This window comes from Blautia sp. HA9023 (assembly GCF_056504095.1).
In genome coordinates this window covers 315,001-430,343 of record NZ_JBWLUR010000008.1, presented here as the reverse complement: position 1 = coordinate 430,343, position 115,343 = coordinate 315,001, and the positions used below count along the sequence as shown (strand labels likewise).

Genomic DNA, 115,343 nt, shown 5'->3' with positions numbered 1-115,343 from the left:
TAAACTCTTCCTGTCTCCAGGTCTTTGACCGGATGGTTTCCACCTCTGTGACCGTATTTCATCTTATGGGTATCTCCGCCTGTTGCAAGAGCCATAAGCTGATGTCCAAGACAGATGGCAAAGATCGGCACATCGGAGTCATAGAGTTTCTTGATTTCTTTAATAATAGAAGTGCATTCCTTCGGATCTCCAGGGCCGTTGCTGAGCATGATGCCGTCCGGATTGTCTCCAAGGATCTCTTCTGCCGGTGTCAGAGCCGGGTAAATGGTAACCTGGCATCCTCTCTCATTCAGTGAGCGTGCGATGTTTCTCTTGGCGCCCAGATCAAGAAGCGCAACCTTCGGTCCGTTCCCCTTAAGCACTTCCTTTTCGCGGCAGGAAACCTTCTCTACCACTTTTCCTGTTGTATATGCTTTTAATCTGGGGATGATTGTATCCAGGTCATAGTTCTCGTCAACTGTGATCATTCCGTTCATGGTTCCCTTCTCACGAAGGATCTTAGTCAGTGCTCTGGTATCAATTCCTGCGATTCCCGGAATGTCGTTTTTGCTCAGAAAATGCTGAATGGTGTCTACGCTTCTGAAGTTGCTGGGAACTCGTGATAATTCGCGTACAATAAATCCGTCAATCCACGGCTTCCTTGATTCCTGGTCATCATAACAGATTCCGTAGTTTCCGATCAGCGGATATGTCATACACACCGCCTGTCCTGCGTAAGAAGGATCTGTCATTACTTCCAGATAACCGGTCATGGAAGTGTTAAAGACAATTTCACTGATGACTTCCCTTGCAGAACCAATGCTAGTTCCTGTAAATACATGGCCATCTTCCAATATCAGAAATGCTTTCATACAATCTCCCTTTCTTTGTTCTCTTATTTTATCCTAAATCTTCAAGATTGTATCACAGGAATCGTCATTTTTCAACACCATATGCAAAAAAAATGTATAAAACTAACTTAAAATATTTTTTTTGAATTTTTTTAATTTTTTTGAATTTTTCTATTGACATTCTTTAGTTCCTGGGTTATTATAAGTGAGCAGTCGACGAACGGAGCTAAACAAAGCGAAGTAAGCCGGTTGACAAAATGCAGGAATGGCGGAATTGGCAGACGCGCAGGCTTCAGGTGCCTGTGGTCGCAAGATCGTGTGGGTTCAAGTCCCATTTCCTGCATTCTTTTTTATTTTATCCAAAATCAAAAGGAGCTGTTGCTTCCCGGAGGAACTTTCATCCGGAAGGCAGCAGCTCTTTTATTTTTTCCATTTTTCCTCCACAAAATACCAGGAAAAAAGTAAAACCCGGGTCCTCTCCCATTTTCGCTATGATGTAGTCAGTTCAAAGAACAACACATTTCCAAAACAAAAGGAGGACCTGATCATGAAGCCATAAATCTCAGACACCGATACACGTTAACTTCATTCATATTTACAACAGGAGGAAAAAATAATGACAATTAGATTTAATACTTATGATTACGATGCACTTTTTGGCGCTTTCACAACATTTTTTATTATAATGGCTGGTTTTGCTATTTTAGTCTGGACTATTTTCTATTTTATAAAAAAATCCGATAAAAACAAACCTGTCTTCGCAACACGTGCAAAAATCCTTGAAAAAATCACAGATACTCTCTTCGTTGGATGGTATCTTGTAGAATTCGAAAACGGAGAACGTTTAAAACTCAGAACTTTCGAACCACGTAAAGTATTTTTTTCTGCAGGCGATATCGGAATCCTTCGCTACCAGGGAATCACCATTCTCTCCTTCCAGAAAGAAAACCGTCCACCAATGCGTTGAAAGGACATTTCCTATGATACATGTTCGATCTTTCCGCACTGCCGGAAAATGCCACGGATTTGACATCAGCCGGTGTCAGGATCAGATCAGAATACTTTCCGATGCCACACAGACAACCATAGTTTTATGCGACGGGGCTGGAAGCAGCCCCTATGGTGGCATTGCGGCCAGTGTAGCTGCCAGTACTCTGGCCGGAAATCTTCATCTTAATTTCGAACAGTATCTTCATGGTGCCCTTCCCGATATCCGGATGCAACTGACCAGGACTGTGGACACTGAATTAAAAAAAATGGCAAAAGAAATGCAGATCGATCCCCGGCTGCTGGCAACAACCATGCTTGCCATTTCCATAGACAATGACGGCAGATTTGTCGGTGTTCATCTGGGAGACGGCAGCATCTTGTGGAACGTTGGCAGCAGTGATCTCCTTAAGACTGTCTCTTCTCCTCAGAGAGGAGATCAGCCAAATTCAACCTATCTGACCATGAACTGCCCGCTTTTTTATTACCTGCGCTTTTATCGCTGGACAAAACCTGGTGCCAGAAGGATCATCCTCTTATCCGATGGAATGAACGGCCTGAACGCGCCACTCACTTCCGGTATCTTTTCTGTGCAGAATCAGGATCTCCTGAATCAGAAAATGATAAACACCAGAAATTTTGATGATATGAGCTATGTGCTCTGTGAGTTAGATGCTCCCTGTTCCAGGCAATGACGTCAGTGCCCCGGACATTTTTGCAAAATCATCCGAAAATATATGTGATATCCACCGTTTTCTCTTTTCTGTCCCCCAGGATCTGCTCCGCTTTCTCCCTCAGCTCTCTGTACCCGTAGAAAGAAATACCATAATATCTGTCGTCATCCCGTCCCAGCGCATATATCATCTCTTTCTCAAGATCCACATAAGCATAAGGAATATCCGCATACGGGTGCAGCTGAGAATTTTCATCCACAGAATAGATATTCAGTACTCTTTCCAGCCATCCGTCAAGGGAATGGACGCTTACCTGGCCCTCTCTTGTATACAGCGCCAGATATCTGCCTTTCGGATCTGCCAAAATATCTGTTTTCTGTGCAGAATCCATATCCACCACCTGTGTGGCGATATTTTTTCCGGAAGCAAGATCCCAGATCGTAACTTTTCTGTCGCAGTATACCACCAGCTGTTCATCTTCTTTAAAAAATGCCACCAGTGGTTCCTCTGCCCCATTGCGGGAAATCGTGAAAAACGGCTCTTTCTTCTCTCCGTCATACACATCGATCGATGTATCATTTATGACTGCAAAACGCTTTGTTGACGCTCCCTGAACCCGTGTTCCTTCTGTCGTCTTCTCCACAGTTTTTTCTGTCTGAATTTTCTTTTTTATATCCTGTGCCTCTGCCGGTTTCATGGATGTATCCTGCGCGATCTGAGAAATGACCAGAAACGGCGTCCCGTCCTTCATCTGAATGATCACTTTTTTATTCGCATCATATAAAAAACCGCCAACAGAACTGTCTTCCGCGGAAAAAATCTTCTGACGATCATCCATCCAGAACCGTTCCACACTTCCGTCCGCAAGGCCAAGCAGCACTGTACTTTCATTATACACTGCCAGTTTCACGATTGGATATGAAAAATCTTCTTCACATAATATGTTATATGTATTCCTGTCAATGATCATCAGATGTGTACCCAGGTTGACCAAGATCACGTCTGCCTTTTTTTCACTGTCAAACTGAAAATTTTCATATACTGCTGCATCTGCATACAGAGAATCTTCATACTGTGTCCGCAGATAATGGGTCGTATTTTCCCACACTCTTCCCTTTTCCATCTGATATATTGCTTCACGGTATCTTTTTTTATCATCGATTCCACCACTTCCAAAAGGCACGTTCTCACATTCTATGGTAAGGAATTCCGAATTACTGATAAAACGGATCACGGAAACATGATTAGCTTCCAGTGTTGTCTGTTTTCCGGTATTCAGATCAACCGTCTGAATGCCTCCGTCCCAGATATCCCCGGAAGCATAATCAAGCCAGCTGACTGCCAGAGTATTTCCGTCCGGAGAAATTGCGATGGAAGTTATATGATCCATTGCATCCACAGTCAGTCTGATCTTTTCCATGCTGTCCTGGTTCAGGTCATACCGATACACATAAACTCCATCCAGAGACTCGCAGCCAAATACAAGCATTCCATCATGAAGTGCCCAGACCGGAGTTTCCAGCATATTGTCCTCTTCTTTTAACGGAATCCTTTTTATACATTTCTGCTGTTCGATGTCTGTGTAGTACGCTGTGTTCTGTGAAAACAACAATATTTTTCCCTCAGAAACAAACTTTCCATCTATAAATGCAGAAGTTTCCTCCTCCAGTTTACACTTCCACTTCAAAGACCAGTCTTCCATATTGTAAAAATATGCGATTCCCGATTCATCCAGACAGAAAAACACCTTTCCATCCGGACTGCTTTCACCGATATCCGTTGTATTATTTTCCAGTTCCACCTGTCTGTCCGGCCGGAAACCTTCTACGTTTCCTTCATGATGATAACTGTACAGGGCAGAATTCAATGCATAGATCTCTTCCGGGATCACTGGTGTATCCCCTTCTTCCTGTGCTTCCAGAGCAGCCTGTAACGCTTCTTCCCGGTTTCCTTCCTTCAGAAGTTCCGCAGACAGAGCCACCTGATCCTCCGCCCGGTTTTCCATGATCCGCCGGTTCTGTTCTTCGATCCTGTGGTTTCTGTCCATGGCAAACAGGAAAAAAGCATTTGCCATCAGCACAGCCAGAGATCCAATGACTGCATATTTCTTTATGATATAATTTCTCTGCCTCTGTTTCAGGGAATCATATGTGGTTCCTAAGATTGGAGCCGCAATCTTTAACAGTACGTTTTTCTTTACATTTCGGAGCACCTGTTCCGGTGTTTCCCCTCTTGCATCGGCCGCAAGGACCTCTGCGGTCCTGTCACTGCCCAGCAGTTCCTTTTGGAAAACATCTTCCGGTTCTCCCTCTGTTACTACGGCAAGTATCCTGGATCTGTCATGAAATTCAAGAAATGTTTTTATTTCCAGATTAACCCAGGGGGAATCTTTGGTTTCAGAAGAGCAGATCACGATCAGCCATCCCGAATTTTTCAGTGCTTCCCGGATCTGGAGCCCAAAATCAGAACAGGATGACAGTTCCCCTTCGTCCATAAAAACCCGTCTGATCTTTTTTATTTTATTTTTACGCATCCACGGAATGTGGAAATGTTCCAGTTTCTGCTGAAGTATTTTTGCAGCCTGGCTGTCCGTTTTCCCATGACGATAGCAGATAAACGCATCATATACAACCTGGGAAAGATCGCTTTTATACGGCTGCAGCGCATGAATAAGATCCGATACATCTGCCAGCATTTCTTCACAGGAATGATATCGCTCCTCCGGCGTTTTCTTTAACGCTTTCGAAATGATCTGATGGACTTTATCCGCCATATGAGCCGGACAGTTCAGCTTTTTCAGTTTTCTTTTTGAGAGATACAGGCCGATATTCGCGGAGTCAAGCTCCCTCTGAGTGTATCTCTTTCCGGTCAGCATCAGAAGAAGCAGATATCCCACGCTGTACAAATCCGATTCTGCTCCCAGCCTCAGAGTTCCATCATTTCTCCCGACAATCTCCGGAGACTCAAATCCGATGGTGGAAAACAATGCCCTGTCACGGATCGCAGGACATAATCCATCCTCACAGACAGGTCTCGCCGCTCCAAAATCCACCAGAGAAACAAGCTTATCTTCCTCTGAGAGGCTTCCTTTTATAAATACATTTCCGTCCTGGATATCCAGATGGAGAAAACCTGCTTCATGAACTTCTTTCACCGCGAATAATACCTGTTTTATGATCTGAAATGCCTGGACAACCGAAAATTTTTCTCCCTGGGAAAGATAAGATTTCAGTGCTTTTCCTTTGGATTCCAGTGATGTCATGATTGTAACAGTGTTATTTACCAGATGAAAAGTATGTCCCTCATCAAAAGAGAGCTCAACTTCCCCGGAAGCGCTGATGACGGGAATCGTTCTGGCAGCGGTATTGTAAATTTTCCCTGTTATCTCCTGCTCCTGCATCTGCATTTTTTTGACAGAATCCAGATAACGGACGGATGCCGGATCTTCTGACGCAGATACGATCTCACCATCTTCTCTTCTCTCAAAAACAAACGCAGCTGACAGCGGAAAACACTCTTTTAACGCATAGTCAATTTCACTGACTGTAATTTTCCCATCAAGATAAGATATTTTTTTACATGGGTATACAATACTTCCGCCGCCTTCTCCGATAGGTTTTCCGGTAATTTTATACAGTTCACCCTGGGATAAACGGATCCATGTTCCTTCCTGCAGTACTTTTCGCATTGTTTTTTCCTTTTTCTCATTCACACTTCTTCTACGTTTCCATATCCGGATTCCAGCCACATATCACTTAAATTCTCGGTTTTTCCATCCCATGACAGCCCCGGTGTTCCTATCCCCTCCGCCACAAGCGCATAAAGAACAAACCGGTCCAGAGGAAATGGCGGATACAGTGGTTCAAAAGAAAACATCATCAGAAATCCATTGATGCAGCTGATATAACCTTCTATTTTTTCGTATTCATCCCAGCTGTCAACAACATCTTCCAGCTGCCCGAGAATGTTTTCCATATTTTCAGAAAAATGTTTTTCTTCGTTTGCTTCTGCCATTTCATAAAGTTCATTCCGTAAATCTTCATTTTCATTTCTTGAATATCCGGAAATAAAAAGATACGCAAGCAACAGTATATCTTTACGTTCAACAATGACCGCATTGTCCGGTTTTTCCACAAAGCGTCTGATTGCTCCCAGACGGTTGCTTCTCTCATAAGCCTTACACACAAGATAAATTTCTTTATTAAATGGTATATTGTCATGTTTCGTCTTCAGACTTCCATGTGATGGCAGGCCAAGCTCCCCGGGTTCTGCAAACTGCCAGCCATGAGCACACATAAATGCTCTGGCCAGACTTCCCATATCCGGATAACCATCTTCCGCGATCTCAACTTTAACCTGGTTATCTCCGGAATTTGAAACCTTTCCGACTGCATCGTTTCTGCGGTCACCTTTGTGATATGCCCAGTAATCGTAAGTTGGATACAGTTTTACAAGATAGCGTGTCAGTTCCATCAGGTCTTTTCTTCGCTGCAGGGAGTATCCGGAATAGTAAACAGAAAGATTATCCGATACCACTTTTTTCGTTTTTTTATCTTTCTTCACGAGGATTTTTCGTCTGGTAAACTCTGGATCTACAGAATACATATATTCGATCAGTTTGTCTTCCATATCTTCCCGCTCAGATTCCGGAACACTGATACCGGCCAGTTCCGGTATATGGTTACTGATCATTCTGGTCATGCCGATATTTCCCACAGTCTGCGTTATCCCGCCATCTTCTGCATCCTGTGGTCTGTTCTGTTCATATTTTTTGAGTATGCTTTTAACTTTAGTCCAGTCACCCTGGGGACGCAGCATTTTACAGAACAGGCAGATACAGTCCAGCGGATTTCTTACGCTGAACGGTTCGTGTCCACAGGCAAGGAGAAATTTTGTCGTAGTATAATCATCCATATTTAAAAGGAAAGACAGTTTTACCGCAAGTTCTCTTTTTCTGGGATATTTTTTGTCACTGAGCCATTGAAACCATTCGATTGCCTTCACTACCTCGTTCTGTTCCTTTAACATATATTTTTCCAGCCTGGAACTCAGATTCTTAAGAAATTTCTCCGGCCATGGGACATTGTTATTTACGGTCAGATCTTCATAGGATTCCCCTGTTTCTTCGGAAGCATCACGCAAAAGTTCAGAAAAAGATGCCTGTATCTGCCTTCTCATCAAAAATCCGGCTGTACAGAGATTTCTGGCATCGTTCAGGCTCCTGACAACAGCCATCGGATCGTTCATCAGTTCTTCACTCATATCTGCCAGTTCTTTCGTCCATATATCCATTGATTCTTCTGCCTGTCTTGTGAGACTGTTCTCATATTGAAGGCAAGTATTTTCCATGTGTTTTCGTTTCCTTTCCCTGTAAAAAATACAGCAACAGGCTCCCTTTCTCTCAGGAGCCTGCCACATCTCAAATATTTATTCCGTTTTTTCTTCAGATTCTGTTGCAGTTTCTTCTGCTTCTTCCACCACTTCCTGCGTATCTGTTTCTTCCGAAGTCTCTGCTTCCGGAGCGGCTTCTTCAGTCTTCATCGTTTCCGTTTCTCTTCCGGATACTTCCTTCTCCGGTGTTTCTGTTTCTTCTGCTGCCTCTGTTACTTCCTCTGCTTCCGTAACTTCTGCATCTGCTGCGTCTTTCAGTTCTTCCTCTGCCTGCTCGATCACGTCAGTGGCTTTTTCTTCCAGTTCTGCTGTCGGACACGCGGCGCCGCAGTAAGGGCAGAAACTTGCTTCTCTCATTACTGCCTTATGGCAGGCCGGACAGAACTTCTCGCCCTTGCTGGCTGCAATGGCATCCCGGAAGTGATCCGCCTCCAGCATGTGCTGGCTGATCTCCTCGCAGATTGCTCCCACTTCTCCGTCAACAGCTTCTCCGTGTTCATAACGGGTGTAGATCATTTTTCCGATGTCCATCATCAGTTTTTCTATCATACGCTCCTGTGCAGAAAGTTTATTGCGGATCTTCTGGATCTCATAGAGATTCTCCGCCTTGGAACTGAGGCCCTTCGCTTTCCGTGTCAGTGCATTTCCAAGATCATCCCAAAAACTGCTCTTCGCCATATCTGTCACGCTCCTTTTTATTTGCTTCCTGTGTTATCTTTATCCCTCCAGCAGCGGAGTTTCCTGACCACGCATCAGGATCTTCGGTCCGCCATTTCCCTGGATGTATCCTTCTGTGATCACTACCTCACCGATATTATCATCCTTCGGGATCTCGTACATAATGTCCAGCATATACTCTTCCAGAATCGCACGAAGTGCTCTGGCGCCTGTGTGACGCTCCAGTGCCTTACGTGCAATAGCATGAAGTGCTCCGTCCTCAAACTCAAGCTTTACTTCATCCAGCGCCAGAAGTTTCTGGTACTGTTTCAGGATGGCATTCTTCGGCTCCTTGATGATCTTCACAAGCATGTCTTCTGTCAGTCCATTCAGTGTAAAGATGATCGGAAGACGTCCGATAAACTCCGGGATCATTCCAAATGCACGGAGATCATCTACAGTTACCTTCTCCAGTACATGAGGATCATTGTCATATTTATCCTTCAGATCTGCGTAAAATCCGATAGAAGCCTGCTTGTTCAGTCTCTCCTTGATGATATTCTCAAGATCCGGGAAAGCACCGCCGCAGATAAACAGGATATTTCTTGTATTTACAGTCACCATCGGGACCATTGCGTTCTTGCTGGTAGCACCTACCGGCACCTCGACCTCACTTCCCTCCAGAAGTTTCAGAAGTCCCTGCTGCACAGCCTCACCACTGACATCTCTCTGATTGGTGTTCTTCTTCTTGGCAATCTTGTCGATCTCATCGATAAAGATGATTCCGTGCTCTGCTTTCTCCACATCATTATCTGCTGCTGCAAGAAGCTTGGATACCACGCTCTCGATATCATCACCAATATATCCTGCCTCTGTAAGAGAGGTGGCATCTGCAATAGCCAACGGCACCTGAAGGAGTTTGGCAAGCATTTTTACCAGATAAGTCTTACCACATCCTGTCGGTCCGATCATCAGCATATTGGATTTCTCGATCTCAATATCATCCATGGTGTCCGTAGCAACTCTCTTATAATGATTATATACACCTACGGACATTACTTTCTTGGCATATTCCTGTCCGATCACATATTCATCCAGCGTTGCCTTGATCTTATGCGGTGCCGGGATATCTTTAAGATCGATCACCGGCCTCGGGGTTTCAGATTTCTTCTTGATCTTCTTCGCCTGATTTCCCGGATTCTGAAGACTGCTAAGATCGATCATGCTCACATTTGGCATGTTAAAAAGATCGGAATAATTTCCATTGCTCATCTGTGTATTCATAGTATCAAAGCTCTTCTGCATACAGTCTGCACAGATATGTATATTATTGGGAAGGTCGATCATCTTCCCTGCCTGACTCTCCGGTCTGCGGCATAAAAAGCAGAATTTCTCGTATTTCTGCTCCTGGTCATTGTCTTTATTATTATCAAACTGATCTGCCATAACATTTCCTTTCTGGTTTTTATAAGACGGAAGCCGGTTTCGTTTTCCGTCTTGTGTCATAATGCATATTATACCACATAATCCCGACGTATCAAATTAAGTTTTTATAAAACAGGGAGCCGCAAAAAACGCAGCTCCCTGTCCAGATTTCTGTTTTCAGTTGTCACTTTTTTCAGTTGTCAGAAGCCGGCTTGCTTCCAAGAGTGACTTCTACGGTTTCTTCTTTATATTCTCCGTTATTTGCTCTTGCAATTACCACTTCCACGGTTTCGCCTGATTCGTAATACTGAAGTTTATCCACCAGATCATTCTTGCCGCTTACCTTCTGCCCATCCAGTTTTACAACGATATCACCTTTTTTGATCCCGGCTTTATCTGCCGCACCACCTGGTGTAACTTCTGTAAGAAATGCTCCTGCCGGCATATTGTACATCTGGATTGCCTCTGTTGTAAGGTCCGCAGCTTTGATTCCCATATAACCAACTTTTGAAGTGTCTTCTATTTTATCACGTGTTTCGCGGTTCATCAGCTCTTCCAGGATCGGTTCTGCTTTGGATATCGGAATTGCATATCCCATTCCCTCCACCTGACTGTCTGCGTATTTGGCCGCATTGATCCCGATCACTTCGCCTTTCATGTTCAGAAGCGCACCACCACTGTTTCCGGGATTGATAGCCGCATCTGTCTGGATCAGTCCACTGGTATCACCATCCTCTGTGCTGATGGTACGGTTCAGGGCACTTACCCATCCGGAAGTGACTGACTGGCCATAACCCAGAGCATTACCAATCGCAACTACCTGCTCACCTACTACAAGATCGTCGGAACTTCCCATCTGTGCGATCTTGATCTCATTCATCGTCTCTTCCGGAATATCGGACTTCTCTACAGCAATTACTGCCAGATCGTTCTCTTCGTCTGTTCCCTTGATCTTGGCTGATACCGCATTATTCACATCCACACTGCTATCTGAACTGTCTGTAATACTGTCGCCACTGGCCATCGCCTGTGTCTCTTCTTCCGCACCGACTACATCTCCGCCTGCAAAACATACGGTAAGTGTTGTTGCGCCGGATACCACATGATTATTCGTTGCGATCAGAAGTTCACTGTCATTCTCACCTACAATGATTCCGGAACCGCTTCCCGCACTCTGATACTGTCTTGTTCCATATCCGAAAAAGCTCGGGATCTCCTGTACACTGACAGAAGTGATCGCAACGATCGAGGACATCGTCGCCTGTGCAACTCCGGCTACTGTTCCGCTCTCTGCTACGATGCTTTTCACACTGGATTCTGTGGAACTGCCATCTGTGCTTTTTTCTGTACCGGTAACAGTTTCTGTTTTTCCGATCTGTGTACTGCTGCTGTTATTATCTCTGTATTTATCTGCCGCAATATTTACTCCCTGAAAAACAGCACCTGCCACCAGTCCAAAGATCACTGCCAGGGCAACGGCTGTTGCAGCCTTCTTTCCAAAGCCGCCGTTCCCGCCTCCATGAGCTGTCTTCGGTTTATGAGGTTTCTTCGGTGGAATACTTCCTCCCGCATAATTTCCTGCCTGCGGCTGATGCACTTCATAATGTGCATATTTCGGTTTTTCCTGAAAACTGGTATTATTCTGAAAATTGCTGCTGTTTGTTCCATTTCCGTAACCGTTCTCCTGCATTCTCCGGCCTGCGGAATATGGATGAGCCATTGGTTTCTGTGCAATATCTATATTTTCAGTACTGTTATCTGCAGCACTGCCGGTATCTGTATTTCCAAAAGTATCCAGAGGTTTCTCTTCTGTTGGAACATTTTCGTTTACCTCTGGCAGATCTTCATCCCATCTGTTTTCTTCACTCATGACCCTGGTGCTCCCTTCTCAAATTTTTCTTATGCCATCTGCTTTATAAAAAACAGTTTAACAGGCAATTGTGTTCAAACTGTGATATATCCTTTAAAAAATCGTGACCCGCTGATTCTTCCTGATCATTTCTGTTTTTTCCAGTATTCCGGACTCATAGTACAAAACAGGATCAGTCTTTCAGGAAGTTTCTGATATCTTTTTCCGAGGAAATATCCGGCATACTTGGAAGCACTCTGAAAAAACAGTCCGGGGATCATCCAGATATGTCCGGTTTTCAGAAGATAAGACAGGCTCTTTTTTACCAGGCGCACTCCCTCCCCCTCAGACGGAACTCCTTCAAAAACTTCCGGATGCTCTGCCTGGGAAACGCCAAGATCAAAATTTCTGTGAAACTGCTGGCTGCAGCTGTAATTATGAGAGTGATAAACCTTAGCCTCTGCTGCATAAGCAACCGCATAACCTTTTTTTACCATCCAGCCTGCATAGATCATATCTTCATTAAAAATAGCATGTTCCGGAAATCCGCCGATCTCATTGTAGATCCTGTGATCGTATGCTGCACAGACATTTGAGCAAAAATATGTCTTGATTCCTCTGGTCTCTACATCTTTTTCTGTTTTAAGGCAGGACTGCTCCGGATAATTAAACGAACGGGTATATTTTTCAAGGAAACCGCAGTCATTTTTGGGAAGCTGTCGTGCATAGGCCGCTCCTGTCTTTTCATTCCCGGCAACAGCCTGAACAAGATTTCCAACCAGATTTCTGTCTGCCGGTAATGCGTCCTGAGTCATAAATATGAGGATCTCCGCATCCGAAAGCTCTGCTCCCCTTCTTCTTGTTGCACCATGATCAAATTCCTGTTTTGTAAGATGGTGGACTTCCACCAGCGGATACTTCTGTTCCCAGTTTTCTCTCCAGAATTTTTTCTCTGTATTCATAACTATGATCTTATTGACAGGATATTTCTGTGCGCTGAGGCGCTCCAGAAGTTTGTCAAATTCTTCTCCCGGGTGATATGCCGGTATGATTACATCTGTTTTTACTGCATTCATAATTCTCTCCTGTCCAGAAAGGACCACCCTCACCGGATGGTCCCTTCTGCTGGTTGATTATTTTAATTTTTTATTCTCCGTCTGAGAGATCGTCAGCTCCTGCGCCGCCATCTCCGCCGCCAGCATCTCCCCCAGCGTCATCTCCGCCGGATTCATCTCCGCCTCCAGACGTATCATCGCCAGTATCTCCTGCACCGGAATCGTCGTTTCCTGAATCGTCTCCGCCGCCGGAATAATCTGTATTCGAATCGTCTCCACCACCGGAATAATCCGTATCATCGCTGGTGTCATTGCCGTAATCCGTGTAGTCTGTATTATCACTGTAATCCGTGTCATCGTAGCTGTAATCGGCAGAAGTGTCTGTACTTCCCTCCCAGGTATACGAATTATCCGTTGTTGTATTCGGAGCGTCCGTTACCGCAGGCGCTGTATCCTGTACCTGTCCACCGCCTACAATCGCAGCGATCTGCGCACTTTTGTTCAGTACATCCTGTGTCGGTGTATAATTTGTATTTCCGTACAGGAACTGATGCAGCTTCAGTACATTGGAATCCAGAGTTGTCGGTACAATGACACTGCCCTTAACTGTAGCAAATTTATAGTCCTGCGGGAATCCCGTTGTTTCATCAATGCAGTATCCGATCATTGCCGGGATCAGCTTCAGGATCTCTGTCTTGGAAACAGATGTCTTGACCATCGGGAAAACCTGATCCATGATATCAAAGATTGTGGAAAGGCCGGCTTTTTTTGCCTTGTCAACGATCATCTGGATAACTCTTCTCTGTCTCTCTGTACGTCCCATATCCAGGCTTGCCGTATAACGGATACGGCAGTAGGAAGTAGCCTGTACACCATTCAGATGATAGGTTCCGACAATCGCTTCCTGATCTTCCGGCTTCGGCTCCGGCAGCTCTACCGGTGTATAACTCTTGCCAGTCTCTTCCGCAGTTTCCACGCAGTAGTTGTTCATATGAACGATCTCCGCATAGGAAAGCGGGATATCCAGTCCTCCCAGACAGTCTACTACTGTTACCAGTGCGTCAAAATCAATGGATACGTAATCTGTAATATTAAGATCCAGGTTTGTGTTCAGCATATTAACTGCCTGTGCCGGTCCTCCAAGGGCATATGCTGCATTGGCTTTGGAATAGGTATCATCTTTCACATTGAGAAGTGTGTCTCGGTAAACAGATACCAGCTTGACTGCCTTCGTGTCGTTGTTGATACTTGCAATGATGATGGTATCACTGTTCTCTGTGTTCAGCTTCTCATTCCTGCTTCTGTGGTCCAGTCCGAACAGTGCATATGTGGTATAACCCGTCATCTGCGGTGCCTGGTCATTGGTTACGATATCCTGTTCCTGAAGATCTGTTTCCTGAATATCGATCTTGTCCAGCTTGGCTGAGATCTGACCGTAAACATATAAGCCTCCTATAAACAGGAGCAGTACGATAATTTCCAGGATAAACAGAACTTTTCTTCTTTTTTTCCGAGGTTTTGACATCTTTTCCTTTTCCCCTTTTTAGTATGCATTCTTGTTGATAAAGCCTTTAAATATGGTGAGGAACATGATCTTGATATCGAATCCTACTGACCAGTTTTCGATATAGTACAGATCACATTCGATCCTCTTCCTGATAGAAGTGTCTCCACGGTAACCATTTACCTGTGCCCATCCGGTAAGGCCCGGACGCACCTGATGTTTCACCATATACCGTGGTATTTCCTCACGAAACTTCTCTACAAAAAACGGTCTCTCCGGTCTCGGTCCCACAAGGCTCATCTCCCCTTTCAGGATATTGAAAAGCTGTGGAAGTTCATCCAGACTGGTATGACGCATGAATTTTCCGATTCCGGTGACACGTGGATCGTTTTTTACAGTCCATGCTTTCTTTTCTTCGGACTCCTTCTGGATCTCCATGGAACGGAATTTATACATCCGGAAAGTCTGATTATGAAGGCCAACACGTTCCTGTTTATAGATCAGCGGACCAGGAGAGGTCAGCTTGATCAGGATACACAGGATCAGCATCACCGGCGATGAAACAATGATCGCGATCGAAGAACCGATCACATCCATCGTCCTCTTGATCATTGCATTAAACGTATTGCTCAGCGGCACATACCGGATATTGATCACCGGAAGTCCGAGAATGTCTTCTGTATACGGTTTGGTCGGAATAATATTATTATAATCCGGAATAAATTTCGTGTGTACTCCTGATTTCTCGCAGAGTGCAACAATCTCTTCCAGACGATAATACTCACTTAAGCCCAGGGTAATAGCTATCTCATCCAGTCGGCTGGATGGAAGGATGATCATCAGATTGGCAATACGCCCGATCACCTTGACTCCTTTATAGGTAGTGCCTGCCGGCACATTGTCATCCAGTATGCCCCTGATCACATATCCCCATTGCGGATTCTGCAGGATCCTGTCCACATATTCCTCAGCGGCACGGCTGTATCCAACCAGCAGCACCTGTTTCTGGTTCATTCCTTTCTTCCGCATGTCCCGGAGAATGTAAAACACAAACATGCGTACAAGCCATTCCAGGACAATATTGATAAAACAGAAGGAAACCAGTGTAAGACGGGAATAATCCAGTTCTTTAAAATTATAAAGTGCAAACATGATGATAAGGAGCCCTAACGCGTTTGCCTTCACGATTCCGGCAAGCACGAGACGACGCCCCTGCATTCGCATCGGTGTATAAAGATCAAATGCCTGATATAAAAGCACATATCCAGGAATGATAAAGATCAGCATAAACATATATTCCTGAACGGTCTTGGACTGAACTGCGGAATGTTCAAATATTCCCTGGAAACGGATCAGCCACGCCAGCGCATAAGAGGCTGCGATCACAAATACATCGATCAGCATATGGAGACGACTGAAATTTTTCTGGTTATCTTTAATCAATTTCCGTCACCTCATTTAAGTTCATTGCTTTTATCTTATAATAGATGCATCCCAAAAGCAACAAAATCTTCCCTCCGAAATATAAAATTTCTGTGAAAATATGGAGTTTTAACCGGCAAATCGCCTAAAAATGTTGATCCAGAGCTCAACCTGCAGCTGGATATAACGTGGAAAATTCCTCATGGAAAACTTTACTTTCCTGTTCTTCCGGCTGATCTGGAAGCCATTTTTAATTCCTGCCAGATACTCCTTGCCAAAGCCTTTTGACGCAAAAAACAGGATTTTTGCCCCGAATCCGACAAGCAGAAATGGAAGGTTCAGAACGATCTGAAGGAACGGCATGTTCTTGTAAATAAGGTAAATATTATTTCTGGATGAATACCGGATCTTAAACTGATTATATCTGGAACCGCTTGTTCCGCTTCCCACATGATAAACTTTCGCCTTTGGAGCATACCAGTTCTGATACCCAAAGATCCGGGCGCGATAACCGATATCCAGATCCTCCAGATAGGCAAAATGCTCTTCATCAAAATCTCCGATCCGGTCGATGATTTTTTTTCTGTAAATGGCAGCTCCCGCGCAGGCGGAAAAAATCTTCTGCTCTTTATCGTAATGGTTAATATCCTTATCTTTCCCTCTGGCAAACGCCCATCCCAGTGCACAGTAATAATTTCCCGCATCGTCCATCTTGTCATGGTCATGAAGCTGGATCATTTTTGCCTGGCAGGAAAAAGCTTTTTTATGTCTTCTGAGGGCCGCTACCATCTCTTCCAGAAAATCCGGTTCTGCTTCCGTGTCATTATTCAGAAGCAGTACATACGGAGAGCGTGCCGCATGAATTCCCTCATTCACAGCCCTGCTGAATCCATAGTTTTCCGGAAGCTGGATCATGTGGACCCACGGATATTCCGCAGAAACAAAAGCACAGCTGCCGTCTGTGGACCCATTGTCCACCAGTATAACCTCAAAATTGCGGATGGTCTGTCTCTCAAGACTTGAAAGCACACCATCCAGATATGCCATCCCGTTAAAATTCGGTATGACTACTGATACTTCCTGCATTGGTTCATCCCTTCTTCTTTCCCATTCCCGGAAGAGGCTTCAGGGAATAATTCCATTTTGACAGAGAAAGATTTTTGTTATAGTACGGATCTCCGTTTTTGAGGATGTCTATCCAGTGAGAACGGATATATTCGATTTCCGACTGGAATCGACGGACTTTTTCCTCACTGTCCTCCGCACCTCTTGATTTGGACTCATAATGATAAAGTTTCACGTACGGATCATAGACGATCAGATGGCCGTGGCTTCTCACTTTCAGGCAGAGATCTACATCATTAAATGCTACCGCGAGTTCTTCTGTAAAGCCACCGGCTTCCAGAAAAACATTTTTTTTCATCATCATGCAGGCAGCTGTCACACAGCTCATATCCTGCAGAAGGGATGCTTTATGCAGATATCCTGTACGTTCTGCCGGCATATTTACAAACATATGTCCCGCAATGCCGCCCATTCCCACCACACAGCCTGCATGCTGGATGGTATTGTCCGGATAGATCAGTTTAGCCCCGACAGCTCCTACTTCCTGTCGCTGGCAGACACCAAGCATCTCCGAAAGCCAGTCCGGATCGATCACTTTCACATCATTATTCAGGAAAAGCAGATAATCCCCCTTTGCATGGCGCACGCCAAAATTATTGATGGCAGAATAATTGAATTCTTTTTTCCAGCGGAGCAGATGGATCCTCGGGTCTTCAGAAAGCTTCCGGTAGTAACGGAAGATCTCGTCGGAACTGCTGTTATTCTCCACGATAATGATCTCATAATTCTTATAGACAGTTTTTTCAAAAATGGATTCCACGCAGGCCTGAAGGGTTTCTTTTTCTTCCCGGTTGGGGATGATAATGGACACCAGCGGTTCCCCCTGCACCGGATATTTCACACGGTAAAATCCGAAATCCGGGGTATGCTCCACAGTTCCCGGAGTTCCGGTTCGTTCAAGATTTCCCTCAATGGCACGCTTTCCTGCCTCAAAAGCATACATCTTGCTTGCCGGGTTATCCGCTGTGGAGGATTTGTGGGTTCTCCAGTGGTAAAGGATCTCCGGTACATGGATGACCTCACGTGCCTGTTCCACACAGCGGAAAATAAAATCATAGTCCTGCGCTCCGTCAAATTCTCTGCGGAAACCTCCGGCTTTCTGCACAACTGAACGTCTCACAACCAGAAAATGACAGATATAATTGTTGGATCTTAAAAGGTCCAGGTTAAAATCCGGTTTCAGATGTGGCTGAAAATGCTCGGACAGATCTGTTGTGACCTTATCTTCATCGGTATAGATCACATCTGCCTCCGGATGTTCCTCCAGTGCAGCTGCGATCTCATACAGAGCATTGGGTGCAAGCAGATCATCATGATCCAGAAGTGCGATAAAATCTCCTCTTGCCATGGCAAAGGCTGCATTGGTATTCTCAGCGATACCGAGATTTTCCTTCAGATCTTCATAGCGGATCCTTTTATCCATCTCTGCATAGGATCTCAGTACAAGCTGCATATCCGGATCTTCCGGACTGCCATTTGCGAGACAGAGTTCCCAGTTCTGATATGTCTGGGCAAGCAGAGAATCAAGCATCTGTCTTAAGAACCTCTCCGGTGTCAGATATGCAGGCACTACAATACTGATCAGCGGGCCATCCGGAAATTTCCTCTTTCGCTGCTTCTCAAGAGTCTCTTCGGTTGGCCTGTATGCCTCATACCACGGTCCGTAGGGAACTTCTTCCGGCTCAAAGCGTTCATGAAGCCTGATCCAGAATTCTTTCAGTCCGTAATGCTTCAGGTATCTCAAGCCCTTTTGTACTGTATAGGGAGAAAGCTTCTTCACAAGCCTGTCCCATTGAATCTTTCCTGTGGAATCATCTTTACTCATATATTTTCTCCGTATTACTCAATTTGATAAACGTATTTTAACATTACCGCATTTTTTTTGCAAGGAAGAGAGAAAGTGTGTTATACTGTGCTTACGTGTTGCTGGTCACGGAGTGAACAGTAACATTTACGTATGTATTGCTTACATAAGAATTATTTTTTATACAGGAGTACCATATATTATGAAAAAATCAAGAATAACCGCGGCGCTTCTGGCCTTTGGGATCTCAGCTTCCATGGTGTTCCAGACTCCAGTTTTCGCCACAGAAGAAACCGCTGCTGCCGCCACATCCGGTATTACAACCAACTCCATCAGCGGATGGCCACAGGGGCCTGAGATCACTTCCGTATCTGCCGTAGTCATGGAAGATTCTTCCGATACCATTCTCTACGCCAAAGATATGGATACCGCGCTCTCCCCTGCCGGCGCAGTTAAGATCATGACCTGCCTTCTGGCGCTGGAGAACAGCCAGTTAACCGATCAGGTGACAATGACAGAAACCGGTGTATCCGGTGTCACCGACGGAGGCGCCCATATTTCCTCACAGCTCGGAGAAGTTTTTACCATGGAGCAGTGCCTCTATGCGATCATGCTGGCTTCTGCCAATGATATTGCCCTTCAGGTTGCAGAACAGATCGGCGGTTCTGTGGATGCTTTTGTCCAGAAAATGAATGACCGCGCCCAGGAACTTGGTTGTACCAATACCGTATTTACCAATCCTACCGGTCTTCCGGACGATAATCAGCACACCACCGCCCACGACCTGGCTCTGATCATGCAGGCAGCAATCAGCAATGACAGTTTCCGGACAATTTCCGGAGCCACTTCCTATACCATACCGGCCACCAATGTTTCCGGCGGTGCCAGAAACCTCACCAGTTCCTTTTCCATGACAAATCCGACTTCCGCCACTTATTACCAGGGCTGTATCGGCGGACGTGAGAGTACTACCACTACTTCCGGAAGCGTCCTGGTAACTGCGGCTGAACGCAACAGCACCACACTGATCTGTGTTGTTATGAACGGAGCGACCGGACAGACAGCCAATGAAGCGGTTACTCTTATGGACTACGGTTTTGCCAATTTCCAGCTTCTGGATCTTTCGGAAGAAGATTTCCACATTCTGTCCGGAGGTACCGTAATGGTTCCGTCCGGTGCAACTTCGGATGATCTTACTACGGAAGATACGGAATCCGATGGCCAGATTCTCCGCACCTATTCCTTTGGCGGAGCTCAGGTGGGAACTGCAGTGGTGGAAGACACCTCCACAGAAAGCACTACCGCAGAGGTTCAGGAAAATGATGACAATATGGATGCCGCAAAAGCTTACTCAGAATCCCGCTCTCCAATTCCTTATTTTGTGATCGGCGGCGCCGGCCTCCTGATCCTGATCCTGCTTCTGTGGCGTATGATCAGGATTATCCGCTCCTGATCTGCATCACATCTTATATGCAAGTCCCCCACCCACTGCTTATTGCTTTTCGCGATTGAAGCAGGGGACTTACTTGATTTGGTTAAAAAATCCCCCCTGTGTACCGGTCATATCCGGATACACAGGAGGGATTTTTTATTGTCAATTTCGATTTTCCCCTCGGAAAATCAGCGATAAAACGGAACCACCAAGAAGATATAGCACAAAAACGGCGAAGCCACCAGAAGTGCACTTAAGCCCCGGTAGATCCACATTCTGATATTTTCTTTTTTTACAAAACGTTCCAGCAGACGGTTCCAGCCCGCTGTCACAAAATACATGGCCGGATACAGTGCCGGCATGATGTAACGTCCCTGTGCCTGGTTGTCACTGTAATATACATAATACATGAACAATCCCACAGGGATCAGGATCAGAAGGATCATCAGCAGATGGAAGATTCCTTTTCTGTCCCATTTATTGGACACAGTCACTGTTTTTATCTTCAGTTTTTCAGTGCCTGATGTTTTCCGTTCTTTTACGACAGTACGTTTCTTCGGATAAAACATTCCCAGCATGGACAATACTCCAAGGCCACCGATCCCGAACAACAGGAAATATGCCTTGCTCACACCATAAGGCATATAGATCTGCATCAGTCCGAAAGTTCCGATAAAACTTACCAGAACTGTCAGTAACCAGTTATGGTTCCAGCCCGGGTCCTGATACAGAAGAATATCCTTCCATGTCCATTTCAGTTTCTCCGGTGTTGGATATCTGGACGGCCGGTAATCAATGGCCGCATATTTCTCCGCACACTCTGCACAGGCTTTTCTTCCGATAAAATCTCCGTCATAAAGAATGGCGTTCCGGACAAACCACCAGCCACATAAAACAAGGGTTACTGCCGCGATCACGATTCCTCTTCGAAACAGAAAAGCGATTCTCTGTTTTACCGGTTCTTCCCTGCACAGAAGGACTGTCAGGCAGAAAAACAGAAAGCTGCATAAGATCCAGCCGTAGGCATTATAGTAGGACAACGCGCAGACTGCCATGCCAACAGCCAGCAGGATCGAGTTTTTGAAACTCCAGTCTCCTTCTTCCAGATAGCAGGACCAGGAATACAGAATAATTCCCATAGACAAAAGTGCCAGGGAATCCGTATTTACATAAGTTCCCAAAAACAGTGCCTGTGGCATAAAACCTGCCAGCGCCGCAAACAGCCATCTTCCCTCTTTTGGGAAAAGCTTTCCGGATGCTTTCACAACGAAATACACAGATCCGGTCACAAAAAGCACATCTGCCATTCTTGCCGCATGGAGAAGTCCGTCGGCAGAAGCATGGAACAGACCTGCAATTCCCATAAATACAGCAGATACCATATAGGAAAGAATGGGATAATAGGCATAGGAAATTCCCCAGGTGGCATCCCGGATGGCAGGATCATCTCCGAGAGGAAGTTTTCCCGGATGTTTATGAAGATACTGTGCCACCATGTAGCGCATTTTTTCATCGGGGCCCGCTCCCAGCGGCTGCATGAATGCCCATGCAGTCAAAAGCAGAAATGCTGCCAGGACAAGAACCAGCACCTGAAACCGTTCTTCTTTCCAGATTTTTTTCTTTTCCAAGATCAGTTCCTCCTATATCCGCTTCAGAGAGAAATCCTGACTCTCCAGTGTAAGGTTCGGGTTATAGTAAGGATCTCCGTCACGGAGGATTTCCGGCCAGTGCTTCTCAAAGGAAGCGATCTCACGGTTAAATCTTGCCACTTTCTCCGGCGTATCCTCAAGACCTCTGGATTTGGACTCATAGTGATAAAGCTCCGCATAAGGATTGTACACAACCAGATATCCGGCTTTTCCAAGACGGAGGCAGAAATCAATATCATTAAAAGCAACCTGGAATTCTTCGCTTAATCCGTGAACCTTGTCAAAAGCCTCACGTTTTACCATCATGCAGGCAGCTGTCACCGCACTGTAATCCTGGGCACAGATGATCCTGTGGCAGTATCCCGTAGCGTCCCTCTTCTGCTGCACAAAGCAGTGTCCCGCAATGCCGCCGAAACCAATGACCACACCTGCGTGCTGCACAGTATCATCCTCATAATAGAGACGCGCTCCCACAGCTCCAACATCCGGTCTCATACAGTATCCCAGAAGCTGTTCCAGACAGTCCGGACTGATGATCTCCGTATCGTTGTTGAGAAGAAGCAGATACTCACCTTTGGCATGAGAAGCACCGAAATTGTTGATGGCGGAATAGTTGAAAATGCCATCCCAGTACACCACATGAGCCTTCGGATTGGAGGCTTCCAGCTCTTTATAATAAGCGAATGTCTCATCTTCCGTACTGTTGTTCTCCACGATCACATACTCATAATTGCGGTAAGTCGCTTTTTCTTCGATGGAATCAATACATCTCTTCAGATCATCGATGTGATCTTTGTTCGGGATGATAATGGAGATCAGCGGTTTTTCCTCCCAGAGGAATTTCGTGCGGTAAAGACCAAGATACTCGCCCTTCTCGATCTCTACCGGAACACCGATCCTGTCATAATGAGCTTTAATGGCACGTGCGCCTGCGTCAAAGGCGTACATCTTGCTTTCCGGATTCTCTGCTGTGGAATCCTCATGGCATCTCCAGTGATAAAGGATCCTCGGGATATGATGGATCTTCTCTCTTCCCGCAGCTTCCACGCAGCGGAATACAAAATCGTAATCCTGTGCGCCGTCGAATTCTTTCTTCAGCATTCCGATCTGATCCACGATCTCTTTTTTTACAACAAAAAGATGGCAGATGTAGTTTACTGTACACAAAAGATCGATATTGAAGTCCGGTTTGAAATGAGGCTGGAAAAATTTATGGCCATCCATGGACATCTTATCCTCGTCTGAATACAGGACCTCGATCTCCGGATTTTCATTCAGTGCCTTCACGCACTGGAACAGGGCATCCGGTGTCATCTCATCATCATGATCTGCAAACACGATAAAATCTCCGGTTGCCGCTTCCATGGCCGCATTGGTATTCTCCGCGATCTGAAGTGCCTGGTCATTGCGGATCACCCGGATTCTTTCATCACTTTTTTCCAGTCCGGCAAGATAATCGGTAAGAGGAGAGTCCACTCCGCTTCCATCCGAAAGACAAAGCTCCCAGTTTCCGTAAGTCTGGGCCTCAATGGAATCCACCAGCTGCTGGAGATATTTCTCCGGGGTCTTGTAAAGCGGGATCACAATACTGAACTTGGGATTCCAGGAAAATTTTGTTTTTCTCTCTTCCGCAAGTTCCGCCTTATCCGGCAGATGTTTCACAATCCATTTGGAATAATCCACAGGACGGTTTTTCCGGTTCATTACCTTTCCGAAAACTTTTCCGGTAAGGGCTGCTGCCCCGTGAAGTTTCATGTAGCGGCTTCCCTTCCGGAAATATACCGCGGCTTTCTCCGCAAGGCGCTTCTGTGGCTGCAGATGCACTAGACGAAGTGTCCGCACATTGCCGGCCTCAAATACAATGTAAAATTCCTTCACATTGTCATAATGGAATTCAAAGAAAAATCCGCTCTTCTCATCAATTTCTGTTTCCTGGTACTGGTTCTGCACATCCACCCGTTTCAGTCTGGTGATCTCGCAGGGGATTTCCTTCCGGCTGCGGTCTTCCAGACGAATGGTTAAGGGACGGTTAAAAGCTGCCCATCCACGGACACGGCAGATTTTTTCTGCGGATTCCACCTCAATACTTTCGATAAAGTACTGTGGTTTTCCCTGCTTCCTGTAAAGCTGCTCTGCGGAAACAGCAAACCACTGGATACGTTTTCCGCCCTTTACCGCATAGACAACAAGCTTCTTTTTGCCTTCCAGATCCGGAAGCTTTATTTCCATCTGCACACGTTCCCCGTTTACCAGATCCAGATCTTTAAAGCGCTCCAGGGCGCTGACACGCTCCTGGGCACTGATGGCAGCCGGAAGTTTTTCCCCGTCAAGAACGGCTTCCGGCTTATGGTCTTTCGGCCAGGTTCCCTGAAGGTGATACAGGGAACTGTCCTTCAGGTCAAACCTGTCTTTTTCTACTTCGTATAGCTCTCGCTGCATAACAATTCCTCCATTGCGTCCTTTCCGGTATTCTCTGTCAGGTAATGTTCCATAACTTTCTGATGTGCGGCCTCTCCCATGGCTTTTCTGGCCTTCTCATCGGTTACCAGAGATTCCAGGGCACTGACCCATTCTTCTTTCGTGGTGCACATCCAGCCGTCTTTTCCATTTTCGATCACATATTCCATCTCACGGTTGCGGCTCATGACACTTGGAACTTTCACAAGGGCTGCCTCCGTCCACTTGTTTTCGGACTTACAGCAGTGGAACAGTGTGTTCTCCAGCGGCATCAGGTTGATATCCAGTCCTGCGATGACTCCTGGCAGCTGTCTCCAGTCCATAAACGGAAGCTTTTCAATACGGTTCTGTACCGGCTCCATTCCGGACTCATCCAGAACACCTACCAGCTTCAGATAAACCTCAGGATGACGCTCCATCACTTCCAGAAGTGCGGCTTCCACCTGGACAAAATCCTGATCATGGGTTTTGGAACCGCTCAGATATCCGATATAGATCCGGTCTTTATCTTTATCTGCCTGTTCCACCGCTTCGTGAGACAGAACTTCCATCTCCATACTCATGCAGTTACGGTTGATCACCACCGGTTTTCCCGGAAATTCCTCCCGGATTTCCTCTGCCAGCGTTTCCGTGGACGTAAAATATCCGTCGCAGAATTCCATACATCCGTGGATTCGGTCTGTGGTTGTACGGAAATCGCTGTATTCGCTGCCTTTAAGGAAATGCAGTCCGGAAATTTTTTCGTAATCAAATACCAGGTCATCCACATCATAGTAAACAGGAATTTTGGCAGCTTTTGCCCGGTCGGCCAGCATTTCCGCTTCCATCAGTTTACTGCAGCGGTACATCACAACTGCTGTATATTCTTCGATCTTCTCCTGCTCTGCCTGATCCATCTGGATAAATTTCGATGCATATCCGTTAAGGATCAGCTGCTCCCGGAAATGTTCCACACGATATCTGGATGCAAAGGAAATTTCCTCCCCGACAAAAAGAATCTTGCTTTTTTCCACAGGAAGTTCATTTCCGCCAAGAGTTTTCCACAGGGAAATCATCTCTTCCACAATATTCTCCGGCTGCTCATTCTTAAGAACAAGACCTTTCCCATAACGTTTTACACGTTCCACAGGTGCGCCTACCGGAAGCACAGCTACCGGGAAGCCCATGGAAATGATCTCGGAGGTTGTGTAGGAGAAGGTCTCCGGCCATACAGACGGGATCAGGAACATATCAATATCCTGCTCCAGGGTAAGCCTCGGGATCTCTTCTCTTGTATATCTTCCTGTCTGGGAAAATACCGGGCTTTCGATCTCTTCATCGGAAGTACCGATCAGTCTCAGACGGATACTCAGATCATTCTCTTCGATATATTTTGCAAGCGCCTTCACAACTTCCAGGCCTTTTTTGTAGCAGAGCACACCGATGAGACCGATGTTAAAGGTCTCTGTGGTCTTTCTGGTTTTCTTCACTGCCGGAAGATAATGTGGTGCATGCGGGATCACATGGAGATTGTATACATCCGGATAAGCACGCTTGAACAGCTTCGCCGTATCATCGGAAAACGCACGGATCTCATCACAGTTTGACAGGAATTCCCGGAATTTTGTACGCCAGAGAGTTCCACTTCCATACTCTGTGCATGCATTGCTGCGGTTGTCCGGAACACATTTGTCGCAGACATCGCAGGATGGAACGCCGCAGTATTTTCCCTTCGCATCGATCAGGTTCACTGCCGGACAGAGAGCAAAGAAGTCATGAAGAAGCATGAGGATCTTCGCACCCTGTTCTCTCTTAAGACGCAGGATACGCTCCAGGGTTCCATAGAGATTCTGGTAAGTTACAAGCTCGTTGATCCAGATCTCATCCACACGCATCAGCTCTCCAAGAGCAGTTTCCAGATCGTTGGCAAAAAATTCCATCTCATACTGCTTATACTGATACGTAAAGTAAAAACGGTTGCTTACGATATTATAGCGGATAGTTACAAAACGGTATCCTTCCCGCAGTGCCAGACGCCTTTTCTCAACAAGATAAGCCGTAGCTCCACCACCCAGATCATGGTCAAAAGCCACAATGGTAGGCACATCCAGTTTCTTATTGAGAAGTTTCATTTCCACATAAAGCCTTACCGGACGGAGCGGATCTCTTCTGCAGTAATCTGCGGTATCCTTGTTGTAGTCCGGATGCTTGCGGAGCAGTGCATCACTGTGCTCTTTCAGAAGGCGCTGTTTCTCCTCGGACGGGAAGCTTCCACCATGCTTGTGATATACAAACAGGTTATCTACATGTACGTTCTCATAACCTGCTGCTATGGCACGCTGACACCAGTCATTTTCCTCTCCGTAGCCTTTTCCGAAGTTCTCCTCATCCAGAAGTCCGACTTCTCTGATTGCTTTCAGGTTCATACCCATGCAGAATCCCACACCGGTAGGCATGGCCGGATACTGCGGGCGGATCATACGGAATTCGTCATCGATCTCCCACAGCGGCATTCCCTCGAACAGCTTGTTATCCCGGCAGAAATCCGGGAAACTGCAGATGGTTCCACAGGTGGTAAACGGTGTGGTGGTCGCAATTTTTTCCTTTGCGAAGATGGGAAGCATCAGGCGCTCCAGCCATTCTTCCGGAACCTCCACATCTGTATTTACAAGGGCAACGTGATTTTCCGCCATCTTTAACGCACGGTTTACGGACGGAAGGAAGCCCATATTGGTCTCATTATTAAGAAGTACCACATTGTCATGCTCAGCGGCATATTTTTCCAGATATTTTCCTACTTCCAAGTCCGGGCTCTTGTCATTTACAATGATCAGGCGATACGGAACCTTTGTCTTCTCAATTCCGGAAAACAGGGCGTCAAAATACTCCAGACCATTATAAACAGGCACGATCACATCCACCTTCTGCTGATAAACAGCCTGTGGATAATCTTTTCTCACACTGCGGACATAACGCTGTTTGAAGTGGCGGAGATTTCCGATACTCTTCGGATCTTCAATGGCATATACCAGAAGTTCCTTCTGATCTCTGGTTCCGGGAATCTTTCCAATGAGGAATCTTCCGGTATCTGCTGCTGTTCCGTATTCCAGAAAAACAGAAATCTCTGCCGGCGCAAGAACCGTTGCCAGGAAAGAAAATCCCGCACTTTCCGCCTCCGGCTTTCCAATGGCATTGGCTACATCCGTACGGTAGATCGTAGTACAGGAAGCTTCCTGAAGCTTCTGTGTTCCCTGATAAAATACGATCCTTGGCTGTCCCATGGAAGCAAATGTAGGATCAAATGCCCAGCCAATGGCATTTAAAGTACCATTTTCATAATGGAAAAAATCAACACTTCCCATACAGGTAGGAGTTGCCTCCACTCCCATCACAGTTGCTGGCTCTGTATGATAATGGAGAACTTTTTTGACCAGCCTTTTCACCTGAGCTTTTTTGCCAGGATGACGCAGTGCCTCTTCCTGCATACGGGCTGCCTCTTCCGCCGCCTGTTTTGCTGCACGTTCGGCCTCTTTTTTAACTCTTTCCTGTTCCCTGCGTACTTCCCGTTCTTTTTCAAATGCCAGAAGCTTTTCCACATCCGGAAGCTCCAGACAGTCAAGTTTTCCCTCAATTACGATCTTATCTACATTTTCCGGGTGTGTAACGTGAATAAGATAAAAACCATCGGTTGTAAAAAATGCGGTTATACTGTTGTCCACCTTCATATGAACACCCTGCGGCACAAGTTCTGCACTGCATCCGCAGTCCAGGCGCTCTACTTTTACTTTCAGGAAATGACCGTTTGCCGGATTCCATCGGAGATTCTTTATCCCCTCAATTTCGGAAAGATCAAACTCCACCCGAAAACGGTTTCCTGTAAGTTTTCCCTCTGCATAAAGCGTATGTTCTTCACAGAAGCCCTCACCAAGATCATAGTAAATCTTACTGTGCATCTGGTGTTTTTCTCTTTCTCTGTTCACCAGCTCTGTTACGGAAACCGGTACTTTTTTCTGTTCAAACGGAAGCAGGGATCCACATCCAACATACTCATAAACAAAATGCATGGTCCATTTCATGAAGATCTCATAATCTGTGTAACCGATTTCAAATTCTGCCATCATATCATCTTCATGTATCAGCTGTGGCAGCTCCGGAATATGAGTATACAGTTCATGGATCAGACGCCACATAATGAAATTCACCGGTACAGGAAAATCAAACATCCATTCATAATCAATGATCTGATTTTGGCTTTCACCCATGAAAATATTACTGCAGATCAGATCCACATTGGCAGGGCAGACACATTCATAATCTGTTCTTCCGGGATATTTTCCAAATACCTCACAGAACTCTTTCGTTCTATAATCCATGATCCTGCGGGACTGGAAAAAATCCCGATGGAAATTCTTAAGAAGTCCTTTGAGCTCCCCGGTTTTTCCTTCATGAGCAAGTTCAGCGATTTCCTGATGAAGAGTTTTTCCGGTAAGAAGCGGATAGCTGACTTTTCCGTTTTCTGCCTTGCATGGAAGATTTTTATATTTATCAGAGCCTGTTTTTTCCGCTCCAAGCTTTTCCAGGGTCTTCAGGAACCCCTCTGCCTCAGGTACCATGGCCTCTTTTTCTGCACGGACCTCTCCGTTCTCACGAACGATCTTTGTCAGAAGCCGAAACTTTTCCTTTCGTTCCTGATTCAGTTTTACATAGAGAATTTCTTCCTTCTCCTGTCTTTCTGTTCTTCCGGCCTCCACAAGGAAAGAATTCACAAAACTGCTCAGGATCTTCTCTTTTTCAAAAGCTTTTACCCCTGCATGTTCTGAGAAAAGATCCGCTGTCTTATCTGTGTACACCGGATAGTTTCTTCCATAGGAATTGGTATAAAGGCTCTCATCTGTAAAAATTTCTGTAGGAAATTTGTAATCCGGGTACGGGTAATAAAAGTGCAGAAAAGGAAAGCCGCTGTTTTCCAGCAGCTCTCCCAGTTCATTCTTGGAAAAGGTGCGCACAGACTGATTTCCCGGATATCCGTTGATTCCGAAAAAGTGAAGATCTGTGTGATCCTCCGGTGCTCCGGCAAAGTACTTCAGTCCCAGTCGGTTCTCGATGGCGATCAGAAGTCTTCCCTCCGGTTTCAGGTATGCACCCATACGCTGAAGAAATGTCTCGTAAGGAGTTTTTCCTTCCGTAAAACTCATGGCATACTCCAGAACACCGTTTACTACCACATAGTCGAATTTCTCCGGAAAAGTCATGTCGTTGAGATTTCCAACCATGATCGTGAGATTTTCTTTATCATTGTTTCTTGCATAATTTATGTCTGCACGACGCTTGGAAAGCTCCACTGAAGTCACATGCCCGGCCTTGCGGCAAAGCATTCCGGTAATAGCTCCGCATCCGGCTCCGATCTCAAGAACGGAATCCGTCTCTTTCAGAGGGTACCAGCTTAAAATATTCTCCCGCAGTCCGGAAAAATGATAGACCATGGGAAAACTCACTTCATCCTCCGGCAGGTCCTCAAACGATTTCCCTTCCTGTGCCATTTTCAGAAGTGTTTCCTCGATATCCCCATCGGAATAATGATCCTTCGCCGTATAATAATCTAAATTCAACTCCGCCATAGTAGTTCCTCCACTTATTTCACAGATACTTTGGAAAACATGTCAAAATATCCCACTGCTTTTTTATCTGTGATCACCGTCAGATTGCACACATCATAAAGCCGGTGAAATACGGTAAAATCGCCGTCTTTATATCCTGTGCAGCCCAGACAAAGCATATATTCTCCTGCCTCCAGCGGCATTATCTGTTTAAAAGTAATCTCCCGCACATCACCGGCTTTCTGCGGTTTCACAGGAGTGTGTTCATACATGGTGTTTGTTCCTGTGATTTCCGTACCTTTCAGATCTTTCAGTGTGAATGCAAAAATCGGGTCATTGACATCTGCCTGAAAGCGTACCTTCATCTGAACAGAAAATTCTTTACCTTTTTCGATCACATTTGTAATCATTCCGGTATCATCCCGGATCGCAAAATCCACGATCTCTCCAAGCTTACTGCCATACTCAAGAACCTTCGGATTCAGATTCAGGCTGTCTTTCATAGCCCTGCCGCCTCCGGCATGCTCTTTTTTCGACACATTTTCTCCAGCTGTGCCATCTGTCAGCTGACCATCCTGCCCTGCTTCTGCATTCTCTGCACCTTCCTCCAGATCTGCATCATCATACTGATTCACCAGCACACGACGGTAGAGATTGACCATCTCCTTGGCGCCACCTTCCGCAAGCTTTTCTCCTTTGTTGAGAAGAACAACCCGATCGCAGTATTTTCCGATACTGCTCAGGTCGTGGCTTACGAACAAAATGGTCTTACCCATTTCCTTGAACTCCTCGAATTTCCGGTAACATTTTGCCTGGAAAAATACATCACCTACGGAAAGCGCCTCATCAACGATCAGGATCTCCGGATCGATATTGATGGCCACCGCAAAAGCCAGACGCACGAACATACCACTGGAGTATGTTTTTACCGGCTGATGGATAAACTCTCCAATATCTGCAAAATCCAGGATAGACTGCAGCTTGGCATCAATCTCCTCTCTGGAAAAACCGATCATACTTCCGTTGAGATATACATTCTCAAGTCCGGAATATTCTCCGTTAAATCCTGCTCCAAGCTCCAGAAGAGCGGAAATCCTTCCATTTACGGAAACTTCTCCACCTGTAGGAGAAAGTACGCCTGTGATGATCTTCAGGATCGTAGATTTACCAGATCCATTGGTTCCGATGATTCCTACTGTTTCCCCTTTATGCACCTGAAAAGATACGTGGTTCAGAGCATAGTGCTCTTTATATTTCTTTTTTCTGGATAATCCCAGAGACTCTTTAAGACGGTCCATGGGATTATCGTAAAGTTTATACATTTTACTGACATCATTTACTGAAATCGCAATATCTTCTGCCATTTTTAACCTCACTTTTGTGTAAATCGTTCACTCTCACAATCTGTCGCCGTTTTGCTGTTTTTCTGCGTACTGAGCAAGTTTCCGCAGGAGACTTCCCTGATTCGATCAAAGAACGTCTGCAAAATGCGGTTTCAGACGTTTGAATATTACAGATCCCAGTCCGAAAAGCAGGATCGTAACCACCCAGAAATAGATCGTCCATGAAGCATGGTTCCAGATTCCGACATGACCAAGCATGGAATCACGATAACCCGTAACTACATAGTACATCGGATTCAGCTTGAACAGCTTGATCAGCCATGGATGTGAAGACAGCATATTGATATCCCACATGATCGGTGTAAGCCATACGCCAACCTGGAGAAAAATGCTGATGATCTGGGTCAGGTCACGGAAAAAAATGACGATTGCACTTGTGGCATACACAAGCCCCAGTACCAAAAGGAAGGTACAGATGGAATAATAAATGATCTGCAGTGTATATAAACTTGGTGTATATCCATAACATGCGCACAAAATAAGTGCGAACACTACAAAAAACACATGCACAAAAAGTGCGGAAATGATCTTCACGATGGGAAGAATACTGATCTTAAATACAACCTTTTTTACAAGGTAATTGTACTCAATCAGTGCATTGGTTCCACCGTTTAACGCATCCTGGAAGAAAAACCACGGCACGATACCGGATACCAGATAGAGTACAAAAGGATAATCCGATACAGTTCCGGCTTTCAGTCCCACGGAAAATACAAACCAGTAGACCAGGATCGTCACGATAGGCTGGATGAATGCCCAGACAATGCCAAGATAGGATCCTGCATATTTTGTTTTGAAATCATTTTTTGCAAGGCTTAAAACCAGCTTTCGATTCTGGTACAGCTCTGCCGGCAAAGCTAATATTTTCTTCATTCTGTAATTCCTTATCGATTCTTATATTCCTCGAAGCTTCCCCACTTCTGATCCTTGTCGGAGAAAATAAGCTCCATGCCTTCCGGGATCGGCCACTCTACATTGATATCCTTGTCATTCCAGATAAGACCGCCCTCGTCGTTTGGATGATAGAAGTCAGAGCATTTGTAGGTGAACTCCGCATTCTCGGAAAGTACCAGGAATCCGTGGGCAAATCCCTTCGGGATAAAGAACTGTTTCTTGTTTTCTGCTGAAAGAACTACTCCGTACCATTTTCCGAATGTTTTGGATCCCTCACGAAGGTCAACTGCAACATCAAAAACCTCTCCGTTTACCACACGTACCAGTTTATCCTGCGGATAGTTGATCTGGAAATGAAGTCCGCGGAGGACACCGTAACGGGAGCTGGACTGGTTGTCCTGAACAAATTCCACATCAATGCCGGCTTCCTTGAAGTCATTGTAATTGTAAGTTTCCATGAAATATCCTCTGGAATCCCCAAAAACTGTTGGCTCGATCACTTTCAGTCCTTCAATATCTCCGCACTGTGTTACTTTTATTTTTCCCATTTTTCTTTCTCCTTTTCTAACGATATTTATTTGCGTGTTTCTTTTCTTTTATTCTGAGTGCCACAAGAAGAGCGATCAGGATCAGGATCATAACTGCCATGATTCCCAGAAGGATCTTTCGAAGTACCGGCATTCCTTCTGTTTCGCTGCTTTCTTTGCTGGCTGTACTCTTCTCTGTTTTTGCAGCAGTCTGATCTGCTGCTGTTTCTGTTTCGGAACCTTCTGTATTTTCCTGATCAGATGCCGCAGTTGGCTCCGGCGTTGGAGTTGCTGTAGCCTGTGCCACACTTCCGCTGCCCACCAGATATTCTCCAAAATAATAAGAAGTTTCTGTTTTTCCGTTTACATCTTCGGATTTCTTTGTGAGAGAATTCAGATCTGTTCCCTTTGGAAGAAGCACACTTCCTCCGTCTACTTCTGTTTTTGTGAAATTATCAAAACCATAGTTAAACATGGCAGTACTGTCCATACAGGAATTCGCCAGATCAGCTGCCCTCATGGTCACTGCAATATACGTTGTATTATCTCTTGTAGCCGCAGTAACAAGGGTATGGCCTGCCGCAACTGTAGTTCCTGTTTTTCCACCGATGCATCCCTGATAATAAAATCCGCTTTCCGGCGCGAACATTGGATGGTGCGTATGCAGAACTCTCTGCTGAGCATTCATATTGGTAGGCTGGATCGTATAATCCGCAGTCCCGATCACAGTACGGAAATCGTCATTTTTCAGACCTTCCCTCATGATCAGAGCCATATCTCTTGCGGAGGAATAATGATTATCATCCGGAAGTCCGCTGGAATTGGCAAAATGTGTATTCGTACATCCGATTTCCTGAGCTCGCTGGTTCATCATATCGATAAACGCCTGCTCCGTGCCACCGATATGCTCAGCAATCTGTGCAGCAACATCGTTGGCCGATTTAATGATCAGTGCATAAAGACAGTCTTTCATGGACAGGACTTCGCCTACCTGCGTGCCAATGTTACTGGAATCCGCATTTACATTCTGTACACCCGTCTGTGTAAATGTTACCTGTTCATCCATGCTGGAATTCTCAACCGCCACCAGAAGTGTCATGATCTTGGTGATACTTGCAGGATAACGCTGTTCATCTGCGCCTTTATTATAAAGAACCACACCCGTATCCGCGTCCATCAGAACGCCCGTGTCAGAAATGATATCGGCTCCGGCCGGCCATCCCTGGATCTGGTTGGTACTGATGTCATATTTCGCATTGAGATCCACCGCTGCCATAGCCTGTACCGGAAGCATCAGCGCCACACTGACTGCTGCCAGGATCATAAATACTTTTTTAATTTTTTTCATAATTCTCCCCTTCTTCTATCAGAATCCATCAAAAGAAGCAATTGCATCCACGACTCGTTTCGCATCCTCCATGTCAAGATTATAGAACATTGGCAGACGCATCAGCCGTTCGCTTTCTTTTGTTGTATAAACATCCTCCCCGGAAAATCTTCCGAATCTCTTTCCTGCGGGTGCGGAATGAAGGGGTACATAATGGAACACGCTGCAGATTTCCCGCTCCCGAAGATATTTCAGAAGCCGTGTACGTACTTTGATATCGTGAACTTTTATGTAGTACATATGTGCATTATGCGTACATTCTTTTGGAACATAAGGCTGCTCGATCTTTCCTTCTTCGGCAAGGAACTTCAGATTTTCATTATAAAAATCATAAATCTGCATTCTCTTGTCACTGATCTTCTTATGCTGTTCCAGCTGAGCATAAAGATACGCCGCATTCAGCTCACTTGGAAGATAGGAGGAACCGTAATCCATCCACCGGTATTTATCTACCTGTCCGCGGAAAAACTTGCTGCGGTCCGTTCCCTTTTCTCTGAGGATCTCCGCCTTCTCCTGGTACTGGTCCTCATTAAACAGGATCGCGCCGCCTTCTCCCATAGTATAGTTCTTCGTCTCATGGAAGCTGTAGCAGCCAAAATCCCCGATAGTTCCAAGCGCTTTTCCTTTATAGTAGGCATCCACACCCTGAGCCGCATCTTCCACAACTTTCAGATTATGGCGTCTGGCGATGTCCATGATCGTATCCATCTCGCATGCTACACCTGCATAATGAACCGGAACGATTGCTTTTGTTTTTTCTGTGATCGCCTGTTCGATCAGTTTTTCATTGATATTCATGGTATCCGGCCGAATATCCACAAATACGATCTTCGCTCCCCGCAGCACAAATGCATCTGCCGTTGACACAAAGGTATACGATGGCATGATCACTTCATCACCTGGCTGGATATCCGCAAGAAATGCAGCCATCTCCAGCGCATGGGTACAGGAAGTCGTCAGCATTACATGCCCGGCATGAAAACGTTTTTCCATCCATGCAGAGCATTTCTTCGTGTAGATTCCATCCCCACAGAGCATTCCCCGTTCTACCGCATCCCGGATATACTCAAATTCCTTACCTGTAAACGCAGGTCTGTTAAAATCAATCATGTATTTCCTCTTTATTTTCTGTTTTTCATGGTTTTTCTTTATTAACTGTACATTTCATTTTCTCACACTCATGTTGTAAATTCAATGCCTATTTTTCTGCAGGTGTATAATCGGGGATCTGATTCTGATATGCCACTTCTTTTCCAGATGGATCCAGAATGTGCATTTCCCTGTAAAATTCCTGTGTCAGTTCATCCATTTCCTCACGGTTTTCCGTTTTTACGTAATACAGTGCCAGATATGGATTCGGACCATGTTCGATCACCGTTTCTCCTTCTCTATAAAAGATCCACGGTTTTTCCACTTCTTTTTTCTGTCCCAGCAGGACAGCTTTCGACTGATCTCCGATGGTGAGCAGTCTTCCCTGAAAATAGATCACAGCGCCACAGCAATGTGGTTTGTGTATGTCATGGTCTGTGAGCATTTTTTGAAGTTTTGTTCTGTCATACAGAGAAGCCAGAAGAAGTTCTTCCATATTAAATCCGTATACTATGTCAGTAAGTTCATGCTCATACCCGAAAAAACGTGCCGCAATCTCACAGACCTGGATTCCTTCCCCGGGTTTCCAGAAGAACTGCATGGAAAGCGCTCCGTCTTTCTGACCGGTCTTTTCTATATAGGCCTGCAGAAGTTCTGTGGCAGGTCTCTCTACCTTTGCCATAAGCCTGGACGGATAGACATTTCTTGTACTGATGGGAATTTCGCCTTTTGCAACCGATGTTTTTTCACGGTCTGCAATACTGATCACATGAACCTGTCCATCCAGGACCCAGGTCATCATATTAAATTCATATCCATCGTTATATTCTTCCACCAGGATCTCCGGCATATCAGAAAATTCTGCTGTTTTCTGTGACGCTTCTATAAGTTCATCCAGATTTTCAGATATATAGATTCCACGGGAACCGTATTTATCCAGCGGTTTGCTGACTACCGGGTAACGAAGCCCTTTAAGCCGCTCCTTAAGCCTGGATTTTCTGTCCGGATCTTCCAGCACCGCTGTAGGGATCTTTCGAAATCCCGGGGTTGGCAGTTCCAGTTTCCGGAGAAGTGCCCTTGTCTCGGATTTATCGCGGTACCATGGAAGCTGTTCCGGTTTCAGATAGCAGGGCAGTCCTGCCCTGTCGGCAATTTTCACCATACATTCCAGAAGCAGGTCAGAAAAGGAAGTAATGATACCGTCAATTTCTTTTTCCCGGCAAAGTTCTGCAATTCTTTCCGTGTCTGTTACCGGAATCTGATACGCCTCGTCCGCAAATTTCCTTGCCGGACCATCCGGATATCCGTCACAGACAATGGTGTAGTATCCTTTTTCCCGGGATTTCTGTACCAGCTGTACAAATTCCCCCAGAGTTCCCAGTATCAGAAGTCGGTGTTTCATGCTTTTGTTTCCTCCCATTCTCTTATGGAATCCGCAATGTAACGCATTTCTTCCTCCCCGTATCTCTGATCACAGGGCAGAGGAAGGACATTGGCGGCCCAGTCATATTCCATGGTATCCTCATCAAAATGATCGATGATATTCCGCCAGTAGGTCGGCACAAAAATTTTCCGGCCGGCCAGCCATTTTCGAAGTGCCAGCCCGTCCTCATGATAATAGGGATAGGCAAACGGTCCCTCAGGAATTACCTGATTAAAAATACTTTCTGACGGAAGAAGTTCTGTCAGCAGATGATAATTTTCTTCTCTTTTCGCTTTTATATAAGGATAATCCATAGAGCGGAGAAGATTTCCAGTCAGCCGTGACATGCGGCGGATTTCCATCTCATGATAATCTGCCGCATTGTCCAGCATCTTCTGGTAAAAAGTACCGGCATCATACTCATATCGGCCCAGAATGTGCTCAAGTCTTCCCATGGAATGATCCAGCGGTTTCTTTTCCGGATGCAGACTCGCATCCGTTGACAGATATGCCCCGTCGCTGACCCCCAGGAATTTCCGGCAGGAGTACAAAGTATCCACGCCAGGCAAAGGCTTCTGAAAAAATGCATGTGTATGATCCACGATAATGTTTCCGTAAATTTCCCTATATTGCCGAATTCTGTCATCGGTCAGCTGTCCGTAGTAATTTACAAGGTAAAGATATTCACCATCCGGAAGTTTCTTTTCCGGCAGAAGCGGACATAACTTTTCATCCATATGATAAAATTCTATTTCCACTTTTGTTTCTTCACAGGCTCCGGTCACAGAATCGCAGAGATATGTTGGAAGATAGATTTTTTTGCAGTTTCGAGCTTCCATCAACCAAAGAAGTGCGGTTCTCCCAAGGTTTACTCCACAAAGTTCAGGATAATATTCCTGACCTGTAGATTCTTCCAGTTCCAGATAACCACCGATTTCTTTTTTCATCAGTCTGTTTCCTCCTGACGGATCACATAATGTGGCATCTTCTTCGCCTCATTGAGGATATTCATAAGATAAATTCCGATAATTCCAATGGAAAGCAGTGTCAGCCCAAAGAATGCCAGCATTACCAGCATCAGGGATGTCCATCCTTCCACAGAAATCCCAAACATAAAATAACGCACCAGATAATAAATGGCCAGGCAAAGACTTACCAGAAAGCTTGCGATTCCGATGTTCCTCACCATAAGAAGCGGAAATGCCGTATGGGCCGTGATATCATAGATCAGGTCTTTCACAAGACGGCGGAAAGAATATCCGCTTTTTCCATAGGCACGGGCTGCATGCTGTACCGGCACATTGATGATCCGATTGGAGCTTAAAACCAGGAGATTGCCGATCTGCGGAAGATATGTATTGGTCTTCAGCATGGCTTCCACAAGAAAACGGCGGATCAGGCGGTAGCTGGTAATCTGAAGATTCGGGTCTTTCCCAAGCATTTTGGAAGTAGCCCAGACGGATAATTTTGTTCCCAGTTTACGGATCAGATTATGCTTCCGGCCTTCATAACTTGCAATGATCACATCCACATCATCCCGTTCATTCATGACATTGATCATCTTCGGAAGCTCTTCCGGCTGATGCTGAAGGTCATCATCCATCGTTACGATGAACTCCCCTTTTGCATGGGCAAATCCGCACAGAAGTGCCGGATGCTGGCCGAAATTTCTTGCCATCTGGATGATCTTCACACGGGAATCCTTCTCCCGGAGTTCTTTCATTACTTCAAAAGAACGGTCTTTCGATCCGTCATCTACCAGGATCAGTTCAAATTCTTCTTTTATTGTTTCCCGGAAAACTTTTTCCAGGCGAGTGTACAGTTCCTGCAGCGTATGTTCTGAATTGTATACAGGAACAACCACTGAATATAGACACATAGTTTTTTTCCTCTCTTTTGTATCAGTTGACACTTATCGTTTAATATTATCATTTTCGATTCCTGTTGTAAACCCGTTGTTGCTGTGCACTTTTCACAGAAACATTCTCTTGCATAAAACGAACAGATGCGATATATTGATTATCAGTTTACAATCACATTTATATGGAGGAAACATGACAAAACTCAAAGATTATATTCAGCTTCATCTGAATATCCTGCTGTTTTCTCTCACCAGCGTTTTTTCCAAGCTTGCGTCCGTTTATTATAATAAAGAGGGGCTTAATAGCCCGTTTCTCTATTTATTTCTTTTTCTTATGATCGCAAACTGTGGAATTTACGCCATCGCGTGGCAGCAGGTAATCAAAAAATTTTCCCTTTCCACGGCCTACGCCAACAAGAGTGTCTATCTTCTGTGGTCACAGGTATGGGCTGTAATTATTTTTCATGAAAATCTGTCGATTCAGAACATCATCGGTATCATGGTCGTTCTGGTCGGAGTCTGGATGGTGCAGAGATATGAATAGAACATTTATGCTGATCATGCTGGCAGGAACTTTTTTTTCAGCAATTTCGCAGGTTCTGCTGAAACAGAGCGCCAATATCACATACAAAAATCCTCTCAGGGAATATCTGAACTGGAGAGTAATTCTGGCTTATGGCATCTTTTTCGGAGTTTTGCTCCTCAATACCTGGTGTTATACAAGAGTCGATATGAAATTTGGTCCTGTAATCGATACCGCTGCCTATGTTTTTGTACTGATCTTTTCCTGGCGTATCCTGAAAGAAAAGATCACCCGTGGAAAAATCATTGGTAATCTGATCATTATTCTGGGTATTCTGATCTATACTTTATAATTACAACAAAAAAACGGCAATTGCCTGCTGTATCCGAAAACTCTTATGCTTTTCAGTACAGCCGGTAACTGCCGTTTTTTATTTATTTACGTTTATTTGCTGCAGCCGCTGTTATGTATACACCGTTTGCATCAAAAGTATAACTCTTTCCATTGATCTTGATCGTACAGTTTTTGTACATGATCGCAGTCTCCGGATCAAAATAATATTTCTTTCCGTCATGTCTCAGCCAGGATCTGCATGCTCTTCCACTTGCAGTAAAATAATAGGTATGGCTTTCGTTATTTCCGCTCCATGTATAGAATACGCTCTTTACCATGATTCCATCGCCGCCAAAGTAATAGAGATCGTCCTTACTGTCCATGTATCTCACATGTTTCATCATATAGCCATATTTCGTCTGGAAATAATAATAATTCTGCCCTACTTTCTTTCTTCCCTTTAAGGCATGTCCATATTGATCAAAATAATACTTCTTGCCGCTGACAGTTATCCACCGATTCTTTACGAGAACTCCATTTCTGTCCACATAACGGACCACATTCTTGGAGTCTCTGAGCAGCTTGCTCTTATACATTCCAAGTGTTTTGTCGATGTAGTACTTTTTGCCGCCGACTTCGATCCAGCCGGTTTTCTTAACACCATTTACATAATAAAATTTCTTTCCATTTTCAGTAACCCAGCCGGTTTTTCCATTGGAGGTGTCTGGTTTGGTGGATGCTTTATAGCTGGTTACGGCTCTCCACCTTGGTGTAATGATCTTTGTATAATCTACATAGCCGAAATCAATGTCTACTGTAGAATATGACGGAATTCCGGAAACCAGTCCTTTCGTACTCTTCAGATATCCGCCACCATCACCATCTGTAGCCTGCCAGATCGTATATTTATAGTTCTTTTTGTTCGGTGCAAGGATCGTGTCACCATATCGTGCCAGCCAGACATCGTAGCCGGTCATTTTACTCCAGTCCAGCTTATTGTCATACCAGTCTGTATTACAGTAGATCATCGGATAATATCCTGCTTTTTTAACCTCATTGCAGAAAGCCTTGGCAAGGTTTGCGATCTGTGTGGAAGAAAGGCTTCTCATCTTCTCATACTCAATGTCATATACCACGGGATAGGAAACCTTATAACCATTCATTTTTTTGATAGCAAGCTGTGCTTCTTTCATCGCCTGCTGTGTTGTTGTGGCAAGGCTGTATATATAAGTTCCAACAGGCATTCCTACCTTTTCGGCCTGTTTCATATTGTAATCATATTTCATATCTATATGATTCAGTCCGTAGGAAATTCTTACAAACGCAAAATCTACATTGGACTTCTTAACCTTGCTCCAGTCGATAGTATCCTGCCACTCTGAAACATCAATTCCTCTTGTAATAGCCCCTTCCAGCTTCTGTCCGCTTCCGTTATAGCAGACTCCGTTGAGCTTCTTCCATGCCTTTGAGCTTGCTGTTGAGCTGGTTGCCCTGGCCCCCGGCACTTTCTCTTCTTCTGCAACAGCCTTACTGCGGTCGACTCCACCGCCGCCCATGGCCATTACTGTAGTCCCCATTGTTCCTATTCCCAGCAACGCCGCCATACAGCCGGCTGCTAGCCATCTTTTCCAGTTTTTCATTTTTCTCCCTTTCCCCATATTGTTGTCCATGTTTATTTTTGCCTGGATTTTATTATACTAACTGTTAAATGGAAAGTAAACCCATATTTGGAAAAAGACCGGTGCCAGCCTTATTGGCTGACACCAGTCTTTCATTTGTACTTTCTGTTAATAATATTCTCTTCTGTTTCCAGATCACGGAACTTCCGGGTCTGTCGGATCAAAACTTCCATTGCCACGGAATGTAGCCAGTGGTCTGCGGCCTAACGGTCCCTTGAAGGACTCAGTATTGCTGTATTTACCACTGCTGTAAATATGGATCGTTGCTCCATTGCAGTTCTCATATACCCATTTTGCATCCGCTACACAGGTACGGATACATCCGTGAGATGCCGGATTACCAAGTTTCAGGTATTCCCATGACGGAAGGTTGTATACGCTTTTTGTGGAACCGGCTACAGAGTGAATGAAAATTCCTCCCTGTCCGCAGCCATCAACATGTGTTCCATACTGTCCCCAGGATGGTCCCATCAGAGGCTGCCATCTTAAGCTGCGGGACAGTCTGTATGTACCATCCCATGTAGGTGTTTCAGGAAGACCTACAGAAACACGGATCGTCTTAACCGGAATCGTTTTATTGGAACTTGTATAAACAGTCATAACACCATTGGTCTTATCCACTTCCAGATAATATGGTCCTCTGTAGATGGAAGTAAGGTCATTGCGGCGGAATCCGTTCTTATCAAAGTAATACAGTTTACCGTCAATCCAGCGTCTTGTATTGGTCAGATATTTGGAACCACTGTCCGGATCGATATATCTTACCTGATCATAATAGTCACTGTAGATCACCCAGCCTGTTGAAAAACGTCCCTGGCTGTCCAGATAACCGTTTACAGAACCTCGTTTTATGTTTTTATTGGTTACAACTGTGTAATTCTGCAGATAATACCAGTATTTACCTACTTTCTTCCAGCCGCTTTTTTTCAGGACACCATTGGAAGCTGCATAATACCACCGATTCTGATAACGAATCAGAGTGTTCTTATACATCCAGCCTCTGTGTGTACTGGAATTGGACGTAGCAAAGAAGTAATAGTTATTACCGATCTTTGTTTTACCACTTGCAAGCTTTCCCTTGCTGTTAAAATAATAACTTCTTCCGGAGCTCTTTACTGTCAGCATTTTATTCTGATAGTGATTTCCGTTGCTGTCAAAGTAAAACCATCCATAAAACTGCTTCTTTGCGTTGAGAACTTTCTGCCAGCCTTTTTTCTCAACAACTTTTCCCGGGGTGCTTCCAAAATAATAGATTCTGTTTGATGCTCCCGCACAGTTACGCCAGCAATTTGTCCATGTAGCTCTTCTTCCGTTGCCGCCAAAATAATATCTGGCGCCTTTATATCTGACAAGTTTATTTTTCAATACACGACCATGGCTGTCTGTGACATAATAGGCATTGTCCTGATTCTTAGCCTTCGCCATTGTACTCTTCATTACATAGCCACTGGAATTCAGCATGTACAGATATTTCTTGGACATTACCATAGATACATAAACACCATGTTTCATGATCTGTCCACGTGTAGCTGTCTTCGGGCTGCAGTAAATGAAACGTTTCTCACCTTTACTGTTCACCACATAAGTCCATCCACCATAGAAAAGTTTTCCAGGAATATCGCCTTCCTTGGAAGCCGGCTGAAAATAATATTCATAGGTAGTAGAACCTGCTTTCAGCTTTATTGTACCTTTACGTGGTGCGCCATTACTTGCCAGTGTATAGTAATCATTTCCGATCTTTTTGATCTTTCCATAGAGATTCAGATCAGTTACAGATTTATAGCTTCCCTCTGCATCATAAAAACGGAAAGTTTTTCCTGTCCACAGCCAGTAGTTCTTCTGCTGCTGACCAAGGTTGGAAGTCCATGGGGTGATCGTAGCATTCTCATATCCGGAATACAGAGTTGCTTTATCCTTTTCGAGGAAATACCATTCCACCTTCTGTGTTCCTGCATATCCCGGTGTTCCAGGTTCCCGTGACATTCTTCCTGTCACCAGATATCCATCCTCATTAAACAGATAATATCCTGTATGACCATTGGTCTTGATTTTCAGAAGACCATCCTGTGCTGTAAAATAGCTATATTTAGCAGTTGTTCCTGCGGCATCTTCTGTACTGGAGGCTTCTGCTGCGTCTTCATTCTCCAGGTCCAGATCACCGGAAGCGCTGTCTGTGTTCTCATCTGCTGATGCAGGTTCTGCCACTTCTGTTTCTGTATTCTGAGCCTCATCCTGCTGTTCTGTACTCTGCGTATCTGCTGTATCTTCAGATACCTCCGGTGTTTCGACAGTATCTGCTGTATCTTCAGTTATCTCTCCTGCATTATCCCCGGAATCACTGCTGTCTGTCTGGATTTCAGATGGATTCTCAGCTGCCTTTGCCTCGGATGCAGTGCTCTCCGGTGCTGTCTTCTTACGGAGTTTATAGAAATCCCCCTCTCTGACCCAGTCGTTTTCCTTGGCAACGACTACACCGTTTACGATCTCTGCTCCGGTTGCAGTTGCAGATGCCGCATCTGCACTACCTGCATCCACTGTATTTTTCTGCGCATCCGCACTGTTCACAGATGGATCTTCCAGCTCAGCCACATCTCCCGCATTAAAGTCATCTGCCGGATCTTCCGCCGGTGCTTCAGTAACATCCGGTGTCTCGGTAATATCCGGTGTCTCAGTAATGTCCGGTGTCTCGGTGATATCCGGTGTCTCAGTCGGATTCTCCGGCACTACCACTTCATCTGTACTGTCGTTGTCTTCATCCGTCTGCGATTGCTGCTCATCTCCGACTTCATCACTGAAGCTGTCTTCTGAGCCAGTGCCTGCCTCTGCTGTCTGCACATCCGGGCTGCTCAAAGCCGTCGCTCCGGCTTCCAGAGTACCACCCATGCACAGTGTAAGGCTGAGCATGATTGCCACAACTCTTCTCTTCATAATAATCCCTCCTGCTCATGCTGCTGTGTTAATGAATTAATATATTTGTACGGTATCACTCGCCCAATCCACTTTCGATAAGTGATGCAAGCGCATCTATTGCCGCCTGTTCATCCTCACCATCGCAGATCAGTGTGATCTCATCTCCGCTTTTTACACAGGCCCCCAGTACACTTAATACGCTTTTGGCATTTGCTGTGCCTCCATCGTACTGAAATGTAACAGAAGATTTATATTTGATCGCTTCGCCACATAAAAGTCCTGCGGGACGGAGATGAAGCCCTGACGGGTTCCTGACCGTTACCTTATAACTTAACATTCCTATGTCTCCCTTACATGCTTTTACTCATATGTTACTGGCTGTTTCCACTGTCAACATTAGAAACTTTGGAAATTTTGATCTCAGCAGTCACATCCTCCAGAAGCTTATAACCATCCGGAAGACTGATCTTGATCGGCACTTCATAGCTGCCTTCTTCCCAGTCATCCATGGAAAGAGTCGCACTTATCGATTTCAGATTAAAGCCCGAGAGATCGCCATCCTCTGCCTGTACTTTTAATTCTACATCCGCAACCTCAAACGCCAGCTGCAGATTATCAGGCAGGCCTTTTACCTTAATATCCTCCGTCGGGAAATTGTATATTTTACTGCCTTCAGGCAGGATATTAACCGTAATCCAAAGATCCGTACTGGATCCTGTTGTCAGCTTCAGACCATCCGGAAGAAGCTCTGCAAGATTTACTTTCTTCTCCACATCATTGCTCTTACCTGAAATATCTACATTCTCGTTATCAAGATATATGGTATTTCCCTGAAGTTTCAAACTGTTCAATGCTTCCTCACTGCCGGCAACACTGAACGTTTCCGGCACTGTTGTAACACTGTCTACAACGTAGCCTTCCGCCGGTTCTCCAGTGTATCCTGCACTGATACGTATATCGGAACGTACTTTCCAGAGTTTTGCCGTAACATTTACTTTTCCGTTATTATCAAACTTCAGATAACTCATGGAATTCGATGAAAGGGTATCCTGATTCTTGTCGGTGATCGTCAGTTCCGCTCCGGTGATCGTTGTGTCCTGATCGATCCCGTCAATCTTGGAACTTACGTCCACACTCACACTGTCTATTTTACCAACCAGTGATTCCGGCCCTGTAACTCTGACTTTCTCCGGATTGGCAGTAAGTGATGCAATCTCCAGGCCCTGTGCCGGCTTACTGTCACCGCAGCTTACATTAATGGCAAATTCTTTGGTAACCTTTTTCTCAAGGTGTACGCTGAGATTCTGCGGAGATACCCGGATATTCTCCGGAAGTACTCCTGCACAGGTGGCCGTAATTGGAATCATGACCGGATCCGTGTCTGTAGACTGCGCCTGCTGCAGATCTGCTACTGCCTTAATATCACTTGAGGTGAGACGGTTGACTGTCTTCCGCTCACCTGTAATATAAACACGCACTGTATTTTCACTGTCATCCTGCATGACCATCTGTCCAAGCTGATCCACATAAGCCTCATTAATGATCTGCACATCGGAGATCACAAACCCCTTTGTAATGATAGGATCGTCAACATTTACCACGATCAGCCATACCAGAATACCTACGATCACGGACATGATCTTTAAAGGGATGTTCTTAGTCAGATTTTTCTTCATGTTTCACTCTCCCTTTCAGCAGATTTCTCAGTTTGCTGTTGTCAACTACCTTTTTATTCTGTGCTGCTACAAGTATTTCCCGAAGCTGCTTGCTGTTAAGGCCTCTGGAAAGTTCTCCTCCCTGAGCAACCGATACCTGCCCCGTTTCCTCGGAAACAATGATGGTAACAGAATCCGTCGCTTCACTGATTCCCACGCCTGCACGATGTCTGGTTCCCAGCTGTTTGCTCAGTTCCATATTATCAGAAAGCGGAAGATAACAGGTTGCCGCAACGACTCGATTGCCACGCACGATCACTGCTCCGTCATGGAGCGGTGTATTATGCTCAAAAATATTGATCAGGAGCTGACTGGTGAGAATTCCGTCAATATTAATACCGGTACGTATATACTCATCCAGACGGATTTCTTCTTCGATAACGATCAGTGCACCGGTTTTAACCTCACCCATATCAAAACATGCCTTAACCAGTTCATTGATCGTCTTGTCGTTAAAGCGTTCCTTGACTTCCTTTCCACTGTCAAATGGAATGATGGTTGATACGATTTTTTTCTGTCCCAGCTGTTCCAGCGCTCTTCTCAATTCCGGCTGAAAAATTACGATCACACCGATCACCAGCACATTGGCCAGATTGCGGAAGATCCACAGGATCGTATTCATCTTGAATATATAAGCGATCAGAATGAAACCGAGAACTACCAGAATACCCTTCAGCAATGTATATGCTCTTGTAAATTTGATCCAGGCCATAAACTGATATACAAAGAAAGAAATCAGTCCAATCTCAATAATATCAATAACCCCAAGTCCCGGGAGGGAAATCTTCCCCAGATATCCGGTCAGAACTGTCAGTATATTCTGCATAAGTCTCCTCCTTTCTTTCCGCTCATCCTGAGTAAAATACCATCAGCAAAAATATGTCAAGCGGATATTCGCGATCCGCTTCGCTACGTAGCTCTACACCAAATAACTGCTCCGCAGTTTGGTTAAATCAAAGATCTTTCAATGATTCTTCCAGCTGTTTTTCAAAGTCAATCTCATCAATTTTCTGTGGTGTCTCATTCACCGGACTTCCAAAATCCGGTTTCTGTGTAACAGGTGTTTCTTTTCTTTCCGGAAAATTTTCTTCACGGAAAACTACTTTATCTTCTTTCTTTTTTTCTTCACGTACAGGTTCCGCATTGATCTTTTTGATACTTCTCTCTGAAGTTGCCACTGATGCTTTCGGAACCGCTTTTACATAGTAGTAATATTCATCATCTTCATACTCCAACCGTTCTGTCCTGCTGTAATCTCCGCCATAGACAAGGAATTCCAGTACAAACCCGATCAGAACTGAAACTACTGTAGATATGATCATCGGAACCATTGATACCGTCACATCCAGGCAAAAATCTCCCGCAAGAATAACCAGAATATAGGCCACACCACCTGCAATGATCGCAATTCTCCACGCGTAGTCAAAAGAGCGTGTTCTGAGAAGATTCACCAGTAATACAACAACCACAAAAGCAATCACTGTGATCCACATAGCCCAGTTCTGGACCAGTCCGTCCGAAAGCAGTTTCAGCTTCTCGGCAATTTCTGTTCCCTGATCGCTGAGTGCCGCGGACTGTGCATGTACAAAACGGATAAAATAATAGATCACCACACCACATCCTGCCGGAAGTGCTGAAACCGCACTGCCAAGTAAACCTGCTCCCAGTGGAAGGAGTGTAGGAACACTGAATCCAAAAGAAAGAGGTGTCAGGATCAATGTAAGATTCTGAGATCCGCTGAACCGAAGAAACAGGATCATCATAAACAGGATCAGTACCAGCATAAATCCGGCCACTTCCGGTCCCACCGCATAACAATGACCGATCATCATGGCAAATCCGATGAACATCATCACGGATACAGGTAAAATAGCACACACCAGTGCCAGTACAAGAATTACAAATATATTATCCAGCTGCTTCATATATCCCATATTACTGTTGATCCAGAGGAAATAGACAAATGCCAGAGCGAACTTCAGAACCGGCAGTATATATACTTCATATTCTCCATAAAACCTCTTGATATTCTGTTTAATCTCAAGTAAAGCTGTCATTTTCTATGTCCTCCCGATTTTCTCCGGACCGGTGTTCTCTTTTCTCCCCGTCCGTAGATTTTTTCCAGTCTGGTAAGATCCTGATAATATTCCTTCACACTCTTCTTGGCGCGGTGATATTTCACAGAATACTGAATATAAGTCAGCACAGAATACACGATCAGCATGCCCAGATATCCGACTATGATATAAATCCCCACTGCGACCAGGTTGATCTTATTCACATTATCCATAAGATATTCACTGAAATACGCAGCAATTCCGGCAAGCAGAAGCACATAGCCAATGGTTACCAGAAAGAAATTTTTGATCAGTGCAAGGCCGATATAATCGCTCCGGTAATATCTGCTCACCGGAAGATATTTCCTGCCTTCTCCATGTTCATACATGGCAAGGCGGTTCATGACCTTCACCTTTTCTTCATTTACCATAAATAACTCCTCATAAGCTTTCTTATCAGGAAACTCCTGATATATAGTTCGTATTTCGCACTTTATGCAGCTATACTGTTTAACTGCAATCAAATTTATTGTAGCATAGTTCCCTACCTATGAAAAGTGTTTTTTCAGGGCTTTCACGCCCTTCCGGCGCATACTGTAAGGAAATAAACTTCCTTTGCACCTGCCTCCAGAAGGCACTGTGCCATGGCATCCATGGTACTGCCCGTTGTATAGACATCGTCCACCACCAGCACCGATAATCCAGTTATATCTGCAGTTACCTGATATGCATTTTTAAGATTTTGCCGCCGTTTTGCGGCATTGAGTTTCTTTTGCGATCTTGTATTTCGTACTTTTCGTACCACATCCTCCCTCCAGGGTATCCCGCAGAAACCACTGAGCCGTTCTGCCAGATACGCTGCCTGGTTAAATCCTCTGTTTCTTTTCTTTCTGGGGTGGAGCGGAACAGGAACGATAAGCTGCGGTCTCCAGCGTTCCAGATATTTCTTTCCATAAATACTCATGGCTTTTGCGTAGAAATCTCCGTATTCCCGACACCCGTAATATTTGAACCGTACCAGAGACTGCCGCCACATCTCTCCGTATGAAAATATACTTCTGCCTTCCGAAAAATAATGCTGTTCCCTACGGCAGTCCTGACAATATTCCTCTTCTGTTTTTACGGGACGGCCACACTTTTTGCACAATGGTTCCACATTTGGCCGGATCTTTCCGGCGCACCCGGAACAGATCAGGCTGTTCTTCTGTTTCAGGATCTGATGACACATGGGACATTTTTTCGGATAGAGCATATTCAGAAAAATTTCAGCTGTTTTTTTCAAGAAAGTCCTTTCTCCCCGATAGCACTCTCCTTATAGTACAGCCAAGCGGATATTCGCTGTACTAGTAGCTATACTAGTTGATCTCAGCTTCATCCAGTTCCCGTATTCTCCTGTCCAGTGAACTGTATCTCTGCTGCTGTTTCTCATTACGGATCATTTCCGCAAAGGTATTTTCACTTCCTACTACTGTGACACATTTACGTGCCCTTGTCACAGCTGTATACAAAAGATTTCGGTTCATCAGCATTCTTGGACCTGAAAGAATCGGTAAAATAACCGCAGGATATTCCGAGCCCTGTGATTTATGTATGGTCACTGCATAGGCAAGTTCCAGTTCTTCCAGCTGTTTAAAGGAGTATTGCGCCTGACGTCCATCCTCAAATTCCACTGTAGCGGTCTCCGCAAATTCATTGATCTCCGTCATGATACCTGTATCGCCGTTAAATACCCCGACTCCTTTATCTACCGGAATCTTATATCTTCCGAGGATTTCCCACTCCAGCTGATAATTGTTTTTCACCTGCATCACCTTATCTCCCTCACGGAAAAGGCGCTGCCCGATTTCTTTTTCTTTTTTCTTCTCATCTGGCGGATTCAGATAGCGCTGAAGGATCTGATTCAGTCTTTCCACGCCAAGAAGCCCCTTACGCATGGGAGTCAAAACCTGGATTTCATAAGGCTTCGCATCAACATAACGTGGAAGTTTCTCCTGGATCAGCGCGATCACAACCCGAATGATGATATCTGCATCGTATCTCTTCAGGAAAAAGAAATCCCGGCTTTTATTGTTGATCGTAACCTGTTCTCCGCGGTTGATCTTATGTGCATTTACTACAATATCACTCTCGGAAGCCTGCCGGAAGATCTTCTTCAGCTCCACTACTGAAAAACAGCCACTGCGGATAATATCCCTCAGAACATTTCCTGGTCCTACACTTGGAAGTTGGTTTTCATCTCCCACCAGGATCAGTCTGGTTCCTGCAGTTATCGCCAGAAGAAGAGAATGCATCAGCGCAATATCTACCATAGACATCTCATCAATAATGATCACATCTGCTTCCAGAGGATTTTCGAAATTTCTGTCAAAATGAACAGCTCTGCCTTCCTGCTCTCCCTCCGGCATACCATTCAGTTCCAGAAGACGATGGATCGTCTGTGCTTCATATCCGGTAGCTTCTGTCATTCTCTTGGCAGCACGGCCCGTAGGAGCTGCAAGGCGAAGTTCTGCTCCTTCTTCCTCAAAATAGCGGATAATTGCGTTAATGGTAGTTGTTTTTCCTGTTCCCGGGCCTCCCGTCAGAATAAACAGGCCGTGCTGGGCAGCAGATATCACTGCCTGTTTCTGCATTTCATCCAGCTTGGTTCCTGTCTCTTTCTCAATTCTTTCAATCCTTTTCTGGATCATGTATTCATCCTCAGGGCAGAGAATATTCAATTCACACAGCATCCTTGCAGAATCCAGTTCCAGGTTATAATAACGTTTGGGATAAACGACAGTTCCCTCTTCCGTTTCCTTAAGGATCAGTTTCCGTTCCACGACCATATCCATCAGGTGCTTCTCCATATAAGAAACATCTACTCCCAGAAGCCTGGACGCTCTGGAAAAAAGCTCTTCCTTTGGAAGATAAATGTGGCCCTCCCCAGAAGCCTGTAGGAGAGTATACAACATTCCGCTCCGTATTCTGTAATCTGAATCTGTATGGATTCCGATCCTGGATGCGATATCATCTGCGATCCGAAATCCCACACCGCTGATATCTTCTGCCAGACGGTATGGATTCTCCTGAAGGACACCATATACCGACTGTCCGTATTTCTGGTATATCTTCGCTCCCAGATTCAAAGAGATCCCATATTTCTGCAAAAAGATCATGGCACGGCGCATATCCGCCTTTTCTGTCATCTGTTCCGCAATCTCCATGGCTTTCTTTTCGCTGATACCTTTGATCTCTGCCAGCCGTTCCGGTTCTTCTTCCACGATCCGCATAGTATCATCCCCAAACCGCCGGACGATTCTTGCCGCCAATGCGGCACCGATACCTTTGATCGCACCGGAACCCAGATAACGCTCCACCGCAAGTGCATCTTCCGGCATTTTTTCCACATAGGAGGATATCTGAAACTGTTTTCCGTATACCGGATGTGTTGTATAATTTCCGGAAGCTTCAATTGACACGCCCTGTGTGATCGCAGGAAATGTGCCTACACAGGTCAGCTCCTGTCCCTCTTCCATTCCTTTCAGTACCATAACGGTATACCCATTATCTTCATTTCGGAATATCACATGATCTATATATCCTGTAACTGTCTCACTCATCTTCTTCTCCATCTGCATCGCGGTTCAAATGCTTAACGCATCAAAGATACCCCTGCGAGTATGATGCATTAATTATCGGAACACTGTAATAACATCAAAAGGCACTGCTGTCGCAGCGCCTTATCTGGTGTAAATTTATACTCTTGACATGATCTCCGCATATTTCCCTGTTCCGGCAGCTACAACCAGCATGGCATCCTGCACAGTCAGCGTACTTACTCCTGTTTTCTGCTCGATCAGCGTATCCATGCCATGAAGCATGGCACCTCCACCTGTCAGGACAATTCCTCTGTCCATGATATCTGCTGCCAGTTCCGGTGGTGTCTTTTCGAGAACACCATGAACCGCTTCCACGATCTGTCCTGTTGTCTCTCTCAACGCTGTCCTGATCTCTTCTGACGTCAGCGTTGCCACCTTCGGCAGACCTGTGATAATGTTTCTTCCCTTCACTTCCATAGTCCGGAGGTCTGCTTCTTCACTGGCTGTTCCAATTTTGATCTTGATATTTTCTGCTGCATCCTCTCCGATAAAGAGGCTGTGTTTCTCTCTTACATAATTCATGATCGCATGGTTAAAATTGTCACCTGCAACTTTCACCGAAGCAGAAACAACTACTCCGCCTACAGATATCACAGCCACATCTGTAGTTCCCGCACCGATATCCACGATCAGATTTCCAAACGGCTTGGTAATATCTACTCCCGCACCGATCGCAGCCGCAATAGGTTCTTCCACGAGAAATACTTCCCTGGCTCCGGACTGATATGCTGCTTCCTCCATAGCCTTACGCTCAATCTCTGTAATACCACTCGGAACACTGATGCTGACTCTCGGCTTACGGAACGCTCTTCGTCCCATAGCCTGGGAAATAAAATATTTCAGCATCTTCTCCATAACATTGTAATCAACGATCACACCGCCACGGATCGGCCATATGACTTCCATATTGGAAGTTAAATGGCTGGCCATCTGTCTGGCCTCCTCTCCGATTGCCCTGATCTTCTCTGTATCTTTATCATAAATAACTACAGAAGGCTCTCTTAAAACGATTCCCCTTCCTGTAGAAAACACCAGACTGTTTCTGGTTCCCAGATCGATTCCGATATCTTTTGCCGGCATAAATCCTCCCGCCTGCGTCTGCAAAATTCCCGTGCAGACACATTTCTGACTTGTTCTGTTCTATCTTTCATCCGGCAAAACCTGATCTATCTGCGTCTGCCGGACAGTTCCCGCACTTCATTATATACAAAACCTTCGGAATTGAAAAGGACTTTTACCCGTTATTTCTGTTCCAGATATTTTTTTACGTATTTACCGGTGTAGGAGACCGGGCTTGCAGCGATCTCTTCCGGTGTACCCTGCGCTATGACTGTTCCGCCACGGTCACCGCCTTCCGGGCCAATATCAATGATATAATCTGCTGTCTTGATCACATCCAGATTATGCTCAATGACCACAACTGTATTTCCTCCTTCGGAAAGACGGCGCAAAATCTCGATCAGCTTGTGCACATCCGCAAAATGAAGGCCTGTCGTGGGTTCATCCAGAATATATATGGTCTTCCCGGTGCTTCGTTTACTGAGTTCCGTGGCAAGCTTGATACGCTGAGCCTCTCCTCCCGAAAGGGTTGTAGACGGCTGTCCCAGGCGGATATAGGAAAGTCCCACATCATAAAGGGTCTCGATCTTTCTCCGGATTGACGGCACATTTTCAAAGAATGTCAGTGCCTCTTCCACCGTCATATTCAGTACATCATAAATGCTCTTGCCTTTATACTTCACTTCCAGTGTTTCCCTGTTGTAGCGTTTTCCTTTACAAACCTCACATGGCACATATACATCCGGAAGGAAATGCATCTCGATCTTGATGATTCCATCGCCGCTGCAGGCTTCGCAGCGACCGCCTTTCACATTAAAACTGAAGCGCCCCTTCTTATATCCCTTCGCCTTGGCATCTGCAGTTGCTGCGAACAGATCACGGATCTGGTCAAAAACACCGGTATAAGTTGCCGGATTGGAACGGGGCGTTCTTCCGATCGGAGACTGATCAATATCGATCACCTTGTCCAGCTGATCAATCCCGAGAATATCATCATGTTTACCAGGAATTATCCTGGCACGGTTCAGATCCCTTGCCAGTCTCTTATAAAGGATCTCATTGATCAGTGAACTCTTACCGGAGCCGGAAACTCCTGTGACACAGGTCATGACACCCAGCGGAATATCCACATCGATATGCTTCAGATTATTCTCTGCCGCACCTTTTATATGAAGGAAACCTGTTGGCTCTTTACGTACTTCCGGCACCGGAATCTTAAGTCTTCCACTTAAATAAGCTCCTGTTACCGATTGCTCGTTCTTCATCAGATCCTCAGCTGTACCCATGGCAACCAGCTGTCCGCCATGTTCACCGGCACCGGGACCGATATCGATTACACAATCCGCCGCGCGCATGGTATCCTCATCATGTTCGACCACGATCAGGCTGTTGCCAAGATCGCGAAGGCGCATCAGCGCTCCCAGAAGCTTGTCATTATCCCGCTGATGGAGACCGATACTTGGCTCGTCCAAAATATAGGCAACTCCAACAAGGCCGGAACCGATCTGTGTGGCAAGACGGATCCTCTGTGCCTCCCCGCCGGAAAGAGTTCCGGTAGCTCTTCCAAGGGAAAGATACTCCAGACCAACTTCCGCAAGAAATCCCACTCTGGCACGGATCTCCTTCAGGATCTGCTTACCGATCAGTTCCTGCTGCTCGGAAAGCTTCAGGTCACGAAGAAATCCCTGTAATCTCTCCACAGGCATGTTCGTCACTTCATAGATATTCTTATCTGCCACAGTCACTGCCAGAGACTCCTTCTTCAGCCTCTGTCCCTTACAGGTGGTACATGGAGTGATCCGCATGAAACTCTCATATTCCTGCTTCATAGTCTCGGAACCGGTCTCCCGGTATCTCTGCTCCACATTGCGGATCAGTCCCGGAAATGCCACATCATAAACACCTTCTCCACGCTGACCCTTGTAATAAACTTTCACGGAGTGACCACCGGTACCGTTGATCAGGATGTCCTGGATTTCCTTAGGATATTCACAGAAAGGGGTATCCAGAGAAAAGTTATATTCTCTCGCCAGTGCATCCAGGATCGCTCTTGAAAAACTGCCCTGTGTGGTACAGGACTGCCAGCCAAGAACCGTGATCGCACCTTCATTGATGCTCAGTTTCTTATCCGGTATCATAAGGTCAATATCGAATTCCATCTTATATCCAAGGCCCAGGCACTTGGGGCAGGCACCAAACGGATTATTAAAAGAAAAACTTCTCGGCTCGATCTCATCAATACTGATACCACAGTCCGGGCAGGAAAAGCTCTGGCTAAAATTCAGAAGCTTTCCGTCCATGGTATCCACTACCAGAAGACCATCAGCCAGCTCCAGCACAGTCTCAATAGAATCCGAAAGACGTTTCTCAATTCCCGGTTTCACGATAAGACGGTCCACAACGATCTCAATGTTATGCTTGATATTCTTATCCAGGCTGATATCCTCGGAAAGCTCATAAAGACTTCCATCGATCTGAACTCTTACATATCCGCTTCTTCTGGCCTGGTCAAGCAGCTTGGCATGTGTTCCCTTACGGCCACGTACCACCGGCGCAAGAAGCTGTATCTTCTGACGCTCCGGAAGCGTCATGATCTGATCTACCATCTGATCCACTGTCTGTTTCCGGATCTCTCTGCCGCACTTCGGACAATGAGGGACTCCCACACGGGCATACAGAAGGCGGAAATAATCATAGATCTCAGTTACCGTTCCCACAGTAGAACGGGGATTCCGGTTCGTTGACTTCTGATCAATGGAAATCGCAGGAGGAAGTCCCTCGATACTCTCCACATCCGGTTTCTCCATCTGTCCAAGAAACTGCCTCGCATAGGAAGAAAGAGATTCCATATAACGTCTCTGACCTTCCGCATAGATCGTATCAAACGCAAGGGATGACTTACCGGATCCACTGAGTCCGGTAAGTACCACGAACTGGTCTCTGGGAATATCCACGCTGAGATTCTTAAGATTATTCTCATTCGCTCCGCGTATTCTGATAAAACGCTTCTTATCGTTCACTTCTGCTGACATGAAAGCCTCCTACTCTGCCCGGCCATACAAAAATCTTCCGGTATTTTCTTCTATAGCAGAATATCTGTCTCTCATTCTGCTGTAAAATTTCTGTTTGTTTTTTACAGTATACAATCAGAACATTCGTTCGTCAAGGTGAAAAAATCGACAAAATCCGCTACAGAAGAAAATCTGCCATCACTCCGTTGCTTACATGGATTCCTCTTCTTGTCAGAAAAATCCTGTCATTTTTCTTCTTCAGCATTCCCAGGGCAAAATGTTTTTTCAGAACCTCTCCGTAAATACTCTCCATATTTTTTCCGAAATATTCCTCAAATTCACGCACAGATACCCCCTCTGTCATACGCAGCCCCAGAAACATAAATTCCGCCATTTCATCCGCCTCCGTAAGTGTTTCCCTGTCACAGCGGATTTTTTCCGGAAACGCACTGTTTCTGAGATATTCTTCCATATTATCCGTATTGGAAAACCGCACATGGTCCACAAGAGAAGAAGCTCCAAGTCCCAGTCCCAGATAATCCGTCCTCTGCCAGTATCCTTTATTATGGCGGCACTCCAGGCCCTTTTTCGCATAATTGGAAATTTCATACTGATGAAATCCGTATTCTCCCAGAATTGCTGCCGTATCTTCATACATGCGGTACTCCGTATCTTCATCCGGAAGATCCAGCTCCCGTTCCCAGAATGGAGTTCCTTCCTCCACGATCAGGCTGTATGCGGAAATATGCTCCGGTGAAAGCTCTGCCACTGTACGGAGATTTTTTTCCCAGTCTTCATAGGTCTGCTCCGGGATCGCACTCATCAGATCAATATTGATATTGGAAAATCCCGCTTCCCTTGCCATGAAAAAACTCTCCAGAAATTCTTCCCAGGTGTGTATCCTCCCAAGGATCTTCAGTTCACGATTCTGTGGAGACTGCAATCCCAGACTTAACCGGTTCACTCCATGCTTCCGGTATTCCTGAAGTTTTTCTTTATATAAAGTCCCCGGATTTGCTTCGATGGTGATCTCAGCATCCGGGGCCATAAAAAACTTATTTCTGATCTGATCCAGAATTGCTCCCATAAGAGCAGGATCCGGAACGGAAGGTGTTCCTCCGCCAATAAAAACCGTGGTGATCTCTCTGTCCGGAAATTCCGGAACAGCAGCGATTTCCCTTCCAAGAGACTGGAAATATTCCCGTTGCCGTTCTTTTCCCGCCGGACCTGAAAGGAAATCACAGTAATCACATTTTTTCACACAAAAGGGAATATGAACATAGAGTTCCATAGGCTTCTTCGCCTTATTCTTCATCCATGTCTCCTTCCTCTGTACCCGCATAACTGTCAGTTTCGTCATACTGCGAGGTATCTCCATCGCCGGTATCATAACTGCTTTCATCATCTCCGGCATCACTGCCATCATCAGCAACGTCTCCGGTATCGGATGTATCCGTACCATCCCCGGATGTTGAATCTGATCCGGTCTCATCCGTATTATTCCCGCTTCCGTCGGAAGCTGCCGGTGTTGGTGTCACGGCATCTGTTCCCAGTGCCGCTCCGCCGTTTTCAGCCAGATACTCATTTACCATAGTAAGATTACCGTTGGTTGTCACGGCATCCGGATCTACCGTTTTCGGATCTGGTGTTGCGGTCGGCTCCGGTGCCATACTGATCTTGATCACACTTTCATCTTCCGCGTTTTTCTTTTTTGAACCGCATCCGGTAAGCAGGATTCCGGTCATCGCCAGAAGTCCTGCTGCCAGAAACAGTCTTTTTATATTTTTTCCCAAAAAGTCATCTCCTATTTATCATCCAGCTTCAGGACACTCATAAATGCCTTCTGCGGAATTTCCACATTACCAACCTGACGCATACGTTTCTTACCTTCCTTCTGTTTCTCAAGAAGTTTCTTTTTACGGGAAATATCTCCGCCATAACACTTGGCAAGAACGTCTTTACGCATGGCTCTTACTGTCTCTCTGGCAATGACCTTGCTTCCGATAGCTGCCTGGATCGGGATCTCAAAGAGCTGCCTCGGAATCTCATCTTTCAGTTTCTCGCACATCTTCCTGCCACGCTCATAAGCAGTATCCGCATGAACGATAAAGGAAAGGGCATCCACCTCTTCCTTGTTCACAAGGATATCCAGTTTCACAAGCTCACTTCTTTCATAACCATCCAGCTCATAATCCAGGGACGCATATCCTCTGGAACGTGACTTCAGTGCATCAAAGAAATCGTAAATGATCTCATTCAGAGGCAGCCTGTATTTCAGAAGTGCACGGGTTTCTTCCATATATTCCATGCCTTTATACTGGCCACGTCTCTCCTGGCAGAGATCCATGATCGCACCGATAAACTCTGTAGTTACCATAATCTCAGCCTTCACCATCGGCTCTTCCATATATTCGATCTCAGACGGATCCGGAAGATTAGTCGGGTTGGTCAGTTCGATGACCTCGCCGTTGGTTTTGTAAACTTTATAAATAACACTTGGTGCGGTCGTTACAAGATCCAGATTATACTCTCTCTCCAGACGTTCCTGGATGATCTCCAGATGGAGAAGCCCAAGGAACCCACAACGGAAACCAAAGCCAAGAGCAACGGAAGTCTCCGGCTCATAATAAAGAGACGCATCATTAAGCTGAAGTTTCTCCAGGGCATCACGAAGATCGCCGTATTTGGCACCGTCTGCCGGATAAAGTCCGCAGTAAACCATCGGATTTACCTTCTTATATCCCGGAAGTGCCTCCGCACAGGGGTTGTCTGCGTCCGTTACGGTATCACCCACACGGGTATCCCTCACATTCTTGATACTGGCAGTAATATAGCCGACCATACCTGCCGTCAGTTCATCACAGGGAATAAACTGTCCAGCGCCAAAATATCCTACTTCTACGACTTCCGTAGTAAATCCGGTAGCCATCATATGGATCTTCGTGCCCTTTTTTACACGGCCGTCCTTGATCCTGCAAAATACGATAACACCTTTATAAGGATCATAAACAGAGTCAAAGATAAGGGCTTTCAGAGGTGCATCCACATCTCCCTGCGGTGCCGGAACTTTATTTACGATCTGCTCCAGAACCTGTTCCACGTTCAGACCTGTCTTTGCGGAAATCTGCGGTGCATCCTGGGCTTCAATCCCGATCACATCCTCAATCTCATTGATAACACGCTCCGGGTCCGCACTTGGAAGGTCGATCTTATTGATAACCGGAACCACATCCAAATCATGATCCAGCGCCATATATACGTTGGCAAGGGTCTGAGCCTCGATTCCCTGGGCAGCATCTACAACAAGGATCGCGCCGTCACAGGCTGCAAGACTCCTGGAAACTTCATAATTAAAGTCTACATGTCCCGGGGTATCGATCAGGTTAAAAATATATTCATTTCCATCCTTGGCCTTGTATACAATACGGACAGCCTGGGATTTGATGGTGATTCCACGTTCTCTCTCCAGTTCCATATTATCCAGAACCTGGGCCTGCATTTCTCTCTCCGTGAGAAGTCCTGTCATCTCGATGATACGGTCCGCAAGTGTTGATTTTCCGTGGTCAATATGTGCAATGATACAAAAATTTCGAATTTTACTCTGGTCTATCATTCAGGAAATCCTCCTTAAGTTTCTCTTGCATCAGACGGACATTCCTGTTCCGCTCTGCTGCATGCCTGTAAATGTAGTCACTTCACGCTTTTCATTCACAAAGCATATTTTTCCATACTGCTCTTTATCATATCATATTTTAGCCGTTTTTGTCACTGCCTTTCAATACTCTGTTTAAGATATCTGCAAAAGGTTCCATGGCATTTCGGACTTCCTCCACAGTATTGGTCTGTGCACCCGCTTCCAGAAGAAGGGCCCGGGGCTTCAGATGAAGGTTATAACGAAGCCCTGCCAGATAAATTCCCCGGTAAAGCTTTGGATAGTACTGTGCTGCCTGGTATTCCAGCTGAAAAGAAAAAGCCAGATTCTCTTCTATGTAAGGATTGGGCAGATAACTCACCGCTCCCTGGTTGACCGTATAACTCAACCCATTATAAAAAAGCAGCTGCGCTGTTGGTTTCCCGTCTATTTCCGTCACCAGATGACGGTCATCCGGCACGCCGTCTCTGTGGAGATCGATCACCACTTCAACAGAAGGGTTCTCCTCCAGGACCTTTTCTATGGAAGCTCTTGCATAATCATATGCTTTACTCCGGTCCAGCTGCCCGCCCATCATATCAAAAGCGTCTGTCACATGAAGCACCCGATAACCATATGTCTTTTCAAGCAGCTCCGCGAGATGGTCGCCCACTCCAACGATGGTATCTTCCACCTGTCCTTCTCTGGAGTCTGCAAACGTTTCCTGGGAATGGGTGTGATAGATCAGGATCTGTGGCACCTCCGGGTCCTGTTTTATGGAAAGATCTTCTTTCAGGAATCTGGTTCCGCAAATCTGCTGTGCATTCGTCTCCGTATTGGAATCCAGGATAAAAAACTGATTCATCACATAATCAAAATCTGCCAGTTTCGCAGGAGACAGATCGATCTGCGGATGAGGCAGTGCCACGGTTTCCTGAGTTTTTCCGGCTTCTTCGCCAGAGGTCTTCTTTTCTTTTGGAGCCGTTTTTGTCGGAGTGCTCTCTGACGGGGTATCTTCCGGTTTCGTAATTTCCGGCGTTTTCTCTTTTTTCTGACTTGTCTCTTTTTTTATTTCATCTTTCTTTTCCACATTTTCCTTCTGCTTTCCATCAGTTTTCTTGGTTTCGGCACTGTCAGAAGGCTTCTGTACGGACTCCGGCGATTCTTTTTCCTCTGCCTTCTCCGCCTCCGCCAGAAGAAGCGCCTCCTGCTCTTTCCGGTTTTCCGCTTCCACTTCCTCCCCCAGATGCTCTGCATTTTTTTCCTGCAAAAGCATCTCTGTTTCACGGTCCTGCCCGTTTTCCTCCTGCAAAGCTTTCTTTTCCAGAAAGCAATACAGCGGCAGCTGTCTGTAGATCTCACCATGCTTGAAAAAATCCCCCGGCAGTGCAGCCACGACGCACAGAAAGATCAGGCTCAAAACCACACAGAATGCCTTCTGGATATTCGTCACCCACGATCACCTCTATGGTATTTTATGACCTGTCCTCCTCGATTAGACTATCAGAAAATGCCATATTCAGTCCTTCAGAAATGGTAAAACTTAAATAGCGCACGGTTTCATCTACATCTTTCGGTGTCACAAACATGGTATAAAGCTTCGGCGAGATCATTTCCTCCAGAAATTCCTTCTGTTCTTCTTCCTCCAGTGCATCCAGAAGATCTGCCATGGAATCATGGACAATGGTAGCCGCATCTACCACCGTAGGCACACCGATCCCGATCACACGGACAGAGAGATTTTCCTCATTCAGACCTTCTCTGTGATTGCCAACTCCGGAACCCGGACTGATCCCGGTATCCGTGATCTGAATGGTACGGTTCAGCCTTGCTGTACTTCTGGCAGCCAGTGCATCAATGGCGATCACCACATCCGGCTTTGTTTCGGAAACGACCCCCTGAACGATCTCCAGCGTTTCCATTCCGGTCTGAGCCATCACTCCTGGTGCGATTCCGCTGATCTGATGCATTTTCATATGTGCATTTGACTTCAGTCCATACTCCCGGATCACATGCCTTGTCATATGAAGACCGGAAACCGCACGTGGTCCAAGAGAATCCGCAGTGATCTCCTGGTTCCCGAGTCCAACCACCAGAACTGACTGCTGCCGTCCCAAATCGATCAGTTCCCGGAGATGATGTGCCACTTCTTCTGAAATCTCCCTGTGATAATCCTCATCCGGAACAGAAAGATCCGGCGCTTCAATGGTGATATATGTCCCCTGCGGTTTTCCCATGGTTCTGGCTCCGTTTTCTGTTGTGATCCGTACCACAGTCGTCCGGACGTCTTTTTCCGCATCATATTTTTCCTGGATCTCTACTCCATGTACTTCTACATTTTCCTCCTGAAAGCGCTCTGTTGCTTCTAGAGCCAGGTCTGTTCTGATTCTGCTCCTTCCAGTCATACTCTCATCCTCTTTTTCTGTAAAATCGTAAACTCTTTCCGCTCCCACTTGCTTTCCGATCATATCATCGCCATGAAAGCCACATTTTTCGGTGTTTTCGTTTTCATTATTTCCCTTTTTCCCATAAATATGTATCCTTTTCTCCTGCATCCACATCATCTGGTATTTTTTTGTCATTTTTCCGTAATTTTTTTGAAAAATATCTTGACATTCTGTTTCACATATAATAATATATATAAGCATGTTTCATAGGAGCGCCCGTGTCTGTTCCTGTGAATGTAATTTATATTATATTTTTAGGAATCGGAGGTGTACGAATTGGCTAACATTAAATCCGCAAAGAAGAGAATCTTAGTTAACAGAACTAAGGCTGCAAGAAACAAAGCAATCCGTTCTGCAGTTAAGACTTCCATCAAGAAAGTTGAGACAGCAGTTGAGAATAAGGATAAGGCAGCTGCAGAGGTTGCTCTTAAGGACGCAATCTCCACAATCAGCAAAGCTACATCCAAGGGCGTTTACCACAAAAATAACTGCGCCAGAAAAATTTCCCGTCTTTCCAAAGCTGTCAACAGCATTGCGTAATAGACCACGGAATATTTTAGTTATAAGCTTATAAGTAAAAGGAAAGACAGTCGAACCGTCAGCGACTGTCTTTTTTGTATATATATTTCTGAAGGAGTTTTTTTTATGATATCTCATCCCCTCTCTGATTTCCGCCGCAGCTATTATATGGAATCTGCCCGCAAAATATTCAAAAGAAAAACCGCAGCCTACGCCAGAAAAATGGACGTAACCTACGGCCGCATTACCATCCGGGAGCAGAAAACCCGCTGGGGAAGCTGTACCAGTGAAGGAAACTTAAACTTCAACTGGCGTCTGATCTTCGCTCCGGAAAAGGTTCTTGATTATGTTGTTGTCCACGAACTTGCCCACCGGAAAGAAATGAACCACTCTCCCGCTTTCTACGCAGTGGTGGCATCTGTAATGCCGGAATATAAAACATACGAAAAATGGCTCAGAGATAACGGCAGAACTCTGTGGCAAAATCCTACGCCATGAAAATGGTAATCATGCACTTTTTGTTCTCGCCGAACTGTATTTCACGATCAGAAGTTCCACACTGAGCACATCTCCCAGTGTACCTGTCTTCACAGCTTCCTCTGCATCCACGAAATCCCGTACTGCATTTTCCAGTTCTTCCACTGTGTAGGATCTGGCACAGGAAGCCAGATTCCGCACAACAAACGAAGGTACTCCCAGTTTGGACGCAATTTCTGTCTGCGAAAGCCCTTCCTGGGACAGTTTCTTTGTGAGACAGATCTGGCGGAACTGTTTTGCCAGAAGAAACAGGATCCTCATCGGCGGTTCCCGAAGCGTCAGAAGATCATAATACAGATCCAGAGCACGTTTCTGATTTTTCTCAGTAACAGCACGTACCATATCAAAGATCTTATTGGTTGTCTGTGTGGTACAGACAGCCTGGATATCCGCCGCAGTCACCACTTCTCTTCCTTCTGTATAGGAAATCAGCTTTTCCAGTTCCATTCTCAGGTTTCCCATATCGGTCCCTGTCATGGACAAAAGCAGTTCCACATCCCTCTGCGTGATCTTACGGCCATTTTTCCCAAGGATTCCTGCAGCCCATCGCATCAGCGTCTTTTCATCCTGCTGCTTAAATTCTCCGATACTCCCGCACGCCTTCACAGCCTTGTACATACGGCTTCGCTTGTCAACCTCAGATTCACAGAACACCAGATAAAGATAATCCGGAAGATTCTTCATATAATCCGCCAGCTCCTCACACTTGTTCTTAAAAAAGCCGGTATCCTCCAGAAGCACGGTCCTTCGATCCGCAAAAAAAGGCATGGTGTCAAAAAGGCTTATAAGCTCCCGGATATCGATGCCTTTCCCCTCATATCTGGCAAAATTCATGGTATCGTCATCCGGATTGAGTGCTTTCACCAGATTTCTTTTATACTGCTGTTTCAGATAAGCTTCCTCTCCATAAAGGAGATATACCTGTTTAAATTTTCCTGATTTAATATCTTCCTGAATATTTTTCAATATCTGTACCCCTGTCTGAATATATTTACCATCGTAACCCGGCAATTTCACTGTAATCCAGTTTATACGACCCGCGCCTGAAATGCAACACCCATACAAAAATTTGACTTTCCCGCGGATTCATGATACTGTAGACGGGTACATATTCCGGCGGAGCCGTTCCGTCAGAGAAATATGTGGAAGGGAGTGTTCCATTATGGAGAAAAAAAGAAACAGCAGAGCAACAAGCAACCTGAAGAGCGCAACCACAAAAGCCAAAGCTACCGTGAAATCAACTGTAGAGAAGATTGAGAAAACACCTGCAGCTGAAAAAACTGTAAAAGCAGTCAAGAAAGCAACCGAGACTGTAGCAGCCAAGGCACCAGAAGTAGTAGAAGAAGTTAAGAACACTGTAAAGAACCATAAGATCAGCGGCATCACACTTGAAATTTTTGAGACATCCATCACAGTTGCCGACCTTGAGACAGCTGTTAAGAAAGATGCAGAAGCAAAAGGCCTTAAGGGCAAAGAGCTCCACATCTATGTAAATGCAGAAGAAAGAGCAGCTTATTACACTGCAGACGGAGAAGGTTCCGACGATTACAAAATCGATCTGACTACTCTGTAAGTTCCAGCGGTTTTTCCGCACGAACACCATACTACATCGGTCTGCCACAGAGCAGTTCCGGCGGCGCAAAAAAGCCATGCACAGGACATCCTTTTTCTTGTCCCACTGCATGACTTTTCTTTTTTGTCTTTTACTGGATCTTTTTAATCCAGTCTCTGGAACAGCCTACCGCTGCTCTCCAGCCTTTTACCATTGCGTTCCGTTTCGCATCATCAATCTGTGTGCGGAAAATCCGCTCCACATTACGGCTTTCCAGAACCGCTTCTTTGCTTTCCCAGAATCCTACGGCAAGACCTGCAAGATAAGCAGCTCCAAGTGCGGTTGTCTCAATGCATTCCGGACGCTCTACAGCTACATTGCTGATATTCGCCTGGATCTGAAGGAGAAGGTTATTGGCACTTGCTCCGCCGTCTACACGGAGAACTGCAAGATCACTTCCGGCATCTGCTTTCATAACTTCCAGCACATCATTAACCTGATATGCAAGAGATTCCAGAGTTGCACGTATAATATGATATTTATTCACACCACGGGTCAGACCTACGATCGTACCACGCGCATACTGATCCCAGTACGGAGCTCCAAGTCCTGTAAACGCCGGCACAACATAGCACCCGTTTGCATCCGGTACTTTTCCTGCAAAATATTCCGTGTCTGAAGCGGAATCCACCAGATGCAGCTCATCTCGGAGCCACTGGATCGCAGCACCTGCAACAAATACGGAACCTTCCAGAACATAAGTGATCTTTCCGTTAAGGCCCCATCCGATCGTCGTAACCAGTCCGTTCTTGGAAAATACCGGCTTATCTCCTGCATTCATCAGAAGGAAACCACCGGTTCCATATGTATTCTTGGTCTCACCTTTCTCAAAGCAGGCCTGACCGAACAGCGCCGCCTGCTGATCACCGGCCGCACCAGCCACCGAGATTCTTCCACCGAAAAAGGACGGATCTGTCTCACCATAAATCTCGCTGGACTCTTTTACCTGCGGAAGCATACACTTCGGAATATTCAGCTCCTCCAGGATCTCATCATCCCACTCCAGAGTATTGATGTTGAACATCATGGTTCTGGATGCATTGGAATAATCGGTTACATGAACAGCACCCTTGGTCAGCTTCCAGATCAGCCAGGTTTCCACGGTACCGAAGAGAAGTTCTCCCTTCTCCGCCCTTTCACGTGCACCTTCCACATTATCCAGGATCCATTTCACTTTGGTTGCGGAAAAATACGCATCAATAACAAGTCCTGTTTTCTGACGGAATTTCTCCTCAAGGCCCTTTGCCTTCAGACTGTCACAGTATTCTGAAGTTCTTCTGCACTGCCATACAATGGCATGGTATACCGGCTGTCCTGTATTCTTATCCCAGACGATCGTTGTCTCTCTCTGGTTGGTGATACCGATCGCAGCAATATCCTCTGCAGTTGCCTCGATCTGATTCATTGCCTCTCTTGCAACAGAAAGCTGTGTAGACCAGATCTCACCTGCGTCATGTTCTACCCAGCCAGGTTTTGGAAAATGCTGGATAAACTCCTTCTGTGCCACACTGCGGATCCTTCCGTTTTCATCGAAAAGAATACAGCGGTTGCTGGTTGTTCCGGAATCCAGCGCCATAACATATTTTGCCATATAAAAATCCTCCAATACATTTCTTGACCGCATCATCAAAGCTTATGCAGCCTAAAGCTCCCATACCCCCTGATTCGTAGTGGAAACTGCTGTGGCCCCCGCCCCCAGCGCTCCCATTACATCCTCTTTATCAGAAATCAGACCACCTGCGATCACAGGTACCCTGCTTGTTCTGCATATTTTTCTGAGGATCTTCGGCATCAGCCCTGGCAAAACTTCAACCACGTCCGGCAGCTGCTCATGCTGGTTTCCAAGATTTTCAATATTCTTGATCGCCATGGAATCAATGAGAAAAAAGCGCAGGACGGTATACATCCCGAGCTTTTTTGCTCTGTTGATCATCGATGCTTTGGTGGAAATAATTCCATCTGCATGAATATCCTCACAAATATAATCGACAGATACCTCTTTTGAACTCAATCCGGTTATCAGATCAATATGTACCATTGCAATCTTCCCTGCCTGATGGATCCGCTCTACGATCTCTCCGATAGAACGAATATCTCCATACAGGATAAAGATCACAGTAAGTTCTTCTCTTTGCAGACAGTTTGAAAGTCCCTGTTCATCTTTCACTGCCGCTATGATCGGGTTTGCCTCGATCGCGTCCAGAAATTCTCTATCCATCTGTTTGCCCTCCGCAATGTTCACACAATATAGTTGTATCTTCACACATTATCCGAAGATATTACTTCTATTGTAACAGTTTATCATTGCAAAGGCCAGACAGTTTTACCAGATATGTCGATATTTGTTACTGTTCACTCCGTGGCCAGTAACTGATAATTTCATCAAAACCAGGCAAGTCGCAATGACTTGCCTGGCTCAGAAATATTATTTCTCAAATGGGAATTTGAACTGTGTAAGTCCGAATTCATCACGAAGTCCGATAAACTCTTTCTGAACTGCCTCCGTTACCGGAACTCCCTTATCTTTACGATACATCCATACATCGTACTCTTTCTCACCTGCGGTGTAGATACGTTCCTGTCCAGGAGCTTTCTCAGATCCTCTCAGGTCTCTTAAGATATCGCCGCATGTTTTCTTGAATGCTTCAGCGCCCATGAATGCTTCTGTATCGATCGCGATGAAGAAGTGTCCAAGATGATATGGACGGATGCTTCCATCTTCATTCTTTCCTTCCAGTGCTCTTAAGAAGATACCGGACTGAAGTGCTGCGGAAAGGATCTCAACAACTGTGGAGTATCCATATCCTTTATATCCTCCGTTTGTCTCGCCAAATCCGCCGAGAGGAGCAAGTGCAGCCTGTTTGCTGCGGATCTTCTTGAGGATCTCAACGCTGTCTGTAAGCTCCTCACCTTCTCTGGAAATAACAAGACCTTTAGGAGTATCGTGTCCGATACGTGCGTAGTATTCGATCTTGCCGTTCTGGATAACAGATGTTGCACAGTCCAGCATGAACGGGAATGGCTCATCTGTAGGCATGCTGAATGTCAGCGGGTTTGTTCCGAGCATATTCTCAACACCAAATGTAGGTGCAACGGACGGTCTTGCGTTTGTACCACTGATACCGATCATGTTCTCTTTTGTTGCGAGACCTGTCCAGTATCCTGCGATTCCATAATGAGAAGAGTTACGAACTGCAACCATACCCATGCCATACTTATGTGCTTTCTCGATACACATATCCATAGCTTTCTTGCTGGCTACCATTCCCATACCATCGTTGGCATCAATAACTGCAGTTGTTGGTGTCTCTTTGATGATATCAATCTTTGTTACCGGATTTAAGATTCCGGCTTTGATACGATCAATGTAGATCGGTTTGAAACGGTTGCAGCCATGGCTCTCAATTCCACGTCTGTCACTCTCAAGAAGTACATCAGAGCAAAGTCTTGCGTCTGCTTCCGGAACTCCTACTTTCTCAAATACAGCTGTCATAAAATCATCTGCGAGCTGCCAAGGAATAAAAGGTCTTGTTTCTTTCTCCATTGTAAAAATCCTCCATATACATTATTATAGTTTTTTTATTTTACTTATATAGATCTGCAGCAGGACCCCCTCCTGCCGGAGATTTCAAATTTAGCCTGCCTCCTGTATGTGCCTCACAGAAAGCGTCTTTACATCGCAGTGTCAATCCTCATCTGCCACTGCTCTTCCTCTGTCCGGATAATTGGTGATGATGGAGTTTACTCCCCATTTCTTCATCCTTCTCATATCCTCTTCCTCGTTTACAGTCCAGACATTCACCCCGATCCCGTTCTGGGAACAGCTGCGTACATGTTCTTCCTTCAGATATTCCAGATTCGGATGATAATACTGCACATCACAGGTTCTTGCATAAACCCCTGCATTATCCACATATTTCTCTACCAGAAAGCCTCCTGCAATAGTCTCATCACTCTGTCTGCACAATACAATGGATGCGTTATTGAAAGAGGAAAGAATGATCCGATCCTCCAGACCATATTCGCAGATCATATCAATGACCTTCTCTTCCATACCACCATAATAATAAACACTGTTCTTCAGCTCGATGTTTGTGATCAGATCTTCCTCCTCTGCCATCCACTCCAAATACTCTCTCAGAGTCGGAATCTGAAGTCTGCCGAATTTTCCGGCAAACTTATCCGGATAACTGCAATCCAGTTTACACAGCTCAGCATATGTAAGATCATAGATATACCCGTTTCCATCTGTGGTACGGTCAACCTTCTCATCGTGCATGATCACCGGAACCAGATCCTTGGTCAGCTGTACATCAAGCTCGATCCCCTCGCAACCAGCCTCCACAGCCTTCTGAAACGCCAGCATTGTATTCTCCGGATATTCTCCGCTGAAACCACGATGTCCAAATACTTTCATTCTAATCATCCTCCATTCAATGCATTACATCGTTGTGAGCATTTTTGCTAATTCATATTTCTGATTATATCATAGTGTTTATTTATTTTCAACATTTTTTATCGGTTTTTATATATTTTTTTGTTATTTTTTAATTAATTATTCTTTTAAACGCTAATATTTTTTGTGCATTTTGTATATTTTATTTCATGACAAACAAAGCGATAAAAAAGCCTTTTCAGGTTTATTTTATTCGCTTTGTCTGCCGGAGGGCTGACATATTATAAGCATATAGTTTGCCATATATATCCTTTGCAGATCACTGTATGATCTGCTTCACATTTCCTGTAGCCACGATATCCACGCCTGTGCCTGCTACATTCTCCAGGATCACGTCCCCGATCTGAACCGGCGCTTCCACACATACATCCCGCAGCGCTTCCACACAGTCAAAAATCTTTCCTTTCGGAATATCCTGTGCTGTCTTTACTGACACCACCGGCATGCTTCCATTCTTCACACGAACGGTCGTTGTCACGATCCTGGTCGGATCTGTCACTTCCTTCACTGCATATTCCGCACCTTTTTTACAGGTATTTCCTGTGACGGAAATGATTTCTTTTCCATCCATTTCCACCAGAAGGGCGCATCCCATAGGACATCCGATACAAGTAAGATTCCTTTTTTCCATTTTCATCACTCCTCCACCTGGATCACAAGTTCATGTTTATCCTGTTTCTGTTTTCCTTCCAGAATGGAAAGAAGCTGCTCTTTTTTCAATTTGATCTGTTCCATCTCTCCGGGTGCTGCCACCTGTTTTTTTCTGGAAAAGATCCGTTCTCCATCCAGATATGCACGGATGTAACAATTTTTATATACATTTCCCACACGGAAGCGGACCAGCTGCTCCTCCGCCATGTGACCGATACGGATCTCAGACGGCACTGTATAGCGGACTCCGTTTTGGGGCGAAAGCGTGATCTTTATCTCTTCCGGTATTTTGTCCTCTCCATTGTTGTTTACATAGAGAGCCGCATTTCTTCCTGCATTGCCGGCTTCCTCCGAAACAAAATCCACCAGATCATGAACATGAAGAACATTTCCGCAGGCAAAAATACCTTCTACATTTGTCTCCAGACTTTCGTTTACCACCGGTCCGGAAGTCACATTGCTCAGCTTCACACCTGCCTGTCCGGAAAGCTCATTCTCCGGGATCAGACCAACAGAAAGAAGAAGCGTATCGCATTCAAAAAATTCCTCTGTACCGGGAATCGGGCGTCTGTTTTCATCTACCTCTGCAAGAGTGATTCCTTCCACGCGCTCTTTTCCTTTTATGTCAACCACTGTATGACTAAGCTTCAACGGGATTCCAAAGTCATCCAGGCACTGCACGATATTTCGCTTCAGGCCTCCGGAATATGGCATCAGCTCTGCCACTGCCTTAACCTCTGCGCCTTCCAGCGTCATACGTCTGGCCATGATCAGTCCGATATCACCGGATCCCAGGATCACTACTTTTTTTCCCGGCATAAATCCTTCCATGTTTACAAGGCGCTGTGCTGTTCCTGCTGAATAAATGCCTGCCGGTCGATATCCCGGAATGTTCAGTGCACCTCGCGGTCTCTCTCTGCAGCCCATGGCAAGGATCACAGCTTTTGCCTGGATCTGATACATTCCCTCCTGGCGGCTCATGGCAGTGATCACCTTATCCTGGCTGATATCCATGACCATGGTGTTCAGCCGGTACTCGATCTGCCGCTCTTTTACCATCCGGATAAAACGTGCCGCATATTCCGGTCCTGTCAGCTCCTCCTGAAATGTATGAAGGCCAAATCCATTATGGATACACTGATTCAGGATCCCGCCCAGTTCCTTATCACGTTCCAGGATCAGGATACTCTCTGCTCCCTCTTTCTTTGCAGCCAGGGCTGCTGCCAGTCCTGCAGGGCCTCCGCCTATGATCACGATATCTCTCTTCACCATAATCTTATCATTCATGGTTCTCGCCCTCCTCTGCAATTTTTTTGTTGATTCCTTCGATCAGTCTGGAATCTCCGCCTGTTTTTGTGATCTCCTCCATGGAAATGCCAAGCTCTCGGCTGAGGATCTCCATTGTTCTGGGAGAGCAAAAACCTGACTGACATCTTCCCATTCCTGCTCTTGTACGACGTTTTACTCCATCCAGGGATTTCGCTCCAAGAGGTCTTCGGATCGCATCCAGGATCTCTCCCTCAGAGATCATCTCACATCTGCAGATGATATTTCCATATTCCGGAGATCTTTTGATCAGCTCATTTCTTTCTTCCAGAGAAAGCTCTGACGGATCCAGGATCCCTTTTCTCACCGGATCAAAATCCGTATTTACTTCCGGATGTAATTTTTCTTTTACGATATCAGCAACCATACAGCCAATGGCCGGTGAGCTGGTAAGTCCCGGTGATGCGATCCCTGCACAATCGATAAATCCGGGTGCATCCTCCACCTCTTCGATCACAAAATCCATACCGTCCTCGATAGCACGGAGTCCTGCAAAGCTTGTGATCACCTTCCGCAGTGGAATATCCTTTACTGTTTTCCGGGATTTGGCACTTACTTCCTCCATTCCCTCTGATGTAGTCGCTGTTTCCTCCCGATCCTCCAGATCCGTAGCTGTAGGCCCGATCAGAAGATTACCGTGAACAGTCTGTGTTACCAGAACTCCTTTTCCGTTCTTATTTGGAAGCGCAAAGATCGTATGATTCACATGTGTTCCTGCACTTTTATCAAGAAGCATATACTCACCCTTACGAGGAGTGATATGCAGTTTTTTCTCACTTACCATATTATGAAAAACATCCGCATAGACACCGGCAGCATTGACGATACAGCCTGTCTCAAAATCACCCTTTGAGGTTTCCACAACAAAACCATTTTCCTGTTTTCGGATGTTCTTTACTTCTGTGTCAAATTTAAATTCCACGCCATTGTTATATGCGTTCTCTGCCATTGCAATGTTCAGCTCAAAGGGACAGACAATTCCGGCTGTCGGTGCATACAGCGCTGCCAGCACCTGATCAGACAGATTCGGCTCCATGGCAAGTGCTTCTTCTCTGTCAAGGATCCTTAGTCCCTCTACTCCGTTTTTCATTCCTCTTTCACACAGCTTATGCAGCATGGCAATTCCATTCTCAGTTGTACAGACAGTCAGCGAACCAGTCTGTTTAAAAGGAAAATCCAGTTCCTTCGAAAGCTGTCCCATCATATTGCTGCCCTTCACATTCAGTTCCGCCATAAGGCTTCCCGGTTCTGCATCATAACCGGAATGAGCGATTCCGCTGTTTGCCTTGGAAGTTCCACAGCATACATCCTCTTCTCGCTCCAGAACGCAGATTTTCAGCCGATATCTTGAAAGCTCTCTCGCCGCTGCCGCTCCGGAAACTCCTGCTCCGATAATGATCACATCATACATAGATCTGTTTCTCCTTTCCTGTTTGCGGATCTTCTGAACTGTCCCCGGCTTTCTCTGCGCCGGAAACAGCAGAATATCCGTTGCAACACAAGCATTGCCGTCCGCAGGTAAATATTCTGCGAGGAGTACTGCTTACGAACAGCAATCTTTCAAGTGAATATGCCATTATTTTTATGCTGTAACCCTTGTAATCCTTTTGAAATATTAACATTTGTGCATAAAAATAGCCGGCATAAAAACACACTTATCCATGTGTCTTCATGCCGGTCTCTGTTCTCAATAGCATTCTCTGTATTCAGCAAACTGAATCAGATTCTCTCTTCACTTTGTACTCATTATATCAGACTATTCTTCACATTTCAAGTACATTTTTCGTAAAATATATCGTTTTTTCTTTAACATACTCTTAACTTCATCAAAAACATGATAAGTTTCATTGTATTCCCGATCATATTTCCTCCACGGAAATAACTCCTTCCTGCTGCCTTACCTCGCGAAATACAGTATGGCGTGCTTTCCATTTGGCAGCCTCCATTGTTGCCTGGATCACCACACTCTGTGTTTTGGATCTCTTTTTGATGATAACTACGTTGGAGATCAGGATGTCCTCTTCCCGAAGCTTCTTTATGACCATACTCATCTTATCTTCATTTTCAAACTCCATATATACGTCATAAGTATTGGAATGCTCTTCCACATAAACCTCTATATATTTCGCATATTTGAACACCAGAATAAGCCCCAGCGTGGTAAAGATCGCACCGCTGTAAAAGCCGATCCCCACAGCAAGTCCGATGCACGCGGAGGTCCAAAGACTGGCTGCTGTCGTAAGACCGGATACATGTCTCTGTCCGGTCACGATGATGGTTCCTACTCCGAGAAAACCGATTCCGCTGACAACCTGTGCGCCAAGTCGTGCAGTATCTCCGATTCCTGCCCCATTAGAATATACATGGATAAAATCGCCCGTCATCATAACCAGAGTTGCCCCCATACAGACGATCATATGTGTTTTTACACCTGCCACACGCTTCTTCATTCCACGGTCAATACCGATCAGACATCCAAGAAACATCGCAAGAATCAGCCGAAACAGCGTCGATCCCATATTTAAAGTGTGCAAATAATCCGATATTGCATTACATGCTCCGAGAATTCCGCCCATAAATTTGCTCCTTTCCTGTTGTAACATTATTTTCTGCCGGTGATAACGCCAATCGCGCATCACTTCATTTTACCCTGCACGAACGCCGCAGGCCACACTCACTCCATTCGAAAGCTGTCTAGTCAGCCGGACTTACTCCGTCCGTCTCACTACACAGTTTTTTCATATGATCACCCCGGATATACATTATCTGTAGTCTCACAGCATGTAAAACAGCAGGGATACCGGCGCCCGGCGGCGGTATCCCTATCTGTTGCTCTATCTACTGATCAGAGGGCATTCTGATTATTTAATAGACTCGTTATAGTTCTCGATCGCTTTGTTTACAGAAGCTGCAAGCTGATCAACAGCGTCCTGAGTTGTAAGCTTGCCATCATATACCTGAGGCATGATCTCGTTGAATGTAAGACGGGCTTCTGTCTGTACACCGGAGAGAACACCTGCTGTATTTGCGTTTACAGGAGAATCTTTCAGCTGATTGATAGCTGTCTCGAAGTTCGGGTTCTCTTTGAGGTAAGCTTTCATATCATCTGTCTCATAAGCTTTCTCGTTAATCGCAAAGTATCCTGTACCCATGGACCATTTAGCCTGTACGTCAGGAGTTGTGATGTACTCGATGAATTTCCAAGCTGCATCTTCATTTGCTTCGTTTCCTGTATCTGTAAGCCACAGAGAACCACCACCGATGATAACGCCGCCTTCATCATTCTTCTCGATTCTCGGAAGATATCCTGTACCAACTTCGAACGGAGAAGAATCAACTGCATTTTTCAGGATAGCGGTAGACTCGATGATCATGCCAACCTGTCCGGAGAAGAATGCTGTCTGGGTATCTGCTGTTGTTGTTCCGTAATCTTCAAAATATCCGGAATCATACAGTTTTTTCCACATATCGAATACTTTAAGGCCACCACCGTTGGAGTCAAAATCAACAGCTGTAACTGCCTCTGTACGTCCATTGTCATTATTTCCATATGTTAAGCCAAGTCCTGCAAGCTGCTGTTCAAAAAACCATCCGTAAATAGCCTGTGAATAACCAACCGGAGCTGCTCCGCTCTCTACGATTTTCTTGGAGTCTTCAAGAACCTCATCGTAAGTTGTTGGCGGTGTCTCAGGATCAAGACCTGCTGCCTCAAATACGTCTTTGTTGTAATACAGCATAGGTGTGGATACGTTGAATGGCATTGCATACTGTTTGCCATCTACTGTATAGTAGCTGCTGATAACGTCCATAACGGAACTCTTATCATAACCTGTGGATTCGAATTTGTCCTCTACCGGGATGACAGAACCACTGTCATACATGAATTTTGTTCCAACATCATACATCTGGCAGACATCCGGAAGACCAGAATCACTCTGCATAGCTGCTTTCAGTTTTGTGATGGTGTCATCATAAGTTCCCTGATACTCAGCTTTAATTTCAATCTCATCCTGAGATGCGTTGAAATCATCTACGATCTGCTGAAGCACTTCACCGTTTGTACCACCCATTGCATGCCAGAATGTGATGGTAGTTTTGTCAGCCGCGCTTACTGAGCATGGAGCTGCCAGAGATGCTGCCATGATTCCTCCTAAAAGAATCGCCATCCATTTTTTGTTTTTCATATAGAAACCCTCCTTTTATATTGGTTCCGGTCTGCCCCAATACAGACCGGATAAATTAACGTTTTTACTACTGCTTATTTCATCAGATCAACCCTTAACAGCACCGGCAGTCAGACCACTGATCATCTGTTTCTGACCAATGATGAATACCAGGATCGACGGGATCAGGATAACCATGGCACCAGCCATAACCGGTCGGAAGTCTGTTGCCTCAGCACCCTGGAGCATACCAAGACCGATCTGAACTGTTCTCATATTTACACTGTCTGTTACAAGCAGTGGCCACAGATAGTAGTTCCAGCTCTGAAGGAATACATAAATGATCAGAGCACCAAGTGATGGTTTGATAAGTGGAACACCGATGGTATATAAGAATTTAAAGTTTGTACATCCATCAATTTCAGCTGCCTCATGGATCTCCTTCGGCAGTGTCAGGAATGCCTGACGCATGTTAAATACCGCAAAAGCTGCCGCTGCATTCGGAAGGATCAAAGCTGCGTATGTATTACGGATACCCCAGTCAGCGATTGTCAGGTAGTTTGCGATGATGATCGCCTGGCTTGGGATCATCATGGTTGCCAGCATGATATAGAACAGGACTTTTTTGCCCTTGAATTCCATCATTGCAAAAGCATAAGCTGCAAGAGCACCTGTGACAACCTGAGCAAATGTGATAACACCGGATACGATCAGTGAGTTCTTAATGAAAGTAAAGAACGGTGCCAGCTGGAATGCTCTTGTGTAGTTCTCAAGGGTCAGATGAGACGGCCAGAACTTTCCGCCGTAGATCTCTTTCAGATCCATCATACTAACATTGAAGCAGTAGATAACAGGAACGATAATAATAATTGCAAAAATAATATTCAGCGCATACATCGCCACTTTTACATATGGTTTTTCTTTCATCAGTAGGTCACCTTCTTTTCCAGTCTAAACTGCAGTGCAGTCAGGATAATCAAAATAACAAACAGAACTACGGATTCTGCACAGGCTACACCGAAACGGCTGTTGATAAATGCCTCCTGGTAAATCTCATACACGATAACGTTGGTACTCTCTGCCGGCCCGCCCTGGGTCATCATCTTGAACTCTGCGTACGCCTGTACGGAGTTGATAACGTTGATAATAAGAAGGAAGAACAGTGTCGGAGAGATTGACGGGATTGTTACATGGCGGTGTTTCTGGAAGAAATTCGCTCCATCCAGCGCAACGCTCTCATAAAGTTCAGCCGGTACACTCTGGATCGCTGCAGTAAGGTAAATGAAATTCATACCGATCGCCATCCATACACTAACGATCGTAACTGCGATCAGTGCATATTTCTTATCTGTCAGCCATCCGATATGAGTTCCGAGAGCCTTGTTCAGGATACCCAGAGAGCTGTGGAAAATAAACATGAACACTACAGATGCCGCTGCTGCGGAAATAGCCATCGGAAGTGCATATACAGTACGGAAAAATCCCTTTGCCCTGATCTTCTCTGTACTGATGATCGCCAGTATAAAACCGAGCACAATAGAAAGGATAACTCGCATAACAGAGAATTTCAGTGTTGTCACCAAACTGTTAAGGAACGTTCCATCTGTAAAAATATTCGTATAGTTGTCTAGCCCTACATACTGTGCCACCTGACCAAGAGGTGTGGTTCTGGCAAAACTTAACTGAATCGTCTTAACAAACGGCCAGAATACAAACAGTATAAAAAGGATCATTACAGGAATCAGATAGAGATATGGCTCTACTGTCCTGAAAAAAGATTTTTTACTTTTCATTGTATATCACCTGCTTTTCATAAATTTGTGTACTTCTGATCAGTCCTGTTATTACGGTCCCCCATATCTGCAACAGTTCTGATCACGTTGCCCTTTACACATCCTGCCGGAAAATACTTCCGTTATATCTTCCGGGCTTTACCCCAATGTATCATATCAAAATGCCCTCCTGCTACCCTCCTCTGCATTCATGTATTGTTATATTTACCAACTTTTAACCAAATGATAACACATATTTTACATATAATCAACAGTTAAATTTGATTTTTTCAATATTTTTTCATTAACTTTTGATAATTATTTCCATTGTATAGTGCATCATTTTATATATTTTGCACAATAGCAAGCGTTTTAACAAGGCAATCTGATACGATCACCTTCTTCTCAAAAGCCAATAAAAAAAGCGACAGAAATAACACATCTTTCGATGTATTCCTTCTGCCGTTCTCTCTTCTCAATGGCACTGTCTGTTTTATACATTTCAGACACTCTCTTTACTTGTTGTGATGCATTATACCGTAATTTTCACTATATTTCAAGAGTTTATCTGCATTTTTTATGTCATTTTCAATAAATATTTTTTTAACAAACAGGCCTTTTCAATATTTTCGGATTTTATGCGGATCATCCGGTATCTACGCTTTTCTTTTTCTGAACCATGAGATCAGGTACAGAATGACACCAAAAGTTATCAAAAAAGGTGCAACAGCTACCAAAACTGTTGTCAAAAGTATCACGATCACTACAGCAACTGCGATCACAATTGCTTTTCCATACCAGGTACTGAGATCCAGTTTGTAACTTCTTGTCCTGCCGGTCGTACTTCCGGCACTGCTGTCTGCATAATCATCTGCTCCATAACTTTCTTCTGTATACCCGGACTCATCATAAACCTCTGTTCCGTCATCGGTATCAATAAGAGTCCTTGCGATCAGCCTTGGATCGCCAAGTTCTGCAAGTACCTCCTCCTCGCTCCGTCCATTATGGACCTGAGACTGGATATAATCCTCATAATAACGCACATGTGCCGCAGCTTTTCCCTGTGACATCTGACCGGACAGCTGACTTCTCAAAATCTCCAGAAATTCTCTTCTGCTCATATATATGATCAAACCTCTCTTTTATTTTCCCCATTATATCATGACTGGCAAAATCAAATCAGAAACAAACCATAAAATTTTTATTAAAAAAGTCCGGATGTTTCAGCGGCAAAAGCCGCAAACTCCGGACTTTTTATAAATTCAGCAGATCTTCCGATATTTATCACAAGTTACTCAACGTGAACGGCTCCAGTGCTTCTGATATTCATAGGATAAACATTCTCACGTCCTACATACTGTGCCATATACTCCACATATTCCTCTGCATTCTCAATTGGAAGGACACACATGATAACACCTGCAAAACCACCGCCATGAACTCTGCAGATACCTGCTCCGATCTTATTCAGGAACAGCTTGGTAAGCGCCAGGCTGAGTGTGATCTTCTGTTCCTTACAGTTCTGCAGGGAATAACAGTTCTGCAGCCACTCCCAGGAAGAATTGCCAGACTCCTCAAGGAGACGAAGGAATCCCTCACCATCTTTATTCTCAACAGCCTTCACTGCATCTGCAACACGTCTGTTCTCTTCATAAAAATGCATCGCACGAAGAACCGCACGGTCATTCGGGATATCTTTAACATGAGCAAGAAGATTCTCCATATTGGACTCGCAAAGAAGCTCCACACCCATAGCCTTTGCAGCCTCTCGCATCTCCATAGGAATAGAAGAATACTCCTCACTGAGATCTGCATGACCCTTTCCGGTATTTACGATCACAAGTCTGCATCCCATATCCTCAAAGGAAAAGGCGATCTTCTCGCAGCTGATATTCTCCTTATCAGAGAAATCCAGCAGAATCGGGCCGCCGGCAGCGCATTGCCATCTGATCCATCAGACCGGAAGCTTTTTTCCAGTAAACATTCTCCGCATACTGGCCGGCCCTCGCATACTCGCCGTACTCCAGTTTTCCTTCGTTGAAGAAGTAGTTGGTAATTGCGCATACCAGCATCTCAAAAGATGCAGAAGAGCTTACACCGGCAGCTGCAATAACCTTTGTGGAAACATAAGCATCAAAACCACCTGTCGCATAGCCTTTCTTCTTCATATATTCCATGATACCTGCGACAAGAGCATCGGTACCTTTTGTATAAGTTTCTGTGCTGAGTTTGTCAAGGTCTACAACTACTTCCTGTCTGTAACCTTCACTGATCATATGGATCACATTAGTTCCGTTTGGATAAGCTGCACCGATAGTATCCAGATCAATACTTGCGGCAATGATCTGTCCGCCGTTATGGTCAACATGGTTGCCAATGATCTCTGTACGTCCCGGAGCAGTAAAAAACTCAGCCTTGTCGTGATGATATTTCTTCTCGAAATTCACTGCAAGGTTTGTATAACGAGCACTGCTCTCCTCTGTCTCACCATAGATTTTTTTCAGCACTTCTGCTGCTGGAATTTTGATTGTTCCCATTTTCGTATCCTCCTGTTTTTCATGTTGATCCGGGCTTTTTCTGGTATTGTTCTTCCTGCTGCACGGTTTTCGTATATCCGGCCGCCGCCAGAGCCTTCGCCCCTGATTTCCGGTGATCTGTCCCGTCACGTTTTCTGTACCTTTATTATAACAGCCCTGTCACTTCTGTCCATAAAGATTTTGTGTAAAAACCGTATTATTTTGTGGTCTGCAAGATACTGGCTTTCTTTTTCCCTTTCTGTTAAAATATACCCCGACAGATCTCGTTATCCCAACGGGGGACTGACCGGATCCCGGCATTTTTATGAAAGGAGGCCACATCTATGCAGATCATCACAAATAACGCGGGAAAAGAACTGAAGAAGCACGGTGACAGCGCTTTTCCGTTTCTGGTAAGCTACGAACGGCTTTCCGGTTACGAAACCGGCTCCTTTCTCTGGCACTGGCATCCGGAGATCGAACTTACTTATATCCATAAAGGCGAAATGCTTTATAAAGTCAATCAGAACACCTTTCACCTGAAAGAGGGGCAGGTGCTTTTCGGCAATGCCAACGCCCTTCACGCCGGTTACATGTACCATAATCAGGACTGTCAGTATATCCCTGTCACCTTTGATCCCAAACTGATCTATGGTTTCCCCGGAAGTATCCTCTTCCAGAAATACACAGAACCGATCCTGCGGAGTTTTTCTCTCTCTGCAGTTCCTCTGGATCTTTCCATGAAATGGCATCAGGATGCCGTGGAAGATATCCGGCAGATCATTGCCCTTGACAGCCAGCGAAAACCGATGTATGAATTTGAGATCATTGCCCGACTGCAGCACTTCTGGAAGCTTCTGTGCGCCAACACACTGTCCCAGGCTTCCGCCCCTTCCGGACAGGATGAAGAAAATTACCGCCGCATCCGCCGCATCATGTCCTATATTGCAGAACACTATTCCGAAAAGATCCAGCTGGAGGATATTGCGGAACTCATCCACCTGAGCCCCAGCGAGTGCAGCCGGCTTTTCAAAAAGTGTATGAATATTACTCTTTTCGGATACATTCAGGAATATCGCATTGAACGCAGCCTGGAATACCTGGAAGATTCTTCCTGTTCCATAACGGAAGCCGGATTACTGTCCGGTTTTTCGGACTCTAATTATTACACCAAAGTATTTACAAAGATCAAAGGATGTACTCCAAGACAATACAGAAAAAAACAGCTGCGCTGATCCCCGCTCGCCTTCACAAAGCACAAAAAAGATGCTGCTTTTATACCATATCCGTCAAAGCAGCATCTTTTTCCAGTTCTTATATCATTCTGTATATCTCTTTGGCAACGCCATCCTCTTCATTACTGTCCGTTATATGGTACGCAGCCTCTTTCAGATGTTCCGTTGCATTCTTCATTGCGATCCCATACTTTACAGACCGGATCATATCCAGGTCATTGTCCGCATCTCCAAACGCCATCGCTTCTTCCGGGGAAATCTCCAGAAGTTTCAGAAGCTTCAGCAGTGTTTTTCCTTTACCGGCCTCCGCATTTCCGATCTCAAGAAGATGGGAAACGGATGAAGTCACATAAACTCCCGGAATCTTTTCCCGGACTTCCTTTTTCACGGTGTCTAAAGCCTGTGGATCTCCACATACAAAATCAAAACTGTCCACATGTTCTCTGTTTTCTTTCACAAATTTCCGGATGTTTTCCACAGGATGGCGCGTTTTTTTCACATAACCGATGCCAAACGCGGTGGCTCCGTATCTGGCGGGATCTTTCACATGATCGGATGCTGTATACGGAATTCCCTTCACGAACACTTCAATTGTCATATTCTCAGGCATGGAAATCTCAAGAAGCGCATCTACTGCTTCTGCCGGAACCAGACTTTCATAGATCCTGGTCCCTCCGGAAACCGAATACACGGCAGCGCCATTGGAAGTGATCACATATTCCACTCCCGGAAGTGCCATCACTTCCACGGGAACAGCCTCCAGGGCACGCCCGGTGGACGGAACAAAATATATCCCTGCTTCTCTGGCCTTCTCCAGTGCCTTACCTGTTTCCTCTGATATCGACTTGTCATTTCGTAGAAGAGTTCCATCCAGATCGCTTGCGATCAGTTTCACAGCCATAAATCAAAACAGCTCTTTCATAGTTGGATAAAGTTTACGGAATTTCTGATATTTCTCTTCATATTTCGCAACCAGTTCCGGATCCGGTTCTACAGTATCTACAACTTTTACCATTTTTTTGCAGATGGTTTCCACATCCGGATATGCCCCGCATCCTACGGCCGCCAGCATTGCGCCACCCATGGACGGGCCTTCCTCGTTCTCAGGTACATCCACTTTCAGATCCATTACATTGGCAATGATCTTTTTCCAGAGAGGACTCTTGGCTCCGCCGCCACAGATCTTGGTCCGTTCAATGTTGATACCAAGGCTTCTCGCTACCTCAAGGGAATCACGAAGGCCAAATGCAACACCTTCCAGAACCGCCTGTGTCATATCTGCTCTTGTGGTATCCATGGACATTCCGAAGAATACGCCTCTTGCATCCGGGTTGTTATGCGGAGATCTTTCTCCCATGAGGTATGGAAGGAAGAATACCTGATTCTCGCCAAGCTTCTGGATCGGTGCCTGTTCTGCCACGAAATCCTTCGTCTTGAGGATCTCCTCAGACCACCATTTGTTACAGGAAGCAGCGCTTAACATGCATCCCATAAGATGATAACTTCCATCTGCATGATCAAAAGAATGAAGGGCATTATTCTCATCCACACCGAACTCTTTGCTGGAAATAAAGATCGTGCCGGATGTTCCAAGGGAAATATTACACTGTCCGTCACCAACAGTTCCTGTTCCGACAGCAGCTGCTGCATTGTCGCCCGCACCAGCTACGACTTTCACATCTTCAGAGAAACCAAGCTCTTTTGCCACTTCCGGTTTCAGAGTGCCAACTACCTGCCAACTTTCATACAGCTTCGGAAGCTGTTCCTCTGTGATATGGCAGATCTCAAGCATTTCTTTTGACCAGCAGCGGTTTTTCACATCCAGAAGAAGCATACCGGAAGCATCCGATACATCTGTGCAGAAAGATCCGCTTAAACGATATGCAAGATAATCTTTTGGAAGCATGATCTTTACAACTTTTTTGAAATTCTCAGGCTCATTTTTCTGCATCCAGAGGATCTTCGGTGCAGTAAATCCTGCAAAAGCGATGTTTGCAGTGTACTGGGAAAGTTTATCTTTTCCGATCACAGTATTCAGATATTCTGTTTCCTCACCGGTACGGCCGTCGTTCCAGAGGATCGCCGGGCGGATCACGTTGTCGTCTTTGTCCAGAGTTACCAGACCATGCATCTGACCGCCAAAACCGATTCCAGCTACTTCCCTGCGGTCAATTCCCTCTGTAAGCTCTTTGATTCCTTCCATACTCTCCGTGAACCAGTCTTCCGGATTCTGCTCAGACCAGCCCGGATGTGGAAAAAACAGTGGATATTCTTTGGATACGATGTTGCAGATCTTTCCGGATTCTTCCATAAGAAGAAGTTTTACAGCTGAAGTTCCAAGATCAACGCCAATATAATACATAGTAATTTTTCCTCCTGTAAATACAGAAACCGCGACTCTCAGTTCGCAGCGTCTGCACGCCTGAGAGTTCGCGGTTTCCGAATTATAGTCAAGCGGATATTCGCAATCCACTTCGCTACTTGATTTGGTTAATTTTATGTCTTACTGAATTATTTCCATGGATTCTCTGTAGGATATCTTACACCTGCCGGCTGATTATAACCGATTTCCTCAACCGGTACACCAATATATTTGAATACTTCGAAGAGAGCTTTTCCATGATGTCCGAATGCTACTGCGCCGTGATGCGGGAAGCCTCCCTCGATCAGCACGTGACGGTAGAAACGTCCCATCTCCGGAATTGCAAATACTCCGATTGCTCCAAAGGAACGTGTTGCAACAGGAAGAACCTCTCCATGTGCGATATAAGCACGAAGCTTGTTATCCGCAGTGCTCTGCAGACGATAGAATGTGATATCTCCTGGTTTGATATCTCCCTCAAGTGTTCCGTTTGTAACCTCGATCGGAAGAGATCTTGCCATGATCATCTGATATTTCATCTCACAGAAAGCAAGCTTGCTGGATGCGGTATTTCCACAGTGGAATCCCATGAAAGTATCCTGAAGTGTATAGTCAAATTTTCCTTCGATGGACTCTTTGTACATATCCTTCGGTACGGAGTTGTTGATATCAAGGAGTGTAACAATATCATCACTTACAACCTGTCCGATGAACTCACTTAAGGTTCCGTAGATATCAACCTCACAGGATACCGGAATGCCCTGTGCTGTCAGGCGGCTATTTACATAACATGGAACAAATCCGAACTGTGTCTGGAATGCCGGCCAGCATTTTCCTGTCAGTGTTACATATTTACGATATCCTTTGTGATCTCTTACCCAGTCTTTCAGAGTCAGTTCATACTGTGCAAGTTTCGGAAGGATCTCCGGTTTCTTGTTTCCTGCACCAAGCTCTTCTTCCATCTCTTTTACGATCTCAGGGATTCTCTCATCCCCTGCATGATTATTGAACGCCTCAAAAAGATCCAGTTCAGAGTTCTCTTCAATCTCAACTCCAAGATTATAAAGCTGTTTGATCGGTGCGTTGCATGCAAGGAAGTTTGTAGGACGTGGTCCGAAGCTAATGATCTTCAGGTTGCTTAATCCCTCGATAGCTCTTGCGATCGGAAGGAAATCGTGGATCATATCTGCACAGTCCTCTGCATCACCTACCGGATACTCCGGAATATATGCTTTTACGTTACGAAGCTGCAGGTTGTAGCTTGCGTTCAGCATACCGCAGTAAGCATCTCCACGTCCCTGGCAAAGATTATCCTGTGTTTCCTCTGCTGCTGCGATGAACATCTTCGGTCCTTCGAAATGTTTTGCAAGAAGTGTCTCGGAAATCTCCGGTCCGAAGTTTCCAAGATATACGCAAAGTGCATTACATCCTGCTTTTTTGATATCTTCAAGAGCCTGGACCATATGGATCTCACTCTCTACGATACAGACCGGACACTCATAGATATCTTTTGCATCGTATTTCTTTGTGTAAGCATCTACAAGAGCTTTTCTTCTGTTTACGGAAAGGCTTTCCGGGAAACAATCTCTGCTGACTGCAACGATTCCGACTTTAACTTCTGGCATGTTGTTCATAATCTTCATTCTCCTTTTTTATATCCGGCAGATCTCCACCGGCAATATCATTGAGCATTTTTATATCGGGCAGATATTTTCAATCCATATCCGCTGCACTGCATTTTCCTGAGGGATCTTCAGTCGATGGTGATATTCTCACCTTTCAGGCCATTGAACGCACCCTCGATCTTCGCATCTTCATGAGCGATGAGCCATTTATTCTTGGCTGTCATCAGACCGTCCTCGCCGTCTTTTGGCATCGGGAAATCAATCTCTGTGTTGGTTCCTCTTGGAAGAACAACTACACACTGAAATCCACTCTCATTTACATGACATGGTGCATAATGAAGCGTTGTGGCGTAAACTTCGATCCCGGTTCCTGCCGGTACAAGAAATGCCTCGATCTTAGAGGTATCATATGTAAAATCCGGTTCCACATCCTGCTGATGTCCGATAAGAAGCACCAGATCTGTCACTGCCACATTGATCTCGGAATTTCGGTGATACTCTACAGCATTCAGTTTTTTGTTATGACCGTTGCAGTATCCGATCTCGACAGGTAAGCCTCCAAAAGCTCTGTTTCTGAGATCCTTCTCCACCTCAAGAGCTTCCAGTTCCTCCACAGACGGAACATATACCACATCTTCCGGAACCGGTGTGTGTTTCATTTCTTTCAGAAGCGCACTGAAATTGTATCCTTCCAGAACTTTTCCATATTTACGGAAAGCCGGATCTGTTACTTTCTGAATTTTCACGTTTTTAGCCTCCTTATAGAGTTACTGTTTCGTTTTGAACTGAAAAAAGCATACCATATCGTGGTATGCTTTTCGCCGTTTTTCTTGTCTCATTCATAGCACTTTTTTGACATTTTAATGGATCTGACGTTCCACCTTTCCGGGCAGGATCCCATAGCGCTTTACAAATTCCTTGGAAAAAGCCCTGCTGCTTGCAAATCCATTATCAAGCGCAATGGAACTGATCGTATGATCTGTATTGAGAAGTTCCTTATAAGCGTATGCCATGCGGATATCCTGCAAATATGTCTTAAAATTGACCTTCGCATACTTACGGAACATTCTTGACAGATATGCATCTGAATATCCGAACATGGAAGCAAGTCCGGAAAGTCTGAGATCTTCTTTGTAGTGTTCCCGCATGTAAGTGGTTATTTTTGACAAAGCATCCAGTCTCCGGCTGGTTTTCAGCTCACTTTCCTCCACCTGCGTTTCCCTGTATGTAGAAACCATAAGATAAAGAATTTCATAGAATACTGCCCTGGTGCGGAATTCATAGCCTGTTTCCCGCGACATATATACCCGGTACAATTCCTGGATCAGGGAAACCATCTTCCGGTCAGTCTCTGACGGATCTGCTGCTTCCGTTTGTCCCATTGTCCCAAAATTTAAACGGATATTCCCGCTGTGATTTCTTTCGTGCCCATAACCATACTCATTCCGCCCTGCGTCTGCCCTGCGAAACCGGATAAATCTCTGAGCTGTAAAATAATCTTCAAATTGCTTCAATGGGATCTGAAGTACGATTGTCTCATTACGAAACGGTGCCTGGATAGAATGTACCTCATTGGAATTGATGATCAGAAATTCTCCTGCCTTCAGCGGATATTCCACCTCATCAATATAGAAAGAAAGACTCCCCTCCATTACCGTAAAAATCTCTATGGACGTGTGCCAGTGTTTTTCTCTGACATAATTTCCGTTTCTGCCTTCAAAAAGAAAAAGTTTAAACGGAAGTCCCTCATTGGGAATGATCAGTTCATGCTGAAACTCCATACCCATCCCCCTTTTCTTTTTTTCGTTGAGCTGTCTGTACATGGCGGACAAGGCTTCCGTAAAAAGCTGCCAGGATCTGCTGGAATAAAGTACCGATCATAACGGGGAACAGTACTTCCGCCGGAAAATACGCCCCCGCGATCACTGCTCCCGCACTGATGTTACGCATACCGGAACCATAGATCATGGAAACTGTGGACTGCTTATTCTGCTTTGTAAAAATAGCAATAAGCCAGCCGATCGCATATCCGCCAGCTGCCAATACAAGAATCGTCACTGCCACTTCCAGTCTTTCTCCATTCAGGTGTTTCATATATGGTGAAACCTTGGATGAATTGGAAGTCACCACAAAGATCAGACACATTTTTGAAAAAGGTGCCAGTTTTTTCGGCCAGGTCTCCATGACTTTTCCATGGCTGACTTCATTGAGGCACATGGCAAGTACCGCCGGAAGTGCGATCATAAATACCAGTTCCTTCATCATACCCATCGTATCCATTTTCACACTGGAGCCTACCAGGATTTTCAATGCAGCAGGTATGAGAAAAGGTGCCAGTATCGTGTCGATAACCACCAGCGAAAGAGAAAGGGGACTGTTACCATTATAAATCGATACCCACATCAGACTGATCACAGCCGTCGGCACGGAAAACTCCAGCACCATTCCTGTGATATAATTGGCATTTCCGGGGAACAGCAGATGTCCGATCCCGCAGGCAATCACAGGTACCAGCACATGAAGGACAAAAAGCATCAGGATCAGAGGAAGCGGTCGTTTAAACACATCCGCAACATCCCGAAACCTGGATTTCAACGCTCCGATAAAAGTCATAAACGCAAACGCATACGTTACATACGGAACACCATGCTTCGCAATATCCGGAAAGAGTACTCCCATAAGGAGACACACCGGTGTCACAAAAGCCATCCATTTCTCTATAAAACTGTTAAATTTTTCCAGCATACTACACCTCTTTACCTTTTACGCTTTCTTTGATTTCTTTCAGTGTAGCATAAATTCATTACAACGCAAGAAAAATATAAATTTATAAATACTGGACATGTAGAACAGATATGGTACAATAAAAAAAAATTTTGTTACCGGTAGTTTTACGACATAAGTTAGGAGTACAACATTCATGAAAAAACAAAACCGATACCTTTGCATTTATTCTTTTTCTATCACTTTTCTGCTGATGCTGATTTTATTCTGGCATTATGGATACGCACCTTTCGGTGGAAATTCCATGGCTTCCCACGATGCCAGTGTCCAATATCTGGATTTCTATTCCTATTTCAAGGATGTTCTCTCGGGAAAAAACAATATCACCTACACCTTCAGCAAAACTCTGGGCGGCAATAATATCGGCGTTTTCAGTTACTATCTGACCTCTCCGTTCATGCTGCTCTGTGTATTTTTCAAAAAGACACAGCTTCATGCTTTTTTTGATGTACTTGTAATGCTGAAGCTTTCCACAGCTTCCTTTACTTTTTGCTGGTTTCTGACCGGCCGTTTTCACAAACATTTTTCCGCCGGCAATACTTCCATAAAAAATTTTTCCATGGTAATTCTTTCTGTCAGTTACGGTCTCTGTCAGTATTCTATTGCACAAAGCTGTAATCTGATGTGGCTGGATGGCGTTTATATGCTTCCACTGATCCTTCTTGGCGTATACCATATGGTCTGCGAAAAAACAGCATGGAAACTGGCAGTTCCAGTGGCCCTGTCCATTCTTTTCAACTGGTACACCGGAGGTATCAACTGCCTCTTCTCCGGGATCTGGCTTTTTCTGGAACTATGCCTTTATGCAACATCCCTGCCGTTTTCCAAAAAAGTATTGAAAAGCTGTCTAAAGTCCATATTGTACTATATATTTTCCATGTTTTCCGGTGTTCTGTGCAGCTGTATTCTCTTTCTGCCTACAATATCTGCCATGCGCAATTCCAACCGCGGACAACTGGATCTTTACTGCCTTAAAAATTTCAGTTTTACCGGAAATATCCTTACCGCGTTATCCAATTATGTTTTTGGCTCCACAAGCGTTTATGGCTGCGTCTCCCTTTTCTGCGGAACTTTTGCCATCCTCGGTCTGATCGCTCTGTTTCTGTCGAAAAAAATATCCCGAAAACAGAAACTGATCTTTGGATGTTTTACTTTTCTTTCCATCCTTCTGATCTACTGGTTTCCTTTTTATACTGTCTTTTCACTGTTTAAAAATGTCAGCAGTTACTGGTACCGCTATTCTTATATAAATATTTTCGGCATTCTCTTTGTGGCCGCTGTTTTCTACCTTACAGTCCTGGAACAGGAAAATACCTGTATTCTGGTAAAAAGCAGTCTTATTTTTGCACTTTTGATGTTTTTACTTCGCTGCAGGCTTACAGACAGAAAATCACTTCAGGAAACCGTACTCATCATACTGGCGGCTTTACTTACCGGAGTTGTTTTTTCTTTGCTTCTGCTATCCTGCAGACAGCGGCACAGACTTTACAAGCAGCTCTCATTTCTTGCGGCTGTGGCTCTTTTTCTGGGTCAGACCGCTTATAATACCCAGCTCCTGATGAACACTTATCACGTTTCCGATGATGCAAAGTACCGTTCTTATTCCATGAATACCCGAAACCTCATTGATACTATCCGAAAAAAAGATTCCGGAATTTACCGGATTTCCCAGACAACCTCCCGAAAAATGCTGAAAAGCCTTACCACTGCCAATTATGATGAAGCTTTTGGATTCAATTACCGTTCTATCGCAGGTTATACTTCTTCCCCGGATGACAACCAACGAGATTTTCTGGAGCATCTGGGTTATCGCAAATGTGGAGAAAACATGAACATTACCAATGCTTCCATCATTGGTGCGGATTCTCTTCTTAGCGTAAAATATATTTTATCCCCTTATCGGATCAACGGACTGCAGAAAATTTCTTCCATAAAAAGCAAAGGTAGAAAAAAGGCATATAGGAATCCCTATGCGCTTCCTTTTGCCCTGATCTATCCAGATCACCATCCTGATCTTACAGAGAAAAAAACAAATACAGACCCGGAAAATCCGTTTGAATATCAGAATTATCTTTACAGCATTTTATACGGACAGGATATCTCCATCTACGAACCTCTTCATTACAGAAGAACTTCCATAGGCAATTCCCAAAAAGGTACTCCTCAGATCTACTCTGTTGATCTGAAACAGGGGAATTATGCTTTCTATGGAAACATTCCCTGGGATACTGTTATGGACCGGGCCATGCTCACTGTAAACAAAACCTATACCACCCGGTATTCCTGGTGGCTTGCTCCCTCTTTGTTTTACATTCCTTCCAGGCAAAATGCGCGGACTGCATCCGTATCCATCAAGTCTGCTGAAGGTTACAGCATCCACCCTGATGGTGAACAGTTTTACGGTCTGAATCTGGATACCCTTTCCCGTATTACCCGCAAAATTTCTTCCGGTCAGCCAGATAAACTCTCTGTAAAAAATGGCTATATCCGCGCCGTATGTCATAATGTTACGGACGATCACCATTCCCTGTATCTTTCTGTTCCCTATGACCGGGGATGGCAGATTTACATAAACGGAAAAAAGACCTCTTATAATCTCATTGATAACTGCCTGTACTCTCTTCCACTGAAAAAGGGAGACAATACCATCGAAATGAGGTATGTATGTCCTATGCTTCGTGTTGGAGCTGTAATTTCCATTTTGGGAATTCTATTGACAATTACCATGACTTTGATAGAAAATAAGAAACGGAGGTTAGAAAAATGATTTCTTTGATTATACCATGTTTTAACGAAGAAGAATCCCTTCCGCTTTTTTACCCGGAAGCGACTTCTGTTCTTCAGAAAATGAACTGCGATTATGAACTTATTTTTGTGAATGACGGTTCCAGAGACAGAACCCTTGCGATTTTAAAAGAACTTTCAGAAAAAGATCCTCATGTGATCTATCTTTCTTTTTCCAGAAACTTCGGAAAGGAAGCAGCCATGTATGCAGGCTTCTGCAATGCCCGTGGTGATTACGTTGCGGTCATGGACGCTGACCTGCAGGATCCGCCATCGCTCCTTCCGGAAATGCTGGAGAAACTGGAATCCGGAGAATATGACAGCGTTGCCACCAGGCGTGTCAGCCGCGATGGCGAACCACCCATTCGAAGTTTTTTTGCCCGGAAATTCTATCAGCTTATTAACAAGATCTCTGATGCGGATATCGTGGACGGTGCCAGAGATTTCCGTCTGATGAAGCGCAGTATGGTAGATGCCATCGTCTCCATGAGCGAATATAACCGTTTTTCCAAGGGAATCTTCGGATGGATCGGTTTCAAAACCCTCTGGCTCCCGTACAAAAATATCGAACGTGTTGCCGGCGAGACCAAATGGAATTTCTGGAAGCTGTTTAAATATGCCATCAGTGGGATCATTAATTTCTCACAGGCACCGCTGACCATTGCTTCCTGGTTCGGAACCAGCATGACTGGTGTTTCCTTCCTGGCTCTGATCGTTATCGTACTGCGTAAGCTGATATTTGATGATCCGGTTGACGGATGGGCCTCCATCATCTGCGTGATCATTTTCATCGGCGGACTGCAGCTTTTCTGTCTTGGCATTATGGGACAGTACATAGCAAAAACCTATATGGAAGTTAAAAACCGTCCACATTACATCATTGCAGAGTCCAATAAAAAGGACTTTTCTCCTATACGCTGATCTTTGGATCTTTACTCTGTCGGCAGCTCTACCACCTGATATTCGTGGTTCAGCGCCGGCAGGATTTTTTCTTTTACATCACTGGTTTTCATTAACAGAGTGGATGTATTGATACACGGATGGCATCCGAAGTATTCCTCATCCAGAACTTCCCTGTCGATCACCAGGTGCACTCTTTTTTCCCTGTCAAAGATCAGTCCCATAAGACTTAATGACCCCGGTGTAATGTTGAGATATTCCTCCATCTGCTCTCCATCTGCAAAAGAAAGTCTGGCTGTTCCGATCTGTTTGGACAGGAATTTCGTTTTAAACGGCTTCTCCCCCGGCATCAGCAAAAGATAAAAATCCGTTTTCTGACGGTTGCACAAAAACAGATTTTTGCATATTTTCGCTTCCAGAAGATGATCCACTTCCTCACAGGCTTCCATAGTCATCAACGCCTCATGATCTACCCTCTTATATTCAATTCCCAGACTGTCCAGAAAATCGTACACTGCGATTTCTTTCTCCAGGCGTCCTTCCGTATTTTCCGGTCTTCCCGTATAGATGGTTTTGTCAATTCTTGGTTCTTCCATGTTTTCCGTTTCCTCCTGATCTTTCATTTCACACCTTTGTTTCATCCTTATTTTACAAGCATCTGTCCGGCAAAAACAGCCAGCACGCCAAAAACTGCACTTAAAATCACATAAAGAAGCGCCAGGCCAATCTGACCTTTTTCCATCATAATCCCTGTCTCATATGCAAAAGTAGAAAATGTGGTAAACCCGCCACAGATTCCCACTTTTAGAAACAGTACGAGTCCTGGATCCAGAGACGTATTTTTTGCCGCGGCTGCAGCAACAATCCCAATTACAAATGCGCCTGTTACATTTATGATCAATGTTTTTACCGGAAATCCCTGACTGTTTTCCACTGGCAGTAATCCCAGAAGATATCTGCACACAGAACCTATAAAGCCTCCCATTCCCACAAATAAACAGTTTATCATTGTCTTTTCCTCCCACCTGATTATATCAGTCCGGAAAAATATCCGCAACCTTACCGTAATTGCTTTCTGCCCGGTGTTTTCCCTTTGCATTCCCACCGGTTCATGATATACTGAATCTATCTCTGTCTGTCCTGCTGTCTGTCCTGTCAGATTGCAGGGCAAACATATTTATTTTGAAAGGAATCATCATGAAACGTATTAAAAACATCGATCTGCTCCGGGCAGGAGCGATCCTCTACATTATGCTGTACCACTGCTATGTTCTGTCCGGGCAGCCGTGGCAGGCACATACAGCCATTCACACGATCCTGACACTTGGAGGCGAAGTGGGCGTGACTCTGTTTTTCCTGCTCAGCGGATATGGGATCTATCTTTCCCTCTCTTCTTCGGAAGAAAGAGGCTGTCTCCCTGGCTGGCGGGCTTTTATGAAAAAACGCTGCATCCGTATCATGCCTCAGTATTACGTCTGCGTTACAGTTCTTCTGATTTTTATGTCAACACAGATGTTCAGCAATGAAGGGTTTCGGCATATCCTTGCCTATTACACCTTTACGGAGAATTTTTCCCCGGTGACACACGGTTCCATCAATGGAGCACTGTGGACGATGGGTGTGATCTTTCAGTTTTATCTGATCGCCCCGTTCCTTTATAAAGCCGTCCGGAAAAACTGGCTTGTATCTGCCATTGTGTCCATTCTGTTTACCGTTATCTGCCGGTTTGCAGTTGTCCGGTATCTCCATGCTTCCGGAATTTCCGATACCTCCGTATATTTCGTATATGAGCGTCAGGTATTCACCGCACTGGATAATTTTGTACTGGGCATGGCGGCTGCCGCATTCTGGAAACATGCCGGAAACCGTATACAGGAAAAGCGTCTTACACTTGGACTTCCTGTTTCTCTCGCAAGTACCATACTGATCCTGGCATGGATTTTTTACTATCACAGCCACGGCCTTTACGGAACGGCTCCGACTGGTTATCCGGCTCATTCCATTCTTGCGGTTTTGCTTGGAATACTGCTCGTGGGCTTTTCCATCCTGCCGGAAATGAATTTCGGGATTCTTCGCCCACTGTACTTCGTGGCGCGAAACCAATACGGAATCTACCTGTGGCATATGCCTGTCATTATGATCCTTCAGGCCAATGCTCCATGGTTCAACACCATGAGCCAGCAGCGCTTCTGGCTGTTTTTGCCATGTATGATCGTGATCACCTGCGCATTCGGATATTTTGCAACCCGTTTCATCGACCATCCGGTTGCTTCAAAAAAGAAAGGATAATCACCTATGAAAGACAGAACTGCCGTCAATCACAAGATCCGCAAACATTTCAATGAACTGATCTACAACGTAGCCCGCTACACAGAGGTCGTGCTGTCCATCGTGATCCTTGTCGTGATCGCCCTGGCCGGACTCCGGCTGATCCTTACAACTGCCGGTACCTCCGTCATGGATATGGATACCAGTTTTTTTACCAGTTTCCTGTCACAGGCTCTCTCCCTTGTAGTTGGTGTGGAGTTTGTAAAAATGCTCTGCCGCCATTCCGCCCAGACCGTTGTTGAAATCCTGCTTTTTGCGACAGCAAGGCAGATGGTTGTGGAACATCTCAATCCAACGCAGACACTGATCGGGATCGTCGGTATCGCCATTCTTTTCGCTATCCGGAAATATCTGATGACAGACAGCGATGATATGACACCGCATCACCCCCAGAAAAAAGACTGTTCTTCTGAAACCAGATGAATCCACGTGAAAAACATTTCTATGATCGGGTAGGAGGTAAATAATTATTTTATTTACCGTCCTCCCACACCACCGTACGTACGGTTCCGTATACGGCGGTTCTTTAGTTTTCACAGACTACTAGATAATAGTCAAGCATGGAGCTGTATCCTAGCTTGGCTATTATTTTCTTTGAAAAGATTTGGTTCAAAACTTTTGCCATTCTCCAATAACCTTTTCTACTACATGCAAGTTCCTTTGCTTTCCAATGTTCCATTCCCAATGCTTTTAACATTCGGTACTTCGTTTTGATTTTCTTCCATTGTTTCCAGTAGACCGCCCTGATTCTACGCCTTGCCCATTCGTCAGTTTCTTTTAGTAGTCCCTTCATATCTGTAATAGGTGTAGCCTAGATATTTGACCTTGCTGATATGAGCCACCTTTGTTTTCTTCCTGTTTACTTTTAGGAAAAGTTTTCCTTCTATAAACGGAATGATATTTTCCAAAGTTCTTTCTGCACTTTTTCTGCTTTTACAGAAAATCATACAGTCGTCTGCATAACGGACAAATCTGTGCCCTCTGCTTTCCAGCTCCTTGTCTAACTCATTAAGCATTATGTTGCTAAGTAACGGACTTAATGGTCCACCTTGTGGCATTCCGACTTCTGTACGCTCAAACTTTCCATTTGCCACAACACCTGCGTTTAGATATTTGTGTATCAATGAAATCACTCTTCCATCTTTGACGGTTCGTGATAATACCTCAATGAGTTTGCTCTGGCATACTGTGTCAAAGAACTTTTCCAAGTCCATATCTACCACATAGACATAGCCATCATTTACATTCTTTTGGCATTGTCTGAGCGCATCATGCGCTCCTCTTTTTGGTCTGAAACCAAAACTATTCTCCGAAAACTGTTCCTCGAAGATTGGCGAGAGTTCCTGTGCAATTGCCTGTTAAACAACTCTGTCAACAACTGTAGGAACTCCTAGTTTTCGGAACTCGCCTTTTGTTTCCTTGGGTATCTCTACCCTGCGAACCGGATTGGGTTTATATTTCCCATTCCTTATCTCCTGGATTAGGGTTTCCTGGTTTTCTCTTAGGTAGGGTAAAAGTTCATCTACCTGCATAACGTCAATTCCACCTTTTGTGTCAATGTATTTGAAAAAGTAATATCAATATCTTCTGAAAATCGATCAATCACATGATGACACTTAGATAGTGAAGTTCCACCTTTAAAAACACATCCAGGCTCAACCTGCGCCAGAAGTTTTAATATCATCGTAACATAATAGTCTTTTTCTACGATTGCTACCGGACGCTTTTGATCAACAGATGCAGCTATGATTACATCTTTAAAAAGTTCTTCATCGTTATGCAAAAACATCATACAACCTCATCTCATATATATATCGATAAATTCTATCCGGATATTGTTTAATATAACAATCTATTTCTGTTTTTTTAATTTGTACATCAACAACATATTTCCTAATACGATCGGACAATATCTTGTCATTTTCATCTGCATACTGATCTATATCTTTCAGAAAATCTAAAAACTGTAATATCCGGTAATTTTCCTTTGTTACCAGAACTCTTGCTTTACGGAGAAGAACTCTTCTTCCATGCAGATTTACCTCCCGTACCCTGGCACTGGCATTATTTGATACAATTTCCACCATATATGGCACCTGTGTAGTAACACCCAGCTGATTTGCAAAAGTATATCCTGAATAATATCCATCAACTCTTCCATTTCGCGATATATATTTATATCTCGCCACAGTATCTGCTCCAAGGGGAACCCCCCCTTTTAATCGACTCTCCTTTGGAATATAGTAAACGCCTGTATCAAATCGCCTGATCTTTCCAGAATCGCACAGTATTTTAAACATCTGACGAAGATTTACATTTGAAACTGGAAGACTAACATCCGCAACAAAAATAGGTTCATTCGGCTTATAGTTTGAACACAAATACTCGTATAACATTGTTATCCTCCTTATAACGTATTTTAATTTTAATAGTTATATTTTGTTATCTACATAATAACCTATTTTTATTTATATTGTCAATTTACGTTATCATTATATTTATATGTAATTTTCACTCTTATATTCTTCCTATTATTTATAGCATTTCCGGGTGCCACCAAAAAAGGGGAAGCTCTTCCGGATAAAAAGAGCTTCCCTATATATTTCTTATATTTCACATCCACCTGCAAGAATGCTGAACGGAGTACTTCACAATTATCCATACTTTCTTTCAATTTTGAATCTTTACAATCTTATCTCTTACCTGCTATATAGGTCTCAAAACTGTTCGTAGGTATAATACTGAAAAATTTCTTCCATGACAGCTATCTCCAGATAATATACCCCGCATAGATCAGATACAGGCACACCATGGAAATTCCCTCTTTCCGGCTGATTTTACGCTTCGTTGCGGCATAGATCCACACGATCAGGGAAAATACGATCAATATCACAATATCGATAATGTTCTCCCGGATCAGTGCCACCGGATTGATGGCAGACGCAATTCCAAGGACCATCAGGATATTGAAAATATTGGAACCTACTGCATTTCCCACTGCCATATCCACTTCATTCTTTCTGGCTGCAACCACGGATGTCACAAGCTCCGGAAGGGAGGTTCCGATGGAAACAATGGTAAGTCCCACCAGTGTCTGGCTCATTCCCAGATCAATGGCGATGCGGCTGGCAGCATCTACGGTAAGATCTCCGCCAAAAGCAATGGCAAGCGCGCCTCCAACGATAAAGAGAATACTCTTCGGCCAGGAAAGGATGCCGATTTCTTCTTCCAGTTCTTCAATTCCTTCGATCTCCACATTTTTTCCTGCTGCTCTGGCTTTCATGGCACTTTGGATCATTGCCACAATATAGCCTGCAAAAAATCCCAGCAGGATCATTCCATCCAGATGGCCAAGTGTCATTCCGCTCTTATCTCCCACTGCCAGGATTCCAAGCCCCAGAAGGAGGAACGCACAGATCATGGAAAAAGGAATATCTCTCTTAATGGTTTCCTTCTGCACCAGGATCGGGGTCAGAATGGAACAGACTCCAACAACTACCATCAGGTTAAAAATATTGGAACCTACCACGTTACTGACCGCAAGTTCATTGTTATTGACCAGTGACGCAGTGACACTGACTGCCGTTTCCGGAAGAGATGTTCCCATTGCCACGATGGTAAGGCCGATGATGATCGGCGGAACTTTCAGTCGTTTTGCGATACTGGAGCTTCCTTCTACAAAAAAGTCCGCGCCTTTCATCAGAAAAGCAAAACCTATCACAAGAAAGACTAATACAAGGATCAGGGGTGAGCTGTTTACCAGATTTTCCATTTTTCTTCTTCTCACTTTCTGTTTTCATTTCCCATGAGCTGGAGATCTGCTTCCAGTATGACATAAAAAAGACCCATGTATGCTCTGTTATAATAAAATATAACAAAACATACATGAGTCTCATTCTTTAAGATTTGCCAGGTTTTTCAGAAAAACCGGGTCTGTTGACAAATCACACTTACGTGCGAACTACTCCCTCATGGAATTGAAATTTTTATTTTTTTCAATTTAACAGAATCGTTTTAAAAAGTCAACCCCTGGCCGATGACTTTTATTTACTCTTTTTTACTAAAGGCACATATTTTATGTATCTTTATCATTTTCTGCTTTCAGAAACAATCCTTTTCAGAATCTGTAACACTCCGTCTTCACTGTAAGATGGGCACACTTTCCTGGCTGCTGCCTGCACTTCCGCTCTGGCATTGGCTACCGCATAGCTCATTCCCGCTTTCCGGAGCATGGCGATATCGTTGAGGTTATCTCCGAATGTACAGGTTTCCTCCAAAGAAATCCCCAGGCGCTGCCGGATAAACTCCACAGCTATACTTTTCTCCCCTTCCGGCGGAGTACTGTCCATCCATTCTTTTCCGGCCGCTGCCAGTGTTACCTTATCCTTCCACGCCGGTGTAAAATATGGAGCACAAAGCTCCTCACATCGTTCCGGGTGATAAACGGAAAATTTCAACACCTGTTTTCCCTCAAGGGAAGAAAGATCGTCCACTTTTCTCATATCATAGCCATAGGAATCTCTGAGCCAGCGGAACATCCTTCCATTTTCATTCTCCGCATAACAGCACTCCGGTGTGGCAATAAAGCAGTCACATTCCGGCATTTTTTCTTTTACCATGCGATGCATACTTTTCCAGGTCTCGTCTGGAAGTGTGTGCACCTTCAGGATCTTATCATTCTTCCGGATCACCGTACCTCCATCCGAAACAAAATACACCAGATCCTTCAACGGTTCAAACAGCTTCCTCTCACTGTCATACTGCCGCCCCGAACATACTACAAAGGTAATGCCCATCTCGGTCAGCTTCCGGATCACCGTCATATATTCCGGATTGATGGTCATGGTTCCATCTTTTACCAGAGTTCCGTCTACGTCGGTTGCGATTAGTTTTATCATGTTGTTTTACTCCTCTCCCATCTGAAATACCAATATCCTCTCCCTAGGATTTTTTCCGTCAAAAAGATCCTGGCAGTCGATCTCGTCCAGGAATTCCAGTTCATCCACAGTCATCAGATAGGAAATATATTCGTCAGATGGATAATAGAAAAACAGCAGCATTTCTCTTGTTTTTTCATACCAGGATTCCCGGATGCGTCCGATGACACTTCTCAGTATTTCCACAGAAAACGGATTAAAAAAATAAAATCTGTCAGCAGATTCCGGCACCTGAAAAAGGGCTGCATTTTCCAGTATAAAAGTGGTTTTTGCCCCGGAAACAGCCCGCTGCCTGTTTTCTTCTGCGGCTTTTATCATTCGTTCATCGTACTCCACACCTGTAGTCCGGCACCTGACCTGCCATGCCAGAAAAAAATCCACCCTGCCTTTTCCACATCCATAGTCGATCAGATGATTCTTTTTCCCCAGATACCCACAATACGCAAGCCGTTCCAGTACACAGTATGGCGTTGGTTCATATGGATAACAGTACTGATCCGACCTGGAATCGTCACGGCCGGTAGTTTTGATTTTCAGCAGCTTATCATATTTTACTTCATTTTGGTCCATGGTACTGTCAATCTCCATTTCCTACATCGGGCAGCTTTTTTTCTCCTCTTTGTCCATATCTCCACGGACATATCTGGCATTGAATTCCATATTGATCTCACGGATTTCCTTCTTCCCGTCAATATAATCCTGGTACATATCTGCAAGTCTCGCCATACAGCCATCGCAGTTCGCGGAAATATTTCCCAGAGATTCCTCCACGATCTGTTTACGTTCCTCTTTTGTTGTATCTTTGATCAGATATCCTGGCATTGTTTTTTCCTCCTGATAAGTTCACCTGTGTTTCAGGTGTTCTGTATTTCTGTTATTGTTCACTTTTCCTTGTCAAGCGGATATTCGCAATCCGCTTCGCTACGTAGCTCTACACCAAATAACTGCTCCGCAGTTTATCAGGAGGAGCTTGCTCTCCTCCTGATACAAGCAAGTCCCCACCCACTGCTTATTGCTTTTCGCAACCCCGCAGGGGACTTACTTGATTTGGTTAAAAAAAGGAATCTGCATACAGAATTAATAGATCAAAATGTATAATTAGAAAAAAAGCCTCTGGAACAATTCCAGAGGCTTCATACGTGCGTTAGAGGATTCGAACCCCCGACCTTTTGGTCCGTAGCCAAACGCTCTATCCAGCTGAGCTAAACGCACATCTTTGTTGCTTTTCCTTTGTGATATTTCGTATCACCGCTGCAACAATATGTATGATACTCTAAGACCTATAAAATGTCAAGGGTTTTTTGAAAGTTTTTTTATTTTTTTTCAAAAATATTTTTTATTGCTATTTTTGATGCAAAAGCAACAGTTTTCTAGTTTCTTCTCAGTGCCTCGATGGGGCTGAGTTTGGCTGCTTTTCTTGCCGGATAGATTCCGAAGAATACACCTACTGCACAGGAGAATAATGTTGCCGCCAGGATGGTTCCCAGACTGATCCCTGGTGTGATGGTGGTTCCCATACTGTTTCCGATCACCGCACAGATCACATGACCCCCTGCGATGCCAAGGACAATGCCGATCAGGCCACCCATGATGGTCAGGATCGCTGCCTCAGCAAGGAACTGAAGCATAATGGAAGAAGTCTTTGCCCCAAGGGATTTACGGATACCGATCTCTCTGGTGCGCTCTGTGACGGACACCAGCATGATGTTCATAACACCAATACCGCCTACCAGAAGGGAAATTCCCGCAACAAAAGAAATAAATGCGGTGACCATTCCAAGCATCTGGTTCATGGATTTCATGATATCCTGGAAACTCTGTACCTGGAAATAATCGTCTCCGGCACAATGATGGCGTCTTTCCAGAAGATTTACGATCCGGTCTGCCACCACCTGGGAATCCAGATTTTTGTCTGCCTGAACTGTGATCTGATAGAACTCACCGGTACTTCCTGTAAAATCGTCCATGGCCGTATAAGGCACGTTAATGGACACAGGCATACCGTCATAAGTGTAGCTGACAAAAGTACCGTTCTCCTTCTGCGTGGTAACTCCGCAGATACGAAATGTCTTGGTCAGATCATAACAGGTGACATCCAGTGTCATTCCCACGACATCATCCGTTCCAAAAAGCCGCTTCGCGTCGGCATCTGAGATCACACAGACATTTTTTCCCTCTTCAACCTCTTTCTGTCCGAAGTAACTTCCATACTTCACAGAAGCATTGTCCACCAGTTTGGCGTCCTGCGCCTCACCGGTTACTGTAAGATTAAAATCGCCTTTTCCGGTTACTGTCTCTCCTGTATAGGAATCTGAAACATTAACACCTTCCACACCATCCAGATCCCGGACCGCATCAATATCCTCAGGCTGGATCCAGACATCATCTGCGGTGGCATCATCGCTGCAGTACACCGCAATCTGGCCGCCGCCGATATCATCGATCTCACTGTTCATCTGATTCTTGGTTCCTTCACCGATGGAAACAATGGCGATCACCGATGCAATACCGATAATGATACCCAGCATGGTAAGAAACGATCTTCCCTTATTTGCCATGATGTTGTGGATCGCCATTTTGATGTATTCATAAATATTACTCATTGGCAGTCTCCCCTGTCTCTGCTGCACTGTCACCATCTGCAGGTGCTGCTTCTGCCGTCATTCCCTCTTCCAGAGAACCCAGATCCTCGATGACCTCATCGCCTGCTTTGATTCCATCTGTGATCTCAACAGAATCCTCAGAACTGATTCCTGTAGTGATGTCCTGTCTTGTGATCACGCCGTCTTTCAGTACATAACAGAAAGAGCCATCTTTACCAATATTTACCACTCCTGCCGGAAGTGTTACTACATTTTCAGCCTTTTCCGCATAGATCTTCACCTTTGCGTCAACGCCGAGGAAAATATCTTTATCCGGTTTATCAATACTGACAGTAGCTGCGATCAGAGTAGATCCCTTCTCGTTTGTTGTAGCAATATGGCTGATCTTCGTTACCTTGCCGGTATATTTCTTATCACCGATGGTAATATCCGCAGTCTGGCCTTCTTTTACCTTTGCATAATCATACTTGGATACATTGATGTCCACACTGACTTTATCTGTGTTCTGCAGGGTAAAAAGCTCCATTCCCTGTGTCACTGCTGCTCCCTGCTGCACTGCAGACTTGGAAATAACGCCGTTAAAATCTGCCGTGATACCTTTTTTTCCTTCCGCAACAAGTTCTTTTGCAGATTTGGCATCCAGTTCTGTAAGATTATTGCTGACTCTCAGCTTCTCTTTTTCTTCCTTTGTAAGGCTGGTAGAATCTGCCTCTGCAATGGATTTCTGTGTGGCAAGATCGGACTGAAGATCTGCCAGATCAGAACTTGCCTGATCAATGGCATTCTCAATTCCTGAAGTATCCACAGATGCACCTGTGGAAGCAGCGGATGCACTTCCCTGGTCTGTCAGATCCTGTCCATCGTCCTGTGTTCCGTCTGTAACAAAATCTTCCCCTCCGGCACTGCTGTAATCCGAATATTCCGGCATTTTCGGCTGAGCCGCCTTTTTATCCTCGTAAGCTTCTTTTGCCTCCTGGCAATTGATCTCGGCCTGGCTTCTTGTGTTCTCCGCTTCGTCCAGTGCCTGCGCGTTCTCATCACTCTGGTCTGCCTGCCACTGGGCAAAAGCCATCTGATAATTATTATCTGCCTGGTTATACTCGCCCTGGGCCTTAACATAGGCGGCATTCAGCTCGCCCAGTTCCTTCTGATACTGGGGAAGCGTTTCATTCTGATATGTAGTAAGCGCCTCTGCATATGCTCTCTGGATTTCCGCTTCCTGGGCTGCCTGAGCATCGGCTTTTGCCTGGGCTTCCGCCTGAGCCTGGGCCTGTGCGTCTGCTGCTGCCTGCGCCTGCACAGATGCCAGCTGAGATTTCAGTGATGCCAGATAGTTCTGCTTATCTTTCACCTGCTGCTCCAAACTGGAAACTTTTGATTTGGCATTATTCTGCTTCTGCTGTGCCTCATCAGATTTATTGATGGAATTTTTGTAATCATACTCTCCGGATTTCACATTCAGTTCTGCCTTCTGATTATCTCTCTCCAGATCTTTCAGCTCAAATTCCACAAGTTTTGTACCCTTTGAGACGGAATCCCCTTCTGCAAAAGATACTTTTTTTATCTGTGCGTTTACCGGTGAATAAAAAGTTTTCTGTTCATCACTGACCACCGTTCCAGTTGCATCTACGATTTCTTCCACATCTCCGGTCTCTGCCTTTGTAACTGAAACCTGAGGAAGCTGTGCCTCACCGCGGCTTCCTCCTGATACTGCGTAAAAACCGCCTGCCACAACAGCCACTGCCGCCACACCAATTACAATCTTTTTTCCTTTTTTCATTTCTGTTAAGCCTCCTCGACGAATTCCTCATTAATCATATCTGATTCAATTTTTCCATCCATGATACGAACCACCCGTTTGGCCTGAGCCGCGATTCCATTATCATGGGTGATCAGGATCAACGTTTCTCCGGATCTGTGCATTCCCTTCAGAATCTCCATAATTTCCCTGCTGGATGCAGAATCCAGATTTCCGGTAGGTTCATCCGCCAGAATTACAGGGGGCTTGGCCGCAATCGCTCTTGCAATGGCCACACGCTGCTGCTGTCCGCCCGACATTTCGTTTGGCTTATGATCCATACGCTTCTCAAGTCCGACTTTTTTGAGGGATTCCACAGCAAGCTTTCTTCTTGTTTTCCGGTCGATCCCACGATAGATAAGAGGAAGCTCCACATTTTCTATTGCGGTAAGATTCGCAATCAGGTTAAAACCCTGAAAGATAAATCCGATCTCTTTATTTCGAACCACCGAGAGATCATTATCTTTCATTGTGGATACGTCTGTTCCATTCAGATAATATTTCCCGGAGGTGGGAACATCCAGACAGCCCAGCATGTTCATAAATGTAGATTTTCCGGAACCGGACTGTCCGATAATTGCCACAAATTCACCTTTATGTATTTCCAGATTCACATGATCCAGCGCCCGCACTTCATTTTCTCCGGGATTGTAAACTTTGCACAGATCCACTACCCGTACCAATGCTTCTTCCATAATTAAACTACTCCTTCTAAAGTAAACCAGTCTCAGGCAAGCTCTATCCACTGCTTATTGCTTTTCGCAACCCCGCAGGGGACTTACTTGATTTGGTTAAAAAATACAGAGCGAAGTCTGCAGGGGATACTGCTGTTTATCGGCGGAATGATCCGCACCCAAACAGCAGCAGGCAGACTGCTCTGTCCTTTCCGGGAAAACCCCGCTCATTGATCTGTAACGAAAAGATCACCGGAATGTCTTCAGAACTGACGCATTTTTATGCATCAAGTAAAAATGCCTTATACGCTTTATATGCCTCATACACGTCCGCCTTGCTGGTAACTTCCCACGGAGCATGCATACTCAGCACAGCCACGCCACTGTCAATGACTTCCATTCCGTAAAGCGCCGCAATATAAGCGATGGTTCCGCCGCCGCCAAAATCGACTTTTCCAAGCTCTGCTGTCTGAAAAGCGACATCATGATCATCAAAGATCCTGCGTACTCTCGCCACATACTCTGCATTGGCATCGTTGGAACCGGATTTTCCTCTTGCTCCGGTGAACTTGTTGAGAACAATACCGCGTCCCAGATATGCTGCGTTCTTTTTCTCAAAAGCCTCTGCATAGGCCGGATCATAACCTGCGCTCACGTCAGAAGAAAGCATGCTGGAATTACGAAGTGCGCGTCTCAGGGCAAGCTCGGAATAGCATCCCATTCCATCCAGAAGCTCTGCCACACTGTTCTCAAAAAATCTGGACTGCATACCTGTAGCACCAACGCTTCCGATCTCTTCCTTATCTACAAGGAGACAGCATCCGGTACGCTTCGGTGTCTCTTTCATCTCCAGCATTGCCGCAAGGGAAGTATAGGCGCATACACGATCATCCTGTCCATATGCCGCGATCATGCTGCGGTCAAGTCCACAGTCTCTGGCTTTTCCTGCCGGAACGATCTCCAGCTCTGCAGAAAGAAAATCTTCCTCTTCAATACCATATTTTTCATTCAGGATATTCAGTACGTTCTGTTTCACAGCATCTTTTTTCTTATCATCCGGAAGGTCCGCGAGAGGTCTGCTGCCGATCAGGATATCCAGTTTCTCGCCCTCAATAACCTCAGCAGCCTTCTTCTGGAGCTGTTTTCCGGAAAGGTGGATCAGAAGATCAGTGATGTAAAGTACCGGATCTTCCTCATCCTCACCAATGCTGACCTCCACAACACTGCCGTCCTTCTTTGCAACAACACCATGCATGGCAAGTGGAAGTGTCACCCACTGATATTTCTTCACACCGCCATAATAATGAGTATCCAGATAAGCAAGGTCTGTATCCTCATACAGCGGATTCTGCTTCACATCCAGCCTCGGTGAGTCAATATGTGCACAGAGAATGCTCATGCCTCCGGAAAGTTCTTCATATCCTACATGAAACAGAGCAATAATCTTCTTCATTCCTACCGCATAAACCTTATCACCGGCTTTGATCTTCTCGCCTTTTTTGATCTTGGACTCAAGGGATTCGTATCCGGCAGCTTCTGCTTCCTTCACGATCTCTGCGACACATTCACGCTCTGTTTTTCCTTTATCCAGAAATTCTCTGTAGGCTTTCGCAAGCTTCTCCATTTCTGCCTCTTCTGCTTCCTTATAGGAGAGCCACGCATTTCTTCTTTCCATCTTCATGTTCCACCTTTCTTTATAATTTCTGACAGATACCGTTTCTCATCATATTATCTGCAATCTGTCTACTATTATAGGTCAAACACTTATGAATTTCCACCGCAATTGATATTCTTTACAAAATCTTTATGATTCGTTATAGTAGTTCTTAAGAATTGGTCCTGTCTGACCTGGCCAGGGCAAAGGAGGAATCAACATGCAATCATCTGCTCAGTTAAAAGAGCTTCTTCACAGTATCAACCGCAAAAGCTATCCCGCATACAAGTCTCTGCGGGGGGCATACCAGTTTGACCGTTATATTTTATCCATTGACCACGTACAGGGAGATCCTTTTGCCTCTCCGTCTCACATCAGCGTGAAACTTTCCCACCGTGACACCGGATTTCCGGGAGAATATTATAAGGATTCCCTGACCCGCATCACGCTGGGGGATTTTCTGAACCGCCAGTTTGAACAGCAGGTAAATCATTATACCTTCCGTGCAAAAGGATCCGGAAAAAGCGGCCTGATCTCAGTCAGTCACTGTGGTCAGGAGGTTCTTGCACGTACCGCCTGCGAGATTACGGAAAAAGGCATCACTGCCCGTTTTTTCATTGGTTTCCCGGCCAATGGCAGAACCATCAACTCCCCCGAACTGGAAAAAATCCTCTTCGATTTTCTCCCGGTCTGCGTGCATAAAGCGTTCTTTTACCGGAACCTTGACGCCAGCCGTCTGAAAGAAGCCATCGAGCTCGCCGAAGACCAGGAATATATCCGCCAGGAACTTGCGAAGCGTTCCCTGGCTGCTTTTGTAAACGATGGAGCCATCCTTCCCAGGGAAAGCGGCATCTCTTCCCGCCCGATGAAAAATTCCGTTCCTTTTGTTTCTCCGGAAAACCTGCGGATTTCCATGGATCTGCCCCACAGAGGAACCATCACAGGCATGGGCATTCCCTGCGGCATCACATTGATCGTAGGCGGCGGCTACCATGGCAAATCCACCTTGCTCAACGCACTGGAACTTGGCATTTACAACCATATTTCCGGTGACGGCCGAGAATACGTCATTACCGATTCCTCCGCCCAGAAACTCCGCTCTGAGGACGGCCGCTTTATCAAAGACGTGGATATTTCTCTTTTTATCAACGATCTTCCAAATAAAAAAGACACCCTCTGCTTTTCTACAGAGGATGCCAGTGGCAGCACTTCCCAGGCTGCCGGGATCGTGGAAAGTATGGAAGCCGGAAGTAAAGTTTTTCTTCTTGACGAGGATACTTCTGCCACCAACTTTATGGTGCGGGATTCCTTCATGCAGCGCGTAATCTGCCGGGAAAAAGAGCCCATCACTCCATTTCTGGAACGTGCCCGGGATCTCTATGAAAAGGCAGGGATCTCCACCATTCTGGTTGCCGGAAGTTCCGGAGCATTTTTCCACATTGCGGATACTGTGATCCAGATGGATAATTATCATCCCGTGGATATCACAGAAATTACCGGAAAGCTCTGTCAGGAATATCCTCTCTCAGACGTTGAAACACCTGCGTTCCGTCTGCCGGAAAGCCATCGCATCATGACCAGGTCCAAAGCGGCTCCATCCCGCCACAGCCGTCCCGGACAGCCGGAAAGACTGAAAACCAAAGTTCATGGCAAAGACGGCTTCTCTCTTGGAAAAACCGAAGTAGACCTCCGCTATGTGGAGCAGCTGATCGACTCCGAGCAGACAGCATCTCTGGCATTGCTTCTGAAGTATGCCTGTGAACATCTCATCGACGGAAAACGTACTCTGCCGGAGATCGTCACTTATCTGGATTCCCAGCTGAAAAAACAGGGATTATCATTCTTCTCGGAAGGAAGTTATATTTCATGTGGTTATGCCATGCCCCGGATCCAGGAGATCTATTCCTGTTTCAACCGTTACAGAAGACCGTAACTGCCCTCTGCATCCACACGACCAGTAATCTTAACAAAACAAAAAAACGTTGCCGGTTAACATTGGAAACTTTTATCTCCTCTGTCATCCGGCAACATTTTTCTGTAAATCAAAACCACCGTCCTGTCGGCTCTGTCTTGCCAACGGAACGGTGGTTTATCTTCATACATATTTTAGGGAAAGGAAAGAGTTTTTCTTAAGAGCTTCTGTTCTCTTAAGATGTTTATATCATACAGGATAAATGTGAGAGAAATTTGTACAATTTCTAATAAATTTATAAATTTTATTAACGAAGTCTAATCATTTCCCAAAATAATCCTGTCGGCCGTTATTTTCTGTCGTATTCCGGAAAATTCCCGAAATATTACAGCCGTCTTTTTTCATCCTTAATCATGTCTCTGCTCTTTGTTATCATAGGTCTCACAGAATCTGGCAGCAAAAGACGGCGGCTCCTGATGAGCATACAGATGTGAAATATCACCAAAAGAACTCATACGGAAGGATGCGATTCCTTTTCTTCGCTCTTCCGTCACAATAGTGCTCACCGATGATGGCGCCGCACAGAAATTCTGCAGCATTACCAGTGGAGAAATGCTGAGAAGATAACTGATCAGCACACAGCTTACTCCGAAATGACAGAAAAATACAAGGGTATCCTCGTTGGCTTTTTCCGCTCTGTAGTAATGGCCCTCACGCACATAACCATGTTCTGCCAGAACTTTATCAAAATTCTGTGTGACCCAGTCATACTCTTCTTTCATTTTTCCTTCTCGCAGGATATCATTATCCCACCAGCGGTCAAAGCTGTAGAAATTCTCGATCTTTGTCCAGTCCTCAGGAAGCCAGTCCCAGGGAATGATCTTTTCTCCGTGCACATCCGGTCTTCTGATCTTCACATCAAATTCTCTGAGCCACTTGCATTCTGTGGCTGTTCTTCCGTTTTTCTTAAGTGTGCAGGATGCGGTATCCTTTGCTCTTCCAAGTGGCGAGACATAAAAATCCCTGACATCAAGAGCAGCGATCTTCTCGGAAAGGAATTCCGCCTCTTTCCAGCCCTTTTCGGTCAGGGAATCTATTGTGTAATCCGGGTCGCCATGTCGTATAAAAAGTAATTTCATCTTTCTGATATCCTCCATTTTATAACCTGGATTTCCATTATATTCTTATTTTTTCAGTTGTCAATTCCTGATGTCCTCTGTGGCAGATCTTTTTAAGCCTGATCTGCAGCATTTTCTTTTACAGATTCCTGCTGTTCTCTCAGCTCATGAACTGCTCTCTTCAGTGCCTGAAAGCTCTCTTCACTGATAATATGCTCAATCCTGCAGGCATCATGAAGTGCTGTTTTTTCGTGCACTCCCAGCATCATCAGCCAGGATGAAATCAGCTGGTGGCGTTCGTATACTTTGTCTGCGATCTTATGTCCTTCTTCTGTCAGGCGGATATCTCCGTTATCTGCTACTGTGATGAGATTTTTCTGGCGGAGATTCTTCATGGCAACGCTGACACTTGGTTTCTTAAAGCCCATTTCTGCCGCAATATCCACAGCTCTTACAAGCGAACTCCTATTTCCAAGAATCAGGATCGTCTCCAGATAATCTTCCGATGATTCATTTGATCTCATTCTGTTTACACCTCCCTCGGTTTGTTAAAACTAACCAAGTTAATCATAGCATACTTTGAGCAAATGAGCAATGGTTTTCACAGAAAAAAAGCCTGACAGCTCAAAGCTGCCAGGTCTTTACTGCTTTCTGCTTATTTCTTCTGCAACTGCCAGGAAACTCTGACAGGAACAGATCTTCAGCATCCTGAAAATTTCCATAAACTTTTCTTTTGAATAATCTCCTCTGAGCAGTTCACTGTATCCCTGTAATTTCGTCTCTGCCAGAATATGTACCAGATCACTATCCACTTCTTTTCCACATTTTTTCTTAAGATTTTCCCGGAGGAACTGTTCCATTCTTATACAGGTATCTTCCCGGAAATTGTCATATCGAGTTCCTTCCGCTCCATCCATAAGGATTCTTGCGATATCCCGGTTTTCCCAGATAAATTCCATAAGAATTCTGTCATATTCTTCTGGCTGCAGCTGTTTTTCCCGATTGGAAAAATCTCCGGTAAGCTCTTTGAGCTTTTCCACCGTTTCTTTCACAATCTCCTCAAAAAGAGCTGCTTTGCTTTCAAAAAAGAAATATAGTGCTCCCGTAGTCACATCTGCCTTTTTGCAGATCGCACGAAGAGAAGCCTTCAGAAATCCCCTGTCTCTGAATTCTTCCTTTCCCGCTTCCAGAAGTCTGCTCCGCACAGCATTTTCTGTTTTTTCCATATTGTACGCACTCCATAATTTTTCCTGTTTTATCCGCATACAGGAAAACTCCGCTTGTTTCTGACCAGCTGTTAATTTTTTAGCAATCTGATCTCACTGGTATTTTACCGTAAATTACTCAAAAAAGAAAGTACTGATACATAAAATATTTGACTCAAATCAGTGAAGCATCATCGGAGAATCCCCACGATCTGTGACGATCTCATAACCAACCGACTCCACACGTCTGGAAAGGCATCCCCTGCATTCCGCAGCTTCCTCTCCTGTGCAGATCTTGTTATCGTAAAGTTCATACTGCTTACGGTTCTTCACCGGGGAAAGATTTGGCATTACTACATTGGCACCTGCCTGAAAACCTTTTTCCCTGCCTCTCGGGTCCAGAGTTCCCAGAGCTGTGGTTGCCGGAAGAAGTACCTGTGGCAGCATGATCCGGATGACAGACAAAAGAAACAGTGTCAGATCCACACTTCCCGCAGGTTCCTCTGCAAATTTCGTATCATGGTGGGGAATAAACGGTCCGATTCCCACCATATGAGGGTTCAGCTCTTTCAGAAAAACAAGATCATCCGCCAGATATTCCATCGTCTGCCCCGGAGCCCCTACCATAAAACCTGCTCCGATCTGATATCCAAGCTCCTTCAGATCATAAAGACATTGTTTCCGGTTTGCAGAACTTAAATTTTCCGGATGGAGGTAACGGTAATGTTCTTCATTGGCTGTCTCATGACGGAGTAAATAACGGTCTGCCCCGGCTTCTTTAAACTTCTGATAACTTTCTTTTGATTTCTCCCCAATAGACAGTGTAATGGCACAGTCCGGATATCCCTGTCTGATGGACTGGATGATGTCCACCATTCGATCATCATTAAACCATGGATCTTCTCCTCCCTGCAGCACAAATGTCCGAAAGCCCAGCTCATGCCCGTTTTCACAGCACATAAGGATTTCTTCTTTTGTAAGGCGGTAACGGCTGACATTCTTGTTTGAACGGCGGATTCCGCAGTAATAGCAGTCATTCCTGCAGTAATTGGTAAATTCGATCAGACCTCGTGTATATATTTTATTTCCAAAATATTTCTTCTGGATACGGACAGCTTCTTCCCGAAGCAGACGAACCGAATCCGGATCCTGATATAAGTGCAGAAGTTCCGGATATTCTTCCCTTGTCAGCTGTCCCTCTTTTATAAATTTTTCAACGATCCCCATACTTTATCTGCCCTTCTCTTTTATTTACAGAATTATCTATAGAAAATATTTTATCATAAAAAATCTGAACATTCTATAAAAAGAACAGCTTTTGCAAAAACAATCAAAGTGTCAGGAATAAAAAAACAGATACTGCACAGTACGGGTATACTTGCAATATCTGTTTTTACGGGATATTCGGATTTTATTTGATCAGATCTTTTACAACCTCACCGGCAATGATCAGTCCTACTACGGATGGCACGAAAGCGTTGCTTCCCGGTACCTGACGACGCTGGGTACATTTTCTTTTCGTTCCAGGAGGACAGATGCAGTGAGATTTACAACTGATCGCCATGTCATCAATAGGAGTCATTGGTTTTTCCTGTGAATAAACAACTTTCAGCCTTTTAATTCCACGTTTTTTCAATTCGCGACGCATAACCTTTGCCAGCGGGCAGACAGATGTCTTATAAATATCTGTCACCATAAAACCGGTAGGATCCATCTTATTTCCGGCGCCCATAGAGCTGATGATCGGTGTTCCTGAAGCCTTTGCCTGCTCTACAAGCATCAGTTTTCCAGTTACAGTATCAATCGCATCGACCACATAATCATACTGGGAAAAATCAAAGGAATCTGCTGTCTCCGGCACATAGAACGTCTTGTGGATATTTACAACTGCATCCGGATTGATTTCAAGGATACGGTCTCTGGCCACATCAACTTTATATTTTCCTACAGTCTTTCTTGTCGCATAAATCTGGCGATTGATATTGGTAAGGCATACTTTGTCATCATCGATCAGATCCAGTGTTCCAACACCGCTTCTTACCAGGGCTTCTACCGTATATCCGCCTACACCGCCAATTCCAAATACTGCAACTCTGGAATTTTTCAGCTTTTCCATTCCTTCTTTTCCAATTAATAATTCTGTTCTTGAAAACTGATTCAGCATTTTCTGATTTCTCCTTATATTCTTTCCATGTATATTGTACCGACAACAAAGTCCCCCTCCACAGCTTATTGCTTTCCACAATAGAAGCAGGGGACTTACTTGATTCAGTTAATCGGACAAAATAATTCGTTTTATAACTGTCAGGATTCTATCATGGGAAAATAACCTTGTCAATATCCCTACCAACACACTAGGAATATTTTCCCATTTCTGTCAATAAATCTTATGGCACAAAAAAAGATTCCCGAAAATAGGAATCTTACTGATACTGCGGGTAGCCGGACTTGAACCGGCACGGAGTTGCCCCCGAGAGATTTTAAGTCTCTTGTGTCTGCCTATTCCACCATACCCGCATATTCAATTAAATTGTTCAAAAATGGGGCCTATAGGGCTCGAACCTATGACCCTCTGCTTGTAAGGCAGATGCTCTCCCAGCTGAGCTAAGACCCCAAATATGAACGACCCAGAAGAGACTCGAACTCTCGACCTCCGCCGTGACAGGGCGGCGCTCTAACCAACTGAGCCACTGGGCCATGCAAAATATAAAACTTATAAAATGGACCTTCGGGGACTCGAACCCAGGACCGACCGGTTATGAGCCGGTTGCTCTAACCAACTGAGCTAAAGGTCCAAAAAGCCGATGATCGGACTCGAACCGATAACCTGCTGATTACAAATCAGCTGCTCTGCCAATTGAGCCACATCGGCGTATTAAACACCAAATGTTGAATCGAGTCAAATGAATATCCAATTTAGTTTTAAGTGACTCCAAGGGGATTTGAACCCCTGTTACCGCCGTGAAAGGGCGGTGTCTTAACCGCTTGACCATGGAGCCATATTTCTTATTTATTTTTCGCTGTTTCGTATTTCCCTCAGCGACGAGTTAAATAATACCATACCTTTTTCATAATTGCAAGCTTTTTTTTGAAAAATTTCAATTTTTTTTACAAAGCCGTAAAACAGGACGAAAACCCTTGTAAAATAAGGCTTTCCGAGGGTTCTCATTCTCGCTCTGAAGCATTGTCCTGAAAATTCTTTTCTGTTTTTTTCCAACATTGACATTATTTTTCCGCTGTATATAATTGAAAGTGTAGCGGCCCCAGAGACTATTGTAATCCGGAGGAAATAAACATCAAACCAATGTACGTCGGACAATTTACTCCGATGAGCCGGATTTGATGCAGTTTTTTCCTGAACAACTATAGTCAGCCGCTGAAAATTCATATGAAAGGATGATATTAATAATGAAAGTTTTATTACTGAACGGCAGTCCGCGAAAAGAAGGCTGCACCTATACAGCACTTACAGAAATCGCAGAAACCTTAAAGAAAAATGGAGTGGAGGCAGAAATTTTCCAGGCTGGCGATCCTTCCCCGGAGAACGTTGCTGCCGCAGCAGCCATTATGAAAGAGGCTGATGCCCTTGTTGTCGGCTCTCCGGTTTACTGGGCTTCTCCTTCCGGTCAGATCATTGAATTCATGGATAAATTCGCTTCCAAGGCCGGAAAAGATATGATCCACAAACCAGCCGCAGCAGTCGCTTCCGCAAGACGTGCCGGTACTACTGCAACTCTGGATGTACTGATCAAATATTTCACCTACCATCAGATGCCGGTTGTATCCGGAAACTACTGGCCAATGGTTCACGGTAACACCCCGGATGACGTCAAAAAAGACGCTGAGGGCCTTCAGATCATGCGTACAGTAGGCAATAATATGGCATGGCTCTTAAAATGCATTGAAGCCGGTAAAAAGGCAGGTATTGAGGCGCCTGAGACAGAGCCGAAGATTATGACAAATTTCATTCGATAAAGCGGGATTTTCCCCGGCAGGGTTGTGAAAAGCAATAAGCAGCGAATGGAGACTTGCCAGTTATAAGTTATACTAAAAAACGTGTAGGTATAAATGTTTGTTATTTATATCTACACGTTTTTTATAATTGTTATCTTGTCCTGAATTTTTATCAGAAAACTTGTCTCTATTTTTTAGATATGATATATATAAAAAACCTGTAAACTTCACGTTTACAGGAAATAAAAAAGCTCCCCCTGTTGGACTCGAACCAACGACACTGCGGTTAACAGCCGCATGCTCTACCGACTGAGCTAAGGAGGAATATTTATTAAGGTTTGTACCTTAAAAACTACATACATGCTTATTGATGGTTAATCAAACTTCTTGAATCAATTCTTAACCTGCGTTTCTTGGTCAAGCCCTCACCCGATTAGTAACAGTCAGCTCCATGTGTTACCACACTTCCACCTCTGCCCTATCTACCTCGTCGTCTTCAAGGGGGTTTACTTCTTAAAGAATGGGATATCTCATCTTGAGGGGGGCTTCACGCTTAGATGCCTTCAGCGTTTATCCCTTCCGGACTTGGCTACCCGGCCATGGCTTTGGCAAGCCAACCGGTCCACCAGCGGTCCGTCCATCCCGGTCCTCTCGTACTAAGGACAGCTCCTCTCAGATATCCTACGCCCACGCCGGATAGGGACCGAACTGTCTCACGACGTTCTGAACCCAGCTCGCGTACCGCTTTAATGGGCGAACAGCCCAACCCTTGGGACCTACTACAGCCCCAGGATGCGATGAGCCGACATCGAGGTGCCAAACCACTCCGTCGATGTGAACTCTTGGGAGTGATAAGCCTGTTATCCCCAGGGTAGCTTTTATCCGTTGAGCGATGGCATTCCCACTTAATACCACCGGATCACTAAGCCCTACTTTCGTACCTGCTCCACCCGTCGGTGTCGCAGTCAAGCTCCCTTCTGCCTTTGCACTCTTCGAATGGTTTCCGTCCATTCTGAGGGAACCTTTGGGCGCCTCCGATACCCTTTCGGAGGCGACCGCCCCAGTCAAACTCCCCGCCTGGCATTGTCCCACCGCCGGTTCACGGCGGCTGGTTAGAAGCCCAATATCACAAGGGTGGTATCCCAACAGCGGCTCCATAGCAACTGACGTCACTATCTCTCAGCCTCCCACCTATCCTGTACATGCAACACCGGACCCCAGTGCCAAACTGGAGTAAAGCTCCATGGGGTCTTTCCGTCCTGGCGCGGGTAGCCAGCATCTTCACTGGCACTTCAATTTCACCGGATGTATTGCCGAGACAGCGCTCAAATCATTACGCCTTTCGTGCGGGTCGGAACTTACCCGACAAGGAATTTCGCTACCTTAGGACCGTTATAGTTACGGCCGCCGTTTACTGGGGCTTAAATTCAAAGCTTCGACTTGCGTCTAACCTCTCCTCTTAACCTTCCAGCACCGGGCAGGCGTCAGCCCATATACCTCACCTTTCGGTTTCGCATAGACCTGTGTTTTTGCTAAACAGTTGCTTGAGCCTATTCTCTGCGGCCTGCTCTCGCAGGCACCCCTTCTCCCTAAGTTACGGGGCCATTTTGCCGAGTTCCTTGGCAATACTTCTTCCGCCGGCCTTAGGATTCTCTCCTCATCCACCTGTGTCGGTTTACGGTACGGGTACAATATAAACAATAGCGGCTTTTCTTGACGCATGGCTCACGGGCTTCGTTACTATATTTCACTCCACATCACGTCTTCCCATTGCATGGCGGTTTTTCCTACCATACTGGTACCTCGCTTGTACCGGGCTTTCCATTCCCGGCTCCCGCTCTCCTTACGTGTCCCCACAGTTCTGTCATACTGCAGTACAGGAATATCAACCTGTTGTCCATCGGCTACGGCTCTCGCCCTCACCTTAGGTCCCGACTCACCCAGGGCAGATCAGCTTTACCCTGGAAACCTTGGATATTCGGCCTAGAGGATTCCCACCTCTATCTCGCTACTCATTCCGGCATTCTCTCTTCCATATAGTCCACAGCTCCTTACGGTACTGCTTCTTCCCATATGCAATGCTCCTCTACCAATCCTTACGGATTCCTTAGTTTCGGTGGCGCGTTTCAGCCCCGGACATTTTCGGCGCAGGACCTCTCGACCAGTGAGCTATTACGCACTCTTTGAATGTATGGCTGCTTCTGAGCCAACATCCTGGTTGTCTTCGAAATCCCACATCCTTTTCCACTTAACGCGCACTTTGGGACCTTAACTGTAGGTCTGGGCTCTTTCCCTTTTGACCGCCCAACTTATCTCGTGCAGTCTGACTCCCGGTGATATCTACACGGCATTCGGAGTTTGATATTCTTCGGTAGGCTTTGACGCCCCCTAGGAAATTCAGTGCTCTACCTCCGCAAGACTCACACCGAGGCTAGCCCTAAAGCTATTTCGAGGAGAACCAGCTATCTCCGGGTTCGATTGGAATTTCTCCCCT

Annotated in this window: 93 protein-coding genes, 9 tRNA genes, 1 rRNA gene and 2 pseudogenes (2 of these 105 only partly in view); 16 read left to right on the top strand and 89 right to left on the bottom strand. The window is 45.1% G+C overall.

The annotated features are described in order from the left end of the window. A protein-coding gene (locus AC04Q6_RS11995; protein ID WP_118062010.1) for a carbamoyl phosphate synthase small subunit crosses the window boundary here: on the bottom strand, nt 1-851 show its 5' portion. It extends 226 nt beyond the left edge of the window; only the first 851 of its 1,077 coding nucleotides appear in the window; it begins with the start codon at nt 849-851; its stop codon lies beyond the left edge, outside the window. Between the two features lie 238 nt (nt 852-1,089). Here AC04Q6_RS11995 and AC04Q6_RS11990 point away from each other — a divergent pair. The 3 genes from AC04Q6_RS11990 to AC04Q6_RS11980 all read left to right on the top strand — a co-directional run bounded on the left by AC04Q6_RS11990 (nt 1,090) and on the right by AC04Q6_RS11980 (nt 2,512). Then, nucleotides 1,090-1,173 (top strand) — tRNA-Leu (locus AC04Q6_RS11990). Nucleotides 1,174-1,446: 273 nt separating this feature from the next. Further along, nucleotides 1,447-1,797 carry a DUF2500 domain-containing protein gene (locus tag AC04Q6_RS11985; RefSeq protein WP_021976706.1) on the top strand — a complete coding sequence of 117 codons (351 nt, stop codon included), beginning with the start codon at nt 1,447-1,449 and terminating at the stop codon, nt 1,795-1,797. 13 nt (nt 1,798-1,810) lie between these two features. Next, nucleotides 1,811-2,512 carry a protein phosphatase 2C domain-containing protein gene (locus AC04Q6_RS11980; protein WP_021976707.1) on the top strand — a complete coding sequence of 234 codons (702 nt, stop codon included), beginning with the start codon at nt 1,811-1,813 and terminating at the stop codon, nt 2,510-2,512. A gap of 28 nt (nt 2,513-2,540) precedes the next feature. On the opposite strand, the gene AC04Q6_RS11975 is transcribed toward AC04Q6_RS11980, so the two are convergent. From AC04Q6_RS11975 to AC04Q6_RS11930, 10 genes are all read right to left on the bottom strand, one after another. Next, a complete protein-coding gene (locus AC04Q6_RS11975) occupies nt 2,541-6,179 on the bottom strand; it encodes a protein kinase domain-containing protein (protein ID WP_147343501.1) in 3,639 nt (1,212 codons plus the stop codon). A gap of 20 nt (nt 6,180-6,199) precedes the next feature. Then, complete coding sequence (locus tag AC04Q6_RS11970; protein ID WP_118070985.1) at nt 6,200-7,840, bottom strand: hypothetical protein; 1,641 nt, start codon at nt 7,838-7,840, stop codon at nt 6,200-6,202. A 78-nt stretch (nt 7,841-7,918) separates the two neighbouring features. Then, on the bottom strand, nt 7,919-8,560 hold the full coding sequence (locus AC04Q6_RS11965; RefSeq protein WP_118070986.1) for a zinc ribbon domain-containing protein: 642 nt from the start codon (nt 8,558-8,560) through the stop codon (nt 7,919-7,921). 39 nt (nt 8,561-8,599) lie between these two features. After that, nucleotides 8,600-9,985 carry an ATP-dependent Clp protease ATP-binding subunit ClpX gene (gene clpX, locus AC04Q6_RS11960; protein ID WP_476389693.1) on the bottom strand — a complete coding sequence of 462 codons (1,386 nt, stop codon included), beginning with the start codon at nt 9,983-9,985 and terminating at the stop codon, nt 8,600-8,602. A 172-nt stretch (nt 9,986-10,157) separates the two neighbouring features. After that, nucleotides 10,158-11,834, bottom strand: coding sequence for a S1C family serine protease (locus AC04Q6_RS11955; RefSeq protein ID WP_021976712.1), 1,677 nt, complete (start codon nt 11,832-11,834; stop codon nt 10,158-10,160). A gap of 125 nt (nt 11,835-11,959) precedes the next feature. Next, nucleotides 11,960-12,889 carry a glycosyltransferase family 2 protein gene (locus AC04Q6_RS11950; protein ID WP_021976713.1) on the bottom strand — a complete coding sequence of 310 codons (930 nt, stop codon included), beginning with the start codon at nt 12,887-12,889 and terminating at the stop codon, nt 11,960-11,962. Between the two features lie 70 nt (nt 12,890-12,959). Beyond that, entirely contained in the window at nt 12,960-14,393 is a 1,434-nt protein-coding gene (locus AC04Q6_RS11945; RefSeq protein WP_021976714.1) for an LCP family protein, read from the bottom strand. Nucleotides 14,394-14,411: 18 nt separating this feature from the next. After that, entirely contained in the window at nt 14,412-15,815 is a 1,404-nt protein-coding gene (locus tag AC04Q6_RS11940; protein WP_021976715.1) for an undecaprenyl-phosphate glucose phosphotransferase, read from the bottom strand. Between the two features lie 108 nt (nt 15,816-15,923). Further along, the gene (locus AC04Q6_RS11935) at nt 15,924-16,880 is read right to left on the bottom strand and encodes a glycosyltransferase family 2 protein (protein WP_118070987.1); all 957 of its coding nucleotides are present in this window, start codon (nt 16,878-16,880) and stop codon (nt 15,924-15,926) included. Nucleotides 16,881-16,884: 4 nt separating this feature from the next. After that, nucleotides 16,885-18,744 (bottom strand): glycosyltransferase family 2 protein, encoded by a 1,860-nt coding sequence (locus AC04Q6_RS11930; protein WP_118070988.1) that lies wholly within the window; start codon nt 18,742-18,744, stop codon nt 16,885-16,887. A 181-nt stretch (nt 18,745-18,925) separates the two neighbouring features. Between AC04Q6_RS11930 and AC04Q6_RS11925 the strand changes: the two genes are divergently transcribed. Continuing rightward, nucleotides 18,926-20,176 (top strand): D-alanyl-D-alanine carboxypeptidase family protein, encoded by a 1,251-nt coding sequence (locus AC04Q6_RS11925; RefSeq protein ID WP_118070989.1) that lies wholly within the window; start codon nt 18,926-18,928, stop codon nt 20,174-20,176. A gap of 167 nt (nt 20,177-20,343) precedes the next feature. On the opposite strand, the gene AC04Q6_RS11920 is transcribed toward AC04Q6_RS11925, so the two are convergent. From AC04Q6_RS11920 to AC04Q6_RS11870, 11 genes are all read right to left on the bottom strand, one after another. Beyond that, nucleotides 20,344-21,783 carry an ArnT family glycosyltransferase gene (locus AC04Q6_RS11920; protein WP_242996924.1) on the bottom strand — a complete coding sequence of 480 codons (1,440 nt, stop codon included), beginning with the start codon at nt 21,781-21,783 and terminating at the stop codon, nt 20,344-20,346. 12 nt (nt 21,784-21,795) lie between these two features. Then, the gene (locus AC04Q6_RS11915) at nt 21,796-24,243 is read right to left on the bottom strand and encodes a glycosyltransferase family 2 protein (RefSeq protein WP_118070990.1); all 2,448 of its coding nucleotides are present in this window, start codon (nt 24,241-24,243) and stop codon (nt 21,796-21,798) included. Continuing rightward, nucleotides 24,219-29,858 (bottom strand): glycosyltransferase, encoded by a 5,640-nt coding sequence (locus AC04Q6_RS11910; RefSeq protein WP_118070991.1) that lies wholly within the window; start codon nt 29,856-29,858, stop codon nt 24,219-24,221. The genes AC04Q6_RS11915 and AC04Q6_RS11910 overlap by 25 nt, the downstream gene beginning before the upstream one ends. 14 nt (nt 29,859-29,872) lie before the next feature. Continuing rightward, nucleotides 29,873-31,201 (bottom strand): ABC transporter ATP-binding protein, encoded by a 1,329-nt coding sequence (locus AC04Q6_RS11905; protein ID WP_021976722.1) that lies wholly within the window; start codon nt 31,199-31,201, stop codon nt 29,873-29,875. Nucleotides 31,202-31,306: 105 nt separating this feature from the next. After that, entirely contained in the window at nt 31,307-32,113 is an 807-nt protein-coding gene (locus AC04Q6_RS11900; protein WP_021976723.1) for an ABC transporter permease, read from the bottom strand. An 11-nt stretch (nt 32,114-32,124) separates the two neighbouring features. Next, nucleotides 32,125-32,682, bottom strand: a complete 558-nt coding sequence (rfbC, locus tag AC04Q6_RS11895) for a dTDP-4-dehydrorhamnose 3,5-epimerase (protein WP_021976724.1) — start codon at nt 32,680-32,682, stop codon at nt 32,125-32,127. Nucleotides 32,683-32,698: 16 nt separating this feature from the next. Next, the gene (locus AC04Q6_RS11890) at nt 32,699-34,009 is read right to left on the bottom strand and encodes a D-alanyl-D-alanine carboxypeptidase family protein (protein WP_118062020.1); all 1,311 of its coding nucleotides are present in this window, start codon (nt 34,007-34,009) and stop codon (nt 32,699-32,701) included. A gap of 18 nt (nt 34,010-34,027) precedes the next feature. Next, entirely contained in the window at nt 34,028-35,158 is a 1,131-nt protein-coding gene (gene rffA / locus AC04Q6_RS11885) for a dTDP-4-amino-4,6-dideoxygalactose transaminase (RefSeq protein WP_021976726.1), read from the bottom strand. An 88-nt stretch (nt 35,159-35,246) separates the two neighbouring features. After that, on the bottom strand, nt 35,247-36,539 hold the full coding sequence (locus tag AC04Q6_RS11880) for an ATP-grasp domain-containing protein (protein WP_021976727.1): 1,293 nt from the start codon (nt 36,537-36,539) through the stop codon (nt 35,247-35,249). Continuing rightward, complete coding sequence (locus AC04Q6_RS11875; protein ID WP_174087568.1) at nt 36,536-37,507, bottom strand: hypothetical protein; 972 nt, start codon at nt 37,505-37,507, stop codon at nt 36,536-36,538. The genes AC04Q6_RS11880 and AC04Q6_RS11875 overlap by 4 nt, the downstream gene beginning before the upstream one ends. Further along, a complete protein-coding gene (locus AC04Q6_RS11870; protein ID WP_021976729.1) occupies nt 37,507-38,439 on the bottom strand; it encodes a glycosyltransferase family 2 protein in 933 nt (310 codons plus the stop codon). The genes AC04Q6_RS11875 and AC04Q6_RS11870 overlap by 1 nt, the downstream gene beginning before the upstream one ends. A gap of 175 nt (nt 38,440-38,614) precedes the next feature. On the opposite strand from AC04Q6_RS11870, the gene AC04Q6_RS11865 reads away from it, so the two are divergent. Next, nucleotides 38,615-38,965 carry a hypothetical protein gene (locus AC04Q6_RS11865; RefSeq protein ID WP_021976730.1) on the top strand — a complete coding sequence of 117 codons (351 nt, stop codon included), beginning with the start codon at nt 38,615-38,617 and terminating at the stop codon, nt 38,963-38,965. Continuing rightward, nucleotides 38,958-39,296 carry an EamA family transporter gene (locus AC04Q6_RS11860; protein WP_021976731.1) on the top strand — a complete coding sequence of 113 codons (339 nt, stop codon included), beginning with the start codon at nt 38,958-38,960 and terminating at the stop codon, nt 39,294-39,296. Before AC04Q6_RS11865 ends, AC04Q6_RS11860 begins: the two co-directional genes overlap by 8 nt. A gap of 82 nt (nt 39,297-39,378) precedes the next feature. Here AC04Q6_RS11860 and AC04Q6_RS11855 read toward each other — a convergent pair whose 3' ends face one another. The 16 genes from AC04Q6_RS11855 to gpr all read right to left on the bottom strand — a co-directional run bounded on the left by AC04Q6_RS11855 (nt 39,379) and on the right by gpr (nt 61,382). Next, a complete protein-coding gene (locus tag AC04Q6_RS11855; protein WP_178087489.1) occupies nt 39,379-40,917 on the bottom strand; it encodes a GH25 family lysozyme in 1,539 nt (512 codons plus the stop codon). A 174-nt stretch (nt 40,918-41,091) separates the two neighbouring features. After that, nucleotides 41,092-43,884, bottom strand: coding sequence for a L,D-transpeptidase family protein (locus AC04Q6_RS11850; protein ID WP_118070993.1), 2,793 nt, complete (start codon nt 43,882-43,884; stop codon nt 41,092-41,094). Nucleotides 43,885-43,939: 55 nt separating this feature from the next. After that, nucleotides 43,940-44,203, bottom strand: coding sequence for an HPr family phosphocarrier protein (locus AC04Q6_RS11845; protein ID WP_118062024.1), 264 nt, complete (start codon nt 44,201-44,203; stop codon nt 43,940-43,942). A gap of 34 nt (nt 44,204-44,237) precedes the next feature. After that, nucleotides 44,238-45,542 carry a CdaR family protein gene (locus tag AC04Q6_RS11840; protein ID WP_021976735.1) on the bottom strand — a complete coding sequence of 435 codons (1,305 nt, stop codon included), beginning with the start codon at nt 45,540-45,542 and terminating at the stop codon, nt 44,238-44,240. Beyond that, a complete protein-coding gene (cdaA, locus tag AC04Q6_RS11835) occupies nt 45,523-46,407 on the bottom strand; it encodes a diadenylate cyclase CdaA (protein ID WP_021976736.1) in 885 nt (294 codons plus the stop codon). Before cdaA ends, AC04Q6_RS11840 begins: the two co-directional genes overlap by 20 nt. Before the next feature lie 127 nt (nt 46,408-46,534). After that, nucleotides 46,535-47,638: a hypothetical protein gene (locus tag AC04Q6_RS11830; RefSeq protein ID WP_118070994.1), complete on the bottom strand. Its 1,104-nt coding sequence runs from the start codon at nt 47,636-47,638 to the stop codon at nt 46,535-46,537. Continuing rightward, nucleotides 47,635-48,069: a hypothetical protein gene (locus tag AC04Q6_RS11825; RefSeq protein WP_021976738.1), complete on the bottom strand. Its 435-nt coding sequence runs from the start codon at nt 48,067-48,069 to the stop codon at nt 47,635-47,637. Before AC04Q6_RS11825 ends, AC04Q6_RS11830 begins: the two co-directional genes overlap by 4 nt. Nucleotides 48,070-48,212: 143 nt before the next feature. Further along, nucleotides 48,213-48,920, bottom strand: coding sequence for a ComF family protein (locus AC04Q6_RS11820; protein ID WP_021976739.1), 708 nt, complete (start codon nt 48,918-48,920; stop codon nt 48,213-48,215). A 73-nt stretch (nt 48,921-48,993) separates the two neighbouring features. Next, nucleotides 48,994-51,237, bottom strand: a complete 2,244-nt coding sequence (recD2, locus tag AC04Q6_RS11815) for an SF1B family DNA helicase RecD2 (protein WP_021976740.1) — start codon at nt 51,235-51,237, stop codon at nt 48,994-48,996. Between the two features lie 135 nt (nt 51,238-51,372). Beyond that, nucleotides 51,373-52,356 carry a rod shape-determining protein gene (gene mreB, locus AC04Q6_RS11810; protein WP_021976741.1) on the bottom strand — a complete coding sequence of 328 codons (984 nt, stop codon included), beginning with the start codon at nt 52,354-52,356 and terminating at the stop codon, nt 51,373-51,375. A gap of 161 nt (nt 52,357-52,517) precedes the next feature. Further along, nucleotides 52,518-55,367, bottom strand: a complete 2,850-nt coding sequence (uvrA, locus tag AC04Q6_RS11805) for an excinuclease ABC subunit UvrA (RefSeq protein WP_118062026.1) — start codon at nt 55,365-55,367, stop codon at nt 52,518-52,520. A gap of 157 nt (nt 55,368-55,524) precedes the next feature. Further along, on the bottom strand, nt 55,525-56,661 hold the full coding sequence (gene hemW / locus AC04Q6_RS11800; protein ID WP_021976743.1) for a radical SAM family heme chaperone HemW: 1,137 nt from the start codon (nt 56,659-56,661) through the stop codon (nt 55,525-55,527). Then, a complete protein-coding gene (locus tag AC04Q6_RS11795) occupies nt 56,651-57,139 on the bottom strand; it encodes a hypothetical protein (RefSeq protein ID WP_118070995.1) in 489 nt (162 codons plus the stop codon). The genes hemW and AC04Q6_RS11795 overlap by 11 nt, the downstream gene beginning before the upstream one ends. Before the next feature lie 11 nt (nt 57,140-57,150). Beyond that, nucleotides 57,151-58,959 (bottom strand): translation elongation factor 4, encoded by a 1,809-nt coding sequence (gene lepA / locus AC04Q6_RS11790; protein ID WP_118070996.1) that lies wholly within the window; start codon nt 58,957-58,959, stop codon nt 57,151-57,153. A 139-nt stretch (nt 58,960-59,098) separates the two neighbouring features. After that, on the bottom strand, nt 59,099-60,430 hold the full coding sequence (locus AC04Q6_RS11785) for a stage II sporulation protein P (RefSeq protein WP_242996920.1): 1,332 nt from the start codon (nt 60,428-60,430) through the stop codon (nt 59,099-59,101). A gap of 22 nt (nt 60,431-60,452) precedes the next feature. After that, nucleotides 60,453-61,382 carry a GPR endopeptidase gene (gpr, locus tag AC04Q6_RS11780; RefSeq protein WP_118062072.1) on the bottom strand — a complete coding sequence of 310 codons (930 nt, stop codon included), beginning with the start codon at nt 61,380-61,382 and terminating at the stop codon, nt 60,453-60,455. Between the two features lie 318 nt (nt 61,383-61,700). Here gpr and rpsT point away from each other — a divergent pair, with 318 nt between their 5' ends. After that, entirely contained in the window at nt 61,701-61,964 is a 264-nt protein-coding gene (rpsT, locus tag AC04Q6_RS11775; protein WP_021976748.1) for a 30S ribosomal protein S20, read from the top strand. A 120-nt stretch (nt 61,965-62,084) separates the two neighbouring features. Further along, a pseudogene (locus tag AC04Q6_RS11770) lies at nt 62,085-62,441 on the top strand (M48 family metallopeptidase); the annotation flags it as partial. A 9-nt stretch (nt 62,442-62,450) separates the two neighbouring features. Here AC04Q6_RS11770 and holA read toward each other — a convergent pair. Next, nucleotides 62,451-63,446 (bottom strand): DNA polymerase III subunit delta, encoded by a 996-nt coding sequence (gene holA / locus AC04Q6_RS11765; RefSeq protein WP_021976750.1) that lies wholly within the window; start codon nt 63,444-63,446, stop codon nt 62,451-62,453. Nucleotides 63,447-63,642: 196 nt separating this feature from the next. On the opposite strand from holA, the gene AC04Q6_RS11760 reads away from it, so the two are divergent. Then, nucleotides 63,643-64,053 carry a DUF6465 family protein gene (locus AC04Q6_RS11760; protein ID WP_021976751.1) on the top strand — a complete coding sequence of 137 codons (411 nt, stop codon included), beginning with the start codon at nt 63,643-63,645 and terminating at the stop codon, nt 64,051-64,053. A 130-nt stretch (nt 64,054-64,183) separates the two neighbouring features. Here AC04Q6_RS11760 and glpK read toward each other — a convergent pair whose 3' ends face one another. The 14 genes from glpK to AC04Q6_RS11690 all read right to left on the bottom strand — a co-directional run bounded on the left by glpK (nt 64,184) and on the right by AC04Q6_RS11690 (nt 78,997). Continuing rightward, a complete protein-coding gene (gene glpK / locus AC04Q6_RS11755) occupies nt 64,184-65,683 on the bottom strand; it encodes a glycerol kinase GlpK (RefSeq protein ID WP_119247761.1) in 1,500 nt (499 codons plus the stop codon). A gap of 51 nt (nt 65,684-65,734) precedes the next feature. Next, the gene (locus tag AC04Q6_RS11750) at nt 65,735-66,310 is read right to left on the bottom strand and encodes a glycerol-3-phosphate responsive antiterminator (RefSeq protein ID WP_119247760.1); all 576 of its coding nucleotides are present in this window, start codon (nt 66,308-66,310) and stop codon (nt 65,735-65,737) included. A gap of 207 nt (nt 66,311-66,517) precedes the next feature. Further along, entirely contained in the window at nt 66,518-67,636 is a 1,119-nt protein-coding gene (locus AC04Q6_RS11745; protein ID WP_021976754.1) for an Ldh family oxidoreductase, read from the bottom strand. A 141-nt stretch (nt 67,637-67,777) separates the two neighbouring features. Next, entirely contained in the window at nt 67,778-68,509 is a 732-nt protein-coding gene (locus AC04Q6_RS11740; RefSeq protein WP_021976755.1) for a glycerophosphodiester phosphodiesterase, read from the bottom strand. A 298-nt stretch (nt 68,510-68,807) separates the two neighbouring features. Continuing rightward, nucleotides 68,808-69,179, bottom strand: a complete 372-nt coding sequence (locus AC04Q6_RS11735; RefSeq protein ID WP_021976756.1) for a DUF1667 domain-containing protein — start codon at nt 69,177-69,179, stop codon at nt 68,808-68,810. A gap of 5 nt (nt 69,180-69,184) precedes the next feature. Next, complete coding sequence (locus tag AC04Q6_RS11730; RefSeq protein WP_119248200.1) at nt 69,185-70,471, bottom strand: NAD(P)/FAD-dependent oxidoreductase; 1,287 nt, start codon at nt 70,469-70,471, stop codon at nt 69,185-69,187. Between the two features lie 7 nt (nt 70,472-70,478). Then, nucleotides 70,479-71,936 (bottom strand): FAD-dependent oxidoreductase, encoded by a 1,458-nt coding sequence (locus AC04Q6_RS11725; RefSeq protein WP_476389692.1) that lies wholly within the window; start codon nt 71,934-71,936, stop codon nt 70,479-70,481. Nucleotides 71,937-72,384: 448 nt separating this feature from the next. Next, a complete protein-coding gene (locus AC04Q6_RS11720) occupies nt 72,385-73,101 on the bottom strand; it encodes an MgtC/SapB family protein (protein WP_015527451.1) in 717 nt (238 codons plus the stop codon). 285 nt (nt 73,102-73,386) lie between these two features. Continuing rightward, complete coding sequence (locus tag AC04Q6_RS11715) at nt 73,387-74,709, bottom strand: ABC transporter substrate-binding protein (protein ID WP_118062035.1); 1,323 nt, start codon at nt 74,707-74,709, stop codon at nt 73,387-73,389. A gap of 87 nt (nt 74,710-74,796) precedes the next feature. Continuing rightward, complete coding sequence (locus AC04Q6_RS11710) at nt 74,797-75,615, bottom strand: carbohydrate ABC transporter permease (protein WP_021976760.1); 819 nt, start codon at nt 75,613-75,615, stop codon at nt 74,797-74,799. After that, nucleotides 75,615-76,481, bottom strand: coding sequence for a carbohydrate ABC transporter permease (locus tag AC04Q6_RS11705; protein WP_021976761.1), 867 nt, complete (start codon nt 76,479-76,481; stop codon nt 75,615-75,617). The genes AC04Q6_RS11710 and AC04Q6_RS11705 overlap by 1 nt, the downstream gene beginning before the upstream one ends. 635 nt (nt 76,482-77,116) lie before the next feature. Further along, nucleotides 77,117-77,581: a DUF1700 domain-containing protein gene (locus AC04Q6_RS11700; protein ID WP_021976762.1), complete on the bottom strand. Its 465-nt coding sequence runs from the start codon at nt 77,579-77,581 to the stop codon at nt 77,117-77,119. Between the two features lie 170 nt (nt 77,582-77,751). Further along, nucleotides 77,752-78,315 (bottom strand): hypothetical protein, encoded by a 564-nt coding sequence (locus AC04Q6_RS11695; protein ID WP_476389691.1) that lies wholly within the window; start codon nt 78,313-78,315, stop codon nt 77,752-77,754. Between the two features lie 46 nt (nt 78,316-78,361). Further along, nucleotides 78,362-78,997: a galactokinase family protein gene (locus AC04Q6_RS11690; protein ID WP_476389690.1), complete on the bottom strand. Its 636-nt coding sequence runs from the start codon at nt 78,995-78,997 to the stop codon at nt 78,362-78,364. Between the two features lie 323 nt (nt 78,998-79,320). Here AC04Q6_RS11690 and AC04Q6_RS11685 point away from each other — a divergent pair, with 323 nt between their 5' ends. Continuing rightward, complete coding sequence (locus AC04Q6_RS11685; RefSeq protein ID WP_118062036.1) at nt 79,321-80,211, top strand: AraC family transcriptional regulator; 891 nt, start codon at nt 79,321-79,323, stop codon at nt 80,209-80,211. A 79-nt stretch (nt 80,212-80,290) separates the two neighbouring features. Here AC04Q6_RS11685 and AC04Q6_RS11680 read toward each other — a convergent pair whose 3' ends face one another. The 6 genes from AC04Q6_RS11680 to AC04Q6_RS11655 all read right to left on the bottom strand — a co-directional run bounded on the left by AC04Q6_RS11680 (nt 80,291) and on the right by AC04Q6_RS11655 (nt 86,943). Continuing rightward, entirely contained in the window at nt 80,291-81,112 is an 822-nt protein-coding gene (locus AC04Q6_RS11680; protein ID WP_021976765.1) for a Cof-type HAD-IIB family hydrolase, read from the bottom strand. A gap of 3 nt (nt 81,113-81,115) precedes the next feature. Then, nucleotides 81,116-82,573, bottom strand: a complete 1,458-nt coding sequence (xylB, locus tag AC04Q6_RS11675) for a xylulokinase (RefSeq protein WP_021976766.1) — start codon at nt 82,571-82,573, stop codon at nt 81,116-81,118. A gap of 149 nt (nt 82,574-82,722) precedes the next feature. Next, nucleotides 82,723-84,207 (bottom strand): L-fucose/L-arabinose isomerase family protein, encoded by a 1,485-nt coding sequence (locus AC04Q6_RS11670; RefSeq protein ID WP_118062038.1) that lies wholly within the window; start codon nt 84,205-84,207, stop codon nt 82,723-82,725. Between the two features lie 119 nt (nt 84,208-84,326). After that, a complete protein-coding gene (locus AC04Q6_RS11665; RefSeq protein WP_021976768.1) occupies nt 84,327-84,944 on the bottom strand; it encodes a DUF4867 family protein in 618 nt (205 codons plus the stop codon). A gap of 114 nt (nt 84,945-85,058) precedes the next feature. Next, entirely contained in the window at nt 85,059-85,979 is a 921-nt protein-coding gene (locus AC04Q6_RS11660) for an AraC family transcriptional regulator (protein ID WP_021976769.1), read from the bottom strand. Then, nucleotides 85,963-86,943: a bile acid:sodium symporter family protein gene (locus AC04Q6_RS11655; protein WP_021976770.1), complete on the bottom strand. Its 981-nt coding sequence runs from the start codon at nt 86,941-86,943 to the stop codon at nt 85,963-85,965. Before AC04Q6_RS11655 ends, AC04Q6_RS11660 begins: the two co-directional genes overlap by 17 nt. A gap of 175 nt (nt 86,944-87,118) precedes the next feature. Between AC04Q6_RS11655 and AC04Q6_RS11650 the strand changes: the two genes are divergently transcribed. Beyond that, nucleotides 87,119-89,749 (top strand): YfhO family protein, encoded by a 2,631-nt coding sequence (locus tag AC04Q6_RS11650; protein ID WP_118071001.1) that lies wholly within the window; start codon nt 87,119-87,121, stop codon nt 89,747-89,749. Further along, complete coding sequence (locus tag AC04Q6_RS11645; RefSeq protein ID WP_021976772.1) at nt 89,746-90,687, top strand: glycosyltransferase family 2 protein; 942 nt, start codon at nt 89,746-89,748, stop codon at nt 90,685-90,687. The genes AC04Q6_RS11650 and AC04Q6_RS11645 overlap by 4 nt, the downstream gene beginning before the upstream one ends. An 11-nt stretch (nt 90,688-90,698) precedes the next feature. Here AC04Q6_RS11645 and AC04Q6_RS11640 read toward each other — a convergent pair whose 3' ends face one another. Both AC04Q6_RS11640 and crcB read right to left on the bottom strand, forming a co-directional pair. Continuing rightward, the gene (locus tag AC04Q6_RS11640) at nt 90,699-91,262 is read right to left on the bottom strand and encodes a prolyl-tRNA synthetase associated domain-containing protein (protein WP_021976773.1); all 564 of its coding nucleotides are present in this window, start codon (nt 91,260-91,262) and stop codon (nt 90,699-90,701) included. Nucleotides 91,263-91,309: 47 nt separating this feature from the next. After that, nucleotides 91,310-91,675 carry a fluoride efflux transporter CrcB gene (gene crcB / locus AC04Q6_RS11635; protein ID WP_021976774.1) on the bottom strand — a complete coding sequence of 122 codons (366 nt, stop codon included), beginning with the start codon at nt 91,673-91,675 and terminating at the stop codon, nt 91,310-91,312. Nucleotides 91,676-91,863: 188 nt separating this feature from the next. On the opposite strand from crcB, the gene AC04Q6_RS11630 reads away from it, so the two are divergent. Further along, a complete protein-coding gene (locus tag AC04Q6_RS11630) occupies nt 91,864-92,955 on the top strand; it encodes an acyltransferase family protein (protein WP_021976775.1) in 1,092 nt (363 codons plus the stop codon). 6 nt (nt 92,956-92,961) lie between these two features. Next, nucleotides 92,962-93,417, top strand: a complete 456-nt coding sequence (locus AC04Q6_RS11625) for a transporter (RefSeq protein ID WP_118062045.1) — start codon at nt 92,962-92,964, stop codon at nt 93,415-93,417. A 103-nt stretch (nt 93,418-93,520) separates the two neighbouring features. Here the strand turns inward: AC04Q6_RS11625 and AC04Q6_RS11620 are convergent, their stop codons facing one another. The 15 genes and pseudogenes from AC04Q6_RS11620 to AC04Q6_RS11550 form a co-directional block, all read right to left on the bottom strand. Further along, the gene (locus tag AC04Q6_RS11620) at nt 93,521-93,691 is read right to left on the bottom strand and encodes a hypothetical protein (RefSeq protein ID WP_330426510.1); all 171 of its coding nucleotides are present in this window, start codon (nt 93,689-93,691) and stop codon (nt 93,521-93,523) included. A 42-nt stretch (nt 93,692-93,733) separates the two neighbouring features. After that, a pseudogene (locus AC04Q6_RS11615) lies at nt 93,734-93,787 on the bottom strand (group II intron maturase-specific domain-containing protein); the annotation flags it as partial. Next, nucleotides 93,762-94,325, bottom strand: a complete 564-nt coding sequence (locus tag AC04Q6_RS11610; RefSeq protein ID WP_476389728.1) for a reverse transcriptase domain-containing protein — start codon at nt 94,323-94,325, stop codon at nt 93,762-93,764. The pseudogene AC04Q6_RS11615 and the gene AC04Q6_RS11610, both read right to left, overlap by 26 nt. Nucleotides 94,326-94,352: 27 nt before the next feature. Continuing rightward, nucleotides 94,353-94,526 (bottom strand): hypothetical protein, encoded by a 174-nt coding sequence (locus AC04Q6_RS11605; RefSeq protein ID WP_330384625.1) that lies wholly within the window; start codon nt 94,524-94,526, stop codon nt 94,353-94,355. After that, complete coding sequence (locus AC04Q6_RS11600) at nt 94,517-94,786, bottom strand: nucleotidyl transferase AbiEii/AbiGii toxin family protein (protein ID WP_242997072.1); 270 nt, start codon at nt 94,784-94,786, stop codon at nt 94,517-94,519. Before AC04Q6_RS11600 ends, AC04Q6_RS11605 begins: the two co-directional genes overlap by 10 nt. Next, nucleotides 94,770-95,390 (bottom strand): DUF6088 family protein, encoded by a 621-nt coding sequence (locus AC04Q6_RS11595; protein WP_021976779.1) that lies wholly within the window; start codon nt 95,388-95,390, stop codon nt 94,770-94,772. Before AC04Q6_RS11595 ends, AC04Q6_RS11600 begins: the two co-directional genes overlap by 17 nt. A 368-nt stretch (nt 95,391-95,758) precedes the next feature. Next, nucleotides 95,759-96,766, bottom strand: coding sequence for a calcium/sodium antiporter (locus AC04Q6_RS11590; protein ID WP_021976780.1), 1,008 nt, complete (start codon nt 96,764-96,766; stop codon nt 95,759-95,761). Nucleotides 96,767-97,082: 316 nt separating this feature from the next. After that, complete coding sequence (locus tag AC04Q6_RS11585) at nt 97,083-97,892, bottom strand: Cof-type HAD-IIB family hydrolase (RefSeq protein ID WP_021976781.1); 810 nt, start codon at nt 97,890-97,892, stop codon at nt 97,083-97,085. A 6-nt stretch (nt 97,893-97,898) separates the two neighbouring features. Further along, nucleotides 97,899-98,501 (bottom strand): class I SAM-dependent methyltransferase, encoded by a 603-nt coding sequence (locus tag AC04Q6_RS11580; RefSeq protein ID WP_118062076.1) that lies wholly within the window; start codon nt 98,499-98,501, stop codon nt 97,899-97,901. 21 nt (nt 98,502-98,522) lie between these two features. Further along, a complete protein-coding gene (locus AC04Q6_RS11575; RefSeq protein WP_118062052.1) occupies nt 98,523-98,753 on the bottom strand; it encodes a purine biosynthesis protein PurH in 231 nt (76 codons plus the stop codon). Between the two features lie 316 nt (nt 98,754-99,069). Then, a tRNA-Arg gene (locus AC04Q6_RS11570) sits at nt 99,070-99,143 on the bottom strand. Between the two features lie 158 nt (nt 99,144-99,301). Then, the gene (locus AC04Q6_RS11565; protein ID WP_476389689.1) at nt 99,302-100,534 is read right to left on the bottom strand and encodes an ABC transporter permease; all 1,233 of its coding nucleotides are present in this window, start codon (nt 100,532-100,534) and stop codon (nt 99,302-99,304) included. Further along, entirely contained in the window at nt 100,527-102,314 is a 1,788-nt protein-coding gene (locus tag AC04Q6_RS11560) for an efflux RND transporter periplasmic adaptor subunit (protein ID WP_476389688.1), read from the bottom strand. Before AC04Q6_RS11560 ends, AC04Q6_RS11565 begins: the two co-directional genes overlap by 8 nt. A 5-nt stretch (nt 102,315-102,319) precedes the next feature. Beyond that, nucleotides 102,320-103,027, bottom strand: a complete 708-nt coding sequence (locus AC04Q6_RS11555; RefSeq protein WP_021976787.1) for an ABC transporter ATP-binding protein — start codon at nt 103,025-103,027, stop codon at nt 102,320-102,322. A 259-nt stretch (nt 103,028-103,286) separates the two neighbouring features. Next, nucleotides 103,287-104,681 carry an aminopeptidase gene (locus AC04Q6_RS11550; RefSeq protein WP_118169442.1) on the bottom strand — a complete coding sequence of 465 codons (1,395 nt, stop codon included), beginning with the start codon at nt 104,679-104,681 and terminating at the stop codon, nt 103,287-103,289. A gap of 199 nt (nt 104,682-104,880) precedes the next feature. Between AC04Q6_RS11550 and AC04Q6_RS11545 the strand changes: the two genes are divergently transcribed. After that, nucleotides 104,881-106,593, top strand: coding sequence for a P-loop domain-containing protein (locus tag AC04Q6_RS11545; protein WP_476389687.1), 1,713 nt, complete (start codon nt 104,881-104,883; stop codon nt 106,591-106,593). A gap of 386 nt (nt 106,594-106,979) precedes the next feature. Here AC04Q6_RS11545 and AC04Q6_RS11540 read toward each other — a convergent pair whose 3' ends face one another. From AC04Q6_RS11540 to AC04Q6_RS11490, 11 genes are all read right to left on the bottom strand, one after another. Further along, the gene (locus AC04Q6_RS11540; protein ID WP_021976790.1) at nt 106,980-107,711 is read right to left on the bottom strand and encodes a histidine phosphatase family protein; all 732 of its coding nucleotides are present in this window, start codon (nt 107,709-107,711) and stop codon (nt 106,980-106,982) included. Between the two features lie 92 nt (nt 107,712-107,803). Then, a complete protein-coding gene (locus AC04Q6_RS11535) occupies nt 107,804-108,214 on the bottom strand; it encodes a metal-dependent transcriptional regulator (RefSeq protein ID WP_119248197.1) in 411 nt (136 codons plus the stop codon). A 117-nt stretch (nt 108,215-108,331) separates the two neighbouring features. Further along, nucleotides 108,332-108,916, bottom strand: coding sequence for a TetR family transcriptional regulator (locus AC04Q6_RS11530; RefSeq protein ID WP_476389686.1), 585 nt, complete (start codon nt 108,914-108,916; stop codon nt 108,332-108,334). A 159-nt stretch (nt 108,917-109,075) separates the two neighbouring features. Then, a complete protein-coding gene (gene hydE / locus AC04Q6_RS11525) occupies nt 109,076-110,122 on the bottom strand; it encodes a [FeFe] hydrogenase H-cluster radical SAM maturase HydE (protein ID WP_118169485.1) in 1,047 nt (348 codons plus the stop codon). A gap of 184 nt (nt 110,123-110,306) precedes the next feature. Further along, a complete protein-coding gene (locus tag AC04Q6_RS11520) occupies nt 110,307-111,059 on the bottom strand; it encodes a tRNA threonylcarbamoyladenosine dehydratase (RefSeq protein ID WP_118169487.1) in 753 nt (250 codons plus the stop codon). A gap of 269 nt (nt 111,060-111,328) precedes the next feature. After that, nucleotides 111,329-111,412 (bottom strand) — tRNA-Leu (locus AC04Q6_RS11515). Between the two features lie 24 nt (nt 111,413-111,436). After that, a tRNA-Val gene (locus AC04Q6_RS11510) sits at nt 111,437-111,509 on the bottom strand. A gap of 9 nt (nt 111,510-111,518) precedes the next feature. Then, nucleotides 111,519-111,592, bottom strand: a tRNA-Asp gene (locus AC04Q6_RS11505). A gap of 24 nt (nt 111,593-111,616) precedes the next feature. After that, nucleotides 111,617-111,690: transfer RNA gene (locus AC04Q6_RS11500), tRNA-Ile, on the bottom strand. A 4-nt stretch (nt 111,691-111,694) separates the two neighbouring features. Beyond that, nucleotides 111,695-111,767, bottom strand: a tRNA-Thr gene (locus AC04Q6_RS11495). A 55-nt stretch (nt 111,768-111,822) separates the two neighbouring features. Next, nucleotides 111,823-111,894, bottom strand: a tRNA-Glu gene (locus AC04Q6_RS11490). A 409-nt stretch (nt 111,895-112,303) separates the two neighbouring features. Between AC04Q6_RS11490 and AC04Q6_RS11485 the strand changes: the two genes are divergently transcribed. Continuing rightward, nucleotides 112,304-112,870, top strand: a complete 567-nt coding sequence (locus AC04Q6_RS11485; RefSeq protein WP_021976337.1) for a flavodoxin family protein — start codon at nt 112,304-112,306, stop codon at nt 112,868-112,870. Between the two features lie 230 nt (nt 112,871-113,100). On the opposite strand, the gene AC04Q6_RS11480 is transcribed toward AC04Q6_RS11485, so the two are convergent. Both AC04Q6_RS11480 and AC04Q6_RS11475 read right to left on the bottom strand, forming a co-directional pair. Then, nucleotides 113,101-113,173: transfer RNA gene (locus AC04Q6_RS11480), tRNA-Asn, on the bottom strand. Nucleotides 113,174-113,262: 89 nt separating this feature from the next. Beyond that, a 23S ribosomal RNA gene (locus AC04Q6_RS11475) occupies nt 113,263-115,343 on the bottom strand (it continues 807 nt past the right edge of the window).

What these genes read in the sequence shown, in the direction of transcription:
- AC04Q6_RS11985 (WP_021976706.1), top strand. Translation starts at nt 1,447, where the DNA reads ATGACAATTAGATTTAATACTTATGATTACGATGCACTTTTTGGCGCT.
- AC04Q6_RS11980 (WP_021976707.1), top strand. Translation starts at nt 1,811, where the DNA reads ATGATACATGTTCGATCTTTCCGCACTGCCGGAAAATGCCACGGATTT.
- AC04Q6_RS11975 (WP_147343501.1), bottom strand. Translation starts at nt 6,179, where the DNA reads ATGCGAAAAGTACTGCAGGAAGGAACATGGATCCGTTTATCCCAGGGT.
- AC04Q6_RS11970 (WP_118070985.1), bottom strand. Translation starts at nt 7,840, where the DNA reads ATGGAAAATACTTGCCTTCAATATGAGAACAGTCTCACAAGACAGGCA.
- AC04Q6_RS11965 (WP_118070986.1), bottom strand. Translation starts at nt 8,560, where the DNA reads ATGGCGAAGAGCAGTTTTTGGGATGATCTTGGAAATGCACTGACACGG.
- clpX (WP_476389693.1), bottom strand. Translation starts at nt 9,985, where the DNA reads ATGGCAGATCAGTTTGATAATAATAAAGACAATGACCAGGAGCAGAAA.
- AC04Q6_RS11955 (WP_021976712.1), bottom strand. Translation starts at nt 11,834, where the DNA reads ATGAGTGAAGAAAACAGATGGGATGAAGATCTGCCAGAGGTAAACGAA.
- AC04Q6_RS11950 (WP_021976713.1), bottom strand. Translation starts at nt 12,889, where the DNA reads ATGAATGCAGTAAAAACAGATGTAATCATACCGGCATATCACCCGGGA.
- AC04Q6_RS11945 (WP_021976714.1), bottom strand. Translation starts at nt 14,393, where the DNA reads ATGTCAAAACCTCGGAAAAAAAGAAGAAAAGTTCTGTTTATCCTGGAA.
- AC04Q6_RS11935 (WP_118070987.1), bottom strand. Translation starts at nt 16,880, where the DNA reads ATGCAGGAAGTATCAGTAGTCATACCGAATTTTAACGGGATGGCATAT.
- AC04Q6_RS11930 (WP_118070988.1), bottom strand. Translation starts at nt 18,744, where the DNA reads ATGAGTAAAGATGATTCCACAGGAAAGATTCAATGGGACAGGCTTGTG.
- AC04Q6_RS11925 (WP_118070989.1), top strand. Translation starts at nt 18,926, where the DNA reads ATGAAAAAATCAAGAATAACCGCGGCGCTTCTGGCCTTTGGGATCTCA.
- AC04Q6_RS11915 (WP_118070990.1), bottom strand. Translation starts at nt 24,243, where the DNA reads ATGCAGCGAGAGCTATACGAAGTAGAAAAAGACAGGTTTGACCTGAAG.
- AC04Q6_RS11910 (WP_118070991.1), bottom strand. Translation starts at nt 29,858, where the DNA reads ATGGCGGAGTTGAATTTAGATTATTATACGGCGAAGGATCATTATTCC.
- AC04Q6_RS11905 (WP_021976722.1), bottom strand. Translation starts at nt 31,201, where the DNA reads ATGGCAGAAGATATTGCGATTTCAGTAAATGATGTCAGTAAAATGTAT.
- AC04Q6_RS11900 (WP_021976723.1), bottom strand. Translation starts at nt 32,113, where the DNA reads ATGAAGAAAATATTAGCTTTGCCGGCAGAGCTGTACCAGAATCGAAAG.
- rfbC (WP_021976724.1), bottom strand. Translation starts at nt 32,682, where the DNA reads ATGGGAAAAATAAAAGTAACACAGTGCGGAGATATTGAAGGACTGAAA.
- AC04Q6_RS11890 (WP_118062020.1), bottom strand. Translation starts at nt 34,009, where the DNA reads ATGAAAAAAATTAAAAAAGTATTTATGATCCTGGCAGCAGTCAGTGTG.
- rffA (WP_021976726.1), bottom strand. Translation starts at nt 35,158, where the DNA reads ATGATTGATTTTAACAGACCTGCGTTTACAGGTAAGGAATTTGAGTAT.
- AC04Q6_RS11880 (WP_021976727.1), bottom strand. Translation starts at nt 36,539, where the DNA reads ATGAAACACCGACTTCTGATACTGGGAACTCTGGGGGAATTTGTACAG.
- AC04Q6_RS11875 (WP_174087568.1), bottom strand. Translation starts at nt 37,507, where the DNA reads ATGAAAAAAGAAATCGGTGGTTATCTGGAACTGGAAGAATCTACAGGT.
- AC04Q6_RS11870 (WP_021976729.1), bottom strand. Translation starts at nt 38,439, where the DNA reads ATGTGTCTATATTCAGTGGTTGTTCCTGTATACAATTCAGAACATACG.
- AC04Q6_RS11865 (WP_021976730.1), top strand. Translation starts at nt 38,615, where the DNA reads ATGACAAAACTCAAAGATTATATTCAGCTTCATCTGAATATCCTGCTG.
- AC04Q6_RS11860 (WP_021976731.1), top strand. Translation starts at nt 38,958, where the DNA reads ATGAATAGAACATTTATGCTGATCATGCTGGCAGGAACTTTTTTTTCA.
- AC04Q6_RS11855 (WP_178087489.1), bottom strand. Translation starts at nt 40,917, where the DNA reads ATGAAAAACTGGAAAAGATGGCTAGCAGCCGGCTGTATGGCGGCGTTG.
- AC04Q6_RS11850 (WP_118070993.1), bottom strand. Translation starts at nt 43,884, where the DNA reads ATGAAGAGAAGAGTTGTGGCAATCATGCTCAGCCTTACACTGTGCATG.
- AC04Q6_RS11845 (WP_118062024.1), bottom strand. Translation starts at nt 44,203, where the DNA reads ATGTTAAGTTATAAGGTAACGGTCAGGAACCCGTCAGGGCTTCATCTC.
- AC04Q6_RS11840 (WP_021976735.1), bottom strand. Translation starts at nt 45,542, where the DNA reads ATGAAGAAAAATCTGACTAAGAACATCCCTTTAAAGATCATGTCCGTG.
- cdaA (WP_021976736.1), bottom strand. Translation starts at nt 46,407, where the DNA reads ATGCAGAATATACTGACAGTTCTGACCGGATATCTGGGGAAGATTTCC.
- AC04Q6_RS11830 (WP_118070994.1), bottom strand. Translation starts at nt 47,638, where the DNA reads ATGACAGCTTTACTTGAGATTAAACAGAATATCAAGAGGTTTTATGGA.
- AC04Q6_RS11825 (WP_021976738.1), bottom strand. Translation starts at nt 48,069, where the DNA reads ATGGTAAATGAAGAAAAGGTGAAGGTCATGAACCGCCTTGCCATGTAT.
- recD2 (WP_021976740.1), bottom strand. Translation starts at nt 51,237, where the DNA reads ATGAGTGAGACAGTTACAGGATATATAGATCATGTGATATTCCGAAAT.
- mreB (WP_021976741.1), bottom strand. Translation starts at nt 52,356, where the DNA reads ATGCCGGCAAAAGATATCGGAATCGATCTGGGAACCAGAAACAGTCTG.
- uvrA (WP_118062026.1), bottom strand. Translation starts at nt 55,367, where the DNA reads ATGTCAGCAGAAGTGAACGATAAGAAGCGTTTTATCAGAATACGCGGA.
- hemW (WP_021976743.1), bottom strand. Translation starts at nt 56,661, where the DNA reads ATGAAGAATAAGGCGAAGAAGCCTATGGAACTCTATGTTCATATTCCC.
- lepA (WP_118070996.1), bottom strand. Translation starts at nt 58,959, where the DNA reads ATGATAGACCAGAGTAAAATTCGAAATTTTTGTATCATTGCACATATT.
- gpr (WP_118062072.1), bottom strand. Translation starts at nt 61,382, where the DNA reads ATGACTGGAAGGAGCAGAATCAGAACAGACCTGGCTCTAGAAGCAACA.
- AC04Q6_RS11760 (WP_021976751.1), top strand. Translation starts at nt 63,643, where the DNA reads ATGGAGAAAAAAAGAAACAGCAGAGCAACAAGCAACCTGAAGAGCGCA.
- glpK (WP_119247761.1), bottom strand. Translation starts at nt 65,683, where the DNA reads ATGGCAAAATATGTTATGGCGCTGGATTCCGGAACAACCAGCAACCGC.
- AC04Q6_RS11750 (WP_119247760.1), bottom strand. Translation starts at nt 66,310, where the DNA reads ATGGATAGAGAATTTCTGGACGCGATCGAGGCAAACCCGATCATAGCG.
- AC04Q6_RS11745 (WP_021976754.1), bottom strand. Translation starts at nt 67,636, where the DNA reads ATGGAGAAAGAAACAAGACCTTTTATTCCTTGGCAGCTCGCAGATGAT.
- AC04Q6_RS11740 (WP_021976755.1), bottom strand. Translation starts at nt 68,509, where the DNA reads ATGAAAGTATTTGGACATCGTGGTTTCAGCGGAGAATATCCGGAGAAT.
- AC04Q6_RS11735 (WP_021976756.1), bottom strand. Translation starts at nt 69,179, where the DNA reads ATGGAAAAAAGGAATCTTACTTGTATCGGATGTCCTATGGGATGCGCC.
- AC04Q6_RS11730 (WP_119248200.1), bottom strand. Translation starts at nt 70,471, where the DNA reads ATGGTGAAGAGAGATATCGTGATCATAGGCGGAGGCCCTGCAGGACTG.
- AC04Q6_RS11725 (WP_476389692.1), bottom strand. Translation starts at nt 71,936, where the DNA reads ATGTATGATGTGATCATTATCGGAGCAGGAGTTTCCGGAGCGGCAGCG.
- AC04Q6_RS11720 (WP_015527451.1), bottom strand. Translation starts at nt 73,101, where the DNA reads ATGGGCGGAATTCTCGGAGCATGTAATGCAATATCGGATTATTTGCAC.
- AC04Q6_RS11715 (WP_118062035.1), bottom strand. Translation starts at nt 74,709, where the DNA reads ATGAAAAACAAAAAATGGATGGCGATTCTTTTAGGAGGAATCATGGCA.
- AC04Q6_RS11710 (WP_021976760.1), bottom strand. Translation starts at nt 75,615, where the DNA reads ATGAAAGAAAAACCATATGTAAAAGTGGCGATGTATGCGCTGAATATT.
- AC04Q6_RS11705 (WP_021976761.1), bottom strand. Translation starts at nt 76,481, where the DNA reads ATGAAAAGTAAAAAATCTTTTTTCAGGACAGTAGAGCCATATCTCTAT.
- AC04Q6_RS11700 (WP_021976762.1), bottom strand. Translation starts at nt 77,581, where the DNA reads ATGAGCAGAAGAGAATTTCTGGAGATTTTGAGAAGTCAGCTGTCCGGT.
- AC04Q6_RS11695 (WP_476389691.1), bottom strand. Translation starts at nt 78,315, where the DNA reads ATGGGATGCAGACTTGTGATCGTAAATACCGGAAAGGGTCATGCAGAT.
- AC04Q6_RS11690 (WP_476389690.1), bottom strand. Translation starts at nt 78,997, where the DNA reads ATGGGAACAATCAAAATTCCAGCAGCAGAAGTGCTGAAAAAAATCTAT.
- AC04Q6_RS11685 (WP_118062036.1), top strand. Translation starts at nt 79,321, where the DNA reads ATGCAGATCATCACAAATAACGCGGGAAAAGAACTGAAGAAGCACGGT.
- AC04Q6_RS11680 (WP_021976765.1), bottom strand. Translation starts at nt 81,112, where the DNA reads ATGGCTGTGAAACTGATCGCAAGCGATCTGGATGGAACTCTTCTACGA.
- xylB (WP_021976766.1), bottom strand. Translation starts at nt 82,573, where the DNA reads ATGTATTATATTGGCGTTGATCTTGGAACTTCAGCTGTAAAACTTCTT.
- AC04Q6_RS11670 (WP_118062038.1), bottom strand. Translation starts at nt 84,207, where the DNA reads ATGAACAACATGCCAGAAGTTAAAGTCGGAATCGTTGCAGTCAGCAGA.
- AC04Q6_RS11660 (WP_021976769.1), bottom strand. Translation starts at nt 85,979, where the DNA reads ATGGAGTTTCAGCATGAACTGATCATTCCCAATGAGGGACTTCCGTTT.
- AC04Q6_RS11655 (WP_021976770.1), bottom strand. Translation starts at nt 86,943, where the DNA reads ATGCTGGAAAAATTTAACAGTTTTATAGAGAAATGGATGGCTTTTGTG.
- AC04Q6_RS11650 (WP_118071001.1), top strand. Translation starts at nt 87,119, where the DNA reads ATGAAAAAACAAAACCGATACCTTTGCATTTATTCTTTTTCTATCACT.
- AC04Q6_RS11645 (WP_021976772.1), top strand. Translation starts at nt 89,746, where the DNA reads ATGATTTCTTTGATTATACCATGTTTTAACGAAGAAGAATCCCTTCCG.
- AC04Q6_RS11640 (WP_021976773.1), bottom strand. Translation starts at nt 91,262, where the DNA reads ATGGAAGAACCAAGAATTGACAAAACCATCTATACGGGAAGACCGGAA.
- crcB (WP_021976774.1), bottom strand. Translation starts at nt 91,675, where the DNA reads ATGATAAACTGTTTATTTGTGGGAATGGGAGGCTTTATAGGTTCTGTG.
- AC04Q6_RS11630 (WP_021976775.1), top strand. Translation starts at nt 91,864, where the DNA reads ATGAAACGTATTAAAAACATCGATCTGCTCCGGGCAGGAGCGATCCTC.
- AC04Q6_RS11625 (WP_118062045.1), top strand. Translation starts at nt 92,962, where the DNA reads ATGAAAGACAGAACTGCCGTCAATCACAAGATCCGCAAACATTTCAAT.
- AC04Q6_RS11620 (WP_330426510.1), bottom strand. Translation starts at nt 93,691, where the DNA reads ATGTTAAAAGCATTGGGAATGGAACATTGGAAAGCAAAGGAACTTGCA.
- AC04Q6_RS11605 (WP_330384625.1), bottom strand. Translation starts at nt 94,526, where the DNA reads ATGCAGGTAGATGAACTTTTACCCTACCTAAGAGAAAACCAGGAAACC.
- AC04Q6_RS11600 (WP_242997072.1), bottom strand. Translation starts at nt 94,786, where the DNA reads ATGATGTTTTTGCATAACGATGAAGAACTTTTTAAAGATGTAATCATA.
- AC04Q6_RS11595 (WP_021976779.1), bottom strand. Translation starts at nt 95,390, where the DNA reads ATGTTATACGAGTATTTGTGTTCAAACTATAAGCCGAATGAACCTATT.
- AC04Q6_RS11590 (WP_021976780.1), bottom strand. Translation starts at nt 96,766, where the DNA reads ATGGAAAATCTGGTAAACAGCTCACCCCTGATCCTTGTATTAGTCTTT.
- AC04Q6_RS11585 (WP_021976781.1), bottom strand. Translation starts at nt 97,892, where the DNA reads ATGATAAAACTAATCGCAACCGACGTAGACGGAACTCTGGTAAAAGAT.
- AC04Q6_RS11580 (WP_118062076.1), bottom strand. Translation starts at nt 98,501, where the DNA reads ATGGACCAAAATGAAGTAAAATATGATAAGCTGCTGAAAATCAAAACT.
- AC04Q6_RS11575 (WP_118062052.1), bottom strand. Translation starts at nt 98,753, where the DNA reads ATGCCAGGATATCTGATCAAAGATACAACAAAAGAGGAACGTAAACAG.
- AC04Q6_RS11565 (WP_476389689.1), bottom strand. Translation starts at nt 100,534, where the DNA reads ATGAGTAATATTTATGAATACATCAAAATGGCGATCCACAACATCATG.
- AC04Q6_RS11560 (WP_476389688.1), bottom strand. Translation starts at nt 102,314, where the DNA reads ATGAAAAAAGGAAAAAAGATTGTAATTGGTGTGGCGGCAGTGGCTGTT.
- AC04Q6_RS11555 (WP_021976787.1), bottom strand. Translation starts at nt 103,027, where the DNA reads ATGGAAGAAGCATTGGTACGGGTAGTGGATCTGTGCAAAGTTTACAAT.
- AC04Q6_RS11550 (WP_118169442.1), bottom strand. Translation starts at nt 104,681, where the DNA reads ATGGAAAGAAGAAATGCGTGGCTCTCCTATAAGGAAGCAGAAGAGGCA.
- AC04Q6_RS11545 (WP_476389687.1), top strand. Translation starts at nt 104,881, where the DNA reads ATGCAATCATCTGCTCAGTTAAAAGAGCTTCTTCACAGTATCAACCGC.
- AC04Q6_RS11540 (WP_021976790.1), bottom strand. Translation starts at nt 107,711, where the DNA reads ATGAAATTACTTTTTATACGACATGGCGACCCGGATTACACAATAGAT.
- AC04Q6_RS11535 (WP_119248197.1), bottom strand. Translation starts at nt 108,214, where the DNA reads ATGAGATCAAATGAATCATCGGAAGATTATCTGGAGACGATCCTGATT.
- AC04Q6_RS11530 (WP_476389686.1), bottom strand. Translation starts at nt 108,916, where the DNA reads ATGGAAAAAACAGAAAATGCTGTGCGGAGCAGACTTCTGGAAGCGGGA.
- hydE (WP_118169485.1), bottom strand. Translation starts at nt 110,122, where the DNA reads ATGGGGATCGTTGAAAAATTTATAAAAGAGGGACAGCTGACAAGGGAA.
- AC04Q6_RS11520 (WP_118169487.1), bottom strand. Translation starts at nt 111,059, where the DNA reads ATGCTGAATCAGTTTTCAAGAACAGAATTATTAATTGGAAAAGAAGGA.
- AC04Q6_RS11485 (WP_021976337.1), top strand. Translation starts at nt 112,304, where the DNA reads ATGAAAGTTTTATTACTGAACGGCAGTCCGCGAAAAGAAGGCTGCACC.